Genomic DNA, 115,343 nt, shown 5'->3' with positions numbered 1-115,343 from the left:
GACACGATTAATATATGCACTAACAGTTGATATTATTACATAAAAAAGACATCTCCTTTAAAGAAAGCATAGCGTTAATTATAATTAATTTGTTCATATTTTTAAAATAACATTATATAAGTTATTATTTAATTATTTACTTTTGGAGCATAATAAAGCCCAACCTACCTATACTCTAGTAAATTATTACGACAATATCTCTAAGAAAAAACAAAGAAATGAGGTGTGTATTATCAAAACTGGAACTTGTACGGTGAGCTTATAACAAAAGATATAACAAACTAATTGAGAGAAATTTCTATTTTAAATTTATTTTTATAACCTGCATCTTGTAAAATGGGATGCATTAACCTATTAAAAGTTATGAAACATTACAGTTTTATTGTTGGAGGGCTTAGCGTATTATTATTCGCTAATGTACTTACATCATGTAGTAGCGACATCATGGAGGATGTTACCAATGTGCCTAGTACAGACAAGAATATCAGCCCACAACTTCTTAATTCATTACCACTAGGTAAAGATATGTATCGTGTGGGCGATAAAGTTGATCTTTACGATGGTCCAACTCCTAATTCTTCGCCACAAATAGTAAGCAATGAGGGCATTTTTGATGGTATTAACGGTACGATGGTAAACAAAACACAGATGTACAACGCTAGTGCCATCCATGATGAAGTCCTCTTTTTTAACCCTAATGAAAACCAAATTTTTCCTGGCAATGTTTTAGCAGGTAACACTATTTCAAATGGCATATTTAGTCCTATCAAGAATGCAGAAGTAGAAGATATGGTAGTTACAGCCGATTTGACCCCAATGGGAGGACCTGCTTATACTGCAGTTATCCCTAATATTACATGGAGTAGCTACCAAACTACCCTTCAGCAATGGAGATCATCCCCTAATGCTGAACCCTCTGTAACAACAGAGTACAAAGTACAAGAGATCAAAAATGAAAAGGAATTTGCTACCCACTTAGGTATCAATTTTAATGGTTCACCCGTGCAAGCAGGGCTAAGCCTTGATACACATCACAACAGAAAAAAGACGCATGTTCTCGTGTCGTTTATTCAGAAATTATTTACAGTTTCTACATCTCCTAAAAACTGCATTCTGAAATCTGCTGATATTAACTCTTTTAATGGGGTAATGCCTGTATATGTAAGCAGTGTTCACTATGGAAGAATGGCGTTTGCCCTTATTTCTACAAACTATAGTTACGATGAGGTTACAGCAGCACTTAATCTTGTTTTCCCTAAACTTAATAACTTAAGTGCTGATTTACAAATTAAATACAAGAGCATCTTAGACGAATCTGTAATCACACAGACTAGCATTGGAGGTACTATGCAAGACCATCAAGCAATTATATCTGGTGGTTGGGAGGCCTTTAAGAAAGCTATCGGCAACCCTATACCAATGTCAGCAGCAGCTCCTATTGCTTACAACTTAAAGTATGTTAGCGATAACTCTGTAGCTCGTATCCTTATGAGCAATTCTTACCCTGTTACACAATCGATTTTTGTTCCTACATGTAATAGCATCAACTTTAAGTTTACCCCAAAAGCGATCAGGGGTAAAGTTATAAACAAAAACCCTCTTTTCCTATATGGTGAATGCACCGTAGCCCTTCCTAACGGAGATCGTTTTAACATTCTAAATATTAGTAAAGAGAAGGCTATTCAGGTAGATAACAATTCTTATACAGATATAACAGGCTCTAATATGCCTGAAACAGTTTCCATAAAACGTCCACTAAATATGAGTATGTCAAACTTCTTGGAGCAGTATGTTACTATTACAACAAGTATGCACAATACGATTGTTAACAGAGTCCCTGTAGGCGATGATCTTGGAACAACTACTGTTACTATCAAGCTAAAGGATCTTCTTTTCGATGCTAAGGCAGGCGGAAAAGCATTTAGCACAAGAAATCCAAAACAAACACTTGAATTTATGGGTGAAGTTCTTTTTGGACTTGAATATGATACATTAAAATAAGTCTGCTAATAAACTCCTAATTCAACTAGCAAGTAAATAATCTCTTAGGTTGTTTTGTTATTAACAAATTTATTTGTAACTTTGCAGCGTTCAGAGGAATGGGGAACTTGACAAAGTTCCTCATTTTTCATTATTTAGCAGATATGATAGATAAAACTGTTGTTAAAAAACTCGTTGACGAGTGGTTGGAAGATAAGGATTACTTCCTAGTAGATATTCAGATTAGTTCAGACGACAAGATCGTTGTAGAGATTGACCATGCTGATGGAGTATGGATTGAGGACTGTGTAGAGCTTAGCAAGTATATCGAAGAACATCTTTCGCGTGATGAAGCCGACTATGAATTAGAAGTTGGTTCGGCTGGCTTAGGTCAGCCTTTTAAAGTTCCTCAGCAGTATGAAAACTTTGTGGGCAAGGAAGTAGAAGTACTTGACAAAGACGGAAAGAAGATTAAAGGAATTTTAAAAAGTGTTGATGGTGATAATTTTATTGTCGCTGTTAATGAGAAAGTACAAGTGGAAGGTAAGAAACGTCCTATAAAAATGGATGTGGATCACGAGTACAATATGAATGAAGTGAAATATACAAAATACGTAATAAGTTTCAAATAAAGCTATGGCAGCAAGAAAAATAGAAGAAGATCGTCCAAATATGATCGAGACCTTCAAGGAGTTTAAAGACACTAAGAGCATCGATCGTACTACTTTGATGAGCGTTTTGGAAGAGAGCTTTCGCAATGTGCTTGCAAAGATTTTCGGTAGTGACGAAAACTTCGATGTTATTGTAAACCCTGATAAGGGCGACTTTGAAATCTATCGCAATCGTGTAGTAGTGGCTGACGATGATGTAGAGGATGAGAACAAAGAGATAAGTCTTACCGATGCTCGTAAGCTAGAGCCTGATTTCGAAGTGGGTGAAGATGTGAGTGAGAAGATCGACTTTAATAAGTTTGGTCGTCGCGCTATCTTAAACTTGCGCCAAACATTAGCTTCAAAGGTTTTGGAATTGGAACACGACTCATTATATAATAAGTATAAAGATCGTGTAGGTCAGATCATTACTGGTGAGGTATATCAAACTTGGAAGCGCGAAGTTTTGTTAGTAGATGAAGATAACAACGAAATGATCTTACCAAAGGGCGAGCAAATACCACGTGATAACTACCGCAAGGGAGAAACCATTCGTGCCGTTATCCATCGTGTTGACAATGAAAATAACAATCCAAAGATTATCCTTTCTCGTACAGCTCCAGAATTCTTAGAGCGTTTGCTGGAAGCAGAAGTTCCTGAAATCAATGACGGATTAATCGCTATTAAGAAGATTGCTCGTATGCCAGGAGAGCGTGCAAAGATTGCTGTAGAAAGCTTCGATGAGCGTATTGACCCTGTAGGAGCATGTGTTGGTGTACGTGGTAGCCGTGTCCATGGCATTGTTCGCGAACTATGCAATGAAAATATTGATGTAATAACTTGGACTGCTAACACTAAGCTATTTATCCAACGTGCATTGGCACCAGCAAAGGTAAGCAGCTTAACTATTGACGAAGAAAATAAAAAAGCTGAGGTATATTTGCAACCAGAAGAAGTTAGCTTAGCCATTGGGCGTGGTGGTTTGAACATCAAATTAGCTAGTATGTTGACAGGTTACACTATTGATGTATTCCGTGAGCTAGACGAAAACGATGCGGAGGACGACATCTACTTAGATGAATTCTCTGACGAAATCGATCAGTGGGTGATTGATGCTATCAAAAGCATTGGTATGGAAACAGCGCGTCAGGTATTAAATGCGCCACGTGAAATGTTGATAGAGAAAGCCGATTTAGAGGAAGAAACTGTTGACAATGTGTTGAACATTCTAAAATCTGAATTTGATAACTAGGTGATGGCTGGTGGGTGATGGTTGTTAGCAGAAAGCCTAACGGGTGTGACTATTCTGCAACTCCATGTTCGGAACCCCTCTACCAAATGGCAATGAAACAACAATGCTACCAACAACGAACACCCACACCGAAAAAGAAAATTAATGAGTATCAGATTAAGTAAAGCAATTCGAGAATTGAATATTGGACATCCTACAGCTGTTGAGTTTCTACAAAAGAAGCTTGGCTTGAATGATGAGTCTATTGATGTTAACTACAAATTGAATGACGATCAATACAAGGCACTAGTAAAAGCATTCAAGGGCGATAAGGAAGTTAAGGACAAGGCTGCCGATATTCTACAAAAGAAATCAAAAGACAAGAAAGAGAACGCAAAATCGGCTAATCATAGTGCCGACAGTTTGCTTAGCTCTAAAAGACAGAAATATACACCACTAGGTAAGATTGACCTTGATGCTACTAACAAACCAATAGCAAAGGCAGAAACAAAATCAGTAGAGACAGAAAAGCCTATTGTCAAAGCTCCTGTTAAGGAAATAGGGGCGAAAGAACAAAAGGTTGAAAAAGCTGTAGCACCTAAGCAAGAAACTCCTGTTGTAAAAGAAGCTAAGGTTGAGAAACAACCAGCAAAGCCTGTAGAGCAAAAGTCAGAAGTTTCGACAGAAAAGAAGCAAGATAAACAAGCTGAAATAAAGAACGAAACTCCTAAAGTTTTAGTGAACACAGAAAAGAAAGCAGAGGCTGTTGTTTCTCAAGGAGAGACAAAAGCAGCAACAGAAGTAAAGGACGATGGCATCTTTAAGACTAAAAATGAAGAAAAGATGCTCAACACTCCAAAAGTCAACGTACTTGGTAAGATCGACTTGAGTACTCTCAACCAAAGCACTCGTCCAAAGAAGAAGAGTAAGGAAGAGCGTAAAAAGGAACGAGAGGACAAGGCAGGTCAGACAAATGGTCAGGCCAAAAAGAAACGTGTCCGCATCAATAAAGAGCGTGTTGATATTAATGCTGCTGCTAATCAGCAGGGTGGTCAAGGTAACCGCAATAAGAGCAATAATAACAATAACAATCATGGTGGCGGTAAGAAGAACAACCGTAATAACAACAACAATCGTAGTCAGAAGCCATTAGAGGTAGATGACGAGGCTGTAGCACGCCAAGTAAAGGAAACGCTTGCCCGTTTAACTAGCAAGAATCAAAACAAGAAGGGTGCTAAGTATCGTAAGGAAAAGCGTGATGCAGTACAAGAAAAGCTAAACGCAGAGGCACGTGCAGAAAAGAAGGAAAGCAAGGTTTTGAAGCTTACCGAGTTTGTTACTGTTTCAGAATTGGCTACAATGATGAATATTCCTGTAACAAATGTAATCTCTACATTGATGTCTGTAGGTATTATGGTATCTATCAACCAGCGTTTGGACGCAGAAACTATCAACCTTGTTGCTGACGAATTTAACTTTAAGACAGAATACGTATCGGCTGAAGTACAAGAAGCTGTAAGCGAAGAAGTTGATGATGAAAACGATCTTTTATCACGTGCGCCTATCGTAACGGTGATGGGTCATGTTGATCATGGTAAGACATCACTGCTTGACTATATCCGTGATACTAACGTTATTGCTGGTGAAGCGGGTGGTATTACCCAGCACATTGGTGCATATAGCGTTCAGCTTGGAAACGGAAAGCGAGTAACTTTCTTGGATACTCCGGGTCATGAAGCCTTCACAGCTATGCGTGCTCGTGGTACTCAAGTTACTGACATCGCTATTATCATTATCGCAGCCGATGACTCTGTAATGCCTACCACTCGTGAGGCTATTGCCCATGCACAAGCTGCTGGAGTTCCAATGGTATTTGCTATCAACAAGATTGATAAACCGGGAGCTAATCCTGACAAAATCCGCGAAGACCTTTCACAAATGAACCTCCTTGTAGAAGAATGGGGCGGTAAATATCAATGCCAAGAGATCAGTGCCAAAAAGGGCATCGGTGTAGAAGACTTGCTTGACAAAGTTTTGCTTGAAGCCGAAATGCTTGACTTAAAGGCTAATCCTAACCGTAAGGCTACAGGTACTATCATTGAGTCGTCTTTGGATAAGGGTCGTGGCTACGTAAGTACAGTTCTCGTTTCAAATGGTACTTTGAAGGTGGGCGACAACCTCATTGCAGGTACTTCATACGGTCGTATTAAGGCTATGTTCAATGAGCGCAATCAGCGCATTGAAGCGGCTAAACCTGCCGAACCAGCTATTATTCTTGGTTTAAATGGTGCTCCTGCTGCTGGTGATACCTTCCACGTTATGGAAACAGAACAGGAAGCTCGCGAGATTGCTAACAAGCGCGAACAACTACAACGCGAACAAGGCTTACGCACTCAGACGCGTCTCACCTTGTCGGATATTTCTCACCGCATTGCTCGTGGCGAGTTCCATGAGATGAACATTATCGTGAAAGGTGATACCGATGGTTCTATCGAGGCATTGTCAGATTCGTTCATCAAGCTATCTACTGAAAAGGTAAACGTCAACGTTATTAGCAAGGCTGTAGGTCAGATCTCTGAAAACGATGTTATGTTAGCAAGTGCTTCTGATGCTGTTATTGTTGGTTTCCAAGTACGTCCTTCTACAGAGGCACGCCGTTTGGCAGACCGCGAGGGAGTAGAAATCAATACTTACTCTGTCATCTATGACGCTATTGACGATGTAAGATCTACTATGGTGGGTATGCTTGATAAGGTGAAGAAAGAAATTATTACTGGTCAGGTAGAAGTTAAGCAGGTATTCAAGATCTCTAAGGTGGGCACTGTAGCTGGTGCTTTGGTAACCGAAGGTAAGGTACACAACAAGGATAAGGGTCGAGTGGTACGCGATGGTATCGTCGTCCACACAGCTCCGATCGATGCTTTGAAACGATATAAAGACGACGTCAAAGAAGTTGTTACTGGATTGGAATGTGGTATTTCACTGGTAAATTACAACGATCTGCAGGTGGGCGATGTCATTGAAACCTTCACAGAAATTGAAGTTGAACAAAAATTATGATGAAATAACAATAAAATCCCCTACGTACACGATGTACATAGGGGATTTTTTATTATCTTAGTGCCTACAAATACTATTACCATTATATTATGGTACGGCATTTGTTCTCTTAATAAATAAAAGATAATTTAATAATGTCAGATAACAAAAACAACGAATATGTAAAGAAGGTCGCCGAGCAAAAGTATGAATTTGGCTTTACGACCGATGTGCATACCGAAGTTATTCCAAAGGGACTAAACGAAGATGTAGTACGTTTAATCTCTGCAAAGAAAGGGGAACCCGAGTGGCTCCTTGAATTCCGTTTGGAAGCTTTTAGGTATTGGCAAACTCTCCCTATTCCTACATGGGGGCATTTAACACTTCCTGAACTACATCTTCAGGAGATTTCTTATTATGCCGACCCTCTAGCTAAGAAGCCTAAGAATAAGGAGATTGATCCAGAATTAGAGAAGACATTCGATAAACTTGGCATCCCGTTGGAAGAGCGATTAGCATTGAGTGGCACTGCTGTCGATGCTGTAATGGACTCTGTTTCCGTAAAGACTACTTTCAAAAAGCAATTGGCAGAGAAAGGTATTATCTTCTGTTCATTTGGTGAAGCGGTAAAAGAACATCCCGACTTAGTGCGACAATATCTAGGAAGCGTGGTGCCTTATCGTGATAATTGGACTTCTGCCCTTAACTCTGCTGTGTTTAGCGATGGATCGTTTGTGTATATTCCCAAAGGCGTTCGCTGCCCTATGGAACTAAGTTCGTACTTCCGTATCAACGCTGTTAATACAGGACAGTTTGAGCGCACCCTCATTGTTGCCGATGATGATGCCTATGTTAGCTACCTCGAAGGCTGTACTGCTCCTATGCGAGACGAGAACCAACTGCATGCTGCTGTGGTAGAAATCATCGTGATGAACAATGCAGAAGTAAAATACTCTACTGTTCAGAACTGGTATCCAGGCGATGAAAACGGAAAAGGCGGCGTGCTTAACCTTGTTACAAAGCGTGGCGAATGCCGAGGTATCAACTCAAAGTTGTCATGGACTCAGGTCGAAACGGGTTCTGCGATCACATGGAAATACCCGTCATGTATCCTTCGAGGCGACAACTCGCAAGCAGAGTTCTATTCTGTAGCCGTTACCAACAACTATCAAGAAGCCGATACAGGTACTAAGATGATTCACATGGGTAAAAACACCAAGAGTACTATTATATCGAAAGGTATCTCTGCGGGACATAGCCAAAACTCATACCGAGGCTTAGTACGTGCCACTGCCAATGCCGACAATGCCCGCAATTACTCTAGCTGCGACTCATTGCTTTTAGGCTCACAATGTGGTGCTCACACCTTCCCTTATATGGATATTCATAACGATACTGCTATCGTTGAGCATGAGGCTACAACCTCTAAAATCAATGAAGAGCAGCTTTTCTATTGCAACCAACGTGGTATTCCTACGGAAGATGCTGTAGGTTTGATTGTAAATGGTTATGCAAAAGATGTACTCAACAAACTTCCTATGGAGTTTGCTGTTGAAGCACAGAAACTGCTTGCGGTAACTTTGGAGGGTACTGTAGGATAAGGAAAAGAGAGGTGTCGTACTTAAAAGTCTATCTTCATGAAGAAATATATTTTTGTAGTAGCGCTCACAACACTAACACTAATGGCTAAAGGGCAAAATTGGCAGCCACAACCTTGGCATAAATTCTTGTCAGAGCAGAGACTTACAACTAGCACTACCCCTGCACAAGAAAAGTCGCTAATTGTTAGCTCATACAAGGCTAATGGCGAGCCGCTAACAGCCAGCCAGCCTTACTATGGTGCTTTCTATGCTACGCACCCTTTCTCTTTCTCTACTGCTTCACCTACCGACTACCTTCCTTATAAAAAGAAAAAGAAGAAACGATATGAATATCAGCCGACCCAACGCGATTTATACGAACAACGTCAAGAAGAGATAGAACGAATCAGACGTGGTGAAGACAAGAGCATCTTTGGTGATATATTATCGAGTATAGTCGATATAATTTTAAACAAATAAAAACATTATGTTAGAAGTAAGAAACTTGCATGCAACAATTGCAGGTAAAGAAATATTAAAAGGTATCAACCTTACAATTAAAGATGGCGAAATTCATGCCATTATGGGACCTAATGGTTCTGGTAAATCTACGCTAAGTGCTGTGCTTACAGGCAATCCTCTTTATGAGGTAACTGATGGCATGGCGGTATTTAACGACAAAAACCTCTTGGATATGAAGCCTGAAGACCGCGCTCGTGAGGGGCTTTTCCTATCGTTCCAATATCCAGTGGAGATCCCCGGCGTAAGTATGACCAACTTTATGAAAGCTGCCATCAATGCCAAGCGCACCTATCAAGGCTTAGAACCTTTAAAAGCTGCCGAATTTATGGCACTTATGCGTGAGAAAAGACATTTTGTGGAACTCGATTCTAAACTATCACACCGTAGCGTCAACGAGGGCTTCTCGGGTGGTGAAAAGAAGCGTAACGAGATTTTCCAAATGGCAATGCTAGAACCCAAACTTAGTATTTTGGACGAGACCGACTCTGGACTTGATGTTGATGCGATGCGTATTGTGGCAGAAGGTGTAAACAAAATGCACACAAAGGAGACATCGGCTATCGTTATTACACACTACGAACGTTTGCTAGACATGATTAAGCCCGACTTTATTCATGTGCTTTACAATGGTCGTATCGTAAAGACTGCTGGCCCTGAACTCGCTAAAGAGATAGAAGTACGCGGTTATGATTGGATAAAAGAAGAGGTAGATAAAGACTAATTATGTCATGAAAAGTGAACAACAATATATAGATCTGTATACGCAAACTTCGGAACTTATCAAGAGTAAGTCGGCTGAAGTAATGAATGCGCTCCGAGAAGAAGCATTCAACAACTTCAAAAAGCTAGGCTTTCCTACTAAGAAGGTGGAGCGATACAAGTATTCAGATATTCCAACGCTCTTCAAACCTGATTATGGTTTGAACCTAAGTCGATTGGAAATTCCTGTAGATCCTTACAAAACATTCAAGTGTGATGTACCCAACTTGAGCACATCTCTGTATTTCATTGTCAATGATCAGTTCTATACCAAAGAACCACCAAAGGTCAAACTAGATGAAGGCATTATCATTGATAGTCTTTCTCAAGTAGCTACTAGCCGCCCTGAGCTTGTCGCCAAGTATTATGGTAAACTTGCTAAAACAGAGAAAGATGGCATTACTGCGCTCAATACGATGTTGGCACAAGATGGATTGTTTATCTATGTACCAAAGAATGTAAAGCTAGAACGCACGGTTCAGATCGTAAACATACTCCGCTCGGATGTCGACCTGATGGTCAATCGCCGTGTACTCATCGTCCTTGAAGAAGGTGCAGAGGCTAAGTTCCTCTTCTGCGACGATACTGCCGATGATCGAAAATTCCTCACAACACAGGTTATTGAAGCCTTTGTGGGCAACAATGCTGTCCTCGATCTCAATTGTTTAGAGGAAACACATACTAAGAATGTGCGTGTCTCTAATGTGTTCATCGAACAGCAAAGCCACTCGAAGGCTAGCCACAACATCATCACCTTACACAATGGCATTACTCGAAATATGCTCGACCTTACCTTCAAAGGTGAGCATAGTGAATGTTTTCTAAATGGCTGTGTCATTGCAGATAAGGAACAGCGAGTGGACAATAACACGATGATAGACCATGCAGTACCCAATTGCGACAGCCACGAACTTTATAAATATGTTCTCGATGACAAAGCCGTTGGAGCCTTTGCAGGGCTTGTCCTAGTACGTGAAGGTGCGCAAAAAACCACTTCTGTGGAAACCAATCGCAACCTTGTTGCTACCAAGACAGCCCACATGTACACCCAGCCTATGCTAGAAATATATGCCGATGATGTACAGTGTAACCATGGATCAACCGTTGGTCAGCTCAATGATGCTGCACTCTTCTATATGCAACAACGTGGTATCGACCAAAAAGAAGCACGCACTTTGCTCCAGACTGCCTTTATTTATGAGGTTATCGACAAGATAGAGCTTGAGCCTTTACGCGATCGTTTACACCTTTTGGTAGAGAAACGTTTCCGTGGAGAGCTTAATAAGTGTAACGGATGTAGTCTTTGTAAATAAGAAAGGAGTATAACTTATGTACGACATTAATAAGGTTCGTGCCGACTTCCCTATCCTCTCGCGCACCATTTACGGCAAACCTTTGGTTTATCTTGATAATGGAGCCACTACACAGAAACCGCTTTCTGTGCTAAACGCGATGCGCGATGAATATCTTAATGTGAATGCTAATGTACACCGAGGTGTGCATTGGCTATCACAACAAGCTACCGATTTGCACGAGGCTGCACGTGAAACGGTACGCAAATTCCTCAATGCACGCTCCACTTCCGAAATCGTTTTCACACGTGGAACCACCGAAAGTCTTAACCTAATAGCCTCGTCTTTCACCGATGGCTTCCTAAAAGCTGGCGATGAAGTGATTATTTCCACAATGGAACACCACTCTAACATCGTGCCGTGGCAGTTGCAAGCAGCTAAGAAAGGCATAGCTTTAAAGGTGATACCGCTTACAGAGAATGAGGAACTAGACATAGAAGCTTACGCCAACCTCTTCAGTACCCATACCAAACTCGTTAGCGTAACCCACGTTAGCAATGTTTTAGGTACGATCAATCCCATTAAAGAAATGATTCGCATGGCACACGATCATGGCGTACCAGTGATGATAGACGGCGCACAGAGTGTACCTCACTTCAAAGTAGATGTACAAGAGCTCGACTGCGAATTTCTTGCTTTTAGTGGTCATAAGGTGTATGGACCTACTGGTATTGGCGTACTTTATGGCAAAGAGGAATGGCTCGACAAGCTTCCGCCTTATCAAGGTGGTGGCGAAATGATAGAGCATGTTAGCTTTGAGAAAACTACTTTTGAACGTCCACCGCTCAAATTTGAGGCTGGCACACCCGACTATGTAGCAACCCATGGTTTAGCCATAGCACTCGACTATGTGTCTGCGCTAGGCATGGATAACATCTTTGCCCACGAACAAGCACTAACCCATTACGCATTGCAACAGCTTCGCGAGATTGAGGGCATACACATCTATGGGCATGCTGCCAATCGTGGCGATGCCGTTATCAGCTTCAATGTTGACAATATCCACCCTATGGACATCGGTACACTGCTCGACCAGCTAGGCATAGCTGTGCGCACAGGACATCACTGCGCACAACCGCTCATCGAAACACTCGGTACGCTGGGCACTGTTCGCGCTTCCTTTGGTTTGTATAACACCAAAGAAGAAATAGATATTTTAACAAATGGACTGAAACGAGTTGTAAAAATGTTTTAAAAATAACTTTATACGCCACAATATAAAAAAGAGTGTTTATAAATCTATTCAATGTGTAAAAAATGCATTATTTTACTCTATTTAAATAGTAAATAGCTACCTTTGCACCATAAAATTAATTATTTAAAGAGAATAGATATAATAAGTTAACTTCTTTAGAAAGGATAAAAAACAAAAAGAGATGAGCAAAATTAAATCATTTTTACTGTTAATAGCAGTAGCTTTATGTAGCTTTCAGTTAGTATCGTGTAGCAAAAGCAGCGACGAATTGCCACCAACACCAACAATAAAAGCAGAACAACTGAATGGAACATGGCAGCATACAGCAGAGGAGTGGATAGTAAATATCAAGTTTGACAATCAAAATGCTACAATCCACTGGCAAAGAAAACAAGAAAACACTGCTCCTACCCCAGATGAGAACTATTCTGTTAGTTTAAATAGCAACCACTTGACACTGAAAGAGAAAGACACTAATGCGTCTATGACTTATGAAGTTTCATTTACAAATGAAAACAAATCGATTACACTGAAGAGAATAGGCCGTAAAGGTAACCCAGATAATTTAAAGGAACTCGAGGCTCTTCACCGCTTACACGAACTTTCAGGGAAAACCTTTACTAGAAACTAATTTTTTTTACTTCATCAATATTAATTTTGGAAAGCTCAATAATTAATATTGATGATTTTTTTTATTCAATGCTTTCCTCACATTATAATATAGGACTCACCGAAGCAGGCTGCGACGAAGCAGGACGTGGCTGCCTAGCAGGTAGTGTATATGCAGCTGCTGTCATTTTGCCTGAAAACTATCACAACGACCGCCTGAACGACTCTAAACAGCTATCGGCAAAGGCACGCTATGCGCTACGCAAGGAAATAGAACGCGATGCAATGGCATGGGCTGTGGGTATTGTTACCCCTGCGGAAATAGACAAAATCAATATCCTCAATGCGAGTATTCTGGCTATGCACCGTGCGCTCGACCAACTCACACTACGTCCAGAAGCCATTATCGTAGATGGCAATCGCTTTAAAGCTTATCACGATATTCCTCACACTACAATTATCAAAGGCGATGGAAAATACCTTTCTATCGCTGCTGCCTCTATCCTAGCCAAAACTTATCGTGATGACTACATGCTAAAGCTTGCCAAAGAATACCCCATATACGATTGGCAACACAATATGGGATACCCCACCAAAGCGCATCGCGCAGCAATTGCACAGTATGGTATTACGCCCTATCACCGCAAAAGCTACAATTTATTAGGCGATGGACAGCTCTCGTTAAATTTTAAGTAGGCTTTAGCTAGTGCTACTTTGCTAGCTAAAAACATTCATAAACATACTGTGTCGGCTAAAAACCTATATGTCGGTTCATACTGCAACACATCAGCTATTTAACTCACAAACATAACCTTTCTAATGATAAAAGGTGATGTTTTACCCATAAGAATAAATTATTTTTGCCCCATTTTTAATTTATTTCCTATTCAAAAATAAATTAAAAATAAACTCAAAAAGTAAGCTTTTTCCACATCAAAAGTCATCACTTACTATATAAGCAATGACCTTTTTCAAGGTCAAAGAATACTTTTCCTAAACCTACCCTACTTTTTTAATATATGATAGGCAACATTTTTCTTGAAAAAATAAACTTTATTTGGAAAAGAATAACTATTTTTGCGTGCTAACTAAAGACATAGTATAAATTATTACAAACTAACTTTGATGAATAATACTGAAAAGGGAAAGAATGTAAAAAACGGCATTCTACAAAAGAGTTTTAGGTGGATACCTTCGGGCATTGTATGCCTCCTTATTGTAGGCGGGCTCTTTAGCTATATTGGCTCAATAATGGGGGCTGCCAATATGCTGAACACTATTATGAAAACGGCTCACGACTTGCTGCTCAACACCGTATTCTATCTTATGGCTATCTGTGTGGTAACGGGTGCTATTGGTAAGATTTTTATGGAATTTGGTGTAGTCGATCTGCTGGAAAAGCTGCTTCGCCCACTAATGCGCCCACTTTATCACATGCCCGGAGTTGCCTCACTAGGAGCTGTTCTTACTTTCTTATCGGATAATCCTGCAATTATCACCCTATCAAAAGATAAGCGTTTTAGTAGATATTTCAGCAAAGCACAGTTTATTTCGCTCACCAACTTTGGAACAGCTTTTGGCATGGGGCTTATTGTTATCATTTATATGATAGGTAATGGCTATTTTGTAGAGTCGCTTATAGGGCTTGCAGGAGCATTTGTGGGTTGTGCGGTGTCTACTCGATTGATGCAACGTTTTGTCATCAAAGCTTATCCTGCTTATGCCACCGAACACCCTTATGAGGAGGAAAACGAAGAAACCGTAGAGAAGGTGGAGGAAGAAAAGGCACAACCAAGCAGATCTATGTTTGTAAAAATACTCGATGCGCTGTTGGACGGAGGTAAATCGGGTGTTGATGTTGGTATTGCTATTATTCCCGGTGTACTCATCATTTCCACTTTGGTTATGATCCTTACCTTTGGTCCTACAAATGGAACATATACTGGATCGGCATACGAAGGAGTAGAATTGTTACCCGCATTGGCATATAAGGTAGATTGGTTCTTCCGCTATGTTTTTGGCTTTAGCGACCCTCATCAGGTAGCCTTCCCTATCACCGCTCTAGGTGCGGTGGGTGCAGCCTTGAGCCTTATCCCTAAGTTTCAAGCCAACGGTTGGCTAGATGGTAATGCTATAGCAGTGTTTACGGCTATAGGTATGTGCTGGAGTGGTTTCCTTAGTACACACACAGCTATGCTCGACTCGCTAGGCTATCGTGAACTAACGCCTAAAGCCATCCTCTCACACACCTTTGGAGGTGTTGCAGCAGCCCTCACTGCCCACTGGATATATTTACTGTATATGCTGTTATAAAGAGCTATCTTCATACGCATTAGTTATAGATTTGCACTAAAAAGCCCTACTAGGATCGTTCCTAATAGGGCTTTTGTCTATATACTGATATAGAAAAATAAACGGTATTATCTAAAATTGATTACACCATTGATAGGTTCTTTAGGCTCTTCCTCTTCCCTAGCAATTACCTTTGGCGCATTGATCAACTTAATATCTTCTATGTTACGCTTTGTACGCTTGTAAGTAGGAATATTCTCTACTGCAAGGATTACATCGTCATTGTCAAGATCATCGGCAGAGAAGAGGTAAACACGAGGACGTGTTTTCTCCTGCTTGCTATCGCCTGTTTCGTAGTATTCGCCACGACGACGCGCCTTTTCGGCTTCAGCCTCCTTTTCTGCAGCAAGCTGTGCAGCTTCTTTCTCATCGTAACGCTGGATACGATCTTTCATATCTTCAGAGTCGACATCACGGATACCAAAGCCAGTAGCAAGAATTGTTACCTTCACCTTCTTATCTAGTTCAGGATCGGTAGCAATACCCCACTTCAACTCAAAGCGCTCACTAAAGTTTTCCATAAAAGCATTAATCTCATTCATCTCGTCCATTGTAACACCAGCATTACCACCTTCGTCAGCATGGAAATTGATTTGAATAAGAATGCGCTGAGACTTATAAATATCATTATTATTGAGCAATGGAGAGTGTAGCGCATCTTGAATGGCATTGGTAACACGACCTTCGCCCTCACCATAACCCGTACTCATAATGGCAACACCACCATCCTTCAAGATCGTACGCACATCATTGAAGTCAAGATTGATAAGACCGTGCGTGGTAATAATCTCTGCAATGCTCTTTGCTGCTATACTTAACGTGTCGTCGGCTTTCTTAAAGGCAGCCATAAGGCTTAGATCTGGATATATCTTTAATAGGCGTTCATTGTTAATAACCAACAAAGCGTCAACGTATTTTGCCATTTCCTCTACACCATCCAATGCTTGATCGATCTTACGAGTACCCTCAAACTTGAACGGAATAGTAACAATACCCACTGTAAGAATATCTAATTCCTTACTAATACGTGCGATAACAGGACCAGCACCAGTACCCGTACCGCCACCCATACCAGCAGTAATGAAAGCCATCTTTGTACCATCAGAAAGCATTCGTTTAATGCTGTCGGCTGTATCTTCAGCAGCTTGACGCGCTCTTTCTGGGCGATTGCCTGCTCCTAGCCCCTCGGTACCTAATTGAAGATGAACAGGTACAGGAGAATCGTTTAAGGCTTGAGCATCAGTATTACATACGACGAAAGTTACATCATGGATACCTTCCTTGTACATGTGGTTTACAGCGTTACCACCACCACCACCAACGCCAATTACTTTGATGATGCTATCAGTAACATCCTTGTCTTCAAAGTCTAATATTTTATTTATATCTGCCATAACAGTATATTCCTTAATTGATGTTTATAATAATTGTTTATATAAGGGTGAGGGTAGTTATTATTCCTCTTCAGCTTCAAAAATCTTACCACTAATATCCTTTACCTTACTGCTGAATTTGCCCCAAAAGCTATTCTTACGCTCTTCTTCCTTTTCTTTGCGTAAGCGTTCTTCTTCCTCTTCGCGTTGGCGACGCTCTTCTTCCTCACGACGACGACGCTCTTCTTCTTGCTTCTTCTTATCCTCTGGAGTAGGTACTAACCCTTGACCTTGCAATGGTTTTGGAGCCGAAGTGTGAGGATTTGGAGTGATAGGGGTACCTGTTACCACCTCATCGGTATTCGCAAAAAGGTTGTTTGCATTAGGATTAAAAGTGCTACCTGCACAGTTCATATCGCCTTTGGCTAAGATTCCAAGAATGGTATTCATATCTCCACGACGAGAAGTAATGTCTGCGGTACTAGAGTTAATGGTGTAAGTAACGAAGTCGGCTTTACGGATCTTCTCCACACCAGTAGTTTCGCGGAAGGTATGCTCTATCTTTGGTAGGTTCATACCACCACCTGTAAGGATAATGCCACCAAGGAGCGTGTGTGAATAGTCGGTAGGAACTTGCGCCCAAACATTCTCAACAATTTCAGTAACACGTGCCTCTACCACTTTAATAAATTCGCTACTATCAATAGATAATTCGTCGTTTACAGGATATTTTACTGTAGGATCAATAGCAGAAGCCTCAGTGAAAGCACTTGCATACTTTAACTTCATTCTCTCAGCATCTTTCTCATCAATCTGTAAAGAAGCAAGGTCGCGAGTAATATTGCTGCCACCTAGTGGGATAACAGCAAGATGGCGTAGAAGGTTTTTGTAGTAAACAAGAACAGTAGTAGTATCTGCTCCTAGATCGACAAGTACACAACCACCGCGACGTTCGTTCTCACTCAAAATGCTATCAGCAAGTGCTAGCGGTGCAAGATACATCTCTGCGATCTTTATATCTGCCTTTTGGAAACAGTTGTTGAGATTATCATAGAATGACTGTCGCCATAAAATATTCAAGAAGTTGCCCTCTAAACGACTTGCTTTAATGCCTACTGGATCGATAGCCTTTTGACTATCTACATTATATTCTTGGGTTACAGCATCAAGAATTTCCTGATCATTATAGGTCATATTGCGGTTAGCATCCATGAGTTCGTTAATCATATCGCTTGTGATAATGGTATCAGTAGGAAGATCCTTAATAATAACATTACGCACACTGCGGATAGACTGTCCACCCACTCCTACAAAAACTTGGGCAATTTCGTACTTGAGTTGTTTTCTTAGCTTGGTAATAATACTAGTAAGACACTGTGCTGTCTTATCAATATTATACACGATGCCTTTGCGAATACACTCAGATGCATTCTCTTTTACCACTGCGGTAACATCGATACTGCCGTCAAGATTCTTTTTACCAGCAATACCTGTAATCTTGGAAGAGCCTAGTTCAATGGCTACAATAAATTCTGCCATATATCAACGTATTATATTCTTGTTTTATTCTTATTTATTATAATGTTTAGACGGTGGGACCTTCTTCAGCCATTGGAACATCAGCCCTCTTCTCCTTCTTTATCTCTGAAGGTTTCTTTTCAAACACCTCTTCCTTCTGTTGTTGAGAAGTTGTAGCGTTTGGATCTGATGTTTGAACTGTTGTTTTAGCCTCATCTTCAACATTTTTCTTACAAACTATCTGGTTATCAAACTCTAAATCAATGTAATTGTATAAGTTCCACCCCACTTGTGAGAGACCATATTTATAGAATTTATGAAGGCGTTCAAGCTTCTTACTTACAAAAACACGGATACTACGTTCGCGTGCCGACTTGTATTTACCATACGGTAGATAGCCCAAAAAGATGATTTGATTACCTACACGAGGCACTAGCTCAATGCCTTTATCGGGCAAAACGTGTATTTGCTCTATCTGATTAAGCCAAAAAGGAGACGCATTTATCACCTTAGCAAGCGATGTTAAATAGTACTGTGCAAAGTGTTTATTGATATTTCCCGTGGCGATGATGAGGTCGCTTGTATATTTTGAATTAGGGAGAATACCTCCATTGTCATCCAAATAATAATCGTCGCCTATATCGCTCTTGATGCGAATGATAGGCATACGTTGGGTAATATTAATGACAACCTGTCCTGCTGTAGTCTTATAACACTGCGCAGTCTTAATAAAAGGTCCTGTTTTGAGTGTCTCTTCAATACGACGTGGGCTAACAGCCTGCATCGCTTTGTTAAGAGGATAAAGCTTTGCTTTCGTTAATATATCCTTTACCTCTGTGGCACTAAGGAAGCCTGCATTATTGGTATCGGAGATATTGATGTTCACTTCATTACATACAGTTTCTCTCTCGTTAGGCTTATTCCATGAAGTAACAGCCAAAACAAGATAGACAGCTAGCAGAACATCTAGCGACCCGATAATGATTTTCTTCCATTTTATGTACATCCTTCTTATTCTTTATCTTCTATTAATTGAGCAATCTGTGGTACATAGTTGTCTAAATTGCCTGCTCCGAGAATGACTAAAACATCAAAATCGCGCGACTTAACAAAGTTAAGAACCTCGTCTTTCACGATGAGTTGTTTCTCAATTCCTGCCTTTAGATTATCGAAAATGAGTGCTGAGGTAACGCCTTCGATAGGCTCTTCGCGTGCTGGATATATCTCTGTCAGGATCACTTCATCGAAAAAGCTAAGAGCATCGGCAAACTCTTTATAGAAATCGCGTGTGCGTGTATAGAGGTGAGGCTGGAAAATTACCGTTACCTTACGGTCTGCATACAACTCCTTTAAGCTCTTAGCACTCTGAAGAATTTCCTTTGGGTGATGTGCATAGTCGGATAACACGACATGCTTTGAGTTCATAACCTTGAAGTCGAAACGACGATCTACACCGCCATAAGTCCTCATTCCTTCACGAATTTCATTAGCTGACACACCATTTAGTTGAGCCATTGCCATAGCAGAGATACCATTTTCAATGTTGATAGGAATGGGTTGTCCTAGTTCTACATTCTTTATCGTCTCAATAGGGGAGATAAAATCGAAGACGATCGTACCCTCTTTGATGCGGATATTCTCTGCATGGAAGTCGCCTTCTTCACGACTATACTCGTAAATAGTTACTCCTTCTTGTACGTTTGGTTGCACTTCAAGATCCTTATGAATAATGAGCGCACCACCAGGCTGGATAAGTTCTGTATAGTGACGGAAGCTCTCTAAATAAGCCTCCTTTGTGCCATAGATGTCAAGATGATCAGGATCGGTAGAAGTAATGACCGTCATCCAAGGGCGAAGCCAATGGAAAGAACGATCGAACTCATCAGCCTCGATCACTACATAGTCGCTTTTATCAGAGAGGATATAGTTAGTTCCATAGTTCTTAGAGATACCTCCAAGGAAGGCATTACAGTCTACAGAGCTTTGGTGCATAATATGAGCGCACATACTAGAGGTGGTAGTTTTGCCATGAGTACCAGCGAAACACAAGCCTTTATGAGTTTTTGTTAATGTGCCAAGTACCTGTGCTCGCTTCTGAATTTCAAAGCCATTTTTCTGAAAATACACAAACTCAGCATGTGTAGTTGGGATAGCTGGGGTATAGATAATCAAAGTATTTTCCTTATCGCGACAAGCTGTAGGAATGAGGTCGATATTCTCTTCATAATGAATATCCATACCTTCTTTCTGAAGCCGTTGGGTAAGCTCTGAGGAAGTTTTATCATAACCAGCCACAACACACCCGATGTGTAGAAAGTAACGAGCAATAGCACTCATACCAATGCCGCCAGCACCAATAAAATAAATTGCTTTAATATCTTTTAATTCCATATCTTTCTGCTTAATACTAAGGGGAATAACTATTTACAAAGCTTTAAAACCTCATCGGCAATAATGTCAGCTGAGTGCTGTAAGCCCATTTCTTTCACGTTTTTACTAAGTGTAGCCAACTTCTCATCATTGGCAATTGTGTCAAGTGCCAACTGTAAAAGCATAGCAGGAGCATCGGCATCGCTCACAAAGATAGCAGCATCTTTATTAACCAAAGCCATAGCATTTTTCGTTTGATGATCCTCTGCGACATTTGGACTAGGTACGAGGATAACGGGTTTTCCTATGAGTTGGAACTCACTAATAGAGCTAGCCCCTGCACGACTAATCACTAAGTCGGCAGCTTTATAGGCTGCTCCCATATCGCTAATAAAGTCCATTACCTTGAGGTTAGCCAACTCTTTCCCCTTCAACGCCTCATTAATTTTATCGAAATAACGTTTTCCTGTTTGCCAAATAATTTGCACTTCAGTATTCTGAACGAGATCAAGATGCTCTATAATAGAGCTATTTACGGTTTGCGCTCCTAAGCTACCACCCACTATAAGGATAGTTTTCTTGCTAGGATTAAGTTTAAAGCTCTTGCGAGCCTCTTCTTGTGTCATCGGAGTTTCTAGCACATTCTGACGGACAGGGTTGCCCGTCATTATGATCTTATCTGCTGGAAAGAAACGCTCCATACCCTCGTAAGCCACACAAATTTTGCGTACCTTCTTAGCCAAAAGCTTATTTGTAACACCAGCATACGAGTTCTGCTCTTGTATCAAACATGGTATACCCATACCTGCAGCCTTATAAAGCGTAGCCCCACTAGCATAGCCTCCCACTCCGATTGCTACATCAGGACGAAAGTTTTTGATAATCTTCTTTGCCATGCTAAGGCTCTTCAATAGTTTGAAGATCACTTTAATGTTATTCAACTTATGAGCGCGATCGAAGCCTTGGATAGGTAATCCCTTTATTTCATAACCAGCAGCTGGTACACGTTGCATTTCCATACGCCCTTCAGCTCCTACGAATAGGATTTTCGCATTAGGACATTTTGCCTTTAAGGCATTGGCGATTGACACTGCTGGAAAGATATGTCCACCAGTACCACCACCACTAATGATAAATCGTAAATCGTCTTTCATCTATACGTTTATTTACTATTATGCAAAGATAGTGCAAATGAGAGGAATGAAAGCTTGCTTTCAAATTCCCGAGCGCAGCCTATCTTATGCAAAGATAGTGCAAGCAAGAGCAATACAAACTTGTTTGAATATTGCCGAGCGCAGCCTATCTTATGCAAAGATAGTGCAAGCAAAAGCAATACAAACTTGTTTGAATATTGCCGAGCGCAGCCTATCTTATGCAAAGATAAGTATTTTTTTCCTAATCGGTTAGCATAGAGTATATTTTATGCATTCGCAACAGTTACTGTCAAACCTTGATGATTTTCTTCCTTTTTTGAGTTCGTTCGGCGCTTTGCCGAGCGACTAATACTAAGAATAGCACCGATATATACACAGTTAATAATGGACGAAGTTCCGCCTTTACTGATCAAAGGTAGTGGCTGACCTGTTACAGGTGCCAAGCCCACAGCTACTGCCATATTAAACATAGCCTGCGAAACGAGCAAGAAGGCTAAACCCATTGCTAAGAATGTAGGAAACGAATTCTCACACCTTCGAGCTATAATACCCACACGAATGAAGAGAATAACATACAAGGCTAACACTACAAAAGCCCCTAAAATACCCATTTCTTCAATAATAATGGCATAGATAAAGTCGGAGAACGCTTGTGAAAGAAAATCGCGCTCATTAGAGTTGCCGGGGCCTTTACCAACTATATTCGACGAAGCAATGGCAATATTAGCATGTGCCACCTGTGCATCTTTATCAAGATCGAAGTCTTTTGGAGCAACATATTTATGGTTAAAGAACTTATTTATACGTGCTTTCCAAGTATCAGCACGGTGGAAAACTTTAGCGATTATACCCGTTTCCTTTTTTTGTTCTTGCCGTTTTGCCGTTTGTTCTGTAAGATTTTGCTTCCGATTATCCACTTCTGCATTATCACTATTACCAGCAAACATTACGAAAGCTAAACCAAGGGCTACAAAAAGGAAGATTACTCCCATCAACTTTCCTATTTGCTTCATAGACACTCTACCTATTACCATCATAAAAATAACGGTTAGAAAAAGCAGAGCAGCAGTGGAAAGGTTTTCTGAAAAAATGGGTAAGATAACCACACCTGAAACAAAAAGTATATATTTAATAGCCTTTCTATCAGCTCCATAATCAGTTTGCATAGCACTCAAGAGCTGTGCAATTGTCATAATGAGCGCACCCTTACCAAGCTCGGAGGGCTGAAACTGTATACCAAAAATACTAATCCAACGACTCGCACCATTGGTTACACTACCTATACCCATTACGATATATAGCAGGAATACGGAGACTATGAGAAAAATGGGGGTTGCTAGTTTGAAGTATCTACACTCTACATTCAACACAAAAACCATAGCTACCCATCCTATGGCTAGCATAACGGTGTGATAAATGATAGGTCCCCAAAAGTTTCCTCCCTTATACGATAAAGAGCTAGAGGCAGAATAAACCTCGATGATACTGATCATACAAAGAAAGAAGAAGATCATCCAGACTACTTTGTCGCCTTTAAAAACATTTTGTAATGACTTTACGTTCATTGATTTATTGGTAGTTTTATATTCAATTCTTGATGAAAAACGGACTATCTCATAACTTACTGAAAAACAGATGTATAACTATCACGTAGTAAAACATCACCTTTTACCGAGTAAAAGGTCATCTTTTGGTGAGTAAAAGGTAACCTTTTATCGCGTAAAAGATTACCTTTTATAAGGCTACTCATTATCAACGAGTTACAAACTGTTCTTTTTGCGAACTAATATTGCTATTTACTAGTTCTGCTATTATAGCGCACGAGCCAACTCTTTAAACTGTTCGCCACGATCTTCCATGTTTTTAAAGAGGTCGAAGCTAGCACAACAAGGACTTAGTAACACCGTGTCGCCAGGTTTAGCAAGCGCTGCACAAGCAGCTACACAATCCTTCATAGAGTGAGTATCGCGAACAGTAATACCAAGATGATCAAAGTTGTCATGCAACTTCTGGTTATCAGCACCAAGATATACAACGGCTCTACACTTCTGCTTTACAAGGTCTTTGATAGCATCATAGTCGTTGCCCTTATCTTTACCACCAATGATTAGCACGGTAGGGGTAGTCATACTCTCTAGTGCATACCAACAAGCGTCTACGTTGGTAGCCTTTGAGTCGTTGATATACTGCACACCAGCCACCTTGCAAACCTTCTCTAAACGATGTTCTACACCAGGGAAGTCGCTCAAACTCTTACGAATATTTTCTTTCTTAATACCACCGATATTGGCAGCAATACCTGCTGCAAGCGAGTTGTAGATATTATGTTTGCCAGTAAGCGAAAGATCCTCCTGCTCCATATTAAAAGGAGTGGGCTGCTCTATAGTATATTGTCCTTGCTCAATATATCCGATACTTCCTTTCTCTTTTAGTTCTGAGAAAGGATATCGCACAGCCTTTACATCAAACTTTTCTAGCTCTTTCTTGATAACAGGGTCATCATTCCAATAGATGAAGCTATCCTCCTTCGTCTGATTCTGAATAATGCGCATCTTCGCATCGGCATAATTCTCAAACTTATATTCGTAACGATCGAGATGATCGGGCGTAATATTTAGCAGAATAGCAATGTTAGCACGGAAGTTGTACATATCATCTAGCTGAAAACTACTTAGCTCTATGATATAGTAATCATGTGGATCTTCAGCCACCTGAAGTGCCAAACTATTACCAATATTACCCGCAAGTCCTACATCATAACCAGCATCTTTAAAGATGTGGAAGATAAGACTAGTAGTAGTGGTTTTACCATTACTTCCTGTAATACAAATCATTTTAGAATGGGTATATCTACCTGCAAACTCTATTTCGCTGATAATAGGTGTACCTTTCTCAAGGAGTTTCTGTATCATAGGAGCTTCTTTTGGAATACCAGGACTCTTAATCACCTCATCGGCATTTAAGATATTCGCCTCTGTATGCTGCTGCTCTTCCCACGCTATACCGCGATCGTCAAGCATTTTCTTATACTTATCCTTGATAGCCGACATATCTGAAACAAATACGTCGAAGCCCTGTTGCTTTGCTAATACAGCAGCACCAGCACCGCTTTCTCCTGCACCTAGTATTACTATTCTTTTCATTTTTCTCTATACTCCTTTCTTATCTTAACTTCAATGTAATAATGGTAAATGCTGCCAAAAGGATGGTAACAATAATAAACCGAAGAACAATTTTGCTCTCGTGTACAGCATTATGTGGTTTTGTAAATACATATTTACAATCGGGATCAAGCTGTGAATTGAGCGTTCTGAAGGCATCGTGAATAGGGGTACGCTTAAAGATGCGCTGCTTAATACCCTTGCGCTTACCTAGCTTGTAATACCAAACTTGCAGGATAACACTCAGACTCTCTACAAAGAAGATACCACAAAGGATAGGCAAAAGCAACTCTTTATGGATAATAATAGCACCTACGGCAATGATACCACCAATGGTAAGGCTCCCCGTATCGCCCATAAACACTTGAGCTGGATAAGCATTATACCATAAGAAACCTATCAAAGCTCCGATAAACGCCATAAAGAAGATAACCAATTCTTCCGACCCTGGTATGAACATAATGTTTAGATAGGCAGCATATCGGTAATGGCTGCTCACATAAGCTAAAATACCGAGTACTACACCTATCACAGCCGAGTTGCCAGCACACATACCGTCCATACCATCATTAAGGTTGGCACCGTTAGAAACGGCTGTTACCACAAAGATCGTCATAATGACAAAGAGTATCCAACCTGCTGCCGTCTTATATTTTCCCATAAAACCAACAACCTCTGAATAATCAAGATTATGATTTTTTACAAACGGAATGGTTGTCTTTAGCGTTTTCTCCGCCGTCTGATTGTGCTGTATCACCATTGCCGTCTTATCCTTATTGCTTACTTCGTTATTAAGGTTAGCTTTAACATCGGGTGAAGCCCAAAGGGTTAAACCTACGATAAGACCAATACTAAGCTGTCCTACAATCTTATATTTACCCTTTAAGCCCTCTTTATTATGGCGGAAAATCTTGATAAAATCGTCCATTCCACCTAAAAAACCAAGCCAAACGGTAGTAACAATCATAAGAATGAGATAGATATTGCGCAATCTACCTAGCAAGATTACAGGAATGAGCAATGATACAATGATGATAATACCACCCATTGATGGCACTCCAATTTTGTTAACACCGAAAGGATCAATACTTGCATCACGCTGTGTTTCTGTAATTTGTTTGCTCTTTAGATATTTGATGAAGCGTTCACCAAACCATGCAGAGATAATCAATGCAAGGATCATTGCAAGAATAGCTCGGAAACTAATATAGCCCCATAAGTGGCTTCCACTTATGCCATACTCGCCTAACCATCTGAAAATATAATATAACATGTCTAAATATAATTATATAGTCTTTATACCTTTTACTTATTGAGCATCAAAGATTTCGCGAAGTACTTCGTGATCATCAAAGTGATGTTTCACACCTTGAATGTCTTGATAGTCTTCATGACCTTTACCAGCAACAAGGATTACATCGCCCTTCTTTGCCATCATAGCAGCCGTGCGCATAGCTTCACGGCGATCGACGATAGTCAACACCTTCTTACGCTGATTAGCATCAAGCCCAGCTACCATATCGTCGATGATAGCTTGTGGATCTTCAAAACGTGGGTTATCACTAGTAAGGATAACGGTGTCGCTCTGTTTTACAGCTTCTTGTGCCATGAGCGGACGCTTGCCTTTATCACGATTGCCACCTGCTCCGCACACAGTAATCACCTTTCCATTTTTACCTTCTAATACATCATGGATAGCTCCAAGCACGTTTTCAAGGGCATCTGGTGTGTGTGCATAATCGACAATCGCCGTAAAACCTTCAGGAGAATGAACAGGATCGAGGCGTCCGTTAACGCTCTTCAAAGTGCTAAGTGCCAACAAAATATCGTCTTGCGATTTGCCCAACATAATGGCAGTGCCATAAACAGCTAGTAAGTTGCTTACGTTAAACTTACCAATAAACTGTACGCCAACTTCCTTTCCGTCAACCTCTAAGTACATTCCTTCAAAATGACACTCAATGATTTTTGCACGGAAATCTGCCATTCGCTGCATGGAATAAGTCTTTATATTAGCCTTACAGTTCTGCACCATTATCATACCATTCTTATCATCAGCATTAGTAATGGCAAAAGCGTTCTTAGAAAGAGAGTCGAAGAACATCTTTTTAGCATTGCGATAGTTCTCAAAAGTTTTGTGATAATCAAGATGATCACGTGTTAGATTAGTGAAAACCCCACCTTCAAAGTGTAGCCCACCTATACGATGCTGATGAATAGCGTGGCTAGAACATTCCATAAAAGCATATTCACAGCCAGCAGCCACCATCTCGCCAAGGAGCTGATTGAGTTCTATTGGGTCTGGAGTAGTGTGATCGGTTGGGCGTGCTTCGTCATCAATATAGTTACAAACGGTAGATATAAGTCCTACTTTATAACCGAATTTGCGAAACATATTATATAATAAGGTAGCAATGGTGGTCTTACCATTGGTACCAGTTACTCCTACAAGCTTTAGTTTCTTTGTAGGATTTCCGTAAAAGATAGTAGCAATTTTGCCCACTTCTGTTTCGGTTGATGCTACTTGAACATAGGTAACATCTTCTTTTAGGTCGGTAGGCATATCTTCCACAAGTACAGCCTTTGCACCAAGCTCTATTGCTTTATTTATAAATTGGTGACCATCTACTTGTGTTCCCTTAACAGCTACGAAGAGATGCCCTGCCTTAATCTTTCTGCTATCAATATTAATACCTGCAATATCAATGTCGGCATTGCCATTGATATTTAATGTTTTTACACCTTTAAGTAAGTCAGTTAACTTCATATCTTATTACTTTTAAGTTTTATTCTTTTCTTATATTTACAGCTTTTAAGCCTATCCTAAGTTGATAATACAAGCCTCACCTTTCTTTATCTTATTACCAGGTGCTAAGCTTTGTTGAATAACTTTTCCACGCCCTATTATCTTCACCTTCAAGCCACGCTGCTCAAGAAGATAAACAGCATCACGCGCTCCCATGCCATGAACATCAGGAACAATCTTGTTATTCGAATAGTTGCGCTTCTGAATAACAAGAGAGTTGTTCGTATCGGTTACACTTCCCCATATAGGATTTCCAAAGGGATAAGCTCCCGCCCAACCATTTTTAGCATTATAACCTAGTGCATTTAACACGTAGTCGGCAGCAAGGATATTGCCCGTCTTAGCAGAAGGAATGAGAATAGACGACTGATTGCGTGCATCGGTAACACTAAGTTTCAAGTCTTGTGCCATGATACCTTCAGCGATATGATGGAAAACCACACCACTCATACCACCACCTGAAGCAGGTAAGCCTGTCTTTTGAATACATACAATACAACTGTATTTGGGCTTATCAGCAGGGAAGAAACCAGCAAAGCTTAACAAGTAATTTACTCCACCAGCCTTATACCCAAGCGCACCTTTAGACATCTGTGCTGTGCCTGTCTTGCCTGCTACAGCAAACTTATCTGAACCAGCCTTCTTACCAAGCCCTTCCGATACTACTTCGGTTAATATTCGGCGTATCTGCGTGATAGTAGTTTCCTTGGCAATCTGCTTCTTTAATACCTCTGGTGGATAGTCGGCGATTACTTCACCGTTCTTTATAATTTGCTTCACAAAGCGTGGTCGCATCATCTTTCCATTATTTGCAATGGCATTATAAAAGGCGAGTGTAGAGATAGGTGGAACCTGAGTTTCATAGCCAATACTCATCCATGGCAGTGCAGTAGCACTCCAATTATCATATTGCCCACGCTTATTCTTATGCGGCATACGGATCTTTGCTGGAGAATAACCGATAATAGGAAGATTAAGATCGGTAGCTAACCCAAGATCGTAAATACCTTGAACAAACTGCTCTGGATTATTATGATAATGTAAATCTATAATACGGCTCACACCTACGTTGGAGCTATATTTCAATGTCCAAGGAAGCATCAAATCGCCATAACCACCTTTTCGCCAGTTATGATCTTTCATATCTCTACCATACATATTCCAAACACCTGCACCCGTAGCTATCGTATAAGTAGTATCTACTAAGCCATCATCGAGAACTGTCATAATAGAAGCTGTTTTAAACACCGACCCTGGTTCTAGCAAATCGCTTACAGCATGGTTCTTAATCTCACGATATTCACCATCATCACACTTATCCATATTCACGATAGCTTTCACATCGCCAGTAGCAACTTCCATTACAATAGCAACGCCTACGTTACCATTGATCTCACGAAGCTCGTCAATGAGTGCACGTTCAGCCAAATCTTGCATACCAACATCGATGGTTGTAACAATATCGGCACCATCAATTGGTGCTGTATCTGTAATATTAAGAAACTTATTTCTTACCTTTCTACGATGAATAATACCGTTGGTTCCGCGCAAAATAGAGTCGAAAGATAATTCCAAACCACAACGTGCAGAATCTTTTGCTCCAAACATATCACCAATAGTACGCTGTGCTAATGAGCCAAACGGGCGTCTACGCGCATTAAACTCTTCCCAGTGAAAACCACTTTTAAACTTAGAAAGGTGGAAAATAGGTAGGTTTTGCACATCTTTAAATGTATTATAGGCGATACGAGCATCCCATATAGCCCAATGACGACTCTTCTTATGAAAACCTTCTAACAAGTGTTGTTTAAAGGCTTGAGCCGATTTCTCTGGGAAAATTTCGTTTAATCCCTTACTAATAAAGTTGATGCTATCCACGAAAGCAGTATCATTGCCTGCTTCTTTCAAGGCATCAAAGTCCATATATATTTTAAATTCAGGCAACGAACTAGCCATTAATTCGCCATCAGTACTAAGAATATTCCCTCTAATAGGTTTTATCTTAACGCTATCTTTCTTTTGTAATGCGGCTACTTGCATCCAATAATCCCTCTTTACCGTCATAGTATTAGCAGCTTTTATCATAATGAGAAAAGCAAAAAATACTATACCTACAGTGGTTAAGAAGTACCACTTAATGCTTTCTTTGTTATTAAACTTGTTCATCTTAGCCTCTTATTCTGGAACGTTGACGATATATGGTGGTCGATCTGATATTTTTAACACACTATCTTTTTTATTTTTGAGAAGCTCTAGGATATGGCTTTCTCGTGTTTTCTCCGTAAGCTGACTACTACTAGAGAGAGCTCTATACTTAGCATCTTCAAGCTCCGTATTAAGCTTATCTATCTCAATCAGGTATTTTTGGGCATTATATCGATTGGTGATGTAGATAATCACGAAGAATACTATAAGGAGAATTAAGCCTATATTATTACGGAGTACTTGGGCTGAAAGAATGTCCCCACCAATGATCTTACTAAAAGTGAAGTTGGAAGATTGAGGTTTCTCACCTTCTTGAGCCTGATCAAGCAGTGCTTTCTCTATCCTATCTATTTTCTCCTCTACGTTTATTTGCTCTTCTTTCTCTACACTATCAGAGACTTCTTCACCCTTTTGATATTTTACCTCCTTATCTTGAGCTTTTAAATCGTTTCCTAATTCCTTTGCCGTTGCATTGAGAAGCTCACCTCTAACAGGACTAGCTTCCTTCTTCTTGGTAGCTTGTCCTTCTTCCATAGGTAGGGCGGTTCCCTCTATTATTTCTTCTTTATTGTTTTCGCTCTTCATCTTTCTTTTCTGCGATTCTTAGTTTTGCACTACGGCTTCGTGGATTTTTTTCTAATTCCTCTTCTGTAGCAACGATCACTTTATTGTTCACTAGCTTGAAAGGAGTTTCTATTCTACCAAAGAAATCTTGTGTTACTTTTCCTTCTGCATTACCAGCTTTCATAAAGTTCTTTACTATTCTATCTTCTAGCGAATGGTAAGTTATCACCGATAGACGCCCTCCGGGAGATAAAAGTTCTGTTGCCGAAGCTAGCATTTCTTTCAAAGCCTCCATTTCATGGTTTACTTCTATGCGTAATGCTTGAAAGAGTTTTGCCATATCCTTCTTCTCTCTGGCACGTATAAAGAGCGGTTCAACGATCTTTAGAAAGTCTGTTGTAGTCTTAATCGTTTGGTTTGTTCTAGCTTTTACAATAGCAGAAGCGATGCGTCTTGATTGTTTTAATTCGCCATAGAGATAAAACAAGTTGGCTAAGTCGTCTTCTTCGTATTCGTTGAGAATATTAGAAGCCGTTTTATGAGCATTCTTATTCATACGCATATCTAGCGGAGCTTCTTCAAAACGGAAAGAGAAACCACGAGTTTCATCGTCGAAGTGATGACTACTTACGCCAAGATCTGCCAGCAAACCATCAATTTTCTCTACTCCATAGTAACGCATCCAGTTCTTTAAATACCTAAAGTTTGAGCGTACAAAAGTAAATTTATCATTCAGCTCTTTACTTTTTTCAGTGAGGTGGTTTAGGTTTTGTTCTGCATCTAAATCCTGATCAAAGCTATAAAGATGACATCCAACTGGCAAACGCGACAATATTTCACCACTGTGTCCACCACCTCCAAAGGTAACATCTACATAGATGCCGCCCGTATGAATATTCAATCCTTCAATACTTTCGTTTAAAAGCACTGGGATATGGTAGCTTTCAGCTTTCTTTATCATTGTCGTTGTATTATGCTAGTTGTAGCGTTAATTCTTTATATTTTAATCGTTGGAGGTAGTGTCTTTACCTTCCATAATACTTTCTAGGGCTTTTCCAAGTTCCTCAAACGGCATAAACTGCTCGGTAGTGTTAGGTTTCGACCATATTTCGATGCTATCATCCATACCTATAAAGCTAATTTCTTGATCAATATTAGCAAGTTTCAAATAACGTTTGGGTATAAGAAAACGCCCATTACCATCTAACGTAATCATTTCTACATCAGAAACATATTGCCGATAAATCATCTGATCACGCTTATTCCATCTACTCAACTTACTCCTTAACGCATCCAATCGTTCGTTCCAAACCGATTGTGGATAAAGCACAAGACACGACTCAAAAATATCTTTTCGGAGAATAAGTGCCTCTTCGCCAGATGCGCTAAGCACCTTACGGAATATTGATGGAAGAAACGCTCTACCTTTCACATCAATCTTTGCTTCTATATTACCCAGAAATCTCATGCGATTAAAGTAAAACTTAGAATAAACCTAAATAGACCCCAAAGTTACGCAATTTCCACCACACTTCTCCACTTTGCTCCACGATATTTTATATAATAAGGAGATTTTTCTAAATTTAACGGTATTAAGTAGCTATCTACAAACAGATAAAGGTAATTGGTTTTCTATATAGAATATTATCTTTTATCAATATTTCTACCCATAGTATCGTATTATCCAAAAATATTTAGCTATTTTTGCATATGGTTTTGGGAAATCGAGAATATGGCAGCAAATATTCAAAAGACAATTGATATCGAGAACATTCTTAAAAGCAAGATGGGGGCTAAGGCTAAATATATTCCTCGTTTTGCTGTAAATTGGTTAAAGAAAACCATCCACGAAGATCAAGTTAATAAGTTTCTTTGGGAGTCAAGACATCTGTCTGGAACAGAATGGCTTGAAGAATGTGTAAAATATCTCGATATGACGCTCGAAATAGAGGGTTTAGAGAATTTACCTGACAAAAATGATGGCAAGCTTTATACTTTCGTATCCAACCATCCATTAGGTGGTCAAGACGGAGTAGCACTTGGAGCAATCATCGGACATCATTATGATGGTCAGTTTCGCTATTTAGTAAACGATCTTTTGCTAAATCTACCAGGATTAAAACCAGTAAGTATTGGTATCAATAAGACAGGCAAACAAAGTCGCGACTTCCCAAGAATGGTAGAGGCTGGTTTCCAAAGCAACAATCACATGCTCATGTTTCCAGCAGGATTGAATAGCCGAAAGATAAACGGAACGATCCATGATCTTCCTTGGAAGAAAACTTTTATTACTAAAAGTGTGGAATATCAGCGTGATATTGTACCTATTTTCTTTGGTGGAAGAAACTCAGAAAAATTCTACCGCATAGCCCACTTTAGTGATAAATATATAAAGAAAGTGAATTTAGCCATGCTGTTTCTTGTTGATGAAATGTATAAAAACGTAGGAAAAACTTTTAGAGTAGCCATAGGAAAACCTATCCCTTGGCAAACCTTCGACCATAGCAAAACATCGATGGAATGGGCAAAATATGTAGAAGACAGGGTCTACGAGTTATAAAATTATTAGTATTGCCAATACAACAACCGAACAGAAACTTTAGCACACCAATTTATGGAAGAAGAAATAATTCAGCCAATTGACAAGGCTCTTCTAAAAAGCGAACTAACATCAGATAAACTACTTCGCACGACTAACAAAAGCCACAACGAAGTATATGTTGTTACTGCAAAAAACTCACCCAACACAATGCGTGAGATTGGGCGTTTGCGCGAAGAAGCTTTTAGAACAGCTGGTGGAGGAACAGGCAAGTCTGTTGATATTGATGAGTTTGACACAATGGAGAATTGTTGCAAACAACTCATCGTATGGAATCCTGAAGCTGAAGAGATTATTGGTGGATACCGTTATATATTTGGGGAAGACTGGAAGCTAGACGAAAAAGGACAGCCCATACTTGCTACTAGCCACATGTTCCATTTCTCAGAGAAGTTTATCAAGGAATATGCTCCTTACACTGTAGAACTGGGGCGTTCTTTCGTCTCTTTGGCATATCAGAATGTGAGAAATAACCATAAAAGTATCTTTGCACTTGACAATTTGTGGGATGGGCTAGGGGCCCTTACTGTTCTTAACCCTAACTGCAAGTATTTCTTCGGCAAGGTAACTATGTATCCTTCCTATATCCGTCGTGGCAGAGATCTTATCCTTTACTTCCTAAAAAAGTATTTTAATGATAAAGAAGACCTTATTCTTCCTATTAAGCCATTAAAGATTGACACCCCAGAAACCGAACTTGAGGCTTTCTTTACAGGCAAGAACTTTAAGGAAGACTATCGACTTTTGAACACTGAAATTCGCAAATTGGGCTATAATATTCCACCATTGGTAAATGCTTACATGAACCTTTCACCTACAATGAAGCTCTTTGGCACAGCCATTAACTATGGTTTTGGCGATGTAGAAGAAACGGGTATCCTCATCGCTATGGACGAAATTTTCGAGGAAAAACGCATCCGTCACATTGAAAGTTATGCCAATGAACACCCCGAAGCACTAGCCTTTACGAGTGGAGCAAATAACCTTATTTACAAAGTGGACTAAAGAAAAAAGCTAGGATAGCAACGCTTAATAAGCGTTTGTTATACTAACAGGTATATAAAAATAGAGCATGCCATTACTGACATGCTCTATTTTTTTATTGCACTAAATCATTATCATCGTTATTTTTTCCTTCTGCTTTGAGGATTAAGCGAAGGCTTTGTTTATAGTTGATATAGCCCCACAGCCAGTTCAAAAGAATGAAAGTTTTATTCTTTACACCAAGGATAGAACGCAAATGGACTACCAACCAAAGGAACCATGCAAGGAAACCACTAAACTTACTCTTACCAATTTCAGCCACGGCACGATTTCGTCCGATAGTTGCCATTGTACCAAGGTTCTTGTATTTAAACATTTTTGGAGCCTCTCCCTTTGCCTCTGCCACAAGATTATTTGCTACACACTTAGCTTGCTGGATAGCCACTTGAGCCAACTGTGGGTGCCCTCCGGGATACTCTGCATCGCCTTCAATGATATTAATATCTCCAATAGCATAAATATCGTCTACACCTTTCACCTTACAGAAGCGATCGGTCTTGATACGACCAGCACGACCATAACAGTCTTGAGGTAGTCCCGGCATACTGGTAGCACGAACACCACTCACCCAAATTACCGTCTCCGCTGGAATATCTAATCCCTTATCGGTCTTTAACACTCCATTTTCATAACTCAAAGCCATATAGGGCTGGCGTACATGAACAAAGAGTTCTTTCAAGCCTTCTAATGCTTTCTTCGAAGAATACTCATCCATTGTAGAGAGCAAACGATCGGCAGCATTCACCAAATAAATGTGCATACGATTGTTTGCAGCAAGGTGTGGATAGTCGCGTGCTATGACGTTTCTCTTCATCTCTGCCACTGCTCCTGCTATTTCTACACCTGCAGGACCACCACCCACGATAACAACATTCATCAAAGCTTGCTTCTTTTCAGGATCGGTCTCTATCTCGGCTTTCTCTAAATTGTGCAAAATGGTATTACGCAGATACATTGCCTCGGAAACAGTCTTCATAGGAAGACAGTTTTTCTCTATTTCCTTATTACCAAAATAGTTAGTAGTAGCTCCAGCAGCAAGCACTAAATAATCATATTGTATATCCCCAATAGAGGTAACTACATTCTTCTTCTCTGGTTCAATTTGCTCTACTGTTGCCATACGGAAGAAGAAGTTTTTCTTCTCTTGGAACAAACGGCGAAAAGGGAAGGATATGCTACTAGGTTCAAGACCTGCCGATGCCACTTGGTATATTAATGGAGGAAAATAATTATAATTATTTTTATCTATCAAAGTAACTTGGAAGTGGGTTTTTACTAAGCGTGTAGCTAGCTCCAATCCACCAAGTCCACCACCAACAATCACTACTCTCTTCTTTCCATTGTTAGAAACATCTTCTTTCATCTTATTATACCTCTTAAATATAAAAATATACTTTCTTAAAAATACAGAAGGGAGACCACGAATAATCTCCCTCTCCTTATGATCTTTACATTTTATTTCTTTTTGGGACGACGACGTGCCCAGCCTTCTTCAGAGAAGTCAGGTTCCTCCCCCTTTAACTTGGTGGTACCACCACTCATAAGCCCTTTCCAATCGTCTTTTTTGAATTTCCTTTGGCTAAAATCTTCTTCATGACGACGACCACCACGCTGATGTGAGCCACGACCGCGACGCTCTCCGCCTTCCGAACGGCGACCTCTGCCACCTTCTTCGGCATCGTTACAACGCACTTCCCTACCCTTATAGTTGGCACCATTCAATGCGTCCATTACTCTTTGAGCATCTCGCTCAGGTACCTCAATATAGCTTTGCTTCTTCAATAAGTCGATATGTCCTACAGCCTGACGACCATGTACATTCTTATTGATAAACTGCATTACCTCACCAGGATAGAAACCATCGTCTTTACCAAGATTGATAAACAAACGTTTGAAACCAGCTTCCGCCTTACGAGAACCACGACTGCGATCGCTTCTTTCACCACCTCGACCACCACGACTATCGTTTCTACCTCCACGACGGTCGGCTCTACCGTTCTGTGTTGTAGGTTTCTCTATCTCGGGTGCATTCTTATAATAATCCAAGAAACGACCAAAGGTTACGGTAACGATCTTCTTGATTAAGTCTTCCTTATCAATATATTCAAACTGTCGTTTAATATCCTTAACGTAAGGGGCTATCTGCTCTTCATCAACATCGGTCTTTAAGATGTCGTCCATAGACTTAAACAATTGCTTCTTGCATATTTCTTCCGCTGAAGGCAATGTGCCATCGATAAACTCTTTACTAATAACACGCTCTATATTGCGTACCTTATACTTCTCACGGCTGTGGATAATAGAGATAGAAGTACCCTTTTTTCCCGCACGACCTGTACGACCCGAACGGTGGGTATAGTTCTCAATATCGTCGGGCAAACCATAGTTGATAACGTGGGTTAGCTCGGTAACATCAAGTCCACGAGCTGCCACATCGGTAGCTACAAGAATTTGTGTAAGATGTGAACGGAACTTCTGCATCGTCAAATCGCGCTGTTGTTGCGACAAATCGCCATGCAAAGCCTCTGCGTTATAACCGTCTTTGATGAGCTTATCGGCTACTTCTTGTGTCTCCAGCTTGGTGCGACAGAAGATAATAGCATAGATCTTTGGATAAAAATCTACTAGTCGTTTCAAAGCTAGGTACTTGTCTTTCGCATTTACCATATAATAAATATGGTTTACATTTTCAGCACCTTCGTTACGACTTCCCACAACAATCTCTTTGTAATCGTGTAGATAGCCCTTAGCGACACGCTCCACCTCTCTGCTCATAGTAGCAGAGAAAAGCAGGGTGTTTCTATCCTCTGGCACACCGCTCAAGATCTCTGTAATGCTCTCTTGGAAACCCATATTAAGCATTTCGTCAGCCTCATCAAGCACCATATTACGCACGTTTTCTAGCTTTGCCTTACCTCGGTGCATCAAGTCGATGAGTCGACCAGGAGTAGCCACAATGATCTGAACACCACGCTTCAACTCCTTGATCTGAGTTTCAATAGATGTTCCACCATAAACGGCTGCAATGTGTAGATGTGGAATGTACTTACCAAAGTCTTTCAAGTCGTCTGCAATTTGCAAACACAACTCGCGCGTAGGACTCAAAACAATGGCTTGTGTTTCTTTTGTAGTCGTATCAATACGCTGTAAAAGTGGCAAACCAAAGGCAGCAGTCTTACCTGTACCCGTTTGCGCTAGCGCAATAACATCGTTACGATTACCTAATAAATAAGGGATTACCTCTTCCTGTACTGGCATAGGATGTTCAAATCCCTGCTCTTCAATGGCTTTGCGAATCTCTTCGCATACACCTAACTCTTCAAAAGTCTTCAAATTCGTTTGTTTTTATTATTATCCTAAAATGAAAAAGGAAACTAACCACCAAACGAACCCGCATAACAATTGAAACCTAGTTGGCTATTAATCACTAATATAGGAAGCTCTTGAGCTTTATGCGTATATTAGTACCCACACGAAAGTTTTTAAACACTTTTAGTGCCAACTTTGCCTTATTAGGTGGTACGTCCCTTTTCAGCATGCAAAGGTACGCTTATTGATCGAAAAAAACGAATAAAACTAATTATAAATCAAAGAATTATCGCTATTTAAATCGTACCGTAGCATCAACCAACAAGTGCAAAATTATAAAACGTATTTGAATGCAAGTTCCAAAAACGCCTACCTTTCCATTGGCAACCACCATGGTCGCTGTCTGGAGAGGCAGGCGTTATGTTCTTTGTCTGATGCGCAGTGAACTTTCTGTCATCAGACTTCAGCCGTCAGGCCTTTGATTTAGTGAATATCCTTGAATGCATCGAAAACTGGATTCGGTGTATCGCTGCTCGATGGATCCCATACTGGACGAATGGCTTTGGCTTGTCCGCAGGCATTGCCCGAGTAGTTCCACTCGGTAGGACCGAAGAAGAAGTCCATTGACAGCCCTGAGGTTTGTGCGGTAGAACTCATGTACTGCCCGTATGCTCCAGCGGTGTATGTCATGTCCCTATAACCTATTGTAGTACCACCTATGCCAGCAACTCGCAATCCTGTGATAGGCAAGAAAAGTCCCTTGTTGGCACGTACCAATGCTGTCACATTACTGTATTTATACAAAGCATTGACGCGTGTGGGGAAGGTCTTCTTGCGAGTTCCGCCAGTTTTGGTGTAGAAGAAAGCACCATATATGCGCAGACCATGGTTAGAGTAGCAGTAAGCAGGTATCACGTTGGCATCGTTGTAGAGCTTCTGTAACTCATCGCCCTTCGGCATGCGATACTTTTGATTGTCATGCATGGTATAATACCAAACGATATCACCATATTTAACCTTAGGTCCATACGGTATCTCGTCTTTCTTCAAAGGACCAGCTTCTGCATAAAACTTCTTAGCGATGTCGATACTACCTTGCTTGAAATGACCAGCTGTTGCGTTGGTAGGGTCGTGGATGTCACCAAATCTGAACAAGTCGAGGTCTTCGGGTGTGGAAACAGGGCTAGATGTAAACTGTGAGGTTGTCCATTGTCCAGGTTTGGTGCCCTGAATGTAGTGTTGCGATATCCACCATTGTGTGGGTGCAATGCCCCAATAGTCTTTGCCCGAACCAAGCTTACCATAGTGGATAAAGTTACCTGTCGCCCATTTCACGCCCTGCACGTCAACGTATGGATTAGCCACAACCTGCTCCATATTGATCACATCGGTGCGGTACACTTTGTCGGCCTTTAAGTTGACTTTATATTCTCGTGCATAACATTTGTCGCCCACAAAGGCTGTAATCAGCACTCTTGCGAAAGAGCCTGGCAGTATGGCAGCGTAAATGTACTTACCTCCGGCAGAGGTGAACTTGCCATTATTGGCTGGCTTCAGTACAATGTTGTTGTTCTCGTCGTTAGTATTGTCTGCAATGAACTGACCCGTACCAAGGTCGAACACGTCGAGTGACTTCACACCAGTGATATAAACCGAGTCGATGCTGTTCAGAACACCAGCGTCCTTGCTGGCAAATCGAAGACCCCAAATCGCAATCTGTCGTTGCATTTTGGCCCCTCTAACCTTTACGTCAGTACCGTTGACAGCGGAAGGTTTGGCTTTCGCCCATTGATAGTCGAACTTCTCACCGATGGTTTTGGCCGTACCGTCCTGCTCAGTGAGGTTCAGCTCTACTGTTTGCTTAATCGTTGGCTGTCTTTCGTAGTAAACCAAATCCTTAGGAGCTGTCTTTCCATCGCCAATGAACCTCATAGTCGAGTTAATAGTGGCACCCTTGCCTGCCGATGCAGCCCCAGGATAGAAGAAACAAATTTCATCATTGGTGGTGATGGTGTTGACGGCTTTGAACGTACCATCGAATAGGCTTCCTTTTCCTTCCGTAGCGCTCTGCAGCAAGCTGTACTGTTTTTCTTTACTACTGTTATTGTCCTTCAGACAATAGGCTATCATTTTGTCGTTCTGCAGCCAAGCCGAGTGAATAAGGTTGGATGCATCTTCCGTCAAAGCACGTGTGCCTTTTCCGTCAGGTGCGGCATCCACATCTGCCACGATGCGATATGTATGCACGTTGGTTGCAGGGTCTGTTGATTGTTGGTTTATGTCATCATCTTGACATGCTGTACAAACAGACAGTGCTACGATTGCGCAGCCGACTGCCGTAAACCATTTCTTTTTTGTATTCATTGTATTTGTTTTTTCAAAGTTTGTTACTTGGTGTGGTTATTATCACATCTTATTCTTCTACGCGAGGCGATTCAGCCCTGGCACCAGATGGTGTAAACGGATTTGGAGTTTCGACATTACTACCTGTTGGGTCACCCCCTTCTTTGGGGTCAGTGGTCGTTGTGCTAACCTCGAGCAAGCGGTTCTCCACTTTCATGGAGATGACATTAATACTTGGACTTTGATACTCTTTTTTCATGTTTCCTATCTTTTAATGTTTTTATGTATTTATAAAACTCTTTATATATAGAACCTGCGAAGGTATGATTTTAGGATATTGATGTGGGGAAACGGGCATGCGCAAACAGAAGAGGCACTTTGCGGCATACCTTTTCTAAGTGGATGTGACGCAACGCTTCACGCACGCGTACATGAACGAAAATAAGAGGTAATAGACGGTCGGTACGTCTAATGTGTGTGTGTGTGTGTGTGTGTGTGTGTGTGTGTGTGTGTGTGTGTGTGTTAGCAAATTATTTGAATGTACCAAATAATCCACGTTAAAAGTGTCGAAGAAAGATGAATTTCTTCGAGCAGCACAACATCCTTGCGCTTTGTTGCCAAGCCGTTGTGGGTGGGTTATAGTTACTAATTTGCTCATTTTCCGACAGTTATATTTAGGTGCAAAGGTACGTAGATTTTTGATAACTCACAAGAAAAAGGATGAAAACTTCAGAGGAGCATCAAATCAAGTGGCACCTTTAAACACAAAAGGTTATCGCTAATCATTAAAAACAGAATGTACCCTGCCCCAACTATGGAGTAAGTAACAAATAAATAGACATAAAGAAAAAAGAGAACTACCGAAGTAATTCTCTTTCTTGCGCTCCAGGATGGGCTTGAACCAACGACCCCCTGATTAACAGTCAGGTGCTCTAACCAACTGAGCTACTGAAGCAGTGTGCTTGTTTCTTTTAAGCGGTTGCAAAGGTAAGGACTTTTCTCTTTCCCACCAAACATTTTCGTGAAAAAATATGCTTTTGGTGTATTTTTTTCTAAAATAAGGGGCAAAGGGGAAGGTTTCACAATATATATATGTACTTTTGTTGGTATCATTAGGACATATCATACGAAACCAAAATAAGACGATGAAGAAAATATTTATATCACTTTCGCTATGCCTTTTAACAATGATCCCCTCGGCATTAGCGCAAAACACAACCGACAAGGATCACAACTTTAAGGTGGCAAAGAATATGGAAACATTTTCTGCCATTTACAAATACCTCGACATGATGTATGTAGATACGCTTAATGCCGATGATGTTGTAGGTGGGAGTATCAACTATATGTTGCGCTCTTTAGATCCATACACCGTATATTACCCTGCTGAAGATGTAAAGGATCTCGACTTGCTCATTACGGGTAAATATGCTGGTATTGGTGCCTTGATACGCTACGACATGGTTTTAAAGCGTGTTACCATTGACGAACCCTACGAGAAGCAACCTGCTGCTGAGGCTGGACTAAAGAAGGGCGATATTCTGTTGGCTATCGACAACATTGATATTACGAACAAAGATACCAAGTTTGTTAGCCAACATCTTCGTGGCGACGCTGGCACAAGCTTTATCTTAAAGGTACTTCGCCCTACTACGAATAAGATGATGAAGCTAAAAATTACCCGCAGAGCCATCCAAATGCCTGCAGTGCCTTACTATGGTTTGCAGGAAAATGGTATTGGCTATTTAAGCTTAAACCAGTTTACAACCGATTGTTCAAAGGATGTTCGCCGTGCGTTCATCGAAATGAAAACCCAAGGAATGCAAAAGCTTGTACTCGACTTGCGCAATAACGGTGGAGGAAGTTTGCAGGAAGCGGTAAATATTGTCAATATGTTTGTACCCAAGGGCGTAACGCTCGTGAAGACCAAAGGCAGACTAGAGCGTGCTAACAGAGACTACAAAACCACTATGGAACCTATCGACACGGTGATGCCTATAGTGGTATTGGTAAATGGCGAGACGGCAAGTTCGAGCGAAATAACCAGCGGTAGTTTGCAAGATCTTGATCGCGCTGTCGTCTTAGGCACACGCACCTACGGCAAGGGACTTGTTCAGGTGCCTATAGACTTGCCTTATAATGGAAGTTTAAAGCTCACCACAGCCAAGTATTATATTCCAAGTGGCAGATGTATTCAGGCAATAAACTATAAGCATAACAAGGGAGGATACATAGAACATGTACCCGACTCGCTTACAAAGGAGTTTCATACGTTGGGTGGACGCATCGTAAGAGACGGTGGTGGCATTAAGCCTGACATTGAAGTGAAACCCGACTCACTACCTAATATAGCTTTCTACCTAGCATCGGCAGGACAAGATTCTACCGAGGTAATGCATAATTGGGAAATGAAATATATTAAAAATCACCCTACGATTGGTGCAGCCAAGACGTTTAGTATTACCGATGCCGACTATGACGACTTTAAGCAGACGGTAATAAATAGTGGGTTTAAGTACGACCGTGAGAGCAAGAAATACCTAGACCAGCTAGAGAAGTTGGCAAAGTTTGAGGGTTATTACGATGATGCTAAGCCAGAATTTGAAGCTTTAGAAAAGAAATTAAAGCATAACTTAGCGAAGGATCTTGAGTTTAATCGCAAGACCTTAAAGCAGGTATTAAGTGCCGATCTCGTGCGAGTTTACTATTATCAGCGTGGTGGAATAGAAAATTCTCTGCAATGGGACAAGCAGTGGCAAGCAGCTATAAAGCTTCTTTTAAACGAGGACGAATATAATAAGGTGTTAGCACCTACTATAGCGAAGCAGACCACAGAAAGCCACAAGTAAGTATCCTTTTACAAGTTTTGCAATAGCTCAAAGATATTACGAAAAGGGGTAATTACTGAATATAGCTTGAGATAAAATTTCTCGAAAAATTATTTACACATTATCAATATTTTTTACAAAAAAAATGAGTGTACCCACTTGTCGGGTACACCCACATTATTCTATATGCTTATTTTATTTTAGCATTTATGCTATAAACTATGCTTCCTTGTCGTACTCCTGATGGAAGTTGATAATGGTTTCAATGCCCTTCTTCCAAAGATCTATTGGCATATTCTCGTTAGGAGAGTGAATAGCATTAGACTCTAAACCGAAGCCCATCAACAAACTCTTTGCGCCCAACAAGTTTTCAAAAGTAGAGATGATAGGAATACTGCCACCGATACGCACAGGCAAAGGACGCTTGCCAAAGACGGTTTCAAAGGCACGTTCTGCTGCCATGTAAGCAGGGAAGTCGATAGGACAAACATAGCCATAACCACCGTGAAGCAACTTAATATCCACCTTAACGGTCTTTGGAGCCACCCGATTAAAGTAGTCGATCACTAACTGACCTATCTTCTTGTAGTCCTGATGAGGTACTAGGCGAGTAGAGATTTTAGCATAAACCTTAGAAGGGATAACCGTCTTAGCACCTTCACCCATGTAACCTCCCCAAATACCACAAACATCGAACGATGGGCGATAACCTGTGCGCTCAATAGTGCTATAGCCTTCCTCACCAAACACCTCGTCAATGTTCATTGATTTTTTATACTTTTCTATATCAAAAGGAATAGAAGCCACAAGGTCGCGTTCTTCCTTAGAAGCTTCTTCTACATCATCGTAGAAGCCAGGGAAACGTATCTTACCGTCAGGACCAGTAACATCTCCTATCAACTTACAAAGCACGTTAGCAGGGTTAGCCACAGCACCACCAAAAGTACCAGAGTGTAAGTCGTGATCGGCACCAGTAACCTCTATCTGCCAATAAGCTAAACCGCGCAATCCCGTAGTGATAGAAGGTGTATCAGGAGCAATAACGGTAGTATCTGAAACAAGTATCACATCGCACTTGAGCAAGTCCTTATGCGCTTCGATGAAAGCGGGCAAACTGCCCGAACCTATTTCTTCTTCACCTTCAAAGATAAACTTCATATTATGCTTCAACAAGCCGTTTTTATTAAGGTATTCAAAAGCTTTCGCTTGAATAAACGACTGCCCTTTATCATCATCAGCACCACGCGCCCAGATATAACCATCCTTAACAACAGGCTCGAAAGGCTGCGTTCTCCATAGCTCTAGTGGCTCGGCTGGCATTACATCATAATGACCATACACAAGAATGGTTCTAGCCTTGGGGTCTACCATCTTTTCAGCATATACCATAGGATTACCCTTAGAAGGCATTACCTCTGCTTTGTCTACACCCGCAGCAAGCAATAGCTCCTTCCAACGATTGGCACAGCGCACCATATCCTCCTTATGTTCAGGTTGAGCACTTACACTAGGAATACGAATAAGGCTAAATAGCTCCTCGAGCATTCTGCCTTCGTTCTCATCGACATATTTCTTTATCATCTGCTTTAGATTTTAAGTTAGTAAATTTCTTAACAATGAATGAAAATATAATATTTTATTGTCTCCACGCTTATTGCACAAAGATAGTACAAACAAGTGGAATATAAAATAAATGTCGGCATTTATTTTATATTCCGAGCGAAAACATAGCTCATACAGCGCATACTGATAAACAAACGGAAATGATAAAACAAAAAAGAGAGAGACCTGCCATCACTGGTAAGTCTCCCCCCACTTTTACTCTATTTAATTTATTTTTATAACCTACTGCTTTACAAAAGAGTATTGTCCTGTAATATCGTTGAAGAATACTTTGTAAGTACCTGCCTTATATGGAATATTGTTACCACCACCTGATCCATAAGGGAATGTTGCACCACCCCAATTAGAACTCCAACTGTCGTCTACAGCAAACTTAGCACCTTCACCTTTATTTGCATTAGCTTTGAAAGTAACTGTTGCTGACCAATCATGATTTTTAAGCTTAATCTCAGCACCATTATTGTTTACTGACTTATTGAGAGGATCCATCTTGGTAGATTGAGTTGGTGTCCAAGAACTATAAGTACCAGGCATATACATGTGTTCAAATTCCTTAACAGAACTTGCACCCTTATATTTCTCAATAGTAAGCTTATCGTTCTTTGTATCCAAAGTAACTGTATAATAACCGTCTTCTGGAACTTTGATATTACCACCATCCTTTTTAACGAATGTGCCAAATGGTTTTCCCTTAGACTGTCCCCACTGTCCTTCACTCCAGTTTTCTGCATTCTCTCTAAGCTTGAACTCTAAGTCTTTATAGATGTAGCCTGTCCATGAGATAATACCTAGACCTGTCCTCTTATCATAAACCTGATCACCCATAGGCAACAATGGAACGACATCAGTTTGCCATTTGCCTTCGCCAAAGTTAGATCCTACCAAATACCATATCTTAACAGGAGCATCGACAAGCGCTACATAATAAGGCTTAACTGTTAATTCTAACGTGTTTGAGAAAACAGAGTCACCATTAAGTAATGCGTATGCGCGAGTATATACCTTTTGAGTAGCAGGAACACTAGATGCAGTGTAGCGTTGCAATTGCTGTAAAACTTTTGCTACATCAGCTACTGCTAATGTTGTAGAAAGGCTTGCTGTTGCCTTTCCTACATTTGCATAATTAGCAGGAACAGGGTTCGTATCCTCTACTTTGGAAGCTATACGATCCCATTTATCTGTTGTAGACATCTGAATGCCATACTCTATAGCTGCAGGGAAACCATAGTCGGCAGCATCCCAAGAGAATTTCATTCCGTCCTTAACCTCTTTGAGATCAACGGTTGTTTTAGCAAACTCAGGGGTTTGTAAAGCAAATGTGCTAGGCTTTTTATATGTAGGATTATCAACCAAATCCTTATCACACGCAGAGAATATTAATAATCCTGCAAAAAGCAATAAATTTAATATTGATTTCATATTGATATTGTTTATGCGATTAATAACCTTCATTTTGAATTAAGTTTTCCTTGTTTTGGTTCAATTCGCTTGTAGGAATAGCAAACAAATTGAGGTGTTTATCTATGTTACGACCTTCCTTAACGCCACCTTTCCAATCCCAGTTATAATTTACATTATCACCAGCATAGCGATTGAAACGTATCAGTGTGGTACGGCGCAAACCTTCAAAGTAGAACTCACGACTCCATTCATCACAGATTTCATCTAGCGTAAATTCATTTTTAGTTTTTGCATTTGCACGATCACGAAGAGCGTTAATAGCAGCGGCAGCATCACCTGTTGCAGTATTTCCATTCAAACGAGCCTGTGCTTCTGCAAATATCAAGTAAGCCTCAGCCGAACGCATTAAGAAGAAGTCGGTGTCAGGGAATTGTGAACTATGACCTTTGCTACCATCTGTCTTGAAGTTATTAAACTTACAAACAGCATAACCATTTGTAAAAGTACCTACAGCTGCCGTGTTATCGCCATTCTCTAGCTTACGACCTACAGCATCAAAGATTGCACGATCATCCTTTGCTTTCTCAGGCATTTCAGCAGCACTTACTTCAGGAGCGTCATTATTAGGGAAGAACTTTTGAACAAGTTGCTTACGCATACGGTTACCACTCCATTTCTCTGTTACACCGAGAGCAGCTTCGTTCTTGCTCTTCAAATGTGCATTACCATCGCTCGTACTTGCCATAAGGAAGAGAGTTGTTGCCCATGAAGTAGTTGTCAAACCATCTTGCAACAATGGGAATACAGCTTCTACAGAAGCACCATTTTCACCATTATCACCCATAAAGAGTTGTTGGTAAGCGCTCCATTGCCCTTTCTTATTTTCCTTTCCATAAAGCTTATAATCCGATTTCATTACCATATTAGCATACTCAGCAGCTTTAGCCCATTCTGCTTTACCGGTATAAACTTCAGCATTTAAATAAAGTCGAGCTAACAACAACCAAGCAGCAGCTTTATCTACACGACCATAGCCAGCTTCACCTGACTTCTTAGGCTTAGCCTCGCTAAGATTAGGTAAAACTTCTTTAGCTAGTTCGTCAACCAACCACTTATAAAGATCGGCACGCTTAATACGCTTTGGCTTTTGCTTATCAAGCTCTGTAGAGAAAGGAACATTACCCCAACCATCCAAAAGATAATAATACTCTAAAGCGCGGATAAAACGCACTTCGGCTGTCATTGTCTTATCATGAGCTGCATATTCGTGCAAATAATTATTACAAAAACTTATACCTGTTGTAAGGCGATAATACAAACCTCTCAACATTGGGTGGGAAGCATCATAGGTATTGAAGTTGTAGTTATTTACACCTTCATCACCACCCCAAGCACAGATAGCTTCATCAGTAGTAAGCTCTTGTGAATTGAATAACTGGCGTACAAAACCACTAGTACCACCATCTATACCATCAACATCAGAGTCGCCACTAGCACCACCATTGCCTGTCATTGCCAATGTTGCATAAACCTTATTGAAGGCAGAATTTGGCGAAACCTCTTCTGTGATATGCACGTTAGGATCAATAGGCTTAACATCTAAGTCGCCAACGCAGCTTGATAATCCCATAGATAATGCAATTACTGCTGCTGAATATATATATTTATAATTAATTTTCATCTTCGTATATTTTGATAGATTTATCTTTTCCTATATTTCTTGTTAATTAGAAATTTAAGTTTAATCCAAGGATGAATGAGATAGGACGTGGATAAAGGTTATTATCAATACCATTAAATACTTCAGGATCAATACCATCGTACTTAGTAATACAGAACACATTGTTTACTGTAGCATACACACGTCCAGATGCCCCCTTATAGTTGCTACCCTTAAAGAGATTAGCAAAAGAGTAGCCTACGGTTAGGTTGTCCATCTTTAGGAAAGAAGCGTTCTGCACCCAACGATCAGAAAGAAGTCCCTTAGTATCTGTTGTTTGCCAACTATTAGCGAGGTTATAAATAGGACGGTTAACAAGTGCCTTCTTATCTCTAAAGATTTCGTTTGAGCTTACGTTCTGTGCATTTGCGAACACATCAGCATATACATAGTTACCAATATTTGCACGAAGAGCGAAACCAAAGTCCCAATTCTTATATTCTGCACGTGTAGCAAAGCCCATTGTTACAGGAGCTGCTGGAGATTTATAGTAATACTTGTCCTCATCGGTTATCTTACCATCCTTATTACGATCTACAACTACACCTTCTAGGGGCTTACCTGCTTCATCGTATGCTTGTTGGAAAACATGGAAAGAATTAACGGCATTACCCACATGTTGTGCTTGTGCATTACCACCTATACCTGCAGAAATACCACCTGTAGGAACAAAGTAATTAGGATCATCACTACTTGCCAAACTTGTTATTTCGTTATGATTATAAGTAATATTATAATCCATTGTCCAGTTGAAATCCTTTTGACTTACAGCCAACCAGTGGATACTTGCTTCAATACCGCTATTTGTCATAGAACCAATGTTCTTCAAAATCATATTTTTGAAGTTTTGCATAGCTGCCACAGCAGTATTATTTAGCATATCAGAGGTTTTGCGATAATACCAGTCGATAGTACCTGTTAGGTGCTGACGCTTAATACCCCAATCAATACCTACATTATAAGAGGTTGTTTTCTCCCAAACCAAGTCTTCATTAATTGCCACTGGGCGTGCCAATGAGCCATCACCAGCGATAGGATAAAGAGATTCGCTACCTGTATTCATACTATAGCTTGTAAAGTAATTGTAATCGCCAATACCTTCCTGCTGACCAGTCTTACCCCAAGATAGGCGAAGTTTCAAGTCAGACAACCATTCAGCTTTTTGCAAGAAAGCTTCGTCCTTTACTCTCCAAGCGAAAGCAAACGATGGGAACATAGCCCAGTGTTTCTTGAAACGAGAAGAACCATCGTCACGAACAGTAGCTGTAAACATATAACGACCGTCCAAGAGAGAGTAGTTAGCACGTCCGAAGAATGATACTAAATAGTTTTCTGTTGCATAATCATAGAATGTTCGCTTATATTCTGTACCAGCCAATTTTGGATCATTGTTGGTTGAAGGGTAATAACCACAATAGCGATTGTGTGTGTTATGCCAGAAGTGCGACCACTCATAACCACCCATAATATCAAAGTGCTGCTTTAGCTTATCATTGAAATCGTGGAAATACTGAGCATACATAGACAACTGTGAGTTGCGCTTTAGCTGTGTTTCCCAACCATGAGAACCATAGTAAATAGCCATAGGAGAGTGAGGATCAACATCTGTCCACTGCTTACCACTAGCCACATCAATACCAGCTGTTAAGTGTAAGCGCAAGTCTTCAAAACCATGTACCTTATAATCAATGTCTGCACTACCTAAGAAGTCGCGACTTATCGAACGATCGTTCTTTAGATTAAGGATAGACATAGGGTTTTTAGGAGCCAAAGAGTAATAAGTCATTGGCCATGTTTTATCATGTAAAGCATCACCGCCATCTAACCATTGGAAGTATCCTCCAAAGTTTTCATAGCCATCTGCCATAATAGGTTGTGTTGGATCGAATGCACGAGCAGCACTAATAGCCTGACCGTCTGCAAAACGGTTTCTTGTCCACATACCTTTAGCATTCAAGTTCACCTTCAAATGATTATCAAGAAAAGATGGGTTTAAGTTTACAGCACCAGTAAAACGTTCAAAACTAGAAGTCTTGATAATACCCTGCTGATTGGTATATCCAACGCTGACACGATAAGGCAACCATGAGCTTGCCATACCTGAAACAGCGATATTATGATCAGTACTTACAGCGGTACGAGTTATCTCGTCTTGCCAGTTTGTATTAGCATTACCCAACTTAGAAACAGCTTCGCTCTTTTCACCAAACAAATTAGTTACAAAGCTACGGAACTGATCACCGTCCATAACTTCAATATTTTTTACCTTTGTACTAACTGTTAAGCTACCATTATACTGAATATTCAAGCCCTTACGACCTTTCTTTGTTGTAATAATGATAACACCATTAGAACCACGAGAACCGTAGATAGCTGTTGCAGAAGCATCTTTTAAAACATTGAAAGACTCAATATCCTGTGGGTTTACCAATGAGAGCGGATTGCTTACACCCTTAATACCCGTCTGATCCATTGCCACACCATCGATTACAATCAATGGATTGTTAGAAGCATTCAGTGAAGATCCACCACGAACTCGGATGTTAGCACCGCTACCCGGAGCACCACCATCGCTAATAACGCTCACACCTGCTACCTTACCAGCTAACATATCTTGTGGGTTAACCACAAGACCCTTGTTTTTAGTATCTGGCTTTAACGCAGCAACCGAACCAGTTAAGTCGCTCTTTTTTACAGCACCATAACCAATAACGACTACTTCGTTCATTTGTTTAGCTTGATCTTCCTTCATTACAAGCACTAGTCCGTCAGTAGCATTTACATGTTGCTTTGCAAAACCAATGTAAGAAATCGTTAGGGGAGTACCGGGTGCCACGTTCAAAACAAAGTTACCATCAAGGTCAGTGGTAGTACCAGTAGTAGTACCATCTACAAGAATTGATGCCCCAATTACTGGCTCACCCGTAGAATCCTTTACATGTCCTTTGATAGTTGATTGCGCAAAAGCGCTAGCAGAAATAACCAACCCTACGGTCAGGGAGGCTAGTCTACTAGGAAAGTTAAACTTACCCTTTTTCATCTTGTTGACTTTAAGTTAATTGTTATTTATTTTATTTGTAGTAATACTTTTACTCGAAGGTTGTAGTATGCAAACACATCACAAGTGATGTATTCACAATGCAAAGATATACAACGAGTTTATATTAGTATTCATTTTCATTTGTTTATTTTGTGTTTTATCTGCGCAAACGTTTGCATCGTTAATTTTTAATAAAGCAATTGATATGCGTCAATGCCTATAACTAATTTATGTATTTTTGTCATGTCATTAAGACAAAGCACTAAATAACATAAAAACGTATGGACGAAACAGCTAAAATCACAATGAAAGATATAGCGAAAAGCCTCGGGGTTTCCGTGGCTACGGTGTCGCGTGCTTTGCAAGACAATCCGCGTATATCGCCAGAAAAGCGCGAACAAATAAGACGGTATGCCGAAGAGCATAACTTCACACCTAATATTTTAGCAGAGAGCCTGCGTAGAAGTAAGGTGCAACCTTTTAAAGTAATAGGGGTAATTCTGCCTCAGTTTACACATTATTATTTTTCCTCTATCCTTTCTGGCATCGAAGACACTGCCTTTGCACGTGGCTACCAGCTTATGGTGGCACAGAGCAATGAAGACTTTGAGCGCGAGGTAAAGATTTGCCAATCGTTTATAAAGGCACAGGTTTGTGGTGTGATTGTATCACAATCGAAGCACACCACCAACGCCAATCACTTTAAAGCATTACAAACAAAGGGCATTCCACTCGTCTTTTTCGATCGTATTAGCACTAGTATTGATGCTAGCCGTGTGGTAGTAGACGACTATATAGGGGCTTTCAATGCTGTAACCCATTTAATAGAAACAGGCTGTAAACACATAGCTTATTATGGGACAGCTGTCGATTTAGAGATAGGCAAAAACCGTTATAATGGCTACCATGACGCTCTGCGCAAACATGGTTTTACGCTTGAAGAAAGCCTTATCCAACGATGCGACAATCGAGAAGATGCCGAAGCCATCACGCCTGTCCTTATGCAGTACCCCACACCACCAGATGCCTTCTTTGCAGTCAACGATGATACCGCTATCGGCATTCTCTATGCGTGCAAACGAATGGGCTATAAAGTACCCGAAGATATTTCCATTTGTGGTTTCACCAATGGACAGCGAGCAACGGCTTGCGACCCTATGCTTACCACTGTGGAGCAACGTGGGCACAAAGTGGGCGAAGAGGCTACTAATATCTTAATAGATAAGGTGGAAGGGATTACACCGAAAAATAAGATAGAAAAGCGAATTGTGCGTACCCGCTTAATACTTCGAGGGACAACAAAAAAAGCTTGAAGAAACGCCATAAAGAGAGTATACTACAAGCAGAAAAAGCTCCGAACAGAAAAATAAAATCGTCAAGACAAATAACAAACTAACTATCAAGATAAATAAAATAATCATGAAGCAAAAACCCAATCTTAGCTTTTGGCAATTATGGAACCTTAGCTTTGGTTTCTTTGGAGTGCAGATAGCTTACGCGCTTCAGAGTGCTAACATTTCACGCATCTTTGCAACACTAGGTGCCGACCCTCATAACCTCAGTTATTTCTGGATACTTCCCCCACTCATGGGTATCCTTGTTCAACCTATTGTGGGAATACTTTCCGACAAAACATGGACACGCTTTGGGCGCCGCATACCTTATTTATTTGTGGGTGCAGCAGCAGCCGTTCTTGTTATGTGCTTGCTTCCTAACGCTGGCTCTTTCGGAATGGCTGTTAGCACAGCTATGGTGTTCGGACTCATTTCCTTGATGTTTCTCGACACTAGCATTAACATGGCAATGCAGCCTTTCAAGATGTTAGTGGGCGATATGGTAAACGAGGAGCAAAAGGGCTTGGCTTATTCCATTCAGAGCTTCCTTTGCAATGCAGGCTCGATAGTGGGCTTTGTGTTCCCCTTCTTCTTTACTTTCATTGGCATTGCCAACACTGCTCCTTCAGGTATCGTCCCCGACTCTGTAGTTTATTCCTTCTACATTGGTGCTGCTATCCTCATCCTCTGTGTCATCTATACAACGTCAAAGGTTAAGGAAATGCCTCCAAAAGAATATGCCGAATACCACAATCTTAATTCAGAGAAGAAGGAAGAAAGCGTGGGTTGGATTACATTATTAAAGAAAGCACCTGCTACTTTCTGGAAAGTGGGCTTGGTACAGTTCTTCAGTTGGTTTGCCTTTATGTATATGTGGACTTATACCAACGGCACTGTAGCTGCTAATTGCTGGGGCGTAGATATGCTAGCCCACAACGCCACTAGTACTATTGGGTATCAAGAAGCAGGCAATTGGGTGGGCGTACTCTTTGCCGTTCAATCCATTGGGTCGGTAGTTTGGGCTATCGTTTTGCCCCAATTTAAGAGTCGCAAAATGGCATACGCACTTTCGCTATTAATTGGAGCCGCAGGCTTTATTATGACAGCTTTCGTTCATGACCAATATATGATGTTCGTACCTTTTGTACTCATTGGTTGTGCATGGGCGGCTATACTTGCAATGCCTTTCACTTTCGTAACCAATGCTTTAGAGGGATACGGACACATGGGTGCTTACTTAGGACTTTTCAACGGTACTATCTGCATTCCACAAATCGTGGCTGCACTTATGGGAGGTGTCCTGCTATCTATCGTAGGATCGGTTCAGAGTAGTATGATGATCCTTGCCGGAGTGGCTTTAATCGCTGGTGCGCTGTGTGTTAGCATCATCAAGGAGCGCAAAGAAATAGCAACTGTTTAATAAAACGTAATCTTTCATACAGCAAAAGGTAAACTTTTAAACGATAAAAACTTATGTTTTGAGCAGAAAAATAAATTAAAAACGGATTAAAAATAAATTAAAAACGAATTAAAAATAAATTATTTTTCTATCCAAAACATCATCTTTTGATAGTTAAAAGGTATGGTTTTACCAAGTTAAAGGTCATATTCTACAACATCAATCAATAAGTTTTCAGTATAAAACCAATATTTCTAACAAGCATAAAAACTAAAGGCGCAAGCCAAAATGATATATGAACATACAGTTTAACATTGAGTACAGCACATTTTATGGGCAAGATCTCATTCTCAACCTTGTTACCAATATACACAAAGGTGAGGTGGAAACGGCTCGCTACAGAATGCACACCACAGATGGTTATCACTGGGGAGTGGAAATTAATAAAGAAGTAAAGCCTGGCACTAGCCTAGAATACTTCTACAGTATAGAAGAGGGCGAAAGGGAAACACGCCGCGAATGGTCGGTATTGCTACATCGCATCACGTTTAGTGCGGAGAATGCTAATGCTTATCACATTTACGACCATTGGAACAATATTCCTGAAAATGCTTTTTTATACAGCTCAGCCATCACCGATAGTGTCTTTAACAAGGCGCAAGAAAAAGTGCCCAATCAAAGATATAACAAAACAATAACGCTTAAAGTACGCGCACCACAGCTTGGCACGGGGGACAAACTGATGCTTTCGGGATCGCATATTTTGCTCGGAGCATGGAACACTAAGCGGGCTTTGCCTATGGTGCAACACAATACTAACGAGTGGAGCATTGATATTGATGCTACAAGCTTGCTTCCTGGCACAATCGATTTCAAACTCTTTATAAGCAATGACGAGAAAGAGTATACACCGCTTTGGGAAAGCCGTGATAACCGAACAATAGAAATTATAGCAATGGAAGAGGGCAACGCCATTGCTATGGAGCTAGACGAAGCTGCGTTTGCTATGCCTCCTGTGCGTGTGGCAGGCACATTAGTACCAGTATTCTCACTACGATCGGAGGATAGTTTCGGTGTGGGCGACTTTGGTGATTTAAAGAAAATGATCGACTGGGTGAGCCTTACCAAGCAACGTGCGTTGCAAATTTTGCCTATCAATGATACCACCATTACCCATACATGGACGGACTCATACCCCTATTCGTGTATCTCTATCTTTGCACTCCACCCACAGTATGTCGATCTTACTTTGCTCCCAGCTATCAAGGACACAAAGAAAAAGAAGCACTATGAAGTGTTGCGTAAGGAGCTAAATGCGCTTACACAGATTGATTATGAACGTGTAAACGAAGCAAAAACAGCTTACCTACAAGATATATTTGAGCAAGAAGGTAAGAAGGTTTTAGGGAGTGCAGCGTTTAAGAAATTCTTCAAAGAGGAAGAGAGTTGGTTGGTACCTTATGCGCAATACTGCTTGTTAAGAGAAAAATTTGGTACAGCAGATTTCTCTACATGGGGTACTAACCAGCAGTGGAACGAAGCCGATCGTCAGGCTTTAAGCTCACCAAAAGAAAAGGCTTTCGAGGAAGTGGCTTTCTACTATTATGTACAATTTATATTGAGTTCACAACTAAAGGCTGTACATACCTATGCACAAGCACACCATGTTATCTTAAAAGGCGATATTCCTATCGGTGTAAACCGCTATGGTTGTGATGTTTGGGCAGAACCTCGCTATTTCAATCTCAATGGACAAGCTGGTGCTCCACCCGATGATTTCTCTGTAAATGGTCAGAATTGGGGATTCCCTACCTACAATTGGGACGAGATGGTAAAGGACGATTGCCGCTGGTGGGTACGTCGCTTCCAAAATATGTCGAAGTATTTTGATGCTTATCGCATCGACCACGTGTTGGGCTTTTTCCGCATTTGGGAAATACCCGTTAATTCTGTTCACGGTTTGTTAGGACAGTTCTCGCCATCGTTAGGTATGAGTCGTGAGGAGGTAGAGGGCTATGGCTTGCAATGGCAAGAAGAATTTTTCACCGAACCATTTATTACCGACTGGATTTTGGAGCGTATCTTTGGCGAGCATACCAACTATGTGCGCAACACATACGTAGAACGTACATGGGGCGATAGGTATAAGATGCGTGAGGAGTTTGACACACAACGCAAGGTGGAAGCTGCTTTCGAAGGCAAGAATACCCCTACGGACAACTGGATACGTGAGGGACTTTACGCCTTAATCAGCAATGTCCTCTTTGTGCGTGATCATAAGAATTGGCACTTGTTCCACCCACGCATCACAGCTCAATTGTCATTGATTTACGAAAGTTTGTACGATCATGACAAGGCAACCTTCAACCGTCTTTACAACGATTACTATTACCGCCGCAACAATCAGTTTTGGTATCAAGAGGCGATGAAAAAGCTCCCTAAGCTTATCAATGCCACAAGAATGTTGGTATGTGCCGAAGACTTAGGCATGATCCCTGATTGTGTGGCATGGGTTATGAACGAATTGAAAGTGTTAAGCCTAGAAATTCAAAGTATGCCCAAGGATCCAAAAGTGCGCTTCGGCTATTTAGCACAAAACCCATATCGCAGTGTTTGCACCATTTCTACTCATGATATGGCAACACTTAGACAATGGTGGGACGAGGATTGGGATCGTGCTCAGGCTTATTTTAATAGTATGCTACAACAAGGAGGGCCAGCTCCTCACCCATTACCGGGGTGGTTAGCACGCGACATTGTGAGTCGTCATCTTAACTCGCCTTCAATGCTTTGCATCTTAGGTATACAAGACTGGATGAGCATTGACGAACAATTGCGCTTAGAAGATCCCAACGCTGAACGCATAAACATCCCTGCTAACCCTAAGCATTATTGGCGTTACAGAATGCACATCAACATAGAAGACTTAATGAAGAGAAACGATTTCACTAGTAATGTGGTCGATTTGGTTTGTTCTTCGTATAGATAATGATAACCTAGACCTTGATGTTTTTAGAAGCATCAAGGTCTTTAGCAAATAAAAAAATATGAGAATAAGACATTACTTAGTTGCTGCCTTTGCTTCTATTTTACTAGCACAAGGGGTAAAAGCACAGGGTATTTTCAACGAAGTGAGCTACACTAAACAAGCCACTACATTCTGCCTTAATGCGCCTTCGAAGCCTGTTTTACGTCTTTATAAAGATGGACAAAAAGGAAAAGCGTATAAAAAGGTGAAGATGAAGGAGATTGGAAAAGACAAATGGAGCGCTACGGTGAATGGCGACCTGCGTGGCATTTTCTACACGTTTGACATTGGCAAGGGTGAAACTCCTGGTGTTTTCGCTAAGGCAGTAGGCGTGAATGGCAAGCGAGGAGCTGTGGTAGCTATGAAGGAAACTAACCCAACAGGGTGGGAAACCGACCAAAGAGTGCCTACAAAGAGTTTTGCCGATATTGTGATTTATGAGATGCACCACCGCGATTTCTCTATAGATCCATCTTCAGGATTGGTACATAAGGGCAAGTTTCTTGCCTTAACAGAACAGAAAGCTATCAAGCATTTGAAGGAATTGGGCATCAATGCGGTGCATATCTTGCCTTCATTCGATTATGCTTCGGTAGATGAGTCGCAACCAAATGTGCCTCAATATAATTGGGGCTACGACCCATTAAACTATAATGTGCCAGAGGGTAGCTACTCGTATGATGCAAATTCGCCTACAAGACGTATTACGGAGTTTAAGCAAATGGTGCAGGCTTTGCACAAGGCAGGCATTCGCGTAATCCTTGATGTGGTATATAATCACACTATGGACATCGCAAATAGCAACTTTGAACGTACTTATCCACGAGCTTATTATCGCTACACTGCAGATGGAAAGCCTAGCAATGGCAGTGGTTGTGGTAACGAAACGGCTAGCGAAAAGCCTTTGATGCGCCAGTTTATCCTAGAGAGTGTGAAGTATTGGGTGGACGAATATCATATTGATGGATTTCGTTTTGACCTTATGGGGGTGCATGATATTGAAACTATGAATGAGGTTCGCAAAGAACTTTCAGCCATCGACCCACAGATATTTATCTATGGTGAGGGGTGGAGTGCTGGTACTTGTGCCATTCCTACCGAACAGTTGGCTATAAAAGCAAATACCCCTAAACTACATGGTATTGCTGCTTTCTCTGACGATTTGCGTGATGCGCTACGCGGTCCTTTCTCCGATGATCATCAAGCAGGTTTCCTCGGTGGTGTAAAAGGCTTAGAGGAAAGTGTGAAAGCAGGCATCGCTGGTATGGTAGCTCATCCACAAGTGGACTATTCAAAGGTAAACTATTCTAAACAGCCTTGGGCACTTCAACCTACACAAATGATAGCTTATGTGAGTTGCCATGACGATATGTGCCTTGTCGATCGCATCAAAACATCTATTCCTGAAGCAGAGTACGACAAGGAAGCACTGATACGCTTGGATAAATTGGCTCAAACAGCGGTGTTTACTTCACAAGGTATTCCGTTTATGTTGTCAGGTGAAGAGATGTTAAGAGATAAGAAAGGGGTGCATAATTCATTTAAATCGCCTGACTCAATCAATCATCTTGATTGGAACAACCTAACAACTTACCCCGATGTATTCGATTATTACAAAGGATTGATAGCACTTAGAAAGGCACATAAAGCCTTTCGCTTGGGTGATGCAAACCTTGTTCGTCAGCACCTAGAATTTTTACCAACGCAAGACTGTTTAGTAGCTTTCCGACTTAAAAATCATGCAGGAGGCGACCAATGGAAAGACATTTATGTGATCCTTAATGGTAGCAATGACCTCAAATCGGTACAAATCCCAACAGGAAAATATACTATTGTCTGCGCAAATGGACAGGTAAAAGAGAGTGGTCTTGGTGAGATGGAAGGGGGTGAAGTGATGATAGATCGCCAATCAGCACTGATCCTACACAACTAAGAGTATTGAAATCTTATAATAAGCCTATTTTAATATAACTCCTATAACTCATTATCACAATATGAAGAAAGAAGCATTTTTAATGATTTTAGCGAGCTTAATGTTCCTAACAACTAACACAGAAGCACAAAAAAGAACTACTATCGATCGCATAGAACCCACTAATTGGTATGTGGGAATGCAAGATCCTAGCTTACAACTTATGATATATGGAGAAGGTATCAAAACAGCTAATGTGCAAATAGAGGGTGGAGGCGTAAAACTCGACTCTATAGTTCGCCTTGATTCGCCTAATTATCTCCTCTTATATCTTAATCTTTCAGATGCAAAGGCAGGACAGATTAAGCTCAACTTTACTAATAAAGGTAAGAAATTCTCAAAGCCATACGAGCTAAAAACACGACAAATGGCAGGGAAAGACCGTAAGGGATTTGACAATACCGATGTGCTTTATCTATTGATGCCCGATCGTTTTGCTAACGGAAATCCTAAAAACGATGTGATAAAAGGTATGCGCGACCAACTGTGTAACCGACAAGAACCAAGCCTAAGACATGGTGGCGACTTGGAAGGTGTTCGCCAACACCTCGATTATTTCACATCGCTTGGTGTTACAGCACTATGGTTTACCCCTGTACTTGAAAACGATATGCCTGCGGAAAACGGTAAGCATAGCTCGTATCATGGTTATGCTACTACCAATTATTACCGTGTAGATCCACGCTTTGGAACGAATGAAGACTATAAAAATCTTATTGAAGCGTGCCATAGCAAAGGTATGAAAGTAGTGATGGATATGATCTTTAACCATTGCGGAAGTTATCACCCTTGGAACAAAGATATGCCTTCAAAGGACTGGTTTAACTATCCAAATTATGGCTTACAAACTTCTTTTAAACTCAACTCGGTCTTAGATCCTTATGCTAGTAAAGTGGATTTAGACGAAACTACGAATGGATGGTTTGTCGCATCTATGCCCGATCTTAATCAAAAGAACCCTTATGTGATGAAGTATTTGATACAAAACTCAGTATGGTGGATTGAAAATGCAGGTATTGATGGTATCAGAATGGATACCTACCCATATACTGACCGTGATGCTATGGCGCATTGGTTAGAGGTGCTTAACAAAGAATATCCTAACTTTAATACTGTTGGTGAAACATGGGTTACCGAACCTTCTTACACAGCTGCATGGCAAAAAGACAGTAAGCTGAGCGATAAAAACAGCAACCTAAAGTCAGTGATGGACTTTGCTTTCTTCGACCGTATCAACCGAATAAAGCATGAAGAAACTAATCAATGGGATGACGGGTTTGCCAAGATTTATACCTCTTTAGGGCTAGACTATCTCTATCCTAACCCAGCTAGTGTGCTAGCATTTGTCGAAAACCATGATACTGACCGCTTCTTAGGCGATGAAAAGGATGCTACCTTCCTAAAACAAGCCTATGCGCTGTTGCTCACAATGAAGCGTACACCACAATTATATTATGGCTCTGAGATCTTAATGAATGGTACAAAAGCCGTTACTGATGGTAATGTACGTAAGGATTTCCCTGGTGGTTTTGCAGGAGATACTCAAAATAAGTTTACCAAAGAAGGCAGAACTACTGCTGAAAACGCTATGTTCGACTGGGTTTCTCGTTTGCTACAATGGCGAAAAGGCAATGAAGTGATTAGCAAAGGCACACAAACGCAATTTGTTCCGCTCAAAGGAATCTATGTTTTGGCACGTCAATATGGTGGGAAAACGGTAATGACAGTGGAGAATGGAACACGCAAAGAAGCTCAGCTACAAGTAAAACACTATGCTGAGTTGATAGGATCTGCCACTGTTGCCACAGATATTCTCACTGGTCAGAAAGTGGATCTCACACAGAACATTACGCTCCCACAAAGCGGTGTGATGATATTAGAGTTCTAAAAAGATAGCACATAACAAGTGGTGGTAAGTATAATTGTTAAAATACTTATCACCACTTATCATTTCTACTACCAAATATTACAAAAAATAACGCCAAAACTCTCTAGCGAGCTCTGGCGTTTAATGTATGTTTAATAATATAAAAAGTTCGTGTTTAAAAGAAGGGAGCCTCACGGTTGCCTTTGTTATTCCTGAACAATCTTATTAAACATTTACCTAAATAAAATAACTAAAAACCTAAATCTATTATTACTAACCTAAACAATCTATTAACCTTTTGATGATGCAAAGGTATGCAGAAGTTTAGAAAGCCGCAAGGGGAAAACCCTACTTTTTTAGGAAAAACCCTATTTTCTTGATATAAGTCAAACGCAATTGTGTGCGTAAACACTAGCAAGTTACATTTTTATCGTTTATGACCTACTTTACAAAAACAACTCCTTTACCACACAACTATATATATGCAACAAAAATATTATATACTCGTTTTGTTGTAATAAATATACAACCTCACCGCCGTTAGTATTCTAAAAATACCCTATTTTTACTTTAAACCCACGCAATTACTTTGTGAAGTTCAACCTTTTTGTGTAAGTTTGCACATACTTGTAACTGCTTTTCAGAGGCAATAACGAGTTCGAACCAAATAAATATAGCACAATGCGCATTCTAATTGTAAATACAAGCGAACAGACGGGTGGTGCTGCTGTGGCTGCTAATCGTCTCCTTAACGCCTTAAACAAGCAAGGTGTAAAGGCAAAGATGCTAGTACGAGAGAAAGAAACCGACAAACTTACAGTTGTTGGACTTCGTAAATCGTGGCGAACAAAATGGCACTTTTTGTGGGAACGCCTGTGCATTTATGCTAAACTTCACTTCAACAAGCAACACCTTTTCGAAATAGATATTGCCAATTCTGGGGTGGATATAACCAAGCTTCCAGAATTTAAAGAAGCCGATGTCATTCATTTGTCGTGGATAAACCAAGGTATGCTATCGCTCGATGGTATTCAAAAGATTATCAAGTCGGGGAAAGCCATAATATGGACTATGCACGATCTGTGGCCAGCAACAGCTATTTGCCACTATGCGCGTGGCTGCAAATACTACGAAGAAGGATGCCATAACTGCTCACTTCTTCCCTACGGTGGCTCAAATAATGATCTTGCAGCCACTGTATGGAATAAAAAAAGCAAGGTATATGATCGTGGACATATCTATTTTGTAACATGCAGTAGATGGCTTTGCAGGGAAGCAAAACGCAGCAAACTATTAAAAGAACATGCTGTACAGAGCATTCCCAACCCTATTGATACCACTATTTTCTTACCACAAGACAAGTATGAAGCACGCAAAAAACTAGGTATTCCTACAGATAAAAACGTGATACTCTTCGTTTCCCAGCGTGTTACCGACACGAGAAAGGGTATGGAACTCTTCATTGAGGCTATCGAACAAATATCGAAAGAGCACCCAGCAATGAAGGAAAACACCTGCATTACCATTCTTGGTGGACATGCTGAAGAGATTGCCAACAAGCTTGCTTTGCCTACATATCCTCTCGGATATGTAGCCGACCAAGAAAAAATCCGCGATGTATATAACGCTGCTAATGTCTTTGTTTTACCTTCACTTGAGGATAATCTACCCAACACTATTATGGAAGCTATGGCATGTGGCATTCCTTGTGTTAGCTTCAAAGTGGGCGGAATACCAGAGATGATTGACCATTTAGAAAATGGCTATGTTGCAAAAGAGCGCGATGCAGCCGATCTAGCAAAAGGCATTCATTGGGTGCTTTCCGATGCCGACTACCTGCATCTCTCCACATCAGCCGTAGGAAAGGTGCAACATACGTATTCCGAACGCAATGTAGCCGAGCAATATATCAATGTATATTATGAAGCTTTAGCTTACAAAAATTATAAATTATGATTACTTTCTCCGTCGTAACCATTACCTACAACGCCGAAAAAGTTTTGCAGCCTACCCTTGACAGTGTGCTTATGCAAGACTATTCTCATGTAGAGCATATCATTATAGATGGTGCTTCAAAGGATAATACGGTGCAAATGGCACGCGACTACCAAGCCTTTTCTGACAAAGCAGAGAATGGACACACAGTCTTGATACAGAGCGAACCCGATAAAGGGCTTTACGATGCAATGAATAAAGGCTTACAAAAAGCCACAGGAACTTACATTGTTTTCCTCAACGCTGGCGATCGTTTTCCAGACACAGAAACATTGGATAAAGTGGCTACAGTAGCCCTTCCGGGAGATGGGGAGGAAAGTCCTGCTGTGGTATATGGCAATACCGACATTATTGACAAAGACGGTATCTTTCTTTATCACCGCCATTTAGAGCCTCCAGAAGAGCTTACATGGCAATCGTTCGAAGAAGGGATGCTCGTGTGTCATCAAGCCTTTTATGCACGAACAGACATAGCCAAAAAGCTACCTTACAATACACGCTATCGCTATTCGTCAGATGTGGATTGGTGCATTAGGGTGATGAAAGAGGGCGAACGTCATGGCTTGTCTCTACGAAACGTGCATGCCGTAGTGGCAAACTATCTCGAAGAGGGACAAACAACACAACATCATCGTGCATCATTGATAGAGCGTTACAAGGTAATGTGTAAGCATTATGGGGTAATAAAAACTACTTTCCACCACTTAGGTTTCTTGGTTCGCAACGTTATGAAGAAATAAAAAGCGATTTTTTCGCTATCCGATCATAAGAATAACATAGTAATAAGGAAAAAAGATGAAAACAACAAGGATGGCTATTATTATTACTTTAGCAGCCGTAAGCCTATCGGCTAGTGCGCAAAGTCAATACAGCGGTGTGGCAGGAGCTTCACCCAACTTAGTGAAAAAGAATAGTGGTACGGTAAGAACTAAAACTGTTACCACCGTAACTACAACTACTACAACACGTACAACAACTGTTCCTACGCCTCAACACACCAAGACTACCACAACAGAAAGCCCCGACTCTGGTGAGCTACAAGCCAGACATGGTCTGAAAGAATTTGGAAAAGGTGTCAGCACTGTGGCTAAACGCGAGTGGAAAACGCTGGGTGAAGCGACGAGAAAAGTTGGACAAAGTGGTAAGAAATTCTTTAAAAAGCTTGGCAAGGGCATCTCCGATTCTTTCAAAAAGGATAGCGTTGCAACAAAGTAAAACACGCAACTGTTACATTTTTGCTACTTGTATATTCTTTTACAGTAGCACTTTCATTAGCGCATCAGCTATCTATACATAAACAGTTGATAATCAAAACCCACATAAGAGATAATATTTTATGAGGTAAAACATCATCTTTTACAACTCAAAAGATGATGTTTTACTTTACTATTGTATATTTTTACTACTCAACTTTTCTGTTCCGCTTACTTTTATTTTTCCATTTTTGAAACCGAAAAGAGAAAATAAAATGCCTTCCGAAAGTTGTTATATCACTTTCGGAAGGCATTTTGGCATGAGTATAGATATAAACTTTTTTATGTAGTTATGCGTCTTGTAGCCCTTATTGGCTTATAAGCAACCGAAGTTCAGAGTTACTGTTTGGTTAGTCTGAATAGGCTTACCATTTACTGTAGCAGGCTCCCAAAGAGGCATACCCACTTCTTTCCAAGGCTTCTTCCACAAATGTTTTAGCTGGACATCGGGAGCTATTTTTGTTTTGGTAGTCATAAATCGTACAGCCTCTTTCTTATATTCAGCTAACCTTTTAGCGATAAAAGCCTGACGCTTTGCTTGTGTCATCTTATTATATTGAGAACCACTTGCCTCAACATTCTTCACTTTTACCACGTGAGCACCAGTTACCTGACCATCGAACATCACTGTGAAACGTACAACAAGATCCGCTTTTACATTCGCTTTCTTATCGCAAAACACACCTTTAAGATGCTCTATCGTATAATCATCGAATGCTCTTTGCCCGCCTTTAAATTGTGCTTTAGGGCTATTATTGTCTAATACGCTTGCGGTGTTGATACTTTCTAACGTTTCCTTTAGTTTGGTTACTTCAGTAATTCCTAGAATGATCTTGCCGTTAGGATCGATCAAATACATCAGTGGGATCCAGTTTACTTTATAGAGTTGGTCGATAACAGAACCCTTTTTCCACTTTTTTAGCTCGCTCACCTGTGTCCAAGCCATCTGGTAAGTACCCCAATAAGTCTTTGCCCAACGCTCTTTGTCGGTATCAAACGAGATGCCTAGGAAGTTCACTCCTTGTGTAGAATATTTGCTATAAAGCTCCTTCATAGCAGGAATATCTTTACGACAGTCAGGACACCAACTAGCCCAAAAGTCGATAACAAGATATTTTCCGCGGAAATCGCTTAATCTAATTGTGCGATTATCGTAAGTTTTTAGGCTAAAGTTAGGTGCTATTGTGCCTGGTTGGAGTAAGTCTTTGGCATAAGTAGCATCGGTGTTTACAGTTTGTGCTGTTGTGTTATTTTGTGCGTTTGTTGTTCCTAGACAAAGCAACAACATGCTTGCTAGTGCTAATAAACTTCGTTTCATACGGCTGATATATTATCTATTTTTGTGTTATGATGTATGGAAATATATTCAAATGAGTATCACATCGTTTTGCAAATATACTATCTTATTCTTAATTAGGCAAACCCTCTTTATATTTTCTCTATGGTCAGCACTTGGTTGCAATACTCTACCACTGCAGGACGATGAGTTATAAATATCACGGTTTTATCGTGATGAGCGAGGATGTTTTTAAGCAATTGTTTCTCCGTTTCTGGGTCGAGTGCTGATGTTGCTTCATCAAAGATCATAATGCTCTTATCCCTCAACAATGATCGAGCTATGGCAATGCGTTGTGCTTGCCCCTCGCTCAAGCCTCCACCTTGCTCCGAACACACCGTATCAAGTCCATTGGGCAGATTGAGAACAAAGTCGGCACAACTCTTTTTTAAAGCCTTGTTCATCTCCTCTTCAGTAGCATTTTCCTTGCCCATTTTGAGGTTTTCACGAATGGTTCCGCTCATTAGCGTATTTCCTTGAGGTACATATACGAAGTTGGTGCGCATCAATGGGTTTAGTTCCATACGTTCTTCTCTGCCATATATTTCTACGCTACCCGATGTCGGCTTTAGCAATGCTAGAAGTATTCGTATCAAAGTAGTCTTTCCCGACCCTGTTTCGCCTAGCACAGCAGTACATGATCCCGGGTGAAAATCGAAGCTAAGATCCTTGATTACAGGAGTATCGGCATCGAAATATTGGTAGGATATGTTGTTTAACTTTATACCACATGGTGCTTCTAGCTCAATAGCGTCGCCCTGTTTCTCAAGTGGTACTTCCTCTAATTCCATTAAACGCTCTGCTGCTGTGAATACAGACACGAAAGCAGGTACCAACTGTGTGAGTTGTCTAGCTGGCGATTGTATCTTATTTACGAGCTGTAAGAAAGCTGTCATTCCACCAAAGGTAAGTGTTCCCGCTGATAAACGAAAGGCTGCCCAAGCAAAGGCGATGAGGTAGCCCAACACGAAACCAAACTGAAGGACTGTGCTTGAGAATATTGAAAACTTTGTTTTCTTCACTACCTTTTTACGCAATTTGTTTTGTGTTGTTTCTAGGCGATTAACAATAAAGTCGTCGCTTTCTAGCGTTTTTATCAACACACGATGCTGAATACTTTCTTGGAGAACACTTTGTACCTTTGAGTCGGAAGTGCGAACATCTTTTACCAATCGGCGCATCTGTCTTACATACACTCGGCTCAACAATATAAAAAAAGGTACCATAGCGATGATAACAATTGCTAATCGCCAATCCATCAATGCTAAATAGGTAAATGCACCTATGAAAAGGGTTAGGGTAGAGAGCGAATTGGGAATGGTTTCAGTGAGGAAAGTTACGACATTGGTTACGTCAAATTCTAGTCGGTTGAGCACATCTCCACTATGATAACTATCCCTTCCTTTCCATTCCGAACGTAGCATTCTATCTAGTAGCTGCTGTTGCATTCTGTTTTGTGCCTTTATTCCTAGCAAATTTCTTACCCAAATGGAGGCAACGTGCAATCCGAAATCAGCAAAGAAGAGTATACCAAGTACAACAACAGCCATCACGATGCTACCAGATATTACATGCGAAGATACATCAATGGCATGCTGCATGCCCCACACCACAGTTAGCGAAACCATTACTCCTAGCAAACCTATTATGGCATTGATCATAGCTTGAGTGCGGTTACCTTTCCAAGCAAGCCATAACCAAGCATAAATTTCTTTGGTAGAATATTTCGTTTCGGGTATCCTTAGTAGGTTTTTTAGCTTTTTGTTCATATTATTCATTCATGAAAAATATTTTTCTAGTAGTGGATTTTTTATTTCCTCATTAATACTTTTTATTTAGATAGCTTACCACCCAGCTTTCTTGTATCAGCTCCCCACATCAGTTTTTCGCGTAAAGTTCTAAAGAAAGTATTGTTTTTAGGCTTTAGTATCTTCACTTTGTAAGGTGCTTTGCGAATGGTTAAGGTGGTACCTTCTTTCATTTTTACAGATCTTCCGTCGATAGCAACGAGAAAATTGTGGCTTCTACTCTCCACTTCTAACGTTATTTCAGCCTCATCACTAATAACGATAGGGCGAATATTAAGACTATGTGGTGCTACAGGCGTTATGCTTAGCGTGCTAGTTTGAGGCACCATTATAGGACCACCAATCGATAACGAGTAAGCTGTCGATCCTGTTGGCGTACTTATTACTAAGCCATCGGCAAGGTAAGCAGTAAGAAATTCTCCATTGATAGCCATACGGATAGAGATCATAGCAGCCATATCTCGTTTCAGAATAGCAATATCGTTGAGAGCAAAAGGATTAATGATAATTTCTCGATCAGGACATTCCAACTTAATTACCGCACGTTCCTCCACACTAAACTCATTAGCATAAATGTTGTCAATCGTGAGGTTTAGTTCCTCTTGTGGTATATTAGCAAGAAAGCCCAGTCGCCCCATATTTACGCCAATGATAGGGACTTGCAAACTTCCTGTACGCCCTATTGCTCTTAAAAAAGTTCCATCGCCCCCCAAAGAGATAATGAAATCCACCGAAAAGTCAATCACTTCAAAGGCACAAATATCTCGCTTTGCTTCCCGATCTATGCTCGAAGCAAAGGCATTAAGAAAATATTTCTCAACGTATATAGTAGCATTTTTCGATCGAAGTTTCTCGATTAGCTCGCTTATTCGGTTTGATTTTGCTGCTCCCGACTTGCTTCCAAATATTGCAAAGCTGAGCTTCTTTTCTGTCATAAAAAGTAGATGTTTTATAAATCTTTAGTCTTGCTATCCGCACTAAGCCACGAATATTTAGTACATTTGCAAGAGATATTACTTGCAAAAGTATAGTTTTTTATTCAATTTATAATCGTAAAAATAAAATATTATGGCTAAAGTTTATGAGTTTCTAGCTACTGGCTTTGAGGAAATGGAAGCCATTGCACCTATAGATATTCTTCGCCGAGGTGGTGTTGAGGTATGTCTTGTGAGCGTAACGGGCAACAAGATGGTGCGTTCTTCACATGGAGTAAACATCGAAGCAGATGCTTTGTTAGAGGATATTGCAAACTTTGACGATGCCGATATGATGCTTCTACCCGGCGGTATGCCTGGTTCTACTAACCTTAATGAGCATGAAGGCGTACGAAAAGTTTTACTAGAGCAGTTTGAAAGTGGAAGATTGCTAGGTGCTGTGTGTGCAGCTCCGCTTGTTTTTGCTTCTATTGGCATTCTGAACGGTAAGAAAGCCACGATCTATCCAGGTATGGAAGCATATCTTATCAATGGAGCTGAACCTACAGGAGCATTAGTTCAGGTAGATGAAAACGTAACTACAGGTGCTGGACCAGTAGCTGTTTTGCCATACGCTTACCAACTATTAAGCTATTTTGTGCCTGCCTCAGAGGTAGAAAAAGTAAAGGAAAGCATGCTATATAATAAGGTGCTTGCCAGCGCAAAATAACCGATTATGGAGAAATATGCTATTATCGTAGCAGGGGGCAAGGGCTTACGTATGGGCGGAGAAGTGCCAAAACAGTTTTTGCCAGTAGCTGGTTTGCCCGTGTTAATGCGCACTATTAAGCGATTTCATGCCTATGATCCCACGTTGAAAATAATCCTTGTTTTGCCCAAAGAGCAACAAGCGTATTGGCAACGTTTGTGCGAAGAATACCAATTTACCGACGATTACCAGCTAGCCAATGGTGGAGCAACACGCTTTCAGTCGTCGAAGAATGGCTTACAGCTTATCCCCGACAACGCCGATGGCTATGTAGCCATTCACGACGGAGTGCGTCCTTTCGTTTCTATTGATACCATTTTGCGATGCTTTGAGGCTACACTCACCAGCCAAGCAGTGATTCCCGTACTCAATGTTAACGACACTTTGCGTCATATTTCACAAGATGGTAGTGGTGAGAATGTGCAACGAAGCGAGTATCGTTTGGTACAAACGCCACAAGTATTCGATATTTCTCTCGTTAAAAGAGCCTATCAACAAGAAGAAAACGATGGTTTCACCGACGATGCTAGTGTGGTGGAAAGCCTCGGACAAAAGGTGGAAATGGTGGAAGGAAATCGTGAGAATATCAAGCTTACAACACCTTTCGACCTCAAAGTGGCAGAGGTAATTTGCCAAAATGAAAGCAATCATAAATAATAAGAAGATAACATTTTGCTAGACATACTCGATCAAGACATTATGTATTTGCCTGGTGTGGGACCTCGGCGAAAGGATATACTAAGTAAAGAACTTGGTATAAACACTTATCGTGACTTGTTAGAGTATTATCCTTATAAGTATATCGACCGCACAAAGGTGTATCTTATTTCTGAACTTTCACAAGATATGCCTTTCGTACAAATCAAAGGCAAGATCCTTAGCTTTGAGGAATACGACATGGGAAGGCGTAAGAAGCGCATCATAGCACATTTCTCCGATGGGCACGGAGTGTGCGATTTGGTATGGTTTAATGGTACACAATACGTTTACAAAAACTATCAAGTAGGCAAGGAATATGTAGTGTTTGGAAAGCCCGGGTTTTACAATGGGCGTTTCCAATTTACTCACCCCGATATAGATGATGCTTCCCAATTGCAGCTCAACGATATGGGTATGCAGCCTTTCTATGTTACAACAGAGAAGATGAAGAATGCTTCTCTTTCCTCGCGTGCTATGGAAAAGCTCACAAAAGTACTCATTTCTAAGCTTACCACCCCCTTAGAAGAAACGCTTCCTCCCTTTATTACCACCCATCTTCATCTCATTTCGCGCGATGAAGCTTTCCGAAAAATACATTATCCTAAGAGCGTTGAGGACACCCAGCGTGCCAGAATGCGCTTAAAGTTTGAAGAATTGTTTTATGTTCAGCTCAATATTCTGCGCTATGCTAGCGACCATCATCGCAAATATAGAGGCTATGCGTTTAAGCGAATAGGCGAGCAATTCAATTGGTTCTATCATCATAACCTCCCCTTTGCACTTACCAATGCGCAGAAACGTGTTATGAAAGAGATCCGTGCCGATATGGGAAGTGGACGGCAAATGAACCGCCTTTTGCAGGGCGATGTTGGCTCTGGTAAAACGCTTGTAGCACTGATGTCAATGCTTATAGGTGTTGATAATGGTTTTCAGGCTTGCCTAGTGGCTCCTACAGAGATATTGGCAGAGCAACATTTGCAAACCATCCGTGAATTTCTCCATGGTATGAACCTCCGTGTAGAGCTACTTACAGGCATTGTAAAAGGTAAGAAGCGCAAGGCAATATTGGAGGGATTGGTAGATGGTACCATTCATATTTTGGTGGGAACACATGCTATTTTAGAAGAAACTGTCGCCTTTCAAAAGTTAGGTGTAGCAGTTATTGATGAGCAGCATCGCTTTGGTGTGGCACAGCGCGCACGCCTTTGGACAAAAAGCGAGCAACCTCCACACGTGCTAGTAATGACCGCTACCCCCATTCCTCGCACCCTTGCTATGACCATTTATGGCGATTTGGACGTGAGTATCATCGACGAATTGCCTCCAGGACGTAAACCCATTGCAACCATTCATAAATATGACGACCAAACAACGAGTCTTTATCAAGGCATTCGGCAGCAGATACTGCGAGGTCGGCAGGTGTATATTGTATTCCCGCTCATAAAAGAAAGCGAGAAGAGCGACCTTAAAAACCTCGAAGAAGGGTATATTACGCTCAAAGAAGCCTTTCCCGAATTTCACCTTAGCAAGATCCATGGCAAGATGAAAGATAAGGAAAAGGAAGAAGAGATGCAGAAGTTTGTTTTAGGACAAACGCAAATACTTGTGGCTACAACAGTAATAGAGGTAGGTGTAAACGTGCCTAATGCCTCGGTAATGGTAATTCTTGATGCCCAGCGTTTCGGACTATCACAGTTGCATCAGTTGCGTGGTCGTGTAGGCAGAGGTGCCCAACAGAGCTATTGCATCTTAGTAACCAATCATAAACTCACCAAAGAAACCAAGAAACGCATTGATGTAATTTGTGGTACAAACGATGGATTTGAAATAGCAGAAGCCGACTTAAAGCTTCGTGGTCCTGGCGATTTGGAAGGTACACAGCAAAGTGGTATAGCGTTCGACTTAAAGATAGCCGATATAGCACGTGATGGGCAGTTGGTGCAAATGGCACGTGATGAGGCTAGAAATATCATTGAAACCGATCCTACTTGTAATAAATCAGAATATCAAATGCTTTGGAGCAGACTAAAAACGTTAAGAAAAACTAATATAAACTGGGCTGCTATCTCATAACAGCAATATTGCATTTTAACTACAAAATATCTCTCATACCCCCTGTTTATAGTAGTTACAAAGCCTTTTATGACTATCACAAGTGTGTTAATATTGCTATAAAAACTGTTAAGGTGCAAGTGGAAAGGCATATTTTTTTTATCTTTGCAAAGTAGGCTTGATTTTGATGACCTTTTGTAATGTTCATCTTTCCTATTTCAGCCACCATAACTTAACCTTTTTGCTCCTACCTTTTGATAAGTAAGAAGCGTATAAAAAGTAGTATATTTTTATGATAATAAAGAATATAATAAAAACGATATTCCTTAGTTCTGTATTGGCTTTTTCAGCCCAATCTGCTAAAGCACAAGATCGATTAGCTTTGCAAGCACCTGTTGACAGACGCGTTAATACGCTTGACACTATGGTCATCAATAGGCTAAAAGAGGCAGAAGAAAAGGAAGAGCCAGCATCAGACTTATACGATGATTGGAATAATACCTATGCACATCGTCAGACTACTCTTCCTGATGTTTACAAAATTGATCTCCGTGGTTTTGTAATACCAACACCTAGCCGTGTGATTACAAGTAACTTTGGTCGCCGTTGGGGGCGTAATCATCAAGGAATGGATATTAAAGTATATATCGGCGATACCATACGTTCGGCTTTTTCTGGGCGAGTTCGTATCGTAAAATATAATGCTAATGGTTATGGAAAATACATTGTTATTCGACATAACAATGGTTTAGAGACAATCTATGGACATCTCTCACGCCAATTAGTAAGAGAAAATCAGTATGTACAAGCAGGGCAACCTATTGGGCTTGGAGGTAATACTGGGCGTTCTACAGGCTCGCATCTTCATTTTGAAACGCGTCTTTGTGGTGTAGCTTTAAACCCAGCTCTTTTCTTCGACTTTGCTAATCAAGATGTAACAGGCGACTATTATGTGTACCGCCGTAGCAATATCTCTAGCGAGTCGGCTCGTGCTACAGCACTTCGCGGCACTAGCTCAAGCCTTCCTTACTCGCGTCGGAATATACAAGGTGATGGTAGCTATCGAACATGCCCAAAGACTTATACAAATATGAACGCTGAAGAGTATAACACCGACTATTCTAGTCGTACGCCACAAACTACTTATAGCAACACTAGTGAGCGATTATTCTATCACAAAGTGTCAGATAGCGAAACATTGGCTTCTATAGCCGAACAGCATGGAATAACCGTTGAACAGCTTTGTCGCATGAATGGTCTGAGTAAGTTTACTCGCCCACGAGCAGGTCAATTGCTGAAAATTACAAAGTAAGCCCTACTTATACATAATACTAACGCCCTCAGAAAGTTTTAACTTCTGAGGGCGTTTTGTATGATACATAAAGGCTATAAAACCTATGCTATAGTGTAAAAGGCATTATGTTTTTATAGAATTCGCAGAACGATAGCCTATAGGTTATTTAGCATTATCCACTAAACTGCAACAATAAAAATACATCTTCTCGCTTTTACTATACTACACTATAGATACTGAAATCACAAGATGAATAACTTGGTAGAATCAACTCTAAAATGGTCATTGCATATTGACTTCTACAATATACAATGACCATTTTTTGGGGTAAAATATATAAGTTTTCGCGCTAAGTAAACTTATCAAAAATTATCACTTCCTTATTCCTGTAGGTTTATAAGCATCATAATCTATTGTATGTAGCACTATTCTATGCTTTTTAGCATTATAATTATTAGATAAGAAATCACGTGAAGATTTATACCATTTAGTCGAAATACCACCGATACCAAGAATTGTATGCGAAATATCATCTGTTATAATCGGAACATGCTTACTCGCTAAAGCTTTTTCATAAATATCTTTATGAAGCTTTTTATAACTATCAGACATCCAGATAAATAATGGTACACGTATTTGGTATTTTAAATTTGGAGATAATGAAGCGTTACCATGCCCATTGTAATCTCGTACTTCAAAAACTTCTTCGCCATGATCTGAAAAATGAATAAGAATAGTGTTCGTATCCTTAAACTTTTGGATCAGAGAGCTAATGACAAAATCATTATATAAAGTGGCATTATCATATTGTGCTATCAACTCTCGCTGATCTTCATTCCAACGATTAGCGTCATAATCTTTAGCCTTAAATTTGTTCCATGAATTAGGATATTTCGTAGAATAAGTATAATGCTGCCCTAAAAGATGAACTACATAAAGTGAGGCATTATCTACTATTTTTATACTCTTAATAAGCTCTTCATCATACCTAAATTTCGTCTCATTACGATCTGTGAACATTATCTTAGACAATTCAGGAGAAGAAAGAAAATTAATTCCTCCTACAAAATACTGATTGTCATAACAATGCACTTTATACATACTATTCTTATAAACTGCTGGGAACAGAGGAGTGCTACCAAAAGCTGTACCCATAGAATCTAAAGAAAATATCGACTTCATTACTCCATGTGTATGATCATCAACAGACACTACATCGTCAAAAGCGATTAAACTACCTTGATTTTCTAGTTGCTTTAATTTGGGAGTAGTATGATGATCATATCCAAATAACTCCGAATGATATACCGAAGAAGATTCTCCTATTAACACAATTACGTTTGGTTTATCATCAAACGTTGAAGATCCTTTTACTTTTTTACATACTGCACACAGCTTTACAATATCCCCTTCACGATCTTTGGAAATCTTGTAAGAATATAAAATACGAGTTATAGAGGTATATTGTGGAATTGAAAAACCATTATGGAATAATATATAACTAAACGCCATAAAAGTCCATACAGCAACTCCACACAAAGATAAAATAGAAAAGACAATACTTAATTTCCTAAAATAGGATAAAATTGCAGCTAATCGAATTAGTAATAAAACAAGGATAACAATTCCAAATATAATACTTATAATAAGCCCAAATGACAAATAAGTATGTAAAAACTCTAAAGTTTCGACAGGATTAGTCTCTCGTATAATATCTATTTTATCTTGATTTAAAGTTGTTTGAAAGTAAAAAAGACAAAAATAATCGCATAAAATCAAAAAGATGTGCCCCCCACTCATCAAGACCAAATAAGCCTTTGAAAGCCATTTAAAACGCACTAACGCACGAAAAAGCACCACCTCTATCATGGAAGTTGTGACCGATAAACAGATCATTATTAATAAGGGTATCGATGTTCGATCTGTATAAAAATAAGAGCAGTTAGATATTAAGTTCAATAAAAGAAAATAAAAGAAAACTTTATTATTAAAGCAAGACAAATAGCTATCATAAAATTGCTTTCCCTTTATCTTTAATGGTATACAGAAACGCTGTAACATAATTATTATAACCTTAATTCCGCAGTATTTTTTCTTGTGAGAAAATTTTATATGTTGAGGTGTCTTTTGGGGACTCTATATGTTGATGTGAGGTGCTTTGGTGTTTCTTGGGTCTTTTCTAAGCATAAAATCCCCCACCCAAACCAATGGGGAATATTAAAACCACAAAGAAGTGATGTTTATTCAATGAAGACCTCAAAGTAGTAGGTTTTATTTGTATACAGGTTCAGAACGTGCTGCCTTCCCGTTCTCACCCATTTTGCTGGCACGCTGACAAAATGGAGGATAAAGGCTTTCAGCCTGCTTGTCTTTTTCAATGGCTTGACCTTTTCGCTGATATGACGGACGAGATAGAGATAGAAGTTCTTCAGCATGGCGGTAACCATCATGAAAACCATGTTCTCAGCCATAAAGGAAAAGGGCAGATGTGCCCAGCCGAAGTCATTGTTCTGTATGTCGAAGTTCTTTTCACCCGCTCCACGTTCATTATAAAACGTAATGATGTCCTTCTCGGTAGACACCCAGTCGTTGGTGAGGATACAGCGGTATGTGTATATTACTCCGAACATATCCGTCTGCTCACTGCCATCCTTGCCTTTCAAAGGACTACGCTGTACGACGAGCCTGTATGACTTTCCTTCTATCAAGCTGTCTATGCTGACGGATGTGACATCGCATTTCTCATAGCCAACCTCAACGTCTTTCCATTCCTTCAACTGTTGGAAATTCTCGTAGCGACTGCCGCAGTTGGCAGCACGAATGTAGAACGTGTTGCAGCGCTGCTCTACGGTTTGGATGATTTCCTTTGAGAACGACCCGCAGTCAGCACGGAAACGCTCTATTACCACACCAAGTTCTGAGGTTACACGGTCCATAATGCGACGGAGCGTGTCCTCCTGATGGAATTTCACATTGGTGTTTCCGTCACGGTTCTCACCTCCGACTATGATTCCCCCAATGGAAGCCCAACCAGGAAAATAGCCAAGGTCCTGCTTATAAGAATACTTAGCATCGAACTTGTGGGCTGGAACGAACTGGTGGTCAAAGTCCAGGTCAACATGGCTGCCCACCTTTATAAGCCCCATTCTCCGTATCATCCGTAATAGTAAGGTGTTCAGCTTCTCTGCCGTGTTGAAACTATACGACTTGTCGGAGGTTTCGCTCTTATAAATAATGTTCTCTTCAGCAAGCTCCTTTAGTCCGCGCCCCACAGTGTCGGCACCGGGTAACAGCGTATCAGGTCTCTGCTTGAACTGCCCTATAAGTGCATTGATGTCCTCAAGGCATTCTCCACCACAAAGGTAGCTGAAGAAGAGAGAGCCGAAAATACTTCCATGGCTGAATGCCTTGCCGCTACTTCCACGTTTGCCCAATACGGATTCGGTAAGTTTTTCAAAGCCCAACTTTGAGAAAACGTCCATAATGTGATAAATTCCACCGAAAGAAGTGATATTCTCGTTTTTAATTGCTACCTTTGTCATGTCAGATATTTGCTTACTTGTTATGTTTACAGCACTAAGATAGGTGAAATTTCTGACATATCCAAGTGTTTTGAGAACTTTGTTTCTCAGGCACTTGGAGTTCTTACAAGAATTTATGCTGCGGAATTAAGGTATAATAAAAAATAGTTAATACTTTATTGTAATGTTTACTTTTCAATCAAGCACACAGCATAAGCAGCAATGCCCTCCTCTCTACCTACGAAGCCCATTTTTTCGGAAGTAGTGGCTTTGATAGAAATAGCATCTTCGTCGCATCCAATGACCTCCGCCATACACTTTACCATAGCGGTAATATGTGGATTTATTTTAGGACGTTCAGCACAGATAGTAGCATCAATATTGCCTAAATGGTAGCCTTTCGACTGAATAAGCTCCATAGTCTTACGAAGAATGATCTTTGAGTCCATATCTAGCGTTGCATCTGACGTATCGGGGAAATGAAACCCTATATCTCGCATATTTGCAGCACCCAGCAATGCATCACAAATAGCATGTATCAACACATCAGCATCGCTATGTCCTAACAAGCCTAAGCTATGCTCTATTTGTATTCCTCCTAAAAAAAGCTTGCGTCCTTCCACTAAACGATGAACGTCATATCCCATTCCTACTCGTATCATAAGCTGCTGTATTATGTGATTTCTATGCTTTTAATGGCACAGAAAGGTGGTTTATTTACAATTAAAATCTAGCACTTTACGGTCTTCTATATAGCCTTCTAAATGGTCATCAATATGAACTGGGCCACAACCCGTAGGGCAACCCGTGAAGAGAATATCCCCTGTTTTAAGCGTAAAGTATTGGCTAATATAGCTAATGAGCGTGTCTATTTTATAAAACATATCACTCGTGCAGCCCTCTTGTACGGTATTTCCATTGATGTCAAGATGGAAACGAAGCCGTTGAAGATCGATGAACTTCTCTTTTGGGATCCATTCTCCGAGGGCAGCAGCACCATCAAAGCTTTTAGCAAGTTCCCACGGTAAGCCTTTTGCCTTTAACTTAGCTTGTAGCTCACGAGCAGTGAAATCAATACCAACGGTTACCGCATCGTAATAACGCGATGCGAAACGCTCAGAAACAGTTTTACCGAGCTTATTGATACGCACAACCACCTCAGTTTCATACTCTATATGCCCAAGATCGTCAGGGATAAAGAAAGGTTTGTGATCCTTCAGCAAAGACGAGTCAGCCTTTAAAAAGATAACTGGATTTTCGGTCTTTGAGCTATCCCCATGCAACACCTTATTGTGTTGTGGATAGTTCATACCCACTGCAAATATTTTCATTGTTTGAAGTTAAAGTAAACAAAAAAGGAGTTATAGGAGCCTTTCATTATGCCCTATAACTCCATGTATTTCAATCTCAAAAGAGATTTGTTTCGTTATATTTTGCTTAACGAGAATTAGTCAGCAGCAAGAGAGAAACGCTTGTAATCTGTGATCTTCAAGCCCTTAGCCTGTGCTTCCAACCAATCGCCTACACTAATCTTATCGCCTTCTGTGAACTGGAATTCCTGATCAACCAAGCAGTTCTCCTTGAAGAACTTAGCCAAACGACCCTTAGCAATGTTCTCAATCATATTCTGATTAAGGTTTGCAGCCTTTTCAGCACCTACTGTTTTGCGGATCTCGATAGCCTTGTCAGCCTCTTCACGTGTCAACCAACCCTTGTTGATATTTGACTCAATGTGATCGTCGCTATCTACCAAGTTAGCATTGATACCAGCCTTCTTAATAGCAGCAACTACAGCCTTCTCTACCTGCTCTTCCTTAGTTTTCTCTACAGCGATACGATATTCCTCGTCTTTCTGTGCCTGTGAAACAGAAGCTTCATCAAGAGCCACTGGCTTCATAGCAGCTACCTGCATTGCAACCTTATGCCCTGCATCCTCATTGCTATCGCTCAACTGAACCATAGTAGCAAGAGTGTGCTTGTTCATGTGGTCGTAAACAGATACGTTTGCACCTTCCATATAGTTGTAACCATCAAGCTCCATCTTCTCACCTGTTACACCAGAACGCTGCTGAACAGCTGTTGCAGCATCCTCACCATTAGCAAGTTTCAAAGCCTTTACTTCATCAAGTGTCTTAACCTTAGCAGCTACAGCAGCGTCAAGGATTTCCTTAACAAGTGCTATAAAGTCGGCACCATTAGCAACGAAGTCGGTCTCACACTTAATAGCTACCATAGCAGCAAAGTCGCCTTCTTGCTTAACAAGAACGCAACCGTTAGATGTTTCGCGGTCAGAACGCTTTGCAGCAATAGCCAAACCACGCTCACGAAGCAACTCCTTAGCCTTATCAAAGTCGCCTTCAGCCTCAGTTAGTGCCTTCTTAACATCTGCAAGCCCAGCTCCTGTCATTGCGCGGAGCTTCTTAATATCATCAATAGATACAGCCATTTTGTAATATCTCCTTTTAAGTATTTTATAAAAATGGGCGTTGGTGAATGATTAATGCGGCAATTATCTCACCGTCATGCACTCACCAGCGCCCACATGTCTCTTTTAATTATTCAGCAGCTGGTGCCTCTTCCTTTTCTGCTTTGCGAGCAGCACGCTTTGGTTTAGCCTCAGCAGCCACCTCAGCTTGCTCAGCAGCAGCTTTCTCGTCAGCCTTCTCAGCCTTACGCTCTTCCAAACCTTCAGCGATAGCAGCACAACAAGCAGATAGGATAACCTCTACAGAATCCTTAGCATCGTCGTTAGCAGGGATAACATAATCTACATTCTTAGGATCAGAGTTTGTATCTACGATAGCAAACACAGGGATACCAAGACGGTTAGCTTCCTTAACAGCGATGTGTTCCTTCATTACGTCGATAACGAATAGTGCAGAAGGAAGACGTGTCAAATCAGAGATTGAACCAAGGTTCTTCTCTAGCTTAGCACGCTGACGTGAGATCTGAAGAAGCTCACGCTTTGATAGGTTTGAGAATGTACCATCGTTCATTAACTTGTCGATGTTCGTCATTTTCTTTACGGCCTTACGGATCGTAGGGAAGTTAGTTAGCATACCGCCAGCCCAACGCTCGTTTACGTATGGCATATTAACAGCTGCTGCCTTATCGGCTACAACTTCCTTAGATTGTTTTTTAGTAGCAACGAACAAGATCTTCTTGCCGCTCTTAGCGATGCCCTTTAGAGCCTCTGCAGCTTCGTCAATCTTAGCTACAGTCTTATGAAGATCAATGATGTGAATACCGTTACGCTCCATAAAAATATAAGGAGCCATAGCTGGATTCCACTTACGACGAAGGTGTCCGAAATGACAACCAGCCTGCAATAATTGGTCAAAATTTGTTCTTGACATTTTCTTTTGAATTTCTTTGTTTACTTTCTTTTTAATTCTTTCGTGGCAAATAAGCTTTGCCAAGCTTGGTTAGAATCAACTGGCGGGTAGTTCCCCGATAAGAAATCTCGTCAGTTTAGATGCTAAACTCAAGCGTTTTCCTTTAACAAGCTACTCGTAAATTAAGCAGCCCATAAAATATTAACGCTTGCTGAACTGGAAGTGAGCACGAGCCTTTGGCTGACCTGGCTTCTTACGTTCTACCTCACGGCTATCGCGAGTTAGGAAGCCCTGAGCCTTCAATGCTTTCTTATCTTCCGCATTAATCTTTACCAATGCGCGAGCAATCGCTAAGCGAAGTGCTTGGCTCTGACCTGTGAAACCTCCACCATAAAGATTAACTTTAATATCATACTGACCTTCAACACCTAGCAATACCAATGGCTGCTTTACTACATACTGTAGAATAGCTGATGGGAAGAATTCAGTTAAATCTTTCTTATTAATTGTGATCTTACCGGTACCTTCAGAAAGGTAAATACGAGCTACTGCGCTCTTACGGCGACCAATTGCGTTTATTACTTCCATCTTTCTTTATTATTTATACTGGTTAATATCAATTGCCTTTGGCTTTTGAGCCTCTAAACCGTTTAGCTCTGTACCCTTAATTACATAAAGGTTATTAAGCAAATGACGACCTAAAATACCCTTTGGTAGCATACCCTTTACTGCGTGGCGGATCATCTTATCGATACCGTTATCGCGCTTGCGAAGCTGTGCAGGAGTATTAAAACGCTGACCACCAGGATAACCAGTGTAACGTGTGTAAACCTTGTCAGTTTCTTTCTTACCTGTGAAAACGACTTTGTCTGCGTTAATGATAATAACATTGTCTCCACAATCTACATGAGGAGTGAAAGTTGGTTTGTACTTACCGCGAAGCAATTTAGCTACTTTAGAGCAAAGGCGACCAACTACTTGTTCGCTAGCGTCGACTACGACCCACTCTTTCTTAGCTGTTTCCTTGTTTACGGAAATAGTCTTGTAACTTAAAGTGTCCATTTTAAAAATTAAATTTTACTACTAAAAAACGTTTTTATTAATTCACGCACATGCTTTTCCTAACCACATAGCCCGGCCAAAGACTATGTTATTAACACGTAACGTATGGGATTCTAAGAAAATCCCCATAATAATCGGACTGCAAAGGTACTAATTAATGATGTGAAAAGAGAGATAGCATTTTGAGAGATAGTATTTTTATAAATTATTAACTATAATATTCAGCAAAGAGCAAACCACTATTCACTTGAACTTACCTTAAAAACTTGCGTATGCCAAAAAGAATTAAAAATGAGTGGCTTTGTGCTTATGTCCTCAATAAAAACATCTAGTTTCACTAATTTTGCAACAAATTTTCAAAAGCCATAAACTTAATTATTCTAACAATAACATTACCAAAAACAAAAAACAATGAGATTTAAAAACATTTTATGTATGCTACTCGCTTCATCTATGAGCACTTTGGCATGGGCTGGCAATAACATAAGTATGGTGGTAGGCACTTATACAGGCAGTGGTAGCCAAGGTATCTACTCCTTTTCATTCGATCAAGAAACAGGAATTGCTACCAAGCAAGCCAACCTTATGCTGACTAATCCTTCGTACCTCACGATTTCACAGAATGGAAAATTTATCTATGCGGTGAGCGAAGTGGGTAATACTAATGCTACACTTAGTGCTATTAGCTTCAACAAAAAAACAGGTAAGATGATACTATTAAACTCGGAACCTACCCACGGTGAGGATCCTTGCTATGTGGAGCTGGGCAACGGCTTTGCACTTACGGCTAATTATAGCGGTGGCACTATGTCGTACTTTCCGCTTTTATTAAATGGGGAGGTAGGACCTAACTATGCGCTTTTTAAAGGCACTAAAAACGTTACCGACCTTGGGCGTCAGCATCTGCCCCACATTCATTGCACAAAGATTGCCTACGATGGCTATATATTTGCCACTGACTTCAGTGGGGATAAAATTCTTGCTTATTCGTTCGACAAGACAAAGAAAAAGATCGTTCCACAAGGTATTGCTGCAAAAATAGAAGAACACTCGGGACCTCGCCATCTTATTTTCTCGAAGAATGGCGCACATGCCTACCTTATTAATGAGTTATCGGGGAAGGTAACTGCCTTCAATTATGTTAACGGAAAATTGGGCTTCCTACAATCTATTGTTTCAGATGAAGCGCATGCAAAAGGGGCAGCCGATATTCATCTTTCTCCTGATGGGCAATTCCTTTACACTAGCAACCGCCTTAAAAACGATGGTATCACAATATTTCGTGTGGCAGCAAATGGCAGATTGACACGCGTAGGCTATCAGCAAACGGGTATTCACCCACGCAACTTTGCCATCACTCCAAATGGTAAATTCCTCTTGGTGGCTTGCCGCGACTCGAATAAAATACAAGTTTTCCGCCGCGATGCCACAACAGGCTTACTAGAAAATACACAGCAGGATATTGAGCTTAGCAAACCAGCTTGCATCAAGTTTGTTCCTGCTTCAGAGTAATTCCAATAAGAATCTTCTCCCTATCTGAGAAGATTTACAGAGTTATCCCTTTATTTAACAAGATTAACAAGATTGACCAAACCCCATAACTAAGCACTTCAATCTTGTAAATCTTGTTAAAGATAACACACTAAAACTTGTCCCCCCTACCTCAAGCCCCCTCAAGACTTTTTTTGTTAAAGCCTTATTGAGGCTTATGAGCTTTCTCAAGTGCTAACAGCTTCACTTTTCTCTCAACACCACCACCGTAACCGCATAGTTTTCCACTAGCAGCTATCACCCGATGACAAGGCACTATGATTGCGATAGGGTTAGCATGATTAGCCCCTCCTACTGCCCTTACCGCTTTAGGCATACCCATTCGGCGGGCTTCCTCTCCATAAGACACGGTTTCACCGTATGGAATGTTACAGAGAGTAGCCCATGCCTTACGCTGAAAATCGGTGCCTTCAAGCAATAGTGGTAGATCGAATTGTGTACGATTGCCTGCAAAATATTCGTCTAACTGCTTACAAGCCTCTGCTAATAAAGGGCGAGCATTGCGTTGCACAAGTACACAATTGGCAAAATCATCGAAATAATCGGTATTTTGCCAGCCACAACCGCATATTTTATTATTCCGTTCTGCGACAAAAAAAGGAGATCCCAAAGCGGAGATTAAACAGTAATAAATAGGATTCTTGGAGCGTTGTTTCTTTGCCATAGCGCTATTATTGTGTCTATAAGGACAACCTTTCTTAAAGTAAAAGCTCACCTTTATTTTATCAAAACATTACCTATTGATTATCAAACAGTTACCTTTTAAGCTGAAAAATAAATTATTTTTAAAGTAAAAACAATTTATTTTTACTCGCTTTTTAATTTATTTTTCAAACAAAAAGATTATCTTTTACTAAACTATAGATAAGCTTTCACTAAACTATAGATAAGCTTTTACTAGAAGAAAGATAACCTTATGTCATTTTATAGATGATATTTTGTCGTTTTAATCAAAGTCGTTACCTTTGTCAAAGGTACAAAATATTCGATGAAATGGAACATTTTTGCACAAAAAAGCCGAACAGTAGCTATATTTTTCGCTACTGTTCGGCTCTGTTTATAGGATACTATTAAGGCTTATAAAAAAGATCGAGACAGGATACAGCTACTTCCTAGTCTCGATCTTGATGATTAGTAAATTGCTAAATGCCTACTTTACTGCGCATTAATTTCCTTCAACAGGCGGTCAGCATGCCCCCACTTATCCATCAAGTAGAGTACGAAACGAATATCAACACCTATGCAGCGAGCAAGCTTACGGTCGAAGTTGATGTCGCTAGAAAGGCTATCCCAGTTGCCATCAAAAGCTAGACCGATTACCTCGCCCTTACCATTAAAGATAGCAGAACCAGAGTTACCACCCGTAATATCATTGTTGGTTAGGAAGCAAAGCTGCATCTTACCTGTGGTCTTATCGGCATATTTACCATAGTCTTTCTGACTCATAAGATCCATCATAATAGGTTCTACCTTGTATTCCTCTACTTCGTTGGCACGCTTCATCTTCTCAACGATGCTTTCGGCAGTGGTGTAATAGTTGCTATCCCAAGAGCCTAACTGATAGCCTCCCACCTGACCGTAAGAGAGACGCATAGTGAAGTTAGCATCACTATAGTGTGGCATATCCATCTCCATCTCTACCTTTGCTTGGCAAAGCTTCTTCTCTTGAAGTTCGATTTCTTCTTGTGTATCGGCTTTCTGAATATTGATTTGGCGGAACATATCAAACAATTGCTTACCTACTATAAAGCCCGGGTCTTTAAATAGCTGCTTGCTGCGAACATAGAACTTAACGCCCGGAGTGAGCAACTTAGACTTCTTATATAACCACTCGGTATATTTTTTATAATCGCCACCAAACTTTGTCTTGATCGTTTTTAAGAAAGCAGGCTGATATTCGCCTGGCACTTGTTCGGCATAGTCCTTTAACATGGCAGCAGTCATTTCCTTATCAAGAGCTAGGTTCCACGTTTTTGAGTTGTCCTCAAATACACCATATTGTTTTTTATCGCCGTCTTTGCCCTCAAACTTCATACCTCTACCACGAGCGATATTGATAGCACGTGTAAATAACTCTGAAGTATTCCAAAACGATTCTATCCAATAAGTAGTAGCCTTTGTTGGTGCAGCCACCTTTGTATATAGCTGTGCGAGCTTTTCAAAATCGACATTAGTACGATCGTCTTGTGTCGTTTTTTCCTTCAACCACTTTTGGATTTTCTCCTCATACTGTAGCTTTTGGCGAATAAGCCCGATGGAATCGATACATTTGTTCATACCCATTGAGTTCTTCCAATAGTTGGCTGCTCCCACATACTTATCTTCATAATTAATACGTGTAGCCTCATCAGCATCCATATATTTCTTCATGATAGCTAGCTTAATATCGCGAGAGTGAACACGTGCTGTGTTATCAATGCGACGTTGCTGGATACCGTATGAAGAAAGGTAACGATTGGTAGAGCCAGGATAGCCCACTGTCATAGCAAACGACTTTTCTTGATAGCCTTGCATACTAACAGGTGCCCAGTGTGCAGGGTGGTATGGCACATTGTCCTTTGAGTATTCAGCAGGACCATTGGTCTTAGGATCGGCATAAATACGGAATACAGAGAAGTCGCAAGTTTGTCGAGGCCACATCCAGTTATCGGTTTCACCACCAAATTTACCCATACTCTTTGGTACGGTAAACACAAGACGGAGATCGTTGAACACCTGATAGGTAGTGGCGTAATACTTGTTACCCTCATAGAAAGGATCTATTTCGACATGGAAACTCTTATCTATCTTCTTAGCTTCGGCGGTCATGGCATTGGTAAGCGAGTCGAGGATTTCGGCTGTTTTATCAGCATTCTTACCAGCGATAAGCGTGTTTACACGATCGGTAATATCCTCTTGCTTCTTCATAAACTGCACGAACATATTCTCATTAGGCAATTCTTCACTAAAGTCTTTTGCGTAGAAACCATTGAGCATATAGTCGTGTTCTACTGTAGAGTGTGCATTGATAGCACCAAAACCGCAGTGGTGGTTGGTGAAAACTAAGCCATCTGGCGAAACAACAACGCCTGAACAGAAGCCAGAAAAGTTAACAACAGTGTTGCTAATAGCGTTTGGAGCGCCATAAAGCATATCTTGAGGCAATGTAAAGCCTTCGCTTTGCATAGCCTGAAACACAGGTTGTGGCAGATTGTAGAGTGTCCACATACCTTCATCAGCATGCACACTACCCAATGACAACAAACCTGCAACGAGTAAAGTTAGTTTTTTCATATACAACTTAATTAAAGTTATTGGATAAAGTTTTGTTTATATTATCGTTTTAATTTCTGCAATAAGCCCTTTGGCATATCATGATAAGCAATATGCCCCACAAACAACAGAATAATAACCGTATTAGCAACAAGGGCTAAAGGGGTAGAAAGATGAGCATTTGTCCATGTTATTCCTGCAAAGAAAAACAGTGTTATTACAACATAAACAAAAATGCTCTTTAGCGGATAGCGAATGGGGTAATACTTCTGTCCTGCTATATACGACAAGATTACAGCAACAGCGTTTCCCATAAAGCCTGCCCATGCACAAGCCATATATCCATATCGGGGAACAAAGATAACATTTATACCAATAATAACGATGCAACCTATACCTGAAAGATAGGCTCCCCAAATGGTTTTATCAATGAGTTTATACCAAAAACTAAGGTTGAAAAACACACCTGTAAGTATACTTCCAAACATCACTACAGGTACAACCTTAAGTCCTTCTCTATAGTCTTTGGCTATAATATTTTGTAGTATATCCATATATCCCATTACAACCAAGAAGGCAAGGAGGGTGAAGATGATGTAATACTTCATAGCTTGTCCATAAGTTTCTTTGCTATCTTTATCTTTTGCCTTACCAAACACAAAGGGTTCGTAGGCATATCGGAAGGCTTGCATAATCATTGACATGATCATTGCTATCTTTACAGAAGCTCCAAAGATGCCCAATTGCTTATGCGCATCGGCTGCTTGGTAGAGTTTTGGAAAGAGGATTGGACCAGCATTTTGGTTCATCATACCTGCAATACCTAGCACAAGGATAGGCCAAGCATAATGCAACATCTTCTTTACTAGTGTCATATCCATCAACTTTTCCCCAGAGAAGAAACCATCTTTTAGTTCCTTCCAAAAGAAAAGGGTCATGCTTCCAGTACATACTAAGTTGATATAAAAAGCGTATGCCACATCATGCCCATCCATGAAAAGATAGTAAATAAGGTTGAGAGCAACGTTAAGTGCGATAAAAAGTAGCTTTAATCCCGCAAACTTTAAGGGTCGTTTTTGGTAGCGTAAGTAGGCGAAAGGAATACATTGGAAAGCGTCTATAGACACCGTAACAAACATTATCCAAACGTATGAAGGATGATTGGCATAGCCCATGAAGCTTGATAAGGGATTGATAAATATAAATACCAAACTTATAAAGAGCAAAGATGATAGCCCTACCATAGACAGAGTGGTGGAATAAACCTTTCGAGGATCTTCCTCAGCCTTATTGGCATAGCGGAAGAAAGTTGTTTCCATACCGTATGTAAGGATAACCAGCAGCACTGCTGTGTAGGCATATACATTAGTAATAACACCATATCCACCACTCTCCGCACTAATTTTTACGGTATACAGAGGTACTAGAAGATAATTGATAAATCTTCCGACGATACTACTTACACCATAAATAGCTGTATCTTTTGCCAATGATTTTAAGTTTGCCATTATCTTGTTTTTGTGTTGATTCGTTTTGTATTGGTTAGTCTTAGAAGAAGAGGTAGCACACCGCTATTGCTGCAAAGACACCAACGAGGTCGGCTAATAAGCCACAAGCCACAGCGTGTCGGGTGTATTTTATGCTCACACTACCGAAGTAAACGGCAAGAATGTAGAACGTAGTATCGGTAGATCCTTGGAAAATGCATGAGAGTCTGCCCACAAACGAGTCGGCACCATAGTTCTTCATAGCTTCTACCATCAAACCGCGAGCTCCACTTCCTGATAGCGGTTTCATTAAAGCTGTAGGCAAAGCACCCACAAAATCGGTATTTAGTCCACATAGTTCTACCCCATGTTTGATGCCATTGATGAGCATATCCATAGCACCCGATGCACGGAACACGCCCACTGCCACGAGAATTGCTATAAGATAGGGAATAATTCTCACTGCTGTATGGAAGCCTTCTTTAGCTCCTTCTATGAAAGCATCATAGACATTAATCCGCTTTATCAGTCCTGCAAGAATGAAAAGCACGATGATAGACATCAAAATCAGGTTAGAAGAGATCGATGTTACACGTGCCATCGTGTCTTTATCCATCTGTCCAAAGCCCCAAATAACGAGTCCAACAAAGCCTATCAAGCCCAACAAACCTAGCAAAAGTGTGGGTTGTAGAAGATTGATACGTTGCCAAGTTGCTGTCAAAATGATCCCCGCAATGGTAGCAATGGTCGTCGCCAACAATATAGGAATGAACACATCGGTAGGCGAAGCTGCCCCATAGGTAGCGCGAAAAGCAAGAATAGAGGTTGGAATAATGGTTAGACCAGAGGTATTGAGTACCAAGAACATGATCATCGGGTTGGTAGCCGTGTCTTTTTTAGTATTTAGCTCCTGCATTTGGGTCATCGCTTTGAGCCCAGTAGGTGTTGCAGCATTATCCAAACCTAACATATTCGAAGCAATATTCATAAAGATCGAACCCATAACGGGGTGATTTTTAGGAATATCGGGGAATAGTTTGGAGAAAAACGGACTGAGTATACGTGCCAAAACATTCACCACACCAGCCTGTTCGCCTATCTTCATAATGCCAAGCCATAAGGCTAACACACCTGTTAAGCCAAGAGAAAGCTCAAAACCAGTCTTCGATGAGTCGAAAGTAGCATCTACCATCTTCTGAAAAATGGTAGCATCACCCATCAATAGAGCGATGACACCAAAGACAAAAGCTATGAGAAAAAATGCGATCCAAATATAATTGAGAACCATAATACTAGTTTTTGCAACAAAACAAATTGTCGCTAATTATAAAAATCTGCAACAAAAGTACGTATTTTTTATGGTTATTCGTAACAGATTAAGTGAAAGTAAGCTAACAAAAAAGGCTTGCCCCCTAGAGGTAAGCCTTATTATTATTAAAAGCGTTAATAACTATTTGCTTTCTATTTATTTCTTTAGCTTTAGGTCGTAGCTCATACCTTTTACTGCTTCTGGCTCTTTAAATTCGTTGTTTACAAAACGAAGTGTAGAGTCGTTTACTAACTTGAAGTTCACTTTATAATCCTTACCAAGTGCGAATGTGTAGTAAACCTCATCACTATTGTTTCCCTTCTTGTTAACAATCTCATACTTACCAGTGAAGTTTTCAGTTGTCTTAGCCTTTGTATCACTCTCCATGTAGCTTTCTGTTACTGCAAAACCATTGGTAGAATCGGTAGCCATTGCGATGCGATACTTAATACCTGCACAGTCGGCTGCTGGGATCATACCTTCATATACAGTAGTATCTGCCATTGCTGTAGTGCTATCTGTAGCAGCAGAGTCGGCTGAACCTGCATTAGCTGTTGTTTTGCCATTGTTACAAGCCACCATTGCTGCACATGCAGCAATCATTAATAAAACCTTCTTCATAAAACGTTTCTTAAATTATTATACAATACTTACTTTTTATAGAAGAGTTATCTACTCTCTAATAACGGCACAAATGTAAGTAAAAAAACGGAATATGCAATAAAAAGTGTATAACAAAAAAGCTCCTATTGTACATAATTAACAATAGGAGCCTATAACTTATAGAATAATTAATCTGCTTTATTGCAGCATATTAATCATTGGTTTCATTCTGATTTTCTTCACGACGTGGACGACGATCATCACCTCTATGCTCGCCATCACGACGTGGACGACGATCGTTACGATCACCACGATCTGGGCGAGGACGACGTTGTGGCTCTACATAGCCCTCTGGTTTCTCCAAAAGCACTTTGCGAGAAAGCTTATATTTACCAGTTTTCTGATCGATTTCTAACAACTTAACTTGGATCTTATCGCCTTCCTTGATACCTGCTTCTTCAACAGTTTCAAGACGTTTCCAGTCGATTTCAGAGATGTGCAACAAGCCATCTTTACCCGGAAGGATCTCTACAAAGCACCCATAAGGCATAATTGAGCGAACAGTTCCTTCATAAATCTCACCTATTTCAGGAACAGCTACGATAGCTTTGATCTTACCTAAGGCAGCATCTATTGACTCTTTGTTAGGTGCTGAAACTTGGATCTTACCTTGATTTTCAATCTCTTCGATTGTGATAGTTGCCCCAGTATCTTCCTGCATCTGCTGAATAATCTTACCACCAGGACCGATGATAGCACCAATAAATTCCTTAGGAATGAACATTTGCTCAATTCTTGGAACTTGTGGCTTCATTTCTTCGCGTGGTTCAGACATAGTTTCCATCATCTTACCAAGGATATGTTCACGTCCAGCCTTAGCTTGCATCAACGCCTTCTCTAAGATTTCGTATGACAAACCATCACACTTAATATCCATCTGAGTAGCTGTAATACCGTCCTTAGTACCTGTTGTCTTAAAGTCCATATCACCTAAGTGATCTTCATCACCAAGGATATCGCTTAGGATAGCATACTTATCTTCTCCTGGGTTCTTAATCAATCCCATTGCAATACCAGATACTGGCTTCTTCATAGGTACACCAGCATCAAGCAATGCCAATGTTCCTGCACATACAGTAGCCATTGATGAAGAACCGTTAGACTCTAAAATCTGACTTACCAAACGAACTGTGTATGGGAAATCTGTAGGAATTTGGTTCTTCAAAGCACGCCATGCCAAGTGTCCGTGACCAATTTCACGACGACCAACACCACGCTGTGCCTTAGCTTCACCTGTAGAGAATGGTGGGAAATTATAGTGTAACAAGAAGCGTTGGTAGCTCTTTTCAAGCACATTATCAACCATCTTCTCGTCCATCTTAGTACCTAAAGTACATGTAGAAAGCGACATTGTCTCACCACGTTGGAACAATGCGCTACCGTGAGGCATTGGCAAAGTATCTACTTCTGACCAAATATGACGTATCTCATCAGTAGCACGACCATCCATACGCTTACCTGTATCCAAAACGCTACGACGCATAGTGTCGCGTTCTACATCAGCATAATAGCGATCAATCATCTCGTGTTTCTCTGCTAACTCGTCTGCTGTAAGCTCGGTATGAGCAGCATCAAACTTCTCAACGAAGTCTGCCTTAATTTGTGCATATACTTCTTCACGGTGGTGCTTGTCGTTATCACCGCTTTGTGCTTGTGCATAACAAGCATCGTATGTTTCTTTACGAACCTGCTCACGAAGCTCTTCATCGTTTACTTCATCGCAGTATTCACGCTTAACATCAGTACCACATTCCTTAGAAAGTTCTTCCTGAAGCTCACACATAGGCTTAATTGCCTCGTGAGCAGCTTTCAAAGCGCCGATAAGATCTAGCTCTGAAACCTCATCCATTTCACCTTCTACCATCATGATGTTATCCTTTGTTGCGCCTACCATGATGTCCATATCAGCTTCCTTCATCTGTGGGAAGGTTGGATTGATGACATATTCGCCATTAATGCGTGCCACACGAACCTCAGAAATAGGATATTCGATAGGAATATCAGAAGCTGCAAGAGCAGCAGAAGCTGCGAAACCAGCCAAAGCATCAGGCTGATCAATGCCATCAGCAGATAGCAACATTACCTGTACATACACTTCTGTGTGATAATCGGCTGGGAAAAGTGGACGAAGAACACGATCCACCAAGCGTGAAGTTAAGATTTCATCGTCATTTGCCTTGCCTTCTCTCTTGGTAAAACCACCAGGGAAACGGCCTGCTGCAGAATACTGCTCACGATAATCTACTTGCAAAGGCATGAAATCTGTACCTGGAACTGCCTCTTTAGCTGCACAAACAGTAGCCAATAATACGGTGTTACCCATGCGCAACATGGCTGCACCATCAGCTTGCTTTGCAACCTTTCCAGTTTCAATTGAGATGGTCCTACCATCAGCCAATTGAATTGTTTTCGTAATTACGTTCATCTAAAATATAAAAAATCTTATTGTTTTGACCAACATCTGAGAAGGACTATAATGGCAAAGCTCAATGGGTAAATACTACACAATTACCTTCTCATACATCCATCTATAAAAATTAATCGTGCAAATATACCTATTATATATGTAAATTACAAATTAAAGGTAACTTATTTTACATTAACATCTAAGCTAATTCACACATATATTGACTTTTTCCCTAAAGAAACAGTATTCTTCTCATAAGAAAAGAACACTGTTTTATAATATTTTAAAAATGATTATTGCCTTTTATTTTATAATAAATGATACTGCACAAAGGCTTCCATAGCTTCATAACAAGCCAAGCCAAGCTTATCATAAAGTTCGGCTGTACCACGATTTCTGTCTTCTGCACGTTGCCAGAAAAGGCGTTCATCGTTACCTAAGAATGGCGCACTCTCCATCTGGCTTTGGTGTCTTAATATTGAGTTTCTCTTTGCACGAAGTTCTTCAGGACTCATAGGAACACACATTTCAATGTTCTCTATTTCCCATTCAGCCCATGCACCACGATACATCCATACACGACAGTCGTCCAACCACTTAGCGCCTGCTTTTTTCTCTTCATCGAGTGCGGCAAGTACTGCATTGGTACATTTGCGGTGTGTACCATGAGGATCAGCCAAATCGCCTGCTACATAGATTTGATGTGGCTGCACTTCTTGTAGCAATTGCTGAACGATCTTAACATCGGCTTCCGTCATAGGAAGCTTCTCTATTTTGCCCGACTCATAGAAAGGTAAGTCTAAAAAGTGAACGCGCTTGAGCGGAATATCGTTATAACTTGATGCCATACGTGCCTCACAACGACGAATTAAGCCCTTAATGGTGCGCACATCAGCCGAATCAATATCATTTGGGTTCTTCTTAGCCAAGAACTCTTTTATTTCCTTATACTTGCCACGTATTACCTCATCATCGGCATTATTGAAAAGCTGATTAAAGCCATTGATAAAGTGCATAAAACGCGTTACTTCCTCATCGCCTACAGCAATATTACCCGATGTTTCGTAAGCTACGTGTACCTCGTGTCCTTGCTGTACCAATCGGCGAAGTGTTCCTCCCATAGAGATTACATCATCGTCAGGGTGTGGCGAGAATACTATCACACGTTTAGGATAAGGATTAGCACGCTCAGGACGATTACTATCATCTGCATTGGGCTTACCACCTGGCCAACCTGTGATTGTATGCTGAAGATCATTAAAGATCTTGATATTCGCATTATAAGCCGAGCCATAGAGTGCTAATAGCTCGCTCAAACCATTCTCATTATAATCCTTATTGGTAAGCTTCAAAATAGGTTTCTTAGTAATGCCACAAAGCCAAACCAAAGCCGAGCGAGTGAGCTTATCTGTCCATGTACAACTAGTTACTAACCAAGGGTGTACGATGCGTGTTAAACGAGCGGCACCCGCCAAATCGGTTACAACACAAGCGCTTTCGTGAGTCTGAAGGAAAGAAGCAGGAATACTATCGGTAACCTTTCCTTCTACCACCTCTTGTATAATATCTGCTTTTTCTTCACCCCATGCAGCAATATATATCTTACGAGCCGACAAAATAGTCTTAATACCCATTGTGATGCTACAAGGAGGAACAGGCTCTTGTGAGCCAAAGCTCATTGTCATTTCCTGACGAGAAAGGGCATCGATCAATATAAGTCGAGAAGTAGAAGTTATACCCGATCCCGGCTCATTACAAGCAATATTACCGCTACGACCTATACCGAGCAAGGCTGCATCTAGTCCGCCAAAGGTCTGTATGCGCTGTTCGTACAATCGACAAGCCTCCTGTACCTGCTCTTGCGAAATGGTACCATCGGGGGTAAACACATTCTGCGCCTCTACATCAACATGGTCTAGGAAGTTTTTACGCAACTGAGTAATACTCTTATAATTACTATTTTCATTAAGAGGAAAATACTCGTAAGCATTAAACACTACCACATTTTTAAAGCTCAAGCCTTCTTCTTTGTGCATACGAATAAGCTCTTCATACACAGGGGTTAGCGACAAACCTGTGCCTGCTGCTAATACATAAAACTTACCTTCGCTTGCCTTTACCTTAATCTGACTAGCTATGCTTTCTGCCAAGAAGCGAGTTCCTTCGGCACTAGAAGGATATATCTCGGTATATATTTTTTCAAAACGGGTAATCTCCGAACGATCTACCGCTGTCTTAGGGCGATAAAAATCTTCAGGGACATTATTTAATACTATTTTCTCACTTAGATTAAGTCTCATAATCACATCCTTTTTTCTTGTTATCTTAGGTTATATTTAAAAAATAAGGCGCATTCTAATAATCACCTTTATCAGAACTCGCCTTTTATTTTACGCTTATAAGTTGTCTGCTTCTATATCTTTAAAGTAGCGATAAGTACCCACCTTTAGCTCGTCGGTAGCTGCTTCATCGCAAACAATGATAGCGTGCTGATGGAGCTGAAGCGCACTGATAGTCCACATCTGTGTAACACCACCCTCTACTACTGCCTGCAAAGCGCGCGCTTTATTGTGTCCATTAACAAGGATAAGCACTTCCTTAGCATCCATTACCGTACCTACCCCCACTGTCAAAGCGTGCTTTGGTACCTTTGTTGTGTCGTTATCAAAGAAGCGTGCGTTAGCAATAATCGTGTCTTGCGTAAGCGTTTTGATACGCGTGCGCGATACTAATGATGATCCCGGTTCGTTGAAAGCAATATGACCGTCAGGACCTATACCACCAATAAACAAGTCAATGCCACCTGCCTCAGCTATCATTTCCTCGTAATGGCGACACTCTTCCTCTAAGTTTTCAGCATTACCATTAAGGATATGGATATTTTCCTTAGGGCAGTCGATATGGTTAAAAAGATTGGTGCGCATAAACGAGTGATAACTTTCAGGATGCTCTTCAGGCAAACCTACATACTCGTCCATATTAAAGGTGATTACATTGGCAAATGAAACGCGTCCCTCCTTGTAAGCTTTCACCAAGTTTTGGTACATACCTATAGGTGAAGAACCAGTAGGGAGTCCTAGTTTAAAAGGCTTTTCCGCAGTTGGTCTAGCTGCGTTAATACGTTCAATTACATACTCGGCTGCCCATCGTGCGAGGTTTGCTGCGTCTTGCTCTATAATTAGTCTCATATTAATAAATTGGATAATTAGGTTTTGCTGTGCTAAGTTCTTATCTTAGAGCCTACTTCGACAAATATGCAAACTAAGAAGAATTTTGCACTTATTTCTTTGACAAAAGTAAGGAAATTAATTGATTATAACAAACTAAATGTGTCTAAATAGGTCATATTCATAGAGAAAAGAAAGTTAGAGAAATGAGAGGTAATGATTTTTATATTGTAGTTTGCTATCGCTTTTCCTATCAACACGTTATCTTTAATAAGATAAAACATAAGCTTTCTAAACACAATATATAACCTTTAATGTAGCAAAAGATGATGTTTTTAGTGCGTTTTTAATTTATTTTTAATATGAAAATAAATTAAAAATAGAATAAAAATAAATTATTTTTCAGCGCAAAGCGTAAGCTTTTGATACACAATAGGTTATGTTTTACTAGTTAATTGATGACATTTTTGTGTTTAATTGCTGTTAGTATAGATAATTTTTTCTTTATTTTTCAAATATTCTTTGAGGGCATTTTAAAACATTTGCGCTATCTTTGTATAAGATAGGCGGCACTCGGCAATTTGAAAGCAAGCTTTCATTGCGCTCGCTGGCACTATCTTTGTAAAAACAAAAACAACCAACAACAATAGAAACAACCGAAATATGAAAATAGGAATATTCTGCTCTGCCAATGATAACATTGACAAAAGCTACTTCAAACTCACAGAGGAACTAGGAAAATGGATGGCAAACAAAGGACACGCCCTTGTATATGGCGGTGGCAATTCAGGACTAATGGAAAGTATCGGAAAGGCTGTTCATGAGGCTGGAGGACAAACAATAGCGATGGTACCACGTATTATGGAAGAAGATTGTAGAATGAGTAAATATGTGGATGTCCACTTTCCTTGCGAAGATTTAACCGATCGTAAAGCGCTTATTATGGAGCAAAGCGATGTTTTTATAGCCTTACCCGGCGGTATCGGAACGCTCGATGAGGTTTTTACCGTTGCTGCTTCGCACACCATAGGCTATCATCACAAACCAATGTTACTTTATAATATGAATGGTTTTTGGGATGCAGCAATCCACCTACTAGAAGATATGCAGAAACGAGGTATGATACGTGGACATTACACAAAGTATATTAAGGTGGTAAAAAGTATAGAGGAAATAGAAGAAAGCCTCATCGAAATACATTAAGCATATTACCCACTTGGTTAGAAGAAATATAAAACAAGCCCGACAAACATAATGATTGTCGGGCTATTTTATATCTAACTGTTTGTCCTTACTGTGCTATCAGGCTCACCGCAAAACCACCTCCGGGAGCTTGAATAAGATTAAGCCTATCGCCCTTTTTCACTGTTTTCTTCGTAATAACGTACGAAGAAGGATTCTTATCATAACTAGCATCCTTGCCATCGGCATAGATCGTAGCTTGATACTTACGTCCTTTGTCTAAGAAGTCGAGCTTAATGGTACTCTTATGTCCTTTAGCATCACACTTACCACCGATAAACCAGTTGTTAGTTCCCTTAGCTTTGCGAGCCACAGTGATATACTGTGCTGGTTCAGCTTCAAGGTATTTGCTATCGTCCCAATCGGCTGCTACATCTTTAATAAACTGGAAAGCATCAGCATATTTTTCATAATTTTCAGGAAGATCGGCTGCCATTTGTAATGGACTATACATTGTACAATACAAAGCCAACTGACCTACCAATGTGGTACGAACATAACTTGTGTTATCACACCACTTAGAAAGCTGTGTTTCTAAGATACCAGGCGTATAATCCATCGGACCACCTTGCAAACGAGTAAATGGTAAAATAACAGTATGGTATGGCTCACTACCACCGAAAGCTTCAAACTCTGTACCACGAGCACTCTCATTTCCTACCAAGTTTGGATAAGTACGACACAATCCTGTAGGACGAACAGCTTCATGAGCATTCACCATTATATGATGTTTAGCTGCTTGCTGAACGACATAGAGGTAATGGTTTACCATTGATTGGCTATAATGATACTCGCCTTGTGGTAAAATATCGCCCACGTAACCAGTCTTTACAGCATCATAACCATACTTATTCATAAGGTTATAAGCATCCTCCATGTGGCGTTCATAATTAATAGTACTACCAGAAGTTTCATGGTGCATCATCAGTTTTACCCCCTTGGAATGAGCATATTCGTTGAGTTCCTTTATATCAAAGTCGGGATAAGGAGTAACAAAATCGAATACATCGCGCTTCCAATGACCAAACCAGTCTTCCCAACCAATGTTCCAACCCTCTACTAACACTTCTTGAAGTCCATTTTTTGCAGCAAAGTCAATATACTTCTTTACGTTTGCCGTATTAGCAGGATGACGACCATTAGGCTTTGCATTAGCAAAATCGGTCTGTCCAAGCTTTACCGAAGGGAACTCATCGGTATAAGCCCAAGGCTTTCCACCAGCTATCATTTCCCACCATACACCGCAATATTTTGTTGGGTGAATCCAGCTTGTATCCTCTAGTTTACATGGCTCATTCAAGTTGAGAATAATGTTATTTGAAAGCATATCACGCGCATCATCGCTCACCATTACTGTGCGCCAAGGCGTATTAAAAGGAGTTTGTATCATTCCTTTGTTACCCTTAGCATCTGGTGTCAGCCATGAATTGAATACAAAAGTTTTATCATCAAGGTTCAAGTGCATAGCTGGATAATCCACTAATGCCGCCTCATGAATATTGATGTAAAGACCGTCGGCAGTCTTCATCTGCAAAGAAGTCTGCACGCCTGTAGGTGAAAATGGTGTCTGTGAAGCATTCTCAGTAACAGCACTCTTCATCTTTCCACGAATTTCAGACAGCTTAGAGATCTGCGTTTCATACTCTTGGGTATCGTAATCGCCAGGAAGCCAAAATGCAGTATGGTCGCCTGTCATTGCAAACTGAGTGTGTTCGTCCTTTATAATAAAGTAGCTAAGATCCTTTTGGAGTGGAAATTCATAACGCAATCCCATACCACAATCGTATACACGGAAACGAATAATGATGTTACGGTTTTGATCTTTCTGATTAAGATCTACCTCTAGTTCGTTATAGTTGTTACGGATGGTAGATGTTTCTCCCCATACAGGCTTCCAAGTTTCATCAAAAGTAGATATTTTGGAGTTAGTTGCTGTAAAACCATCCATAAGATTGGTCTCATCAAATCCTTTACTAGCATGTTTGTCTTTTACTAGCTCTAACCCTAAGTGAGATGGCTTTACAACTGCTCTTCCCTTGTAAGTCATCTCGTATGTAGGCACACCATTTCCCTGAAGAGAGAAGGTAACAGCGATCTTTCCATTAGGAGACTTCACTGTCTGTCCCATCACCATAGATGGCAAAGCAAGGAGAAGCGTTGATAAAATCAAACTAATCTTTTTCATAAAGTTTTTACTTTGTTTGTTTAGATATAAAATAATAAAATTATTTTGTTATTAATGAATACAACACTAGGCTCAACAAAGATAAGGTAAAAATACGAAAACGAACATTTATCATACGAAAAAGTAGGAGGTAAAACTGTGCAAAGGTTTACAAATAAAAAATCTAACCTTATTTAAATTAGCATGAGCGTGAATAAAAATAGCCGTTATCCATCAATATACTAATATTCTATTCATTCGTTAATAGGAAGGCTTTTTTGTTAAATACCGCAAACGTACAGCTTTATTTCATCATAAAAAACTACTTTTGAAAACTATAATTTAAAATCTTATTTAGAAGATATAATATTTATAACACAGCTATATTTCAGGACAAATAATATTCATTCAAAAACATAGATCATTATGAAAATGAAAAATCTAAAGATAGCTACCTTGCTATTAGCAGGTACTATGGTTACTAGTTCATGTGTAGGCTCTTTCGCACTATTCAACAAATTAGCAGAGTGGAACAAGACTGCCACAAAGAGTAAATTCCTTAATGAAATTATTTTCCTTGTAATTTCTCCAGCTTATGCTATCTGTGGGGCTGCCGATGCTTTGGTATTAAACTCTATTGAGTTCTGGACTGGCGATAATCCTGTAGCTAATCGTGTTGGAAAAGTTCGCAATATCAAGGGTGATGATGGCTTAATGTATGCCGTTAAGTACCTTGAGAATGGTTACCAAATTACCAATCCACAAGGAAAGATTACCTATTTCACCTATGATAAGGCAGAGAATACATGGTACATCAATGCAGAAGGTCAGGAAAAGAAGATCCTACAATTTAATGGTAATGGTACTGTTAAGGCGTTCTTAAACAATGGTTACACTGCCGATGTTACTGTAGATGCTGCTGGTGTATATCAGTTATCACACCTACAAGCAGGCACAAGCTTCTATATGGCACAGAGATAAGCCACGTATGGGTTATTAGCACACTAGCTATCTATAAAAAAGAACAACCTAAAAGTTTGCAATTCTTTTATTTTTATGCACTCTTTTAGGTTGCTTTTTATGTTTTTTGTCGTAGATAATAAGCCTTAAATGGATTGCTACATCTACTACTATCTAGGCTTATAAATACCTATCGTCCTATAAGGAATTAATCTGCCAACAAGCGTTTCGCCATAGCTTCACCAAGTTTTAAGCATTGCTCTCTTACTTCAGGATTAAGACCTAGCTTCATAGTAATGCCCTCTCCCACTACTTCATAATGCTTATTCTTCTGTGCCCAAGCCTCAAGAATGCTCACACTTTTCTGTGCCCAGCCGAAAGATCCAAAGTAACCAAAGTAATGATGCTTAATGTCTCTATTTTCAACCTCACTCATCAACGACTCCATATCATGGAAAATACCAGCGTTATAAGTAGGTGCCCCCATAATAAGACCACGATATTTGAATATATCCTTAATAATATAGCTGTGATGTATCTGTGAAACGTTATGCACCTTTATCGTTTTCAAACCTGCTTTAGCTGCTCCTTCGGCAATAAGTTCAGCCATTTGCTCGGTGTTACCATACATCGAACCGTAACAAATCACTAGTCCTTTTTCTGTTTCATATTTTGATAATCGGTCATAAGTTTTCACTACTCTATCCACCTCTTTATGCCAAATAGGACCATGAGTTGAACAAATATACTCAATAGGCACACCTAAAAGCTTCTTCAAAGCATTCTGCACCTGCATACCATACTTACCTACAATATTTGAGTAATAGCGAGTCATCTCTTCCCACCACATCTCAGTATCCATATCATCATCAACGATAGCACCATTCAATGCACCAAAAGCACCGAAAGCATCGCCCGTAAATAGGAAGCTTTTAGTTCCTACACATGAGGTTACCATCGTCTCTGGCCAGTGTACCATTGGGGTAAGATAGAACTTCAATGTATAGTTGCCTAGCTCAATAGTATCACCATCTTTCACCTCATAAGTATCATCCTCAATACCATAGAAGCCTGCTAACATACCAAAGGTTTTCTTATTTCCTACAAGCTGAACGTTAGGATAATACTTCTTTAGCAATTTCAATGAGCTAGAATGATCAGGCTCCATGTGGTTGATTACTACATAATCAATAGGACGATCGCCAAGCACTTCATGCAAATTCTCTAGGAATTGCATAAAGAAGTCAGCCTCTACCGTGTCAATTAAGCAAACTTTTTCCTTGTCTACAATCAAATATGAGTTGTAACTTACACCGTATGGAAGCGGCCAAACGCCCTCAAACAGGATTTTGTGACGGTCGTTTACACCAACATAGTATACCTTATCAGCTATTTTTTTCATATATATTAAGTTTTGAGTATTTATTATTAGCCTTTTGTTTTCTGAGTTTTCTATCTCATAACACCAACAAAGCGTGCTATATCAATACTTTAAATTACAATGCAAAATTACTGTAATTCAAGTGAAACTCAAAGCATTTTAATTCTTTTTTCCTAATTTTGCACATAATGAATAAGTATAATACAGCAACGCTAGATAACGGATTACGCATTATTCACCTGCCTTCAGATGCCGATGTGGTATATTGTGGCTATGAAATAAATGCTGGCACAGCCGATGAAACCGAACTAGAAGAGGGTATTGCCCACTTCTGCGAACACGTAACGTTTAAAGGTACAAAGCAAAGAAAATCGCTCGACATCATTAATTTTTTAGAAGATGTAGGAGGAGATCTCAACGCTTTTACAACGAAGAGCGAAACAGTGTATTACTCTGCCATTCTTAACGAACACATAGAAATGGCTGTCGACTTGCTCAGCGATATTGTTTTTCATAGCACTTATCCTCAAGCAGAAATCAATAAGGAGGTGGAAGTGATTTGCGATGAAATTGAGTCGTATAATGATTCGCCATCTGAACTCATTTTCGACGACTTTGAAAACATTGTATTCCGTCATCACCCACTAGGACATAACATTCTTGGTAAGGCTGAAACAGTAAGAAGCTTCACCACTGCCGATGCCCTTCGCTTCACCACAAAGCATTATCGCCCTGACAATGCAGTATTTTATGCTTCAGGAAATATCAACTTCGACAAACTCGTTGAGCTTCTGCAGCAATATACACCAGCGATGAAACCGCGCAAAAATGCAAAATCATTGATGCAAACTCCACACTATGAAGTCATTGCTACAACACCCATTGTGGTGAATAAGGATACACATCAGGCTCATGTTGTGGTGGGTACCCATGCTTATGATGTGTACGACAAACGCCGCATGCCACTCTATCTGCTCAATAACATTCTTGGAGGTCCGGGTATGTCGGCGCGTCTCAACCTTAGTTTACGCGAAAAACATGGGCTTGTATATACCGTTGAAAGTACTATGTCGACCTATGAACGTGCTGGCTTATGGAATATCTACTTCGGTTGCGATCCTGACGATGTAGAAACTTGTCTCACTTTAATCCGTAAAGAGCTGGATAAGGTGATGAATACACCATTAACCCAAGAAGAACTCGCTAAGGCGAAGCGACAAATAAAGGGACAAATAGGCATTGCGGCTGATAACCGTGAGAGCTATGCGCTCGACTTTGGAAAGTCTTTCCTCCACTATGGCTGGTTAAAAGATATTCAAAAGCTGTACCAAGACATTGACAAGATTACCGCAGAAGAGATACAAGCTGTAGCACGAGAGCTATTTCCTGCTAGCAATCTCACAACGCTAATCTATAAATAAATTGAGCGTTGAGAGTTGAGAGTTGAGAGTTGAGAGATGGGAATTGAGCGTTGAGCGTAGAGAATTAAAAGAAGTATTCTAAGGCTATAAGGAATAAATGGGAGGACGGAAATTATTAATTTTCAACGTTCAAAGCTCAATTCTCTTGCTTATCTCTCCTTTTTACAGTACATTTGCATAAAACATAAACGGTATGAAAATAGGTATTTTTGCTGGTAGCTTCGATCCTTTTACCATAGGACATGCATCAATAGTGAGGCGTGCCCTGCCTTTGTTCGACAAAATAGTGATAGGTGTGGGAATTAACGAGCGCAAAAATTTGATGCTAAATACCGATGAAAAGGTGAAAAAAATAGCCCTACTCTATGCTAACGAGCCAAAAATTGAGGTTAAAGCATACAGCGATCTCACCGTCAGCTTAGCCCATCGTGAGCATGCCCAATACTTTATAAAAGGCGTGCGCAGTATCAAAGATTTTGAATACGAGCGCGAACAAGCCGACATCAATCAGCAGATAGGAGGCATAGAAACGCTTTTCCTCTTCACCGAACCAGAACTTGCGAGCATAAGTTCGAGCCTAGTAAGAGAGCTAGTCCACTTTGGAGAGGATGTTTCCCGCTTTCTACCAAAGGGCTACACCCTAAAAAAATAGGAAAAAACAACGATTTCAACGACAAAAACCAACTAGAAATAAAAACAAAACAAATATGATAACATATAGTGCAGAAGGCGTTAAAATGCCTAAAATAAAGAAAAGACTAATATCAAAGTGGATAAAAGCAGTGGCTAAAAGTCATGGTTTTAAAACTGGAGATATAGGCTATATGTTTGTAGATGATGAAAAAATTCTTGAGGTAAACAACGAGTATCTTGGACACGACTATTATACCGACATCATCACCTTCGACTATGATGAGGACGATACCATCAGTGGCGACCTCGTAATTTCGCTCGATACTGTTCGCACCAATGCCGAACTCTTCCATAAAACCTATGAGGACGAGCTAGAACGTGTTATCATTCACGGCATTCTCCACCTATGTGGCATCAACGATAAGGGGCCTGGCGAGCGTGAAATCATGGAAGACAACGAGAATAAAGCCCTTGCTTTGCTCCGCCAGCTAGCAGCAGAAGAAAAATAAGAAATAAGCGTTTAAAGTATAATAGATAAGCGCTTAAATAGTCATAGGTAATCTTTCAAACAACGAAAGGTTACCTTTTTTATTGTAATCTACCACCTTTTGATCTGAAAAATAAATTATTTTTCATTTGTTTTTAATTTATTTTTACTATAAAAATAAATTATTTTTCATCGCAAAACATAACATATTGATTTACAACAGATTACCTTTTGCAATTAAAAAGGTTATCGTTTACAATTAAGAAAATGATATTTTAGAAAAAAACATACCTATCCTCAACAACACAAAAGAAAGATAGTGATAGGAAAAGGGTATAGATTACAGATAAAACACGGCTTCGTTGCCCTCGTTAAACAACAAATCGAGGATACTCATATTAGCTTTAAAGCCATGCTTTTGCTGATAAACCTGATAATAGGGCTTAGCAACAAAGTCGGGATCGAGTGTAGGGTGTTTAGGGCGAATAGCTTCACGGAGGTCGAGAATATCTTCTGCTGGCTCTAAAACAAATTCATCGGTAAGGGTGATATTGGGAGAAATATCGATGAGTTCGCACATTTTTTGTGTGATCTCAAGATTAAAATCGAAAAGAAAATCCCATTTCTTTTCAAAGAAAGGGCGAATATCGTCTTCGTAATACTCGAAGAAAGGACTCTCGCCATAAGCCGACTGCAACGCATTCCAATGTAGATGCCGCCAGTTGCCATGATCGCTAATGCGCACATCCGTCATAGGACATTTGGTTGTTTCAAACTTTTCAACAGGAATGGATAAGGCTTGCTCGCCATTCGTAGTAGGAATTATACACCTATTACGATAGGTTTGCTTCTGAAAATTATCCCACCGTTCTATCGCAACCGTTGTGTACCGATTGAGTTTTTGGTACCACTGAATAGGTCCAAAGTAGGTGGTAGAGAGCAAAACCTTATCCATTATGCTAAGATATATAAATAAATTGTATTAAGCCTACTTAATGTTATCTACCCAAGTAAATAAGCGACTCCAGCGGATAGCACCGAACCCCTTACGATCAGGGTCGCTACTCCACCAAATAAAAATAGGCTTCCCTACAATATGATCTTCAGGAACAAAGCCCCAATAGCGGCTATCGGCAGAGTTATGACGGTTGTCTCCCATCATCCAATAGTAATCCAACTTGAATGTATAGCTATTGGTTTGCTTACCATTTATGAAGATTTTATCTCCTTTCACCTGCAGATTGTTCTTTTCATATACCTTGATACAACGCTCATAGACAGGGAGATTAGCCAAAGTAAGTGTGATGCTCTTACCCTTTTGAGGGATCCAAATAGGGCCATAATTATCTCTTGTCCAATTGGTATAGGCATTGAGAGGATAGTTTGGACCGCTATATACGTCCTTGTCGGTTACAGGGCGAATCGCTGCTAACCACCCTTTCGACTTTAGAGCATCAATAGCACGCTTGGTAAGTGGTAAGTATCCGTCAAACTGCTGTAATACACTAGTGTTTAAAACAAGACCATCCTGCACATCATAACCATGCAAACGTGCAAGACTTTCTACATCCTCATTGCTAATACCATTCTCTTTACGGAAGTCGGCATTAGCATCATTGGCTAGGTCGGCACTAGTAATTCCCTTCCACTTCACGAAGTAAGTATACTGAACATTTTCTGGTTCCTTGTTTGCTTTACCATTAAGATATACTATTCTGTTCTTAATTTGAAGAGTCTGACCAGGCAAACCAACACAACGTTTTACATAGTTTTCTCGACGATCGGTAGGGCGAGAGTCGAGTACCCCATATATATTAGCATTGGCAAGAATATAGCTTCTACCCATATTATAAGCTTGTGAGAAGAAAGAACGTTGCTGCTGAAGCGTCATCGTTGCAAGATTGATATTGGGTTTTTGCTGTGCCAATAGGCTTTCGCCTAAGGTATAGGCACTTTGATAATAATCTTGTGCAGCATAATTAGGATTGGTCATAATGGTATCGCCTGCTGGATAATTGAACACGACAATATCGTTCAACTCAACTTTGCCCAAACCTTTCACACGCCGATAGTCCCAATGAGGCCATTCCACATAGCTCTTACAATTGAAAATAGGCAAAGTATGCTGCGTAAGCGGCATTGTTAGCGGTGTCTCTGGGATACGAGGACCATAGCTAGCCTTAGACACGAAGAGGTAATCGCCCGTGAGGAGCGACTTTTCCAATGAGGAAGAAGGGATAACATAGTTCTGAAAGAAGAACAAATTGATAAAATATACTGCTACCAAAGCGAATACTAAGGCATCTACCCAGCCCATAATGAAGCGTACAGGGCCCTCTGCTTCTTTCCACCATTGCCATTTTATCTTCTTAGATATGTAAATATCATAGATAAAAGGTAATAGGATTAAGCCCCACCATGAGCCTACCCAAAAAAGGAACAGCAAGTAAAGGACAGTAACACAAATAAATTTTGCCCATTGTTTTCTTGGGTCAAGTTTGGCTTTTTCTTTATCAATCATGCGTTTATTCTATTTCGTTTTCAGAAAAATTTGTTCGTACTCTTAGAAAAAAATATTCATATTTCTTGAAAAATGTATGCACACTTTTTTCAAAACTTATGCTACAATAGTAAGGGGGTTAAAACTTAAACAAGTCGCTTGTAGTGAGCAAGCCTTCGTGATCTTTGGTGTATTCAGCAGCAAGCACAGCTCCTAGGGCGAAGCCTTGACGGCTATGTGCATCGTGGGTAATAGTAATTTGGTCGGCTTCCGAGTTGTAAGTAATGGTGTGAATACCCGGCACTTCATCGGTGCGAATGGAGGCAATAGGTAGTTCGTTATCACCTATTTCTTGGCTTTCTTCCACTGTTCCATCGGCTAAGTGTTGCGCACCCTTCACCCATTTATCCTTACGATCGAGGTTATCAATGATTTCTTCTGCCAAGGTAATGGCTGTTCCTGATGGTGCATCAAGCTTATGAACGTGATGCACTTCCTCCATTTCGACATCATACTGTGGGAAACCATTCATGATTTTAGCTAAATAGCGATTGACAGCCGAGAAGATAGCCACACCAATAGAGAAGTTGCTAGCCCAAAAAAGGGTCTTGCCTTCTTCTTTGCAAAGGCGCTCCACCTCAGTTTTATGTTCATTCATCCAGCCCGTAGAGCCACTCACTACCTTTACATTATGTGCAAAAGCACGTAGGTAATTGTCGTAAGCAGCAGTAGGATTGGTAAACTCTATAGCCACATCGGCAGATGCAAAAGCAGGCGAATCGAAGTCGGCTATGTTATCAATATCAATAATACTCACTATTTCATGTCCACGATCGCGCGCTATTTGCTCAATCATGTGTCCCATTTTTCCGTAACCTATAAGTGCTATCTTCATATTATTTCGTTTATTTATTGATGTACAAAGGTAAGTAGTTTGCTACATAACACAAAAACAATTCACTAATTTTAATTGGAAGTAAACTATTATGATGGTTGAAAATCAAGTAAATATAGGGTAAAAGAGCAAATATTTTAAGGTAAAAAAACACACAAATAGATTGAATAGTAGCAACCTTTTTACATATATTTATGGTATTTTGGAACAATAAATACAACAAATGGGATATAAACAAAATATAAAAACTATCTTTGTATGCGCTTTTTAAGCACTCAATTATTAATCAATTTAAATAAAACAAAGAAATGAAAAAGTGTTTATTATCTATTTGTCTAGTGCTATGTAGTGTACTTAATGTATTGGCTCAACACACAGAAGCTGATAAGATCATAGGTACTTATCTCACTGAAAATAAGAATGCTAAAGTAGCTATCACAAAAAGTGGGAACAAATATGTTGGCAAACTCGTTTGGACAAAAACTCAAGGCAAGCTTGACACGCATAACCCTAAGGCGGCAGAACGCACCAAACCATTGGTAGGAAAGAGTATTGTGTATGGGTTTACTTATTCGGGAAAGAACGTATGGGAAAACGGTAAGATTTATGATCCTGAAAATGGTAAGACTTATAGCTGTAAAATTACCATGAAAAGTAATGGTGATCTTACGGTAAGAGGCTTTATTGGCTTCTCGCTTCTAGGACGTAATACTGTGTGGACACGCATTAAGTAAAAATAAATTTATCATATTTGGCGGTAATTGTGGATAGTTTTTCGTATTTTTGTCGGTACCTAAAACTTACTATAAACGCATGGAACAGTTACTCCATTATGTGTGGAAACATAAGCTTTTCCCGCTTGTTGGCTTAGAAACGACGAGCGGACAGCGAGTAGAAGTAATAGATACGGGGCTGCATAACACCAATGCAGGACCCGATTTCTTTAATGCTAAAATTCAGATAGGTAACACATTATGGGTGGGAAACGTAGAAATTCATGATCGATCGTCCGACTGGTTTATACATAAACATCAGCTAGACAGCAGGTATAATAACGTTATCCTACATGTAGCTGGCGTGATAGATGGTGAGGTATGTACTGAAGCTGGCGAAACTCCACCTCAACTTCAGCTCTCTGTGCCTGCCGAAGTGCAGAAAAACTATCAAGAACTGATCAAAGGAGATAACTATCCACCTTGTTATAAGATAGTTCCAAAACTATCAAAACTAATGGTTCACTCATGGATGAGCGCTTTACAAACCGAGCGTTTAGAACAAAAGACGGAAGCAATCCTACAACGTGTTAAGCACTTTAATGGTTCGTGGGAAGAGGCTTACTTTGCTACTTTAGCACGAAACTATGGCTTTGGCATTAATGGTGAGGTCTTTGAACTATGGGCAAAGCAGTTCTCTTTACAAAAAACGATAGCCCACCACCGTGATAACTTAGTACAAGTAGAAGCGTTTTTCTTAGGGATGGCAGGTTTGTTAAATCCACTCTCTATTCCAGAACGTTACCGAGAGGAAGCCATTCAGCACCCTTATTATAAAAGGTTGTGCAAAGAATTCCTTTTTTTGTCGCACAAGTTTGGTGTAGAGCCTATACATTTCACACAATGGAAGTTTCTTCGCTTGCGCCCACAGAACTTTCCTCACATCCGAATAGCGCAGCTTTCACAATTATATTTTATGCAAAAAGCTAGCTTATCGAGCATAATAGAGTGTGAAACGATTAAGGATTTGCGGAAAAAATTACAAACAGAAGTGAGCCAATATTGGCAAACCCACTATCTATTCGGTGCCGAAAGTACAGAGAACAAGAAGCATCTCTCTGCTCATTCCATTGATTTGATCATCATAAATACAGTAGTACCTATGCTTTTTGCTTACGGACGCTACAAAAGTGATGAATATTTGGTGGATAAAGCCTTCTCACTCCTTGAACAATTGAAAGCAGAAGACAACCATATTGTTCGTATGTGGCGCGAGGTTGGTTTACAAATAGAGACGGCAGGAGATGCCCAAGCACTCATACAACTGAAGAAAGAATACTGCGATTGTAAAGATTGCTTGCGGTGTAGGATAGGTTATGAATACCTAAAGGTAAGGTAAAATTGGTATATCAAACCTATAAACACCTATTATTTGCTATATCCTTTTATAATAATAACCCTTTAACAAAATTAAGAATGAAAGAGAACAACTATATTTTTGAGACTAGAATGGAAGTGCGCGACTATGAATGCGACATCCAAGGTATCGTAAACAATGCTAACTATCTTCACTATACGGAACACACACGTCATCGCTTTTTGCGCTGGTTAGGTGTTAGCTTCTCCGATCTTCACGACAAAGGTGTTGATCCTGTAGTAGCTAGAATGAGCTTATCGTATAAGGTTCCACTTCGCTGTGATGATGAATTTATCTCTCGTATGGGACTTCAGAAGAAGGGATTACGCTGGGTTTTCAACCACGATCTTTACAGAGCAAGCGATGAAACACTATGTTTTCATGCCGATGTAGATCTTGTAACGCTCATTAATGGCAAATTAGGCTGGAGCGAAGACTACGACAAAGCTTTCTCAAAGGTGCTAAAATAAGCACTTAATAATATCTTACCTTATAGATATATGCTATCAACAGAAACGCTAAATACGATGATTCTTTCTCGCTTGGCACAATTTCGCCCAGCAGAACTCTTAACTATCTATCAAAAAGCAGAAAGTGCTTCGGAGATCATCGACCACCGAAGCGATATTAAAAGCTTGTTTCCTGATGCTTCAAAATACCTTATAGAAGCATTAGGTGATATAGATATGATACGAGAAAGAGTGGAGAAAGAAGCCGAATTCATCGATAAAAAGGGTATAAAAGTACTTACTTTCAACGATGCTGACTATCCACAGCGATTGAAAGAATGTCCTGATGCGCCGTTAGCACTATACTATAAGGGTTCGGCAAGTCTGAACACAAGGCGCAGTATCAATATTATTGGTACTCGCCATTGCACCAACTACGGTAAAGATCTTATCCTGTCGTTCGTAAGAGAGCTAAAGGATCTATGTCCACACGTGGCAATTTACAGTGGACTAGCGTATGGAGTAGATATCAATGCACATCGTTTTGCACTTGCAAATCATCTCGAAACCATTGGTGTTTTAGCCCATGGACTTGATATGATCTATCCCACTGCTCATCGTTCAACCGCTACTGAGATGACGAACCATGGCGGATTGCTCACTGAATATATGTCAGCCACACAGCCAAAGGCACACAACTTTGTACAAAGGAATAGGATTGTGGCAGGATGTAGTGATGCAACTATTCTCATTGAGTCGGCTTCTAAAGGCGGAGGGCTCATTACTTGCAGCATAGCAAGAAGCTATCACCGTGATGTTTTCGCCTTTCCGGGTAGCGTTGGAGCAGAGTTTAGCGAAGGATGTAACAACCTTATCCGAGACAATGGTGCTAGTCTTATCACCAATGCCTACGACTTTGTGAAAGCAATGGGTTGGGACGACACTATAAAACTAGAAGAAGCGCATCAAAAAGGGATTGAGCGTACACTCTTTCCGAACCTAACACAAGAGGAAGAGTGCGTTGTTGCAGCCCTAACCAAGCAGAATGACCTCCAAGTAAATCTACTTTCGATACAGTCGGGAGTATCTATCTCTACCCTCACAGGCATACTTTTTGGCTTAGAAATGAAAGGAGTTGTAAAGATGTTAGCTGGTGGAGTATACCATTTGTATACGCTATAAGCACTGTTTAGCTTCTAAATTTCCACCTTCATCTTTACATAATTCTCCATTTGTCGATAAAAGCTCTTTTGGTCAATATCGGTCGATGGCGTAATATCTTGTAAAGAAGCTGCAAGGTTTTGCATTTCCCACGTAATGGCAAAACCTAGCTTTTTACGAACATCCAAACACTTATCTAGTTCGTATTTCGCCCTACTCTTATAATAACGGAAGAACAAATTAGCCAATGTAAAGCGAATACGTTGCTTAAATTTATCATCCTTTTGAGCCAACAAGGCACGACAAAGTAAGGCAATCTTTATCTTTTCTTCATCAATAAGATTGGCTAATTCTTGATAAAGATAGGCTTGGTGATGATACTTTATAAGGTGTCTATAAATATTAATCGCCTTATCTTTCTTCCCCATTATGCTGTAAATAATCGCTTTATAACGCTGATTATTCATGTTATAAGGCGCATATTTCAAAGCAATAGCTAAGATATTAGCAGCTTGTAATGCCTTTTCCACACTCGGATGAAGTTCTAATTCCTTGAAAACTCTGCTTACAATACGCATTCCTAACGATGGTATAGGATGATTTTCGGCACGTTCCATCTTCCAATCTTCCTCTATCAGCTTCTCAATACCCCACTCTTGAATGAAGTTTAACATTGAAAACGTGGGATGATGATCATAAACAAAGATGGCAGCACGTAGCAATACGGCTTGACCTGACAGTTCTTTATCTTCCATTGTAGGATAAACACGCACTAAACTCTGAAATATTTTATATGCTTCCTCTAGGTTTCGCTGCTTAAAACGAAGTTTCATCATATCCACTCCCACCCAAAACATGGCAAGGGTGGTGTACTTTCCTTTATGGACAGCATACATAGGGAGAATGGCAGCATAAGCTTCTTCTGTCTTACCCTGCTTCCTTAACTCGAAAACATCGCGTACTTCCATAGGCTTTAAGCGGTTAGTGTATATTGCAAATATAGATATTTTTCATATCAATACACAAACTTTTAAGCATATTTATTTCATGATTGTGCATCTAATTAGGGGAGAAATAGTAACTTTGTATAAGTTCGGCTGCACTCGGCAATAAACAAGCAAGCTTGAATTGCACTCGTTTGCACGAACTTTGTATAAGCTCGGCTGCACTCGGCAATGAACAAGCAAGCTTGAATTGCGCTCGTTTGCACGAACTTTGTATAAGTTCGGCTGCACTCGGCAATGAACAAGCAAGCTTGAATTGCACTCGTTTACACGAACTTTGTATATAATAATTCACACCCAAAACATCAATATTTTTATGAAATACCTATTGGTTTCAGATATACATGGTTGCCTTCCCACACTCGAGAAGGTGCTCCGTTTTTATGATAACAATCACTGTGATATGCTCTGTATCTTAGGAGATATTCTCAATTATGGTCCACGTAACACCATTCCCGATGGCATTAATGCACCTAGTATCGTAGAGGCATTGAACAAACGAGCAAGGGACATCATTGCTATTCGTGGTAATTGCGACGCAGAAGTAGACCAAATGCTACTCCATTTCCCTATACTTTCCGACTATACTATGCTTGTTGATAATGGTAAAAAACTATTCCTTACGCACGGACATATTTATAATAAGGAGCATCTTCCACAAGCTGGCATTGATGCAATCGTCTACGGACATACGCATCTTTGGGAGTTATCTAAGCAAAATGGGGTATTAGTTGGCAATACGGGGTCGATTACTTTTCCCAAAGGTGGTAACGAACCCACCTTTATGACCTACGAAGATGGCACGTTTACCGTGTTCAGTCTCGATGGAAAAGCATTAAAACAAGAACGTATCTAAACAAAAAAGCTTGCCAATGTGGCAAGCTTTTTTGTTTAAATCTCTCCTTGTTCTGCTTTCTCTTTTAGAAATCCTCGTATCTCTTCGAGCATTGTTAGCAGTTCATTCATCTTAGTACAACGAAGCATTGCAATACGCATTTGTTTAAAATCGGGTACACCTTTGAAGATAGGCGATGAGGCTAAATGTCGGCGTGTATGTAGAATACCACGATATTCGTCAATACGTTCCACATTGATGCGCAGCATTTCTTCTAGTACATCCACCTTGTCGTCAAGCGTAAGCGCATCTTGCTCCTTACTAAAAAGCCATGGACAACCAAACGTAGCACGACCTATCATTACCGCATCTACCCCATATTTATCAAAATGTTCATAAGCATCTTTCACGCTAGTAATATCGCCATTGCCTATGATAGGTATATGAATACGTGGGTTCTTTTTCACCTCTCCTATCAGTGTCCAGTCGGCATTACCCGTGTACATCTGTGCCCTAGTGCGCCCATGAATGGTTAACGCCTTTGCTCCACAGTCTTGTATCTGCTCGGCTAGTTCGGTAATAACGAGGTTGTTCTCGTCCCACCCTAGTCGTGTCTTTACTGTAACAGGTACGTTTACAGCCTTCACCACCTCGCGAGTAATGTCTAAAAGCAATGGAATATTCTTCAACATACCAGAGCCAGCACCCTTACCAGCCACCTTCTTAACAGGGCATCCAAAGTTAATATCTATCACATCGGGCTTTGCTTCCTCCACTATTTTGGCAGCTTCCACCATTGATTCTACATTATTACCATATATCTGAATACCCGTTGGACGCTCTTCATCGTCGATAACCATCTTCGATAGTGTCGATTTTATACTGCGAATAATGGCATCTGCCGATACAAATTCGGTGTAAACCATAGCAGCTCCATAGCGTTTGCACATTTTACGAAAGCCAATATCGGTTACATCTTCCATCGGTGCAAGAAACAATGGACGTTCGCCTAAGTCTATATTTCCTATCTTCATAAGTGCAAAGATAACAAAAAAAGCATATATTGCTCATACAGCGCAAAAGCATTTTGCAACTAGGTTGTAAAACATAGTAGCTATCTTTGCATTCATAAGACAAAATAACACAGTAAAGAAAAGACAGAGTAACAGAGCAAAAAACAAAATAATAAATAGATAATAACACGTTATGAAGAAAAAATTAGTACGTATCATCTTAACAGTCGTGTTGCTTCTCGGGGCGTGGCTCATAGAGGAAAACACGGTTTTACCTATGTGGCAACTGCTTTTAGTTTACCTAGTTCCCTACCTCTTAATAAGTTACGACATACTTGGCGAGGCTGTAGAGGGCATCATTGAGCGTGATCCTTTCGATGAAGATTTACTCATGGCAATAGCTACGATCGGTGCATTAGGCATTGGTTTCTTACCTCAAGCCGAAGCACAATTTATGGAAGCAGTATTTGTGATGCTATTTTTCCAGATAGGAGAACTCTTTGAAGATTATGCAGAAGATCGTGCTCGCGACTCAATTGCAGCGTTAATGGATATTCGCCCTGATGCAGCCTACTTAGAAAAAGGCGGAAACATCGAAAGGGTTTCACCCGAAACTATCAATATTGGCGATGTGATCGTGGTAAAACCAGGCGAAAAAGTGCCATTAGATGGTGTTGTCTTGGAAGGCAATTCGAGCCTCAACACAGTAGCACTGACAGGTGAGAGTATGCCTCGCAATGTAGCCAAAGATGATGAAGTGATCTCTGGTTGTGTGAATATTTCAGGAGTATTGAGGGTAAAAGTATCGAAAGTTTTTAGCGAATCTACCGCTAGTAAGATTCTTAATTTGGTAGAAAATGCTAGCGATAACAAGTCGAAAAGTGAGTCGTTTATTCATCGTTTCGCCCACATCTATACCCCTATTGTTGTGCTACTTGCCCTCGTTTTGGCATTTATTCCTCCCTTCTTTTATCCCGCTTATAGCGAAGCCTTTGCCGTTTGGCTCTATCGTGCCTTAACTTTCTTAGTCGTTAGCTGCCCTTGTGCCTTGGTGATCTCTATTCCGTTGACCTTCTTTGCGGGCATCGGTGGTGCTTCTCATAAGGGTATATTGATAAAGGGTGGCAACTATATGGATGCGCTTTCAAAGCTCCATACCATCGTTTTTGATAAGACGGGCACCCTTACTCACGGCTCTTTTGAGGTAACAGCCATACACCCTGAGCAGATAGATGAGCATGAGTTGCTCCATCTTGCTGCCCACGTTGAACGTTTTTCTACACACCCTATAGCCCTCGCTTTACGACAAGCATACGCACATGAAGCCGACAATTGTATCATAGAAAACGTGCAAGAACTAGCGGGAAATGGTATCACAGCCACTGTAAATGGTCGACAAGTGAGCGTAGGCAATGAGCGAATGATGCAACAACAGGGTATCACTATTCCTCCTTGTAATCACTGTTCTCACCAAGAAACAGACACTATCATCCATGTAGCTATCAACGGATCGTATGCAGGGCATATAGTGATTGCCGACAAATTAAAGTTGGATATTCCTGCTGTTATTAAGAAATTGAAGCGTTTAGGCATTGCTAAAACGGTGATGCTGACGGGCGATAAAGAGAGCGTTGCAGCCCAAGTGGCACTAGCAACGGGCATAGATAGCTATCATGCCGAGCTACTACCTGCCGACAAAGTGAGCCATGTGGAGCGACTTATTGCTACCAAACCTACCGATGAAACCTTAGCTTTTGTGGGCGATGGTATCAACGATGCACCTGTACTTGCACGTGCCGATGTGGGCATAGCAATGGGTGGTTTGGGTAGTGATGCAGCTATAGAAGCGGCTGATGTAGTACTTATGGACGACCAACTCTCGAAAATTTCCGAAGCCATTCGCATCTCGCGCCACACTATTAACATAGCTAAGCAAAACGCTATCTTTGCCATTAGCATAAAGATAGCCGTCCTTATCCTTGCCACTTTTGGCTTAGCCTCTATGGGATTAGCAGTCTTTGCCGATGTAGGTGTAATGGTATTAGCAGTGATCAATGCCATGAGAGTATTACGCACATAATAGGTTTTACTTTAAAACAAAGAGCTAGCAGGGACAGACAACCCCTTTCCTGCTAGCTCTTTTCTTTTATATTGCATTTCAACTCGTTGGATTTTAGTAACAAATCCCACTGCTTTTACGACCGAAATCCTAAACATTCCTATCTTTTCTTTCTGTTATATCGTGTATTGTATATTTCTTTTATATTTGCAAACAACACGCTATATAACTTTATTTTTTCATCTTGTTTATGCCCAAATACATTATAAAACTAGCAAAGCAATTTCTCTTATTGCTACTATTTGCCTTGCCTTTTATAGCAAAAGCACAAAAGATATTGGTGTGCGATGCCGTTAGTAGATTTCCTGTGCGTGATGTTGAAGTGCGGGTGGACGGCAAACTGATTGGCAAAACCATTTATTTAGGTACAATATCCCTACCCGATTCGTTTAAAATGGCTCACTTTAGTGCGAAAGGCTATTTACCCGAAAAGCTAAAACGAGCAGAAGTTTTGTGCGATACCGTGTTTCTTTTCCCAAGCAAACATAGCCTCAACGAGGTAGTAGTTATAGGCAGATATAGGATCAATGCCGATAGTTTATCAAGGAGTATGCCTAAAAGAGATATGAAAGATTATGGGTACCTACCAAATATTGGTGGTGGGTTTGATTTTGCAACTATGTTCGATAAGCGTCTAAACCGCGACCGAGAGCATACGCGACAAAATAGGGAAATCTTTAAAAAGCTCGATGGTAAGGATGCGATAGAGCGAGCTTACACTGAGGAAATGGAGAAAAAGCGCGTGTTAGAAGCAGCCATAGAGCGAAGAAAAGCCAACAAAAAAGAAACTAGTAATGCTGCGCACTAAGCCCCATTCGATGAATAAAGGACATTTGAAAGATATAGCCTTTCAAATGTCCTTTATTATATTTGTGTGTATAAGAACCTAACTTTTAATGTTTAGAAGTAACATCACTTACATTATATTTACCATCGCCAGCTTTTGTACCAAGCTCGTAATAAGTGTCTTTACTTAGCCCTGTAATATCTACTGTTTGTACCGACGAACCCGGTCCTTGATTAAAGATTACGTTAAAGGTGTATCCTCCTATGCTCACTGGGAAATCATAGCTATACCATGTTTCACCATTAATCGTCATTACATTCATTGGTTTACCCGGCCACTCTACACCTAGCAACTTAGAATC

At 40.4% G+C, this 115,343-nt stretch carries 88 protein-coding genes and 1 tRNA gene (1 of these 89 only partly in view); 40 read left to right on the top strand and 49 right to left on the bottom strand.

Translation table 11 applies throughout. The features are described 5' to 3' along the window. Positions 1-363: 363 nt before the first annotated feature. The 12 genes from PREBIDRAFT_RS06395 (at position 364) to PREBIDRAFT_RS06340 (ending at position 15,230) form a co-directional block, all read left to right on the top strand. A complete protein-coding gene (locus tag PREBIDRAFT_RS06395; protein ID WP_230586270.1) occupies positions 364-2,001 on the top strand; it encodes a thiol-activated cytolysin family protein in 1,638 nt (545 codons plus the stop codon). 143 nt (positions 2,002-2,144) lie between these two features. After that, positions 2,145-2,612, top strand: coding sequence for a ribosome assembly cofactor RimP (rimP, locus tag PREBIDRAFT_RS06390; protein ID WP_004336827.1), 468 nt, complete (start codon positions 2,145-2,147; stop codon positions 2,610-2,612). A 4-nt stretch (positions 2,613-2,616) separates the two neighbouring features. Then, on the top strand, positions 2,617-3,882 hold the full coding sequence (nusA, locus tag PREBIDRAFT_RS06385; RefSeq protein ID WP_004336828.1) for a transcription termination factor NusA: 1,266 nt from the start codon (positions 2,617-2,619) through the stop codon (positions 3,880-3,882). A 144-nt stretch (positions 3,883-4,026) separates the two neighbouring features. Further along, entirely contained in the window at positions 4,027-6,921 is a 2,895-nt protein-coding gene (gene infB / locus PREBIDRAFT_RS06380; protein WP_004336829.1) for a translation initiation factor IF-2, read from the top strand. Between the two features lie 134 nt (positions 6,922-7,055). After that, on the top strand, positions 7,056-8,501 hold the full coding sequence (sufB, locus tag PREBIDRAFT_RS06375; protein ID WP_004336830.1) for a Fe-S cluster assembly protein SufB: 1,446 nt from the start codon (positions 7,056-7,058) through the stop codon (positions 8,499-8,501). 36 nt (positions 8,502-8,537) lie between these two features. Then, on the top strand, positions 8,538-8,960 hold the full coding sequence (locus PREBIDRAFT_RS06370; protein WP_004336831.1) for a hypothetical protein: 423 nt from the start codon (positions 8,538-8,540) through the stop codon (positions 8,958-8,960). Between the two features lie 7 nt (positions 8,961-8,967). After that, positions 8,968-9,723, top strand: coding sequence for a Fe-S cluster assembly ATPase SufC (gene sufC / locus PREBIDRAFT_RS06365; RefSeq protein ID WP_004336832.1), 756 nt, complete (start codon positions 8,968-8,970; stop codon positions 9,721-9,723). A gap of 7 nt (positions 9,724-9,730) precedes the next feature. Further along, positions 9,731-11,074 (top strand): Fe-S cluster assembly protein SufD, encoded by a 1,344-nt coding sequence (sufD, locus tag PREBIDRAFT_RS06360; RefSeq protein WP_004336833.1) that lies wholly within the window; start codon positions 9,731-9,733, stop codon positions 11,072-11,074. Positions 11,075-11,090: 16 nt separating this feature from the next. Next, the gene (locus PREBIDRAFT_RS06355; protein WP_004336834.1) at positions 11,091-12,308 is read left to right on the top strand and encodes an aminotransferase class V-fold PLP-dependent enzyme; all 1,218 of its coding nucleotides are present in this window, start codon (positions 11,091-11,093) and stop codon (positions 12,306-12,308) included. 181 nt (positions 12,309-12,489) lie between these two features. Then, the gene (locus PREBIDRAFT_RS06350) at positions 12,490-12,939 is read left to right on the top strand and encodes a hypothetical protein (protein WP_004339502.1); all 450 of its coding nucleotides are present in this window, start codon (positions 12,490-12,492) and stop codon (positions 12,937-12,939) included. A 68-nt stretch (positions 12,940-13,007) separates the two neighbouring features. Next, the gene (locus PREBIDRAFT_RS06345; protein WP_004336836.1) at positions 13,008-13,613 is read left to right on the top strand and encodes a ribonuclease HII; all 606 of its coding nucleotides are present in this window, start codon (positions 13,008-13,010) and stop codon (positions 13,611-13,613) included. Positions 13,614-14,042: 429 nt separating this feature from the next. After that, a complete protein-coding gene (locus tag PREBIDRAFT_RS06340) occupies positions 14,043-15,230 on the top strand; it encodes a CD0519/CD1768 family membrane protein (protein WP_004336837.1) in 1,188 nt (395 codons plus the stop codon). Positions 15,231-15,337: 107 nt separating this feature from the next. Here PREBIDRAFT_RS06340 and ftsZ read toward each other — a convergent pair whose 3' ends face one another. From ftsZ to mraZ, 13 genes are all read right to left on the bottom strand, one after another. Then, entirely contained in the window at positions 15,338-16,663 is a 1,326-nt protein-coding gene (ftsZ, locus tag PREBIDRAFT_RS06335) for a cell division protein FtsZ (RefSeq protein ID WP_004336838.1), read from the bottom strand. Positions 16,664-16,723: 60 nt separating this feature from the next. Then, a complete protein-coding gene (gene ftsA, locus PREBIDRAFT_RS06330) occupies positions 16,724-18,181 on the bottom strand; it encodes a cell division protein FtsA (RefSeq protein ID WP_004336839.1) in 1,458 nt (485 codons plus the stop codon). A 46-nt stretch (positions 18,182-18,227) separates the two neighbouring features. Next, positions 18,228-19,166 carry a cell division protein FtsQ/DivIB gene (locus tag PREBIDRAFT_RS06325; protein ID WP_004336840.1) on the bottom strand — a complete coding sequence of 313 codons (939 nt, stop codon included), beginning with the start codon at positions 19,164-19,166 and terminating at the stop codon, positions 18,228-18,230. 5 nt (positions 19,167-19,171) lie between these two features. Next, a complete protein-coding gene (gene murC / locus PREBIDRAFT_RS06320; protein ID WP_004336841.1) occupies positions 19,172-20,551 on the bottom strand; it encodes a UDP-N-acetylmuramate--L-alanine ligase in 1,380 nt (459 codons plus the stop codon). A 29-nt stretch (positions 20,552-20,580) separates the two neighbouring features. Beyond that, positions 20,581-21,684 (bottom strand): undecaprenyldiphospho-muramoylpentapeptide beta-N-acetylglucosaminyltransferase, encoded by a 1,104-nt coding sequence (murG, locus tag PREBIDRAFT_RS06315; RefSeq protein WP_004336842.1) that lies wholly within the window; start codon positions 21,682-21,684, stop codon positions 20,581-20,583. Between the two features lie 266 nt (positions 21,685-21,950). Next, positions 21,951-23,249: an FtsW/RodA/SpoVE family cell cycle protein gene (locus PREBIDRAFT_RS06305; protein WP_004336843.1), complete on the bottom strand. Its 1,299-nt coding sequence runs from the start codon at positions 23,247-23,249 to the stop codon at positions 21,951-21,953. A gap of 246 nt (positions 23,250-23,495) precedes the next feature. Next, positions 23,496-24,827, bottom strand: coding sequence for a UDP-N-acetylmuramoyl-L-alanine--D-glutamate ligase (gene murD, locus PREBIDRAFT_RS06300; protein ID WP_004336844.1), 1,332 nt, complete (start codon positions 24,825-24,827; stop codon positions 23,496-23,498). A 19-nt stretch (positions 24,828-24,846) separates the two neighbouring features. Continuing rightward, on the bottom strand, positions 24,847-26,118 hold the full coding sequence (locus tag PREBIDRAFT_RS06295; protein ID WP_004336845.1) for a phospho-N-acetylmuramoyl-pentapeptide-transferase: 1,272 nt from the start codon (positions 26,116-26,118) through the stop codon (positions 24,847-24,849). Positions 26,119-26,154: 36 nt separating this feature from the next. Then, complete coding sequence (locus PREBIDRAFT_RS06290; RefSeq protein ID WP_004336846.1) at positions 26,155-27,612, bottom strand: UDP-N-acetylmuramoyl-L-alanyl-D-glutamate--2,6-diaminopimelate ligase; 1,458 nt, start codon at positions 27,610-27,612, stop codon at positions 26,155-26,157. Between the two features lie 51 nt (positions 27,613-27,663). Further along, on the bottom strand, positions 27,664-29,736 hold the full coding sequence (locus PREBIDRAFT_RS06285) for a penicillin-binding protein (RefSeq protein ID WP_394330219.1): 2,073 nt from the start codon (positions 29,734-29,736) through the stop codon (positions 27,664-27,666). 90 nt (positions 29,737-29,826) lie between these two features. Continuing rightward, positions 29,827-30,441: an FtsL-like putative cell division protein gene (locus tag PREBIDRAFT_RS06280; RefSeq protein WP_004336848.1), complete on the bottom strand. Its 615-nt coding sequence runs from the start codon at positions 30,439-30,441 to the stop codon at positions 29,827-29,829. After that, positions 30,422-31,381, bottom strand: a complete 960-nt coding sequence (gene rsmH, locus PREBIDRAFT_RS06275) for a 16S rRNA (cytosine(1402)-N(4))-methyltransferase RsmH (protein ID WP_004336849.1) — start codon at positions 31,379-31,381, stop codon at positions 30,422-30,424. Before rsmH ends, PREBIDRAFT_RS06280 begins: the two co-directional genes overlap by 20 nt. Positions 31,382-31,423: 42 nt before the next feature. Further along, positions 31,424-31,888, bottom strand: coding sequence for a division/cell wall cluster transcriptional repressor MraZ (mraZ, locus tag PREBIDRAFT_RS06270; RefSeq protein ID WP_004336851.1), 465 nt, complete (start codon positions 31,886-31,888; stop codon positions 31,424-31,426). A 264-nt stretch (positions 31,889-32,152) separates the two neighbouring features. Between mraZ and PREBIDRAFT_RS06265 the strand changes: the two genes are divergently transcribed. Both PREBIDRAFT_RS06265 and PREBIDRAFT_RS06260 read left to right on the top strand, forming a co-directional pair. Next, complete coding sequence (locus PREBIDRAFT_RS06265) at positions 32,153-32,980, top strand: glycerol acyltransferase (RefSeq protein ID WP_036862823.1); 828 nt, start codon at positions 32,153-32,155, stop codon at positions 32,978-32,980. Positions 32,981-33,034: 54 nt separating this feature from the next. Beyond that, on the top strand, positions 33,035-34,024 hold the full coding sequence (locus PREBIDRAFT_RS06260) for a GNAT family N-acetyltransferase (RefSeq protein WP_004336853.1): 990 nt from the start codon (positions 33,035-33,037) through the stop codon (positions 34,022-34,024). Between the two features lie 94 nt (positions 34,025-34,118). Here PREBIDRAFT_RS06260 and PREBIDRAFT_RS06255 read toward each other — a convergent pair whose 3' ends face one another. The 5 genes from PREBIDRAFT_RS06255 to PREBIDRAFT_RS06235 form a co-directional block, all read right to left on the bottom strand. Next, positions 34,119-35,426 (bottom strand): NAD(P)/FAD-dependent oxidoreductase, encoded by a 1,308-nt coding sequence (locus tag PREBIDRAFT_RS06255; RefSeq protein WP_004336854.1) that lies wholly within the window; start codon positions 35,424-35,426, stop codon positions 34,119-34,121. A 92-nt stretch (positions 35,427-35,518) separates the two neighbouring features. Further along, entirely contained in the window at positions 35,519-37,396 is a 1,878-nt protein-coding gene (locus PREBIDRAFT_RS06250) for a DEAD/DEAH box helicase (protein WP_004336855.1), read from the bottom strand. A gap of 459 nt (positions 37,397-37,855) precedes the next feature. After that, complete coding sequence (locus tag PREBIDRAFT_RS06245) at positions 37,856-39,736, bottom strand: hypothetical protein (protein ID WP_004336857.1); 1,881 nt, start codon at positions 39,734-39,736, stop codon at positions 37,856-37,858. A 49-nt stretch (positions 39,737-39,785) separates the two neighbouring features. After that, complete coding sequence (locus PREBIDRAFT_RS06240; protein ID WP_238295899.1) at positions 39,786-39,932, bottom strand: aminotransferase; 147 nt, start codon at positions 39,930-39,932, stop codon at positions 39,786-39,788. A gap of 664 nt (positions 39,933-40,596) precedes the next feature. Next, a tRNA-Asn gene (locus tag PREBIDRAFT_RS06235) sits at positions 40,597-40,670 on the bottom strand. A gap of 190 nt (positions 40,671-40,860) precedes the next feature. Here PREBIDRAFT_RS06235 and PREBIDRAFT_RS06230 point away from each other — a divergent pair. After that, positions 40,861-42,564, top strand: coding sequence for a S41 family peptidase (locus PREBIDRAFT_RS06230; protein ID WP_004336373.1), 1,704 nt, complete (start codon positions 40,861-40,863; stop codon positions 42,562-42,564). A 198-nt stretch (positions 42,565-42,762) separates the two neighbouring features. Here the strand turns inward: PREBIDRAFT_RS06230 and PREBIDRAFT_RS06225 are convergent, their stop codons facing one another. The 4 genes from PREBIDRAFT_RS06225 to PREBIDRAFT_RS06210 all read right to left on the bottom strand — a co-directional run bounded on the left by PREBIDRAFT_RS06225 (position 42,763) and on the right by PREBIDRAFT_RS06210 (position 50,327). Continuing rightward, the gene (locus tag PREBIDRAFT_RS06225) at positions 42,763-44,124 is read right to left on the bottom strand and encodes a dipeptidase (RefSeq protein WP_004336372.1); all 1,362 of its coding nucleotides are present in this window, start codon (positions 44,122-44,124) and stop codon (positions 42,763-42,765) included. 264 nt (positions 44,125-44,388) lie between these two features. Next, complete coding sequence (locus PREBIDRAFT_RS06220) at positions 44,389-45,585, bottom strand: SusF/SusE family outer membrane protein (RefSeq protein ID WP_036875647.1); 1,197 nt, start codon at positions 45,583-45,585, stop codon at positions 44,389-44,391. 19 nt (positions 45,586-45,604) lie between these two features. Further along, the gene (locus PREBIDRAFT_RS06215) at positions 45,605-47,248 is read right to left on the bottom strand and encodes a RagB/SusD family nutrient uptake outer membrane protein (protein WP_004336368.1); all 1,644 of its coding nucleotides are present in this window, start codon (positions 47,246-47,248) and stop codon (positions 45,605-45,607) included. A 46-nt stretch (positions 47,249-47,294) separates the two neighbouring features. Continuing rightward, a complete protein-coding gene (locus PREBIDRAFT_RS06210; RefSeq protein ID WP_004336366.1) occupies positions 47,295-50,327 on the bottom strand; it encodes a SusC/RagA family TonB-linked outer membrane protein in 3,033 nt (1,010 codons plus the stop codon). A 281-nt stretch (positions 50,328-50,608) separates the two neighbouring features. On the opposite strand from PREBIDRAFT_RS06210, the gene PREBIDRAFT_RS06205 reads away from it, so the two are divergent. From PREBIDRAFT_RS06205 to PREBIDRAFT_RS06170, 8 genes are all read left to right on the top strand, one after another. Next, the gene (locus tag PREBIDRAFT_RS06205; RefSeq protein ID WP_004336364.1) at positions 50,609-51,640 is read left to right on the top strand and encodes a LacI family DNA-binding transcriptional regulator; all 1,032 of its coding nucleotides are present in this window, start codon (positions 50,609-50,611) and stop codon (positions 51,638-51,640) included. Between the two features lie 106 nt (positions 51,641-51,746). Next, positions 51,747-53,081 carry an SLC45 family MFS transporter gene (locus PREBIDRAFT_RS06200; RefSeq protein ID WP_004336362.1) on the top strand — a complete coding sequence of 445 codons (1,335 nt, stop codon included), beginning with the start codon at positions 51,747-51,749 and terminating at the stop codon, positions 53,079-53,081. A 274-nt stretch (positions 53,082-53,355) separates the two neighbouring features. After that, positions 53,356-56,049, top strand: a complete 2,694-nt coding sequence (locus PREBIDRAFT_RS06195; RefSeq protein ID WP_004336360.1) for a 4-alpha-glucanotransferase — start codon at positions 53,356-53,358, stop codon at positions 56,047-56,049. Positions 56,050-56,107: 58 nt separating this feature from the next. After that, positions 56,108-58,021, top strand: a complete 1,914-nt coding sequence (gene pulA, locus PREBIDRAFT_RS06190; protein WP_004336357.1) for a type I pullulanase — start codon at positions 56,108-56,110, stop codon at positions 58,019-58,021. Positions 58,022-58,082: 61 nt separating this feature from the next. Continuing rightward, on the top strand, positions 58,083-59,948 hold the full coding sequence (locus PREBIDRAFT_RS06185; RefSeq protein ID WP_004336355.1) for a glycoside hydrolase family 13 protein: 1,866 nt from the start codon (positions 58,083-58,085) through the stop codon (positions 59,946-59,948). 660 nt (positions 59,949-60,608) lie between these two features. Then, positions 60,609-61,883 carry a glycosyltransferase family 4 protein gene (locus PREBIDRAFT_RS06180; RefSeq protein WP_004336353.1) on the top strand — a complete coding sequence of 425 codons (1,275 nt, stop codon included), beginning with the start codon at positions 60,609-60,611 and terminating at the stop codon, positions 61,881-61,883. Next, positions 61,880-62,662: a glycosyltransferase family 2 protein gene (locus tag PREBIDRAFT_RS06175; protein WP_004336351.1), complete on the top strand. Its 783-nt coding sequence runs from the start codon at positions 61,880-61,882 to the stop codon at positions 62,660-62,662. Before PREBIDRAFT_RS06180 ends, PREBIDRAFT_RS06175 begins: the two co-directional genes overlap by 4 nt. Positions 62,663-62,717: 55 nt before the next feature. Further along, entirely contained in the window at positions 62,718-63,137 is a 420-nt protein-coding gene (locus PREBIDRAFT_RS06170) for a hypothetical protein (RefSeq protein ID WP_004339489.1), read from the top strand. Between the two features lie 354 nt (positions 63,138-63,491). Here the strand turns inward: PREBIDRAFT_RS06170 and PREBIDRAFT_RS06165 are convergent, their stop codons facing one another. The 3 genes from PREBIDRAFT_RS06165 to PREBIDRAFT_RS06155 form a co-directional block, all read right to left on the bottom strand. Next, positions 63,492-64,493: a peroxiredoxin family protein gene (locus PREBIDRAFT_RS06165; RefSeq protein WP_004339488.1), complete on the bottom strand. Its 1,002-nt coding sequence runs from the start codon at positions 64,491-64,493 to the stop codon at positions 63,492-63,494. Positions 64,494-64,603: 110 nt separating this feature from the next. Further along, a complete protein-coding gene (locus PREBIDRAFT_RS06160; protein WP_036875645.1) occupies positions 64,604-66,280 on the bottom strand; it encodes an ABC transporter ATP-binding protein in 1,677 nt (558 codons plus the stop codon). 62 nt (positions 66,281-66,342) lie between these two features. Continuing rightward, a complete protein-coding gene (locus tag PREBIDRAFT_RS06155) occupies positions 66,343-67,254 on the bottom strand; it encodes an NAD kinase (RefSeq protein ID WP_004336343.1) in 912 nt (303 codons plus the stop codon). Between the two features lie 133 nt (positions 67,255-67,387). Between PREBIDRAFT_RS06155 and PREBIDRAFT_RS06150 the strand changes: the two genes are divergently transcribed. From PREBIDRAFT_RS06150 to PREBIDRAFT_RS06135, 4 genes are all read left to right on the top strand, one after another. Then, positions 67,388-67,963, top strand: coding sequence for a DJ-1 family glyoxalase III (locus tag PREBIDRAFT_RS06150; RefSeq protein ID WP_004336341.1), 576 nt, complete (start codon positions 67,388-67,390; stop codon positions 67,961-67,963). A gap of 6 nt (positions 67,964-67,969) precedes the next feature. Beyond that, positions 67,970-68,659 (top strand): 2-C-methyl-D-erythritol 4-phosphate cytidylyltransferase, encoded by a 690-nt coding sequence (locus tag PREBIDRAFT_RS06145; RefSeq protein ID WP_004336339.1) that lies wholly within the window; start codon positions 67,970-67,972, stop codon positions 68,657-68,659. Positions 68,660-68,674: 15 nt separating this feature from the next. Further along, the gene (recG, locus tag PREBIDRAFT_RS06140) at positions 68,675-70,774 is read left to right on the top strand and encodes an ATP-dependent DNA helicase RecG (protein ID WP_004336337.1); all 2,100 of its coding nucleotides are present in this window, start codon (positions 68,675-68,677) and stop codon (positions 70,772-70,774) included. 271 nt (positions 70,775-71,045) lie between these two features. Continuing rightward, a complete protein-coding gene (locus PREBIDRAFT_RS06135; protein WP_004336335.1) occupies positions 71,046-72,065 on the top strand; it encodes a peptidoglycan DD-metalloendopeptidase family protein in 1,020 nt (339 codons plus the stop codon). A 354-nt stretch (positions 72,066-72,419) separates the two neighbouring features. Here the strand turns inward: PREBIDRAFT_RS06135 and PREBIDRAFT_RS06130 are convergent, their stop codons facing one another. The 8 genes from PREBIDRAFT_RS06130 to rplM form a co-directional block, all read right to left on the bottom strand. Then, positions 72,420-74,108 carry a phosphoethanolamine transferase gene (locus PREBIDRAFT_RS06130; protein ID WP_004336334.1) on the bottom strand — a complete coding sequence of 563 codons (1,689 nt, stop codon included), beginning with the start codon at positions 74,106-74,108 and terminating at the stop codon, positions 72,420-72,422. Positions 74,109-74,287: 179 nt separating this feature from the next. Then, a complete protein-coding gene (locus PREBIDRAFT_RS06125) occupies positions 74,288-75,589 on the bottom strand; it encodes an IS1380 family transposase (protein WP_004339183.1) in 1,302 nt (433 codons plus the stop codon). Between the two features lie 167 nt (positions 75,590-75,756). Then, positions 75,757-76,230, bottom strand: a complete 474-nt coding sequence (ispF, locus tag PREBIDRAFT_RS06120; RefSeq protein ID WP_004336426.1) for a 2-C-methyl-D-erythritol 2,4-cyclodiphosphate synthase — start codon at positions 76,228-76,230, stop codon at positions 75,757-75,759. Positions 76,231-76,281: 51 nt separating this feature from the next. Then, complete coding sequence (locus tag PREBIDRAFT_RS06115; protein ID WP_004336427.1) at positions 76,282-76,899, bottom strand: fumarylacetoacetate hydrolase family protein; 618 nt, start codon at positions 76,897-76,899, stop codon at positions 76,282-76,284. A gap of 116 nt (positions 76,900-77,015) precedes the next feature. Beyond that, positions 77,016-78,014 (bottom strand): translation elongation factor Ts, encoded by a 999-nt coding sequence (gene tsf, locus PREBIDRAFT_RS06110; protein ID WP_004336428.1) that lies wholly within the window; start codon positions 78,012-78,014, stop codon positions 77,016-77,018. A 109-nt stretch (positions 78,015-78,123) separates the two neighbouring features. Next, positions 78,124-78,924 (bottom strand): 30S ribosomal protein S2, encoded by an 801-nt coding sequence (gene rpsB, locus PREBIDRAFT_RS06105; protein WP_004339485.1) that lies wholly within the window; start codon positions 78,922-78,924, stop codon positions 78,124-78,126. Positions 78,925-79,104: 180 nt separating this feature from the next. Then, positions 79,105-79,491 carry a 30S ribosomal protein S9 gene (rpsI, locus tag PREBIDRAFT_RS06100; protein ID WP_004336430.1) on the bottom strand — a complete coding sequence of 129 codons (387 nt, stop codon included), beginning with the start codon at positions 79,489-79,491 and terminating at the stop codon, positions 79,105-79,107. A gap of 9 nt (positions 79,492-79,500) precedes the next feature. Continuing rightward, positions 79,501-79,965, bottom strand: a complete 465-nt coding sequence (gene rplM / locus PREBIDRAFT_RS06095; RefSeq protein ID WP_004336431.1) for a 50S ribosomal protein L13 — start codon at positions 79,963-79,965, stop codon at positions 79,501-79,503. Between the two features lie 411 nt (positions 79,966-80,376). Here rplM and PREBIDRAFT_RS06090 point away from each other — a divergent pair, with 411 nt between their 5' ends. Then, on the top strand, positions 80,377-81,477 hold the full coding sequence (locus tag PREBIDRAFT_RS06090; protein ID WP_036862692.1) for a lactonase family protein: 1,101 nt from the start codon (positions 80,377-80,379) through the stop codon (positions 81,475-81,477). Positions 81,478-81,661: 184 nt separating this feature from the next. Here PREBIDRAFT_RS06090 and PREBIDRAFT_RS06085 read toward each other — a convergent pair whose 3' ends face one another. The 8 genes from PREBIDRAFT_RS06085 to nagB all read right to left on the bottom strand — a co-directional run bounded on the left by PREBIDRAFT_RS06085 (position 81,662) and on the right by nagB (position 93,822). After that, positions 81,662-82,180, bottom strand: a complete 519-nt coding sequence (locus tag PREBIDRAFT_RS06085; protein ID WP_004336433.1) for a methylated-DNA--[protein]-cysteine S-methyltransferase — start codon at positions 82,178-82,180, stop codon at positions 81,662-81,664. A gap of 491 nt (positions 82,181-82,671) precedes the next feature. Continuing rightward, entirely contained in the window at positions 82,672-84,789 is a 2,118-nt protein-coding gene (locus PREBIDRAFT_RS06080; protein WP_004336434.1) for a S46 family peptidase, read from the bottom strand. A gap of 41 nt (positions 84,790-84,830) precedes the next feature. Beyond that, positions 84,831-86,276 (bottom strand): lipopolysaccharide biosynthesis protein, encoded by a 1,446-nt coding sequence (locus tag PREBIDRAFT_RS06075; protein WP_004336435.1) that lies wholly within the window; start codon positions 86,274-86,276, stop codon positions 84,831-84,833. A gap of 40 nt (positions 86,277-86,316) precedes the next feature. Next, entirely contained in the window at positions 86,317-87,543 is a 1,227-nt protein-coding gene (locus PREBIDRAFT_RS06070; RefSeq protein WP_004336436.1) for a nucleoside recognition domain-containing protein, read from the bottom strand. Positions 87,544-87,720: 177 nt separating this feature from the next. Beyond that, positions 87,721-88,185 carry a copper resistance protein NlpE N-terminal domain-containing protein gene (locus PREBIDRAFT_RS06065; protein WP_004336437.1) on the bottom strand — a complete coding sequence of 155 codons (465 nt, stop codon included), beginning with the start codon at positions 88,183-88,185 and terminating at the stop codon, positions 87,721-87,723. Positions 88,186-88,378: 193 nt separating this feature from the next. Next, a complete protein-coding gene (locus tag PREBIDRAFT_RS06060) occupies positions 88,379-90,652 on the bottom strand; it encodes a polyribonucleotide nucleotidyltransferase (RefSeq protein ID WP_004339482.1) in 2,274 nt (757 codons plus the stop codon). 290 nt (positions 90,653-90,942) lie between these two features. Beyond that, the gene (locus tag PREBIDRAFT_RS06055) at positions 90,943-92,934 is read right to left on the bottom strand and encodes a glucosamine-6-phosphate deaminase (RefSeq protein ID WP_004336439.1); all 1,992 of its coding nucleotides are present in this window, start codon (positions 92,932-92,934) and stop codon (positions 90,943-90,945) included. Between the two features lie 96 nt (positions 92,935-93,030). After that, positions 93,031-93,822 (bottom strand): glucosamine-6-phosphate deaminase, encoded by a 792-nt coding sequence (gene nagB / locus PREBIDRAFT_RS06050; RefSeq protein WP_004336440.1) that lies wholly within the window; start codon positions 93,820-93,822, stop codon positions 93,031-93,033. Between the two features lie 642 nt (positions 93,823-94,464). Here nagB and PREBIDRAFT_RS06045 point away from each other — a divergent pair. Then, the gene (locus tag PREBIDRAFT_RS06045; RefSeq protein WP_004336442.1) at positions 94,465-95,004 is read left to right on the top strand and encodes an LOG family protein; all 540 of its coding nucleotides are present in this window, start codon (positions 94,465-94,467) and stop codon (positions 95,002-95,004) included. An 88-nt stretch (positions 95,005-95,092) separates the two neighbouring features. Here PREBIDRAFT_RS06045 and PREBIDRAFT_RS06040 read toward each other — a convergent pair whose 3' ends face one another. Next, the gene (locus PREBIDRAFT_RS06040) at positions 95,093-97,228 is read right to left on the bottom strand and encodes a glycoside hydrolase family 97 protein (RefSeq protein ID WP_004336443.1); all 2,136 of its coding nucleotides are present in this window, start codon (positions 97,226-97,228) and stop codon (positions 95,093-95,095) included. Between the two features lie 405 nt (positions 97,229-97,633). Here PREBIDRAFT_RS06040 and PREBIDRAFT_RS06035 point away from each other — a divergent pair, with 405 nt between their 5' ends. Continuing rightward, positions 97,634-98,188, top strand: a complete 555-nt coding sequence (locus tag PREBIDRAFT_RS06035; RefSeq protein ID WP_004336444.1) for a DUF3332 domain-containing protein — start codon at positions 97,634-97,636, stop codon at positions 98,186-98,188. A gap of 187 nt (positions 98,189-98,375) precedes the next feature. Here PREBIDRAFT_RS06035 and PREBIDRAFT_RS06030 read toward each other — a convergent pair whose 3' ends face one another. Beyond that, positions 98,376-99,569 carry an FprA family A-type flavoprotein gene (locus tag PREBIDRAFT_RS06030; RefSeq protein WP_004336445.1) on the bottom strand — a complete coding sequence of 398 codons (1,194 nt, stop codon included), beginning with the start codon at positions 99,567-99,569 and terminating at the stop codon, positions 98,376-98,378. 167 nt (positions 99,570-99,736) lie between these two features. Between PREBIDRAFT_RS06030 and PREBIDRAFT_RS06025 the strand changes: the two genes are divergently transcribed. The 3 genes from PREBIDRAFT_RS06025 (at position 99,737) to ybeY (ending at position 102,111) form a co-directional block, all read left to right on the top strand. Continuing rightward, complete coding sequence (locus PREBIDRAFT_RS06025; RefSeq protein WP_004336446.1) at positions 99,737-100,969, top strand: M16 family metallopeptidase; 1,233 nt, start codon at positions 99,737-99,739, stop codon at positions 100,967-100,969. A 193-nt stretch (positions 100,970-101,162) separates the two neighbouring features. Next, the gene (coaD, locus tag PREBIDRAFT_RS06020; protein WP_004336447.1) at positions 101,163-101,621 is read left to right on the top strand and encodes a pantetheine-phosphate adenylyltransferase; all 459 of its coding nucleotides are present in this window, start codon (positions 101,163-101,165) and stop codon (positions 101,619-101,621) included. A gap of 55 nt (positions 101,622-101,676) precedes the next feature. Continuing rightward, complete coding sequence (ybeY, locus tag PREBIDRAFT_RS06015; protein WP_004336448.1) at positions 101,677-102,111, top strand: rRNA maturation RNase YbeY; 435 nt, start codon at positions 101,677-101,679, stop codon at positions 102,109-102,111. Between the two features lie 318 nt (positions 102,112-102,429). On the opposite strand, the gene PREBIDRAFT_RS06010 is transcribed toward ybeY, so the two are convergent. From PREBIDRAFT_RS06010 to dapB, 3 genes are all read right to left on the bottom strand, one after another. Beyond that, positions 102,430-103,044 (bottom strand): WbqC family protein, encoded by a 615-nt coding sequence (locus PREBIDRAFT_RS06010; RefSeq protein ID WP_004336449.1) that lies wholly within the window; start codon positions 103,042-103,044, stop codon positions 102,430-102,432. Positions 103,045-103,077: 33 nt separating this feature from the next. Further along, positions 103,078-104,610, bottom strand: coding sequence for a signal peptidase I (gene lepB, locus PREBIDRAFT_RS06005; protein WP_004336450.1), 1,533 nt, complete (start codon positions 104,608-104,610; stop codon positions 103,078-103,080). Positions 104,611-104,728: 118 nt separating this feature from the next. Further along, the gene (gene dapB / locus PREBIDRAFT_RS06000) at positions 104,729-105,484 is read right to left on the bottom strand and encodes a 4-hydroxy-tetrahydrodipicolinate reductase (protein ID WP_004336451.1); all 756 of its coding nucleotides are present in this window, start codon (positions 105,482-105,484) and stop codon (positions 104,729-104,731) included. A gap of 308 nt (positions 105,485-105,792) precedes the next feature. Here dapB and PREBIDRAFT_RS05995 point away from each other — a divergent pair, with 308 nt between their 5' ends. From PREBIDRAFT_RS05995 to dprA, 4 genes are all read left to right on the top strand, one after another. Beyond that, positions 105,793-106,218: a DUF2147 domain-containing protein gene (locus PREBIDRAFT_RS05995; RefSeq protein WP_004336452.1), complete on the top strand. Its 426-nt coding sequence runs from the start codon at positions 105,793-105,795 to the stop codon at positions 106,216-106,218. Positions 106,219-106,297: 79 nt separating this feature from the next. Continuing rightward, positions 106,298-107,596 (top strand): DUF2851 family protein, encoded by a 1,299-nt coding sequence (locus tag PREBIDRAFT_RS05990; protein ID WP_004336453.1) that lies wholly within the window; start codon positions 106,298-106,300, stop codon positions 107,594-107,596. Between the two features lie 77 nt (positions 107,597-107,673). Next, positions 107,674-108,084 (top strand): acyl-CoA thioesterase, encoded by a 411-nt coding sequence (locus PREBIDRAFT_RS05985; protein ID WP_004336454.1) that lies wholly within the window; start codon positions 107,674-107,676, stop codon positions 108,082-108,084. A 30-nt stretch (positions 108,085-108,114) separates the two neighbouring features. Then, a complete protein-coding gene (dprA, locus tag PREBIDRAFT_RS05980; RefSeq protein WP_004336455.1) occupies positions 108,115-109,245 on the top strand; it encodes a DNA-processing protein DprA in 1,131 nt (376 codons plus the stop codon). Between the two features lie 14 nt (positions 109,246-109,259). On the opposite strand, the gene PREBIDRAFT_RS05975 is transcribed toward dprA, so the two are convergent. Continuing rightward, positions 109,260-110,192, bottom strand: coding sequence for a DUF7017 domain-containing protein (locus PREBIDRAFT_RS05975; RefSeq protein WP_004336456.1), 933 nt, complete (start codon positions 110,190-110,192; stop codon positions 109,260-109,262). A 352-nt stretch (positions 110,193-110,544) separates the two neighbouring features. Between PREBIDRAFT_RS05975 and yfcE the strand changes: the two genes are divergently transcribed. Beyond that, positions 110,545-111,084: a phosphodiesterase gene (yfcE, locus tag PREBIDRAFT_RS05970; RefSeq protein WP_004336458.1), complete on the top strand. Its 540-nt coding sequence runs from the start codon at positions 110,545-110,547 to the stop codon at positions 111,082-111,084. Positions 111,085-111,119: 35 nt separating this feature from the next. Here the strand turns inward: yfcE and dusB are convergent, their stop codons facing one another. Next, positions 111,120-112,097, bottom strand: coding sequence for a tRNA dihydrouridine synthase DusB (gene dusB / locus PREBIDRAFT_RS05965; protein WP_004336331.1), 978 nt, complete (start codon positions 112,095-112,097; stop codon positions 111,120-111,122). A gap of 172 nt (positions 112,098-112,269) precedes the next feature. Here dusB and PREBIDRAFT_RS05960 point away from each other — a divergent pair, with 172 nt between their 5' ends. Together PREBIDRAFT_RS05960 and PREBIDRAFT_RS05955 are read left to right on the top strand one after the other, a co-directional pair. Further along, positions 112,270-114,156: a heavy metal translocating P-type ATPase gene (locus PREBIDRAFT_RS05960; RefSeq protein ID WP_004336330.1), complete on the top strand. Its 1,887-nt coding sequence runs from the start codon at positions 112,270-112,272 to the stop codon at positions 114,154-114,156. Positions 114,157-114,385: 229 nt separating this feature from the next. Continuing rightward, positions 114,386-115,003 (top strand): hypothetical protein, encoded by a 618-nt coding sequence (locus PREBIDRAFT_RS05955; protein ID WP_004339475.1) that lies wholly within the window; start codon positions 114,386-114,388, stop codon positions 115,001-115,003. 85 nt (positions 115,004-115,088) lie between these two features. Here PREBIDRAFT_RS05955 and PREBIDRAFT_RS05950 read toward each other — a convergent pair whose 3' ends face one another. After that, on the bottom strand, positions 115,089-115,343 hold the 3' portion of the coding sequence (locus tag PREBIDRAFT_RS05950; protein ID WP_004336328.1) for a starch-binding protein. 1,683 nt of this gene lie beyond the right edge of the window; 255 of the gene's 1,938 nt are visible here — the last part of the coding sequence; the start codon falls outside the window, past its right edge; the stop codon is at positions 115,089-115,091.

Origin of the sequence: Prevotella bivia DSM 20514 (assembly GCF_000262545.1) — a bacterium.
Lineage (GTDB): Bacteria > Bacteroidota > Bacteroidia > Bacteroidales > Bacteroidaceae > Prevotella > Prevotella bivia.
Note: the sequence above shows the minus strand (reverse complement) of the source record. Positions and strands in the feature narration are given on the sequence as shown.

Bases quoted from the DNA above. Each gene is read 5' to 3' on its own strand.
- PREBIDRAFT_RS06395 (WP_230586270.1), top strand. From the start codon at position 364: ATGAAACATTACAGTTTTATTGTTGGAGGGCTTAGCGTATTATTATTC.
- rimP (WP_004336827.1), top strand. From the start codon at position 2,145: ATGATAGATAAAACTGTTGTTAAAAAACTCGTTGACGAGTGGTTGGAA.
- nusA (WP_004336828.1), top strand. From the start codon at position 2,617: ATGGCAGCAAGAAAAATAGAAGAAGATCGTCCAAATATGATCGAGACC.
- infB (WP_004336829.1), top strand. From the start codon at position 4,027: ATGAGTATCAGATTAAGTAAAGCAATTCGAGAATTGAATATTGGACAT.
- sufB (WP_004336830.1), top strand. From the start codon at position 7,056: ATGTCAGATAACAAAAACAACGAATATGTAAAGAAGGTCGCCGAGCAA.
- PREBIDRAFT_RS06370 (WP_004336831.1), top strand. From the start codon at position 8,538: ATGAAGAAATATATTTTTGTAGTAGCGCTCACAACACTAACACTAATG.
- sufC (WP_004336832.1), top strand. From the start codon at position 8,968: ATGTTAGAAGTAAGAAACTTGCATGCAACAATTGCAGGTAAAGAAATA.
- sufD (WP_004336833.1), top strand. From the start codon at position 9,731: ATGAAAAGTGAACAACAATATATAGATCTGTATACGCAAACTTCGGAA.
- PREBIDRAFT_RS06355 (WP_004336834.1), top strand. From the start codon at position 11,091: ATGTACGACATTAATAAGGTTCGTGCCGACTTCCCTATCCTCTCGCGC.
- PREBIDRAFT_RS06350 (WP_004339502.1), top strand. From the start codon at position 12,490: ATGAGCAAAATTAAATCATTTTTACTGTTAATAGCAGTAGCTTTATGT.
- PREBIDRAFT_RS06345 (WP_004336836.1), top strand. From the start codon at position 13,008: ATGCTTTCCTCACATTATAATATAGGACTCACCGAAGCAGGCTGCGAC.
- PREBIDRAFT_RS06340 (WP_004336837.1), top strand. From the start codon at position 14,043: ATGAATAATACTGAAAAGGGAAAGAATGTAAAAAACGGCATTCTACAA.
- ftsZ (WP_004336838.1), bottom strand. From the start codon at position 16,663: ATGGCAGATATAAATAAAATATTAGACTTTGAAGACAAGGATGTTACT.
- ftsA (WP_004336839.1), bottom strand. From the start codon at position 18,181: ATGGCAGAATTTATTGTAGCCATTGAACTAGGCTCTTCCAAGATTACA.
- PREBIDRAFT_RS06325 (WP_004336840.1), bottom strand. From the start codon at position 19,166: ATGTACATAAAATGGAAGAAAATCATTATCGGGTCGCTAGATGTTCTG.
- murC (WP_004336841.1), bottom strand. From the start codon at position 20,551: ATGGAATTAAAAGATATTAAAGCAATTTATTTTATTGGTGCTGGCGGC.
- murG (WP_004336842.1), bottom strand. From the start codon at position 21,684: ATGAAAGACGATTTACGATTTATCATTAGTGGTGGTGGTACTGGTGGA.
- PREBIDRAFT_RS06305 (WP_004336843.1), bottom strand. From the start codon at position 23,249: ATGAACGTAAAGTCATTACAAAATGTTTTTAAAGGCGACAAAGTAGTC.
- murD (WP_004336844.1), bottom strand. From the start codon at position 24,827: ATGAAAAGAATAGTAATACTAGGTGCAGGAGAAAGCGGTGCTGGTGCT.
- PREBIDRAFT_RS06295 (WP_004336845.1), bottom strand. From the start codon at position 26,118: ATGTTATATTATATTTTCAGATGGTTAGGCGAGTATGGCATAAGTGGA.
- PREBIDRAFT_RS06290 (WP_004336846.1), bottom strand. From the start codon at position 27,612: ATGAAGTTAACTGACTTACTTAAAGGTGTAAAAACATTAAATATCAAT.
- PREBIDRAFT_RS06285 (WP_394330219.1), bottom strand. From the start codon at position 29,736: ATGATAAAAGCTGCTAATACTATGACGGTAAAGAGGGATTATTGGATG.
- PREBIDRAFT_RS06280 (WP_004336848.1), bottom strand. From the start codon at position 30,441: ATGAAGAGCGAAAACAATAAAGAAGAAATAATAGAGGGAACCGCCCTA.
- rsmH (WP_004336849.1), bottom strand. From the start codon at position 31,381: ATGATAAAGAAAGCTGAAAGCTACCATATCCCAGTGCTTTTAAACGAA.
- mraZ (WP_004336851.1), bottom strand. From the start codon at position 31,888: ATGAGATTTCTGGGTAATATAGAAGCAAAGATTGATGTGAAAGGTAGA.
- PREBIDRAFT_RS06265 (WP_036862823.1), top strand. From the start codon at position 32,153: ATGGCAGCAAATATTCAAAAGACAATTGATATCGAGAACATTCTTAAA.
- PREBIDRAFT_RS06260 (WP_004336853.1), top strand. From the start codon at position 33,035: ATGGAAGAAGAAATAATTCAGCCAATTGACAAGGCTCTTCTAAAAAGC.
- PREBIDRAFT_RS06255 (WP_004336854.1), bottom strand. From the start codon at position 35,426: ATGAAAGAAGATGTTTCTAACAATGGAAAGAAGAGAGTAGTGATTGTT.
- PREBIDRAFT_RS06245 (WP_004336857.1), bottom strand. From the start codon at position 39,736: ATGAATACAAAAAAGAAATGGTTTACGGCAGTCGGCTGCGCAATCGTA.
- PREBIDRAFT_RS06240 (WP_238295899.1), bottom strand. From the start codon at position 39,932: ATGAAAGTGGAGAACCGCTTGCTCGAGGTTAGCACAACGACCACTGAC.
- PREBIDRAFT_RS06230 (WP_004336373.1), top strand. From the start codon at position 40,861: ATGAAGAAAATATTTATATCACTTTCGCTATGCCTTTTAACAATGATC.
- PREBIDRAFT_RS06225 (WP_004336372.1), bottom strand. From the start codon at position 44,124: ATGATAAAGAAATATGTCGATGAGAACGAAGGCAGAATGCTCGAGGAG.
- PREBIDRAFT_RS06220 (WP_036875647.1), bottom strand. From the start codon at position 45,585: ATGAAATCAATATTAAATTTATTGCTTTTTGCAGGATTATTAATATTC.
- PREBIDRAFT_RS06215 (WP_004336368.1), bottom strand. From the start codon at position 47,248: ATGAAAATTAATTATAAATATATATATTCAGCAGCAGTAATTGCATTA.
- PREBIDRAFT_RS06210 (WP_004336366.1), bottom strand. From the start codon at position 50,327: ATGAAAAAGGGTAAGTTTAACTTTCCTAGTAGACTAGCCTCCCTGACC.
- PREBIDRAFT_RS06205 (WP_004336364.1), top strand. From the start codon at position 50,609: ATGGACGAAACAGCTAAAATCACAATGAAAGATATAGCGAAAAGCCTC.
- PREBIDRAFT_RS06200 (WP_004336362.1), top strand. From the start codon at position 51,747: ATGAAGCAAAAACCCAATCTTAGCTTTTGGCAATTATGGAACCTTAGC.
- PREBIDRAFT_RS06195 (WP_004336360.1), top strand. From the start codon at position 53,356: ATGAACATACAGTTTAACATTGAGTACAGCACATTTTATGGGCAAGAT.
- pulA (WP_004336357.1), top strand. From the start codon at position 56,108: ATGAGAATAAGACATTACTTAGTTGCTGCCTTTGCTTCTATTTTACTA.
- PREBIDRAFT_RS06185 (WP_004336355.1), top strand. From the start codon at position 58,083: ATGAAGAAAGAAGCATTTTTAATGATTTTAGCGAGCTTAATGTTCCTA.
- PREBIDRAFT_RS06180 (WP_004336353.1), top strand. From the start codon at position 60,609: ATGCGCATTCTAATTGTAAATACAAGCGAACAGACGGGTGGTGCTGCT.
- PREBIDRAFT_RS06175 (WP_004336351.1), top strand. From the start codon at position 61,880: ATGATTACTTTCTCCGTCGTAACCATTACCTACAACGCCGAAAAAGTT.
- PREBIDRAFT_RS06170 (WP_004339489.1), top strand. From the start codon at position 62,718: ATGAAAACAACAAGGATGGCTATTATTATTACTTTAGCAGCCGTAAGC.
- PREBIDRAFT_RS06165 (WP_004339488.1), bottom strand. From the start codon at position 64,493: ATGAAACGAAGTTTATTAGCACTAGCAAGCATGTTGTTGCTTTGTCTA.
- PREBIDRAFT_RS06160 (WP_036875645.1), bottom strand. From the start codon at position 66,280: ATGAACAAAAAGCTAAAAAACCTACTAAGGATACCCGAAACGAAATAT.
- PREBIDRAFT_RS06155 (WP_004336343.1), bottom strand. From the start codon at position 67,254: ATGACAGAAAAGAAGCTCAGCTTTGCAATATTTGGAAGCAAGTCGGGA.
- PREBIDRAFT_RS06150 (WP_004336341.1), top strand. From the start codon at position 67,388: ATGGCTAAAGTTTATGAGTTTCTAGCTACTGGCTTTGAGGAAATGGAA.
- PREBIDRAFT_RS06145 (WP_004336339.1), top strand. From the start codon at position 67,970: ATGGAGAAATATGCTATTATCGTAGCAGGGGGCAAGGGCTTACGTATG.
- PREBIDRAFT_RS06135 (WP_004336335.1), top strand. From the start codon at position 71,046: ATGATAATAAAGAATATAATAAAAACGATATTCCTTAGTTCTGTATTG.
- PREBIDRAFT_RS06130 (WP_004336334.1), bottom strand. From the start codon at position 74,108: ATGTTACAGCGTTTCTGTATACCATTAAAGATAAAGGGAAAGCAATTT.
- PREBIDRAFT_RS06125 (WP_004339183.1), bottom strand. From the start codon at position 75,589: ATGACAAAGGTAGCAATTAAAAACGAGAATATCACTTCTTTCGGTGGA.
- ispF (WP_004336426.1), bottom strand. From the start codon at position 76,230: ATGATACGAGTAGGAATGGGATATGACGTTCATCGTTTAGTGGAAGGA.
- PREBIDRAFT_RS06115 (WP_004336427.1), bottom strand. From the start codon at position 76,899: ATGAAAATATTTGCAGTGGGTATGAACTATCCACAACACAATAAGGTG.
- tsf (WP_004336428.1), bottom strand. From the start codon at position 78,014: ATGGCTGTATCTATTGATGATATTAAGAAGCTCCGCGCAATGACAGGA.
- rpsB (WP_004339485.1), bottom strand. From the start codon at position 78,924: ATGTCAAGAACAAATTTTGACCAATTATTGCAGGCTGGTTGTCATTTC.
- rpsI (WP_004336430.1), bottom strand. From the start codon at position 79,491: ATGGAAGTAATAAACGCAATTGGTCGCCGTAAGAGCGCAGTAGCTCGT.
- rplM (WP_004336431.1), bottom strand. From the start codon at position 79,965: ATGGACACTTTAAGTTACAAGACTATTTCCGTAAACAAGGAAACAGCT.
- PREBIDRAFT_RS06090 (WP_036862692.1), top strand. From the start codon at position 80,377: ATGAGATTTAAAAACATTTTATGTATGCTACTCGCTTCATCTATGAGC.
- PREBIDRAFT_RS06085 (WP_004336433.1), bottom strand. From the start codon at position 82,180: ATGGCAAAGAAACAACGCTCCAAGAATCCTATTTATTACTGTTTAATC.
- PREBIDRAFT_RS06080 (WP_004336434.1), bottom strand. From the start codon at position 84,789: ATGAAAAAACTAACTTTACTCGTTGCAGGTTTGTTGTCATTGGGTAGT.
- PREBIDRAFT_RS06075 (WP_004336435.1), bottom strand. From the start codon at position 86,276: ATGGCAAACTTAAAATCATTGGCAAAAGATACAGCTATTTATGGTGTA.
- PREBIDRAFT_RS06070 (WP_004336436.1), bottom strand. From the start codon at position 87,543: ATGGTTCTCAATTATATTTGGATCGCATTTTTTCTCATAGCTTTTGTC.
- PREBIDRAFT_RS06065 (WP_004336437.1), bottom strand. From the start codon at position 88,185: ATGAAGAAGGTTTTATTAATGATTGCTGCATGTGCAGCAATGGTGGCT.
- PREBIDRAFT_RS06060 (WP_004339482.1), bottom strand. From the start codon at position 90,652: ATGAACGTAATTACGAAAACAATTCAATTGGCTGATGGTAGGACCATC.
- PREBIDRAFT_RS06055 (WP_004336439.1), bottom strand. From the start codon at position 92,934: ATGAGACTTAATCTAAGTGAGAAAATAGTATTAAATAATGTCCCTGAA.
- nagB (WP_004336440.1), bottom strand. From the start codon at position 93,822: ATGAGACTAATTATAGAGCAAGACGCAGCAAACCTCGCACGATGGGCA.
- PREBIDRAFT_RS06045 (WP_004336442.1), top strand. From the start codon at position 94,465: ATGAAAATAGGAATATTCTGCTCTGCCAATGATAACATTGACAAAAGC.
- PREBIDRAFT_RS06040 (WP_004336443.1), bottom strand. From the start codon at position 97,228: ATGAAAAAGATTAGTTTGATTTTATCAACGCTTCTCCTTGCTTTGCCA.
- PREBIDRAFT_RS06035 (WP_004336444.1), top strand. From the start codon at position 97,634: ATGAAAATGAAAAATCTAAAGATAGCTACCTTGCTATTAGCAGGTACT.
- PREBIDRAFT_RS06030 (WP_004336445.1), bottom strand. From the start codon at position 99,569: ATGAAAAAAATAGCTGATAAGGTATACTATGTTGGTGTAAACGACCGT.
- PREBIDRAFT_RS06025 (WP_004336446.1), top strand. From the start codon at position 99,737: ATGAATAAGTATAATACAGCAACGCTAGATAACGGATTACGCATTATT.
- coaD (WP_004336447.1), top strand. From the start codon at position 101,163: ATGAAAATAGGTATTTTTGCTGGTAGCTTCGATCCTTTTACCATAGGA.
- ybeY (WP_004336448.1), top strand. From the start codon at position 101,677: ATGATAACATATAGTGCAGAAGGCGTTAAAATGCCTAAAATAAAGAAA.
- PREBIDRAFT_RS06010 (WP_004336449.1), bottom strand. From the start codon at position 103,044: ATGGATAAGGTTTTGCTCTCTACCACCTACTTTGGACCTATTCAGTGG.
- lepB (WP_004336450.1), bottom strand. From the start codon at position 104,610: ATGATTGATAAAGAAAAAGCCAAACTTGACCCAAGAAAACAATGGGCA.
- dapB (WP_004336451.1), bottom strand. From the start codon at position 105,484: ATGAAGATAGCACTTATAGGTTACGGAAAAATGGGACACATGATTGAG.
- PREBIDRAFT_RS05995 (WP_004336452.1), top strand. From the start codon at position 105,793: ATGAAAAAGTGTTTATTATCTATTTGTCTAGTGCTATGTAGTGTACTT.
- PREBIDRAFT_RS05990 (WP_004336453.1), top strand. From the start codon at position 106,298: ATGGAACAGTTACTCCATTATGTGTGGAAACATAAGCTTTTCCCGCTT.
- PREBIDRAFT_RS05985 (WP_004336454.1), top strand. From the start codon at position 107,674: ATGAAAGAGAACAACTATATTTTTGAGACTAGAATGGAAGTGCGCGAC.
- dprA (WP_004336455.1), top strand. From the start codon at position 108,115: ATGCTATCAACAGAAACGCTAAATACGATGATTCTTTCTCGCTTGGCA.
- PREBIDRAFT_RS05975 (WP_004336456.1), bottom strand. From the start codon at position 110,192: ATGGAAGTACGCGATGTTTTCGAGTTAAGGAAGCAGGGTAAGACAGAA.
- yfcE (WP_004336458.1), top strand. From the start codon at position 110,545: ATGAAATACCTATTGGTTTCAGATATACATGGTTGCCTTCCCACACTC.
- dusB (WP_004336331.1), bottom strand. From the start codon at position 112,097: ATGAAGATAGGAAATATAGACTTAGGCGAACGTCCATTGTTTCTTGCA.
- PREBIDRAFT_RS05960 (WP_004336330.1), top strand. From the start codon at position 112,270: ATGAAGAAAAAATTAGTACGTATCATCTTAACAGTCGTGTTGCTTCTC.
- PREBIDRAFT_RS05955 (WP_004339475.1), top strand. From the start codon at position 114,386: ATGCCCAAATACATTATAAAACTAGCAAAGCAATTTCTCTTATTGCTA.